We start from the raw sequence: 113,053 nt of genomic DNA, 5'->3' as shown, positions 1-113,053 counted from the left end.
CCCTGACCCGCCTGCGCGACCGCCGCGGGTGACCCGGTCACGAGCAGAGCCTCACCTGATCGAGCGACGCGCCGAGCGACTTGGGCGCCGCCGTCTTGAGCCCGCCCCGGCCGGGTACCCGTGGCCATGACCAGCTACGAGCACCGGGCGCCGGTCGAGATGGCCGCACGGGAGCTGTTCGAGTTCCTGGCACGCCCGGGGAGCCTGCCCCAGCACCTGCCCGGCCTCTCCGGTTCGACACCGGGCATCGACCACGACCGTCGGCGCGTGTCCTGGGCGGAAGGCCGCTACCGGGGTGAGCTGACGGTCGTCGAGGACGGCGCGGGCCGCAGCCAGGTGACGCTCGCCGTCGAGACCGACGAGCCCGGCGACGTCCAGCGGGAGCTGGAGGAAGCGCTCGCGGCCGTGGTGCACCGGGCCACCGCCGAAGCCGACGTGGAGGCCGCCGGCAAAGACGACACCTGGTACTGATGTGACCCAGATCACTTTTCGTTGAGAACCTTTCCCGCCCCCGCACCGTCTTGCCGGGTGTGAACGAGGAGCAGCTGGTCCGCGCGGTGGCCCGCGGCGACCGCGCGGCCTTCGAGGAGCTTTACCGCCGCACGTCGCCGTGGCTGGCCGTGCGCCTGCGCCGCCGGTGCGCCGACGAACAGGTCGTCGCCGAGGTCATGCAGGAGACCTACCTGGCGGTGTGGCGGGCGGCCGGGTCGTTCGCGGGCGCGGCGGTGGACGGCACGGCGGTCGGGTGGCTGTGGACGATCGCGGCACGGCGGCTGGTCGACGCGTTCCGCCGGCGTGCCGCCCACCGGGCCGGGCCGCTGCCCGTCGCCCAAGCCGCGCCCGCCGCCGAGGACGAGGTGCTGGCGGGCGCGTTGAGCGACGCCGTCGGCGGCGCGTTGCGCGACCTCGCGCCGGAGCTGCGGCAGGTGTTGCAGGCCATGGTGCTGGACGGGCTGACCGTGCGGGAGACCGCGGTGCTGCTCGGGGTGCCCGAGGGCACCGTCAAGACCCGCGCCAGGCGGGCCCGGATCGCGATGCGGGAGGCACTGTCATGAGCGGGCACCCGAACGCCGACTCGATCGCCCGGTACGCGTCGGGCGGCGACCTGCCCGCCGACGTGCTGTGGGCCGTCGAGGCGCACCTGGAGACGTGCCAGACGTGCCGCCTGCGGCTGGCCGACGCCGCTCCACCGCAGGTCACGGCGTTGACGGCGGCCGTGTGGGCGGAGCTGGAGCCGTCCGGCGAGCCCGCCCGCCGACGTCACCGGCTCGCCCGCTGGGCCACGCCCGCGTTGCTGCCGTGGCTGGCGATGACGGCGTTCGCGGTGCTGGCGGCGCTGGCGCTGGACGGCCTGCTGCCCGCGGGCGGTGTGACGGCCGCGGTGCTGCTGATCGCGCCGATCGTGCCCGTGCTGGGTGTGGCGGCGGCCTGGTCGAGGGGGATGGACCCGGCTCACGAGCTGGTCGTGTCCACGCCGAGGGCCGGGCTGCAACTGGTGTTGCGCCGCACGTTCGCGGTGCTGGTGGTCGTGCTGCCCGTGCTGCTGGTGGGCGGGTGGCTGGCCGGGGCGTCACCCGCGTACTGGCTCCTGCCGTGTCTAGGGGTCACGGCAGTGGCGCTCGCGCTGGGCGGCCTGATCGGGGTGCGCCGGGCCGCGATCACGTCCGCCTCCTCGTGGGCGGTGCTCGTGATCGGTCCGGCGGTGCTCGGTGGCGGTGTGCCCGGCGTGCTCGCGCCGGGCGCGGCCCCGGTCTGGGCGGCGGTGCTGGTCGGGGGCGCCGCCGCCGTGTTCTTCAGGTCCGCGGCCTACGCGCGGCTGTGACGGAGGGAGGGCTCGTGGCACGTGCGGTGAGCGCGGCGGAAGTCGCGCCGACGGAGTACGCCTGGCAGGTCGAGGCGAGGGACCTGCGGGTGCGCGCGGGTCGCAGGATGGCGGTGGACGGGCTGGACCTGCGGCTGGGCCGCGGCGTGCACGGGCTGCTCGGGCCCAACGGCGCGGGCAAGACCACGCTGATCCGGTCGCTGGCGACCGTGCTGCGGCCCGCGTCGGGGACGTTGCAGGTGCTCGGCTCGCCCGTGTCCGGGCCGGTGGACCTGCGCCCGGTGCGGCGCGCGCTCGGCTACCTGCCGCAGGACTTCGGCTACTACAAGCGGTTCACCGTGCGCGAGTTCGTCGAGTACGTGGCGTGGCTGAAGGAGATGCCGAAGCGGGACGTGCCCGGTGCGGTGCAGCGCGCCGTCGAACGCGTCGGGCTCGCCGACCGGGCGGACGACCGGTTGAAGACGCTCTCCGGTGGCATGGTGCGGCGGGCCGGCATCGCGCAGGCCATCGTGAACGACCCGGAGGTGCTGCTGCTGGACGAGCCGACCGCCGGCCTCGACCCCGGTCAACGCGTCCGGTTCCGGGAGCTGTTGCAGGAGCTGGGTTCGGACTCGTGCGTGGTCGTCTCGACGCACCTGGTCGAGGACGTCGCGGCGGCGTGCACGGACGTGGTGCTGGTCTCCGGCGGCAAGCTGGTCTTCCAGGGCACGCCCGCCGAGCTGGCCGCGGCGGGCGGACCGGGCGATGTCGGCGACAGCCCGATCGAGCGCGGCTACTCGGCGCTGCTGGGCGGTGCGTGGTGAGGATCCTCGGGATCGAGCTGAGGCGCACCACCGCCGTGCTGCTCGGGCTGCTGGTCGTGCTGGTCATGGTGGGCCTGCTGGAGTGGGCTCCGGCGACCAAGAACAGCACCGCGTGGACGCGGCAGTGGACCACGTTGGCCGAGTGGGTCCGGTTCATGCTGGTGTTCTCGTGGCCGTTGACGCTGGCGGCCGGCGCGATGCAGGGGATGCGGGACCGGCGGTCCGGGGTGGGTGAGCTGTTCGCCTCGACGCCGAGGCCGCGTGCGCACCGGGTCGGGTGGACGTTGGGTGCGTTGGCGGTGTCTCTGGTCGTGGCGTACGCGGTGGTGCTCGCGGTCGGGGCGGTGCGGGTGGTGTCGGCGACGGACTACTTCCACCTGGGCTGGATGCCCGTGGCGCTGGTCGGGGTCGTGGCGCTGGTCGGCGCGGCCTGGCTGGGCGCGGGTCTGGGCCGGCTCCTGCCGTCGCCGCTGGCCCCGCCGGTGTTGGCGGCGGGCGGGTTCGCGTTGATGTCGCTCGGGTTGGGGCAGCCGGGGGACGGGCTGCCGTGGTCGGCGCTGCTGCCGTCGCTGCCGTTCCCCCGGTCGGTGTTCTCGTCGGTGGCCGCGTCGCTGACCGCCGTGCAGGCGTTGTGGTTCGCGGGGGTGGCGCTGGCCGGGTTCCTGCTGGTGGCGCTGCGGCGGTGGTGGCTCGGCGCGCTGCCGGTGCTGGTGGCGGGCGTGGTCGCGGTGCCGTTGGCCCCGGCCACGCCGGGGGAGGCCGTGACGGCTGATCCGGTGGCCGCGGAGCTGGTGTGCGTGGAGCGGTTGTGCCTGACTCGGGCGCACGAGCACGAGCGGGCGGCGTTGACCGGGCCCGCTCGGGAGGTGCTGCGGGTGCTGGGGAAACTGCCGTCGCCGCCGACGTCGGTGCGGGAGGTGGCGACGTCCGAGCGCGGGTGGCGGGACCGGCGGCAGGCGGAGCCGACCGACGCCGTGTGGGTGGACCTGGACGAGTTCACCTACTTCCGCAGGACACCGATGACGTCCGAGCAGGTGACGTCCTACCTGCTCGCCGGGGCGGGCACCCGCACGTGCTACGGCGACTACATCCCGGAGGAGGTGGCCCGCGAGGTTGCCGCGCGCTCCGTGATGGCGGCCTGGCTGACCGGTCACCTCCAGCCGCTGCCGAGCTACCGGGCCTGGCTGGGCGACGAGATCGACACCCTGTCCGCCGCGGCCTGGGACCACCTGCGCGCCCTGCCCGAGCCGACCCGACTGGCCCGCGTCCAAGCGGCCCGCGAGGTCCAAGCCTCCTGCGTCGGTGACGCCCTCTCCACCCTGACCGGCGGCACCACGTGACGCGGTGGGTGCTGCTCTACGCCCGTGCCCGGCACGTCCCCGTGTCCGCGGCGGCAGCGGCGGTCGGGGTCGGCGGGCTCGGGGCGCTCGCCCAGCCGGGCGGCAGCCCGCAGTCGGCGGCGTTCGGCGCGGCCCTCGGCATGGCCGCCGTCGCGACCGGGCTCGGCGGGCACGACCGGGCGCTCGACCGCACGGCCGCGTTCGGCTGGCCGCCCCGCCGCGCCGCGCACCTGCTGCTCGGCGGCACGGTCGTCGCCGCGCTGCTGCTCGCCGTCGGCCTGGTCGCCGACCCCCTCGCCCCCGACGCCTTCCTGCTCCGCGACGTCGCCGGGCTGGGCGGGCTGGCCGCCCTGGGCGCGCTGTGGTTCGGCTCACGCACCGCCTGTGTGCTGCCGCTGGGCTGGGCCGGCGTCACGCTCGTCGTCCCGCCCGGCGACGACGATTGGCTCACCCGCCTGCTGACCTGGCCGGTGCAGCCCGCCGGCACCACCTCGGCCACGGTCACCGCGGTCGTGCTCGGCGGCGCCGGCCTGCTCGCCCACAGCTGGTTCGGCTGCCGCCGCTGAGACCGTCACACCCCGATCGGGTGCCACACGGTCTTCGTCTCCAGGAACGCCCGCAGCCGGGCCAGGTCCGGCTCGCGGGTGAAGTCCTCCGCCGGACGCGCCCGCAGCACCCGCTTCACGGTGCCCGCCGCCGCACGCTCCAGGTCGGCCCGCGTCGACTCCGGCGCGCCGGTCAGGTCCAGCGCGTTCACGTCCGCGTGCGACGCCAGCCACGGCGCGATCTCCGCGGTGCGGCCGGTCAGCACGTTCACCACGCCACCGGGCACGTCGGACGTCGCCAGCACCTCCGCCAGCGTCACCGCGGGCAGCGGCCGGTCCTGCGACGTCACGACCACCGCCGTGTTGCCGGTCGCGATCACCGGCGCGACCGCGCTGATCAACCCCAGCAGCGACGACTGCTGCGGCGCGAGCACCGCCACCACACCCGTCGGCTCCGGCACGGAGAACGAGAAGTACGGCCCGGCCACCGGGTTCGACGCGCCCAGCACCGTGGCCACCTTGTCGGTCCACCCCGCGTACCAGACCCACCGGTCGATCGCCGCGTCCACCAGGGCCTGCGCCTTCTTCGCCGCGACGCCCTCGCCGGCCGCGACCTCGGCGGCGAACTGCTCCCGCCGCCCCTCCAGCACCTCGGCCACCCGGAACAGCACCTGCCCGCGGTTGTACGCGGTCGCGCCCGACCAGCCGGGGAACGCCTTGCGCGCCGCCGCCACCGCGTCCCGGGCGTCCTTGCGCGAACCCTGCGCCGCGTTGGCCAGGAACGCGCCCTTGTGGTCGACCACCGGGTAGGACCGACCGGACTCCGAGCGCGGGAACGCCCCGCCGATGTAGAGCTTGTACGTCTTCGTGACCGCGATCCGGTTCTCAGACATCGAGGTAGGCCTCCAGCCCGGTGCGGCCGCCCTCGCGGCCGAAGCCCGACTCCTGGTAGCCGCCGAACGGGGCGGTCGGGTCGAAGCGGTTGAACGTGTTGGCCCACACCACGCCGGCGCGCATCTTCTGCGCCGCCCACAGGATGCGCGACCCCTTCTCGGTCCAGATGCCGGCCGACAGCCCGTACGGCGTGTTGTTCGCCTTGGCCACGGCCTCGTCCGGCGTGCGGAACGTCAGCACCGACAGCACCGGCCCGAAGATCTCCTCGCGCGCGATCCGCATCGCCTGCGACACGTTGGAGAACACCGTCGGCGCGAAGTAGAAGCCCTTGTCCGGCAACGGGCACGCGGACGTCCACCGCTGCGCGCCCTCGGCGTCGCCCGACTCCACCAGCTCCTGGATCTTGGTGAGCTGCTCGCGCGAGTTGATCGCGCCGACGTCGGTGTTCTTGTCCAGCGGGTCGCCGACGCGCAGCGTGGACACGCGGACGTGCAGCTTCTCCAGCAGCTCCTCGGCCACCGACTCCTGCACCAGCAGCCGCGAGCCCGCGCAGCACACGTGACCCTGGTTGAAGAAGATGCCGTTGACGATGCCCTCGACGGCCTGGTCCAGCGGCGCGTCGTCGAACACGATGTTCGCCGCCTTGCCGCCCAGCTCCAGGGTGAGCCTGCGGCCGGTGCCCGCGAGCTGCCGCTGGATGGTCTTGCCGACGTCGGTCGACCCGGTGAACGCGACCTTGTCCACGTCGGGGTGCGACACGACGGCCGCGCCGACGTCACCGGCGCCGGCGAGGATGTTGACCACACCGGGCGGCAGGTCGGCCTGCTGGATGATCTCGGCCAGCACCAGCGCGGTCAGCGGCGTGGTCTCGGCGGGCTTGAGCACCACCGTGTTGCCGGTCGCCAGCGCGGGCGCGATCTTCCACGCGGCCATCAGCAGCGGGAAGTTCCACGGGATGACCTGGCCCACCACGCCCAGCGGGCGCGGGTCGGGGCCGTGGCCCGCGTAGGCGAGCTTGTCCGCCCAACCCGCGTGGTAGAAGAAGTGCGCGGCGGCCGTGGGCACGTCCACGTCCCGCGACTCCTTGATCGGCTTGCCGTTGTCCAACGACTCCAGCACGGCCAGCTCCCGCGACCGCTCCTGGATCAGGCGGGCGATGCGGAAGATGTACTTGGCCCGCTCGGAGCCGGGCATCCGGCCCCACACGCGGTCGTAGGCGCGGCGCGCGGCCTTCACGGCCTTGTCGACGTCCGCGGGCGCGGCCGTGGAGACCTCGGCCAGGACCTCCTCCGTGCCGGGGTTGACCGTCTTCAGCGGCTCACCGGAGCCCTCGACGAACTGGCCGTCGACGAACATCCGGTAGTTCGGCTTGAGGTTCGCGATGTCCCGCGACTCGGGCGCGGGAGCGTATTCCCACATGTCAGTCCACCGTCACGTAATCGGGGCCGCTGTAGTGGCCGGCCAACTGGGTGCGCCGCTGCATCAGCAGGTCGTTGAGCAGCGTGGAGGCACCGAAGCGGAACAGGGTCGGGGTCAGCCACTGCGGTCCCGCGACCTCGTGCACCGCGACCAGGTACTTGATCGCGTCCTTGGTCGTGCGGATGCCGCCGGCGGGCTTGACGCCCCGCAGCTCGCCCGTCTGGGTGTGCCAGTCGCGGACGGCCTGCAACATCACGTGCGTGACGGGCAGCGTCGCGGCGGGGGAGACCTTGCCGGTGGACGTCTTGATGAAGTCGCCGCCCGCGAGCAGGGCCAGCCACGACGCCCGGCGGACGTTGTCGTAGGTGGCGAGCTCGCCGGTCTCCAGGATGACCTTGAGGTGCGCGTCCCCGCAGGCGTGCTTCACCTGCGCGATCTCGTCGAACACCTGGCCGTACCGGCCGGACAGGAACGCGCCCCGGTCGATCACCATGTCGATCTCGGTGGCGCCCGCGTCGACGGCGTAGGCGGTGTCCTCGAGCTTCACCTTCAGGCTCGAGCGGCCGGACGGGAACGCGGTCGCGACGCTGGCGATGTCGATGTCGGTGCCCCGCAGCTCCTCGACCGCCGTCCCGACCATGTCCGGGTACACGCAGACGGCGGCGACCCGCGGCACGTCCGGGTGGTCCGGGTCGGGTCTGCGCGCCTTCGCCGCGAGCGACCGCACCTTGCCGGGGGTGTCGGCGCCTTCCAGCGTGGTCAGGTCGACCATGCTGATCGCGGTGTCGATGGCCCACATCTTGCTGGCCTTCTTGATGCTGCGGGTGCCCAGACCGGCCGCGCGCTGTTCGACGCCGACCTGGTCCACACCGGGCAGCCCGTGCAGGAACCGGCGCAGCGACGCGTCGTCGCGCACGGCGTCCGCGAGCGCCGGGGGCAGCTGCGCTGGCGGTGGAGTAGTCGGAGCGGCCATGCCGCCGAGTCTAGGCGGACTGGGACGGCCGTCCCAAGTGAGCGACTTCGGGCAGGTCAGCAGCCGTGCGCTAGCTCTCCAGCTCGTCGCGCGAGCGGCCCTTCAGCTTCTTCTTTTTCGGCCGGCGCACCTCGACCGCGCCCATCATCGCGAACCCGGTGATCTTCACGACCGGTCCGCCGGGGATGGTCGGCGCGCCCTTGTGGGTGGCATCCTCGAACGCGCCCATGAAGCCGATGCCCGACACCTGGACCGTGACGTCCTCGGGCACGATGATCTCCACCCCGCCCATGAGCGCGAAGGCGTTGATCGTCGTCTCGCCCTGCGCGAAGCGGGCCCGCGTCAGGTCCAGCTCGACCCCGCCCATGATCGCGACCGCGGTGTGCGTCGGCGGCACGACCCAGTCGCCCCGCCGCTCCACGCCCGACCAGAACGCGAACGAGACCGTGGAGCCGGCCGGGCCGCCGATGCGCGACGCGGGGGCGTGGTGCTGCAACGGCACGGGCATCACCGACGGCGCGGGCACGCCCAGGTCGGCGGTCAGCGGCAACAGCTCGCCGTAGGTCTTGGCCGCGTACACCGCCGCGAGGCGTTCGTCCAGCTCGTGGAGGTCGAGCCGGCCCTCGCCGTGGGCCTGCTGGAGCACCTGGGCGACCTTCTCGCGGTCGGCGTCCGAGGCGCGCATCTGACGGGGGTCCGGGACCAACTCGTCGCTCACCCGGGTGAGTCTAGGAGAGCGGGCTCACGTTCCAGTCGCGATGACGACGAGTTCGCCGGATTTCACGTCGAGGAACGCCACCGCGTGCCACCGCTCCTGGTCGAACGCCGCGTCCAACGCGTCCCCGGTCAGGAACGGCCCGCCCGGCAACTCCCCGCGCAGCCCCTCCACCACGTCCGGCGTCCTGCCCTCGTCGACCGGCGCGTACGCGGACCGCACCCGCTCGACCTCCGCCGACGGCAGCGCCACGACCGCGTCGATCCAGTAGGTCGACGGTCCCGGCACGTCGGCCCGCCCGAACGTGCCGGACATCCACCGCGCCCCGGAAGGCGCGCCGAGCACGGGGAAGCGCCGCAGGAGCGGGTCGAGGTCGGTCCGCAGCTCCCCGGTCCCCGCCTTCGCCGCCGGCTGCGCCTGCCCCTGGCACCCGACCAGCGCCACGGCCACGACGAGCGCGCCGACCCACCTCACCGAGCGAAGACCGACCAGTCGACCTTGCCGAAGAGGAGCACGGGCCCGTCGGGGTTCTTCGAATCGCGAACGGCGGTGCGATCGGCGACGCGGGCGATCTCCACGCAGTTGGCTTGACCGCTGCTGCGGCTGCTCTTGCGCCAGCGTGCGTTGGTGAGGTCCATCGAGTGCACTCCTCGCATCACGTCGACTTGCCGATGAGCTTGGCGATGAGCCCGACCGACTCCTCCGGGGGCAACGCCAAGGCACGCAGCTTCTGCCAGGCAAGCCTAGCGTCGTTGAGGTGGCGTTCCTCTTCGAGGAAAGTGCTCGTGCTCCGGCTCTCCACGTAGACGAGAGCGGGCTGGTCGGTGAACTCCAGTCGGACGAACGGGCCTTCCAGGCCGGGGTGTGCCGGGGCCTCGAACGGCACCACCTGCATCGAGATGTTCGCCCGGCCGGCCAGGGCGATCAGGTGGCGCAACTGGGCTCGCATCATGGCGGGCTCGCCGAGGTGGCGGCGGAGTGCGCCTTCGTCGATCAGCAGGTGCACCTGTGCGCGTCCCAAGACGACCTGCCGTCCCATGCGGGTGGCGACCAGGGTGTTCAGCTCGGCGTCCGAAGGCTGTCGTGGGTTCCCTCGATGATCGCTCGGGCGTAGTCGGGGGTCTGGGCGAGGCCGGGGATCAGCAGGGGCTCGTAGTTGTAGAGGGCGGTGGCCTCGGCCTCGAAGCCGATGAGGTCCTTCCAGTTGTTGGGCAGCTTGCCGTGGATGGCGTGCCAGTTGCGGTGTTCTCCGGCGCGGACGAGGTCGACCAGTTCTTGCCGCAGCGCGGCCGGCGCGCGCAGGTAGCCGAGGATCGCCGCCACCTCGTCGGCGCGCAGGCCGCGGTTGCCGGTCTCCATGCGGCTGATCTTGCTCTCCGAGCAGCCGATCGCGTTGGCCACGTCCGCGCAGCTCAGACCCCTGGCCAAGCGCAACGCGCGCAGTTCCGTCGATACCCGCCGCTGCCGGACGGATGCCCCCTTGCGTGTCATGGCGCGACTGTTCCGCCTTGCCACCCGGGCACGAAAGCCGTGTCACCCGAAGGGGAGCGTTGCCCGACCGCGGCGCAAGGCGCCACCGTTGCGGTGTGGAGAAGACCTGGGAGATCAGCGGCGCTGCCGCCAACTGGACGATGACCGTCTCGATCCTCGAACTCCGCGACGCGGACCTGCCGCCGCCGGACTTCGAGGGCTTGGTCGAGCACTTCCGGACCGTGATCGACCTGACCGAGGCGCTCTGGCAGCTCCGTCAGCTCGGTTGACGCACCGGCAACCCGGCGGCGCGGTAGATGTCGTCCACGACCCGCATCGTGGCCACCGCGTCGTCCGCCGTCGTCGGGAACGGCTTGCCGTGCAGGACGGCATCCGCGAACGCCTCCAACTGGTACTCGTACGACGGCCGCCGGTCGAACCGCTCGACCCGGCGGTGGCCGTCCAGCTTCACCGCGAGCCGGTGCCCGGCCTGCGGCGCGAAGGGGTTGAACACGCGCAGCTCGCCGTTCGCGCCCAACACCTTCGCCGAGAGCCTCAGCAACGACCGGGACCACATCGACGCCACCACGGTCCCGGTGTGCCCGGCCGGGAACTTCAGCTCCGCCCGCATCGCCCGGTCGACGCCGTCACCCTTCAGCAACGCCCGCGCCGACTTCACCTCCGGCTCGCCACCGAGGTACCGCACCATGTTCACCGCGTAACAACCGGCGTCCATTAACGCCCCACCGGCCAGCTCCAGCGAGTACCGGATGTCCTTGAACCGCGGCAACGGGAACGCCAACCGCGCCTCCACGTGCCGCAGTTCACCCAACTCGGCGACCACTTCCGGCAACCGCAACGCCAACGGGTGGTAGCGGTAGTGGAACGCCTCCATCACCACCAGCCCGCTTTCCCGGGCTGCCCGCGCCACCGCCGCGGCCTCGTCCGCGTTCGCCGCGAACGGCTTCTCGCACAACACGTGCTTCCCCGCCGCCAACGCCTTCAACGTCCACTTCCCGTGCAACCCGTTGGGCAACGGGATGTAGACGGCGTCCAAGTCGGGGTCGTCCACCAGCTCTTCGTACGTCCCGTGCACCTTGGCGATCCCGAACCGGTCCGCGAACTGACGTGCCCGCCCGACCTCCCGCGCCGCCACCGCCGCCACCTCGACCGACGCCACGGACCGCCCCGGCCTCACCAACGCCGCCGGCACGATCCGCGCCGCCCCCAACACCCCGATCCGCACGTGGTCGGCCATGTCAGTTCGTTACCCCGCTCAGCACATCGTCAACCCCGAGCCGCCTGATCTCCGGGTAATAGGGATCCAACTCCCCAACCTCGAACCTCACCTGCTTCACCGCCCACCACAACCGGTCACCGACGAAGCCCTGGGTCTTGTACGACCCATCCGGCAGCACGACCGCGGTGCCGTGGTCGCCGTGCACCCCGGACGCGGTTTCGACACCCGGACGTAGCGCTTCTCGGGACGCGGCGTGACGGTCGCGGTCGGGTGGGCCACCCGGGTGGCTTCCACCACGCGGTCGAAGAAGGTGTCCAGTCCCCGGTTCGCCCGTTCCGCCGACGCGGTCGACCTCGGCTCCCGGCCCGGGACCGGCACGACCGCCGGAGTGGCGGGCTCGTCGCGCACGCTCATGAGCCGGAAGTCGACCGTCAAGGGGACCGCGAGCTGCCCTTGGACGGCGCTCAGCGTCCGTCCGCCTTGCTGCCGCAACAGCTCGCGGAACCGCTCGACCTGGCGGTCGCCGAGGCCGATCCCGTCTCCTTCGTGCGTGACCGGGATGGTCGAGTTCAGCCCCGCGACCACGACGCCCAGCTCCGGGTAGTCGAACAGGGTCCACGGCTCGTCGGGCGTGAAGCTGAACCTCGAGCCGTAGAACTCCTGGAACGCCGCCGCGAACGGTCCCCACTTCGGCCAGAACGGCGGTGTCGGGGTTCGGCCCCACGCCTGCTCGAGCTGGAAGTACGCCTCGCACGCCAGCTTGTTCACGTCACGCGATCCGGGCACGACGACCACCCGTTCGCGGGGCAGCTTCACCGCGTCCGCCAGCTCGGCCAGGAACCGGAACCCCTGCTCGAACTCGTCCGGCCTGCCGTGCTCGGTCAGGTCGCCGGTGAACACCACCAGGTCGGGGCGCAGCTCGGCGAAGTCCGGGGGCTGCAACACGTCGTTCCCGGACCCGAACCGCGTACCGGCCAGGTGGAGCACGGTGAGGTCGTCCGGTTCGTCGGGCAGCTCCTGCCGCAGCCGGTCGGCCGGGATCGTGTGGCCGTCCCGGGCCGCGATGCCGGCCACGCGGCCGGTGACCGGATCCCACACCGGGCCGCCGGGTTCGCGCGGCACCGCGTCGTCCGGCCGCACCAGCCGTCCGGCGACGTGGTCGACCGGAGGTGCGATCAGCCGGGCGGGCGTGACGCGTGCCGGCAGGTACAGGTGCAGCGTGGCGACATCGTCACCGGGGGTGTTCTCGCGCACGGCCCAGTGGTGCACGCGGGCCGGGACCGATTCGCCGTTCAACGCGGGGAAGTGGACGTCGACGGGCTGCGTCGGGCGACCGGTCTCGTGTGGGTCGCGGCCCAGGGCGAGGTTGACGACGTGGGCGCACGTGACGACATGGCCACCCACCACGACTCCCGCGCCCACCGTTCGCCCGGTCGCGTCGGTGAAGCGGACGACGGAGGTGGGTAACGAGCCGTCGGGCATCGGTCAGAGGTACCACATACTGTTCGACCATGGACGTCCTCGTTGTCGATCACCCACTGGCCCGGGCGCGGTTGACCACCATGCGTGATGCCCGCACCGACAACGCGGCGTTCCGCGCCGCGCTGCACGAGTTGACCGTGATGCTCGTGTACGAGGCCACGCGCGACCTGCCCGTGGCCGAGGAGCGGGTGCACACGCCCGTCGCCCGCACCACCGGCTACCGGCTGGCCAACCCGCCGCTGCTGGTGCCCGTCCTCCGCGCCGGCCTCGGCATGGCCGACCAGGCGCACAAGCTCATCCCGGACGCGCAGATGGGCTTCGTCGGCCTGGCGCGCGACGAGGAGACGCTCCAGCCCACGCCGTACATGGAGTCGCTGCCCGACTCGCTGGCCGGCCGGCCGGTGTTCGTGCTGGACCCGATGCTCGCCACCGGCGGCTCGATGGCGTACACGATCCGCCTGCTGACCGACCGCGGCGCGACCGACGTGACGGCGATCTGCGCCCTGGCCGCGCCGGAGGGCATCAAGCACCTGGAGGACTCCGCCCACCCCGTGCGCCTGGTCACGGCCAGCATCGACGAGCGCCTGAACGACTCGGGCTTCATCGTCCCCGGCCTGGGCGACGCGGGCGACCGCCAATACGGCGCCGTCCACTGACCGCGAGAGTCCTACCTCCACGCCGCGAGAGTCCTACGTTCACGACCCCCGAGTTCAACGCTCAGCCCGAACGCCGTTAGCCGTGAGCGTTGAGCTCGAGGGGGGCGAACGTAGGACTCTCGCGCGGTGAACGTAGGACTCTCGCGGTCAGGTCAGGGATGAAGAGTGGTCGGCGGCCCAGGTGGACAGGGTGCGGCCGGGGTGGCCCGTGACGGCGGTGAAGTCCGGGGTGAGGGAGGCCGGTTCCTCGGCGTGCTGCGCCATGTACCCGAGCAGGTACTCGGCCACGTCGTAGGGCAGGCCCTCGTCGCGGATCAACGTGGCGCGGGCCTGGCCGTAGGTCACGCGTTCGAAGCGGATCGGGCGGCCCAGGCCGCGGCCGATCGCGGCGGCCTGGTCGACGTGGGTCAGGGCTTCCGGGCCGCTCAACGTGTACGCCTTGCCGGCGTGGCCGTCGTGCAGCAACGCGTGCACGGCGACCTCGGCCACGTCGTCCTCGTGCACCGGAGCGCCCACCGACTCCGGGAACGGCGCCCGCACCACGCCTTCCTGCTTGATCGTCCGCGCCCAGATCAGCTTGTTGGCCATGAACTCACCCGGCCGCACGTGCGTCCACGCCACGCCGGACGCCTCGATCACCCGCTCCACGTCGTGGTGCAGCTCGTAGCTGCCCGGCCGCCGAACGGTCACCGCGCTGCTGGACAGGTACACCACCCGCCGCAGGTCCGGCGCGCGGTCCAGGAACGCCCGGGCGTGCGCCACCGCGTCCTCCGACTCGATCGCGGCCAGCAGGAACGCCGCCGTCACGCCCGCCAGCGGCAGCTCGGCCGGCCGGGTCAGGTCACCTCCCACCACCTCCACGCCCGCGGGCAGCACGGCTCGGGCCGGGTCGCGCGTCAACGCCTTCACCGGCACGCCCGCCGCGGCCAACTGCCGCACGACCGCGCCGCCGATCGTGCCGGTCGCACCCGTCACCAGGATCGTCACAAGCTCCCCCTCGACCATGTATTCAAACTTGAGTACGGCGAAGCTAGCGCGATCACCACCCACCGCGCACATGCAAAACCTTGCAAGGAACTCGAAGGAAATTCGTATTACCGGATTCGGCCGAACGGACGTAGAGGTGGTCTAGACCTCATCACTACCGTGGTCTGGACCACACCGGAACACGCCGCCGCACCGCGAGGAGAAGCATGTCGAGCAGGAGATGGGTGCTCCCGGCCCTCCTGGCCGCCGCGATGACCGTGTCGTCGGCCCCGCAAGCCGTCGCGCACGGCAAGAACGACAACCACGGGCACGGCAAGGACGAGCGCGTCGTCGGCTACTACACCCAGTGGAGCGGCTACGACCGCAACTTCCTGGTGCGCGACCTCGTCGCCAACGGGACCGCGCCGCGGCTGACCCACCTCAACTACGCCTTCGGCTTCCTCGACGAGTCCGGCAAGTGCGTCAGCGCCGACCCGTGGGCGGACTACCAGCGGCCGTTCAGCGCCGAGCAGAGCGTCAACGGGGTCGCCGACGTCGCGGGCCAACCGCTGTCGGGCAACCTCAACCAGCTCAAGCAGCTCAAGGCCAAGTACCCGAAGCTGCGGATCAACATCTCGCTCGGCGGCTGGACCGGCTCGAAGTACTTCTCCAACGCCGCCCTCACCCCCGAGTCGCGCGCCGCGCACGTGGCGTCGTGCCTGGACCTGTGGCTCAAGGGCAACCTGCCCGACGCCCCCGGTGCGGCGGCCGGCGTGTTCGACGGCGTCGACCTGGACTGGGAGTGGCCGTCGTCCGAGGCCGCGCCCGGCAACGTCGTGCGGCCCGAGGACAAGCAGAACTTCACCGCGCTGCTGCGTGAGTACCGCAAGCAACTGGGCAAGCTGACCTCGCGCACCGGCAAGCGCTACGACCTCACCGCGTTCCTGCCCGCCAACCCGGCCCAGGTCGACCGGGGCTTCGAGGTGGAGGAGGTCTTCGAGCAGTTGACCTTCGGCACGATCCAGGGCTACGACTACCACGGCGCGTGGGAGCCGCTGACCAACCAGCAGTCGGCGATCCGCACGCCCGCCGCCGACCCGACCTCGCCGCCGTTCAGCTCGCAGGTCGCGATCGACCACTACCTGCGCAACGGTGCGCCGAAGCACAAGGTCGTGATGGGCGTGCCGTTCTACAGCCGGGGCTGGACCGGCGTCCGCAACGAGGACAACGGCCTGTTCCAGCCCGCCGCGGGCCCCGCCCCCGCGACCTACGAGGCCGGCTACGAGGACTACCGGATCCTCAAGGCCCAACTGTCCAAGTTCACCGTGCACCGGGATGCCAAGGCCGGGCACGCGTGGCTGTTCGACGGCACCACGTTCTGGACCTGGGACGACCCGGTCGAGATGAAGCGCAAGGGTCGCTACGTGGCCGACCGTCGCCTTGGCGGCGCGATGATCTGGTCGCTCGACGGTGACACCGCCGACGGCGAGCTGATCAAGGCGCTCACCAGCGGACTGTCCTGATCGGGGCAGTCCACGGGGTCCGGGGAGGTTTCGCGGCGGCCACCTCCCCGGGCCCCACCTTTTTCACGACACGCGCCAACCGTCCGCGTGGGCACGCAGAGCGCGCTCGTAGACGGGGGCGATCTCCACACCGGGCGGCAGGTTGCCGTTGAGCTCGAGGCTGACCAGGCCGTGCACCATGCCCCACATCGCCAGCGCGATCCGCTCCGGCGGCTCCGGCGTGAACAGCCCGGCCTCCACGGCGCGCCCGACGTCCCGCACGACGGGCAGGAACGTCTGGACGGCGGCCTGCTTCGTCTCGTCGGACGGTTCGAAGTTCGGCACGACCTTGCTGAACATCACCAGGTAGAACTGCGGGTCGGCCAGGGCGCTCGCCCGGTAGGCCAGGCCGATCTGGACCAGGTCCTCCACCGGGTCGTCGGTCTGCGGCACGCTCGCGATGCGTTCACCGAATCGGCGGAACGCCTCCTCGTACACGGCGTTCAGCAGTGCCGGCTTGCCGCCGAACAGCGAGTACACCGCCGTGGTCGAGGTGTTGACATCCGCCGCGAGCCTGCGCAAGCTCAGGGCGCCGGGGCCTTCGGTGGACAGCAGTTCGCCCGCCCGCTCGAGCAACCGGCCGCGGAGCGCATCGTCGTGTGTCTTCGGTCGTGGCACCGGGGCATCGTATCGCAACACTGTTATAAATCGCGGCCTGGCCATTGTGGTATCAAGTTGGTACCGTCATTCTCCATGGCGATGACTCTGCGTCTGAGCGACGAGGAGAACCGGCGGCTCGACGAACTCGCCGCCGCCGAGGGCCGTTCGAAGCAGGAGGTCGTGCGCTTGGCCCTGGCCGAGCGGTGGGCCCGGTTGCAGAAGGAAGAACAGCTGTCCGAAGTCCTCGGACGCGTGCTGCCCAAGTACCGGGGCCTGCTCGACCGCCTCGGCTCCGCCTGACCCGGACGCGTCCCGGGGTTGCGGGTTCCCGCACCTCTGCGCGACCGGCCGACCACGCTGCGACACCTTCGGGTGACGACCCCGCACGCGCTCGCCGTTCGAACACATGTTCGATACGATCAATCCATGCAGCTCAACCGCCGCACGCCCGGACGTTCACCGGCACACCTGTGTGAACGTCCACGACGGTCCGGAGCGCACCGGTATGGTGCGCCGTTGAAGATCGGGCTGCGTCCAGGTTGCGCTTCGGTGCACAACGCGGCCGACACCATCCTCGCCGCCGGTCCGGCGGGGAGGCGATACGGACCTGAGGGGGTGGGTGGTGGCGCCGGAGACGTCCCGGAAGCGGCGTGGCCGCGCCGGAGTCCCCGCCCCTCAGGACAGGGAGCGCGTCAAGCAGTGGTCAACTACCTCGACGCCGGCGACTTGCTCGTGCTGGCGACCGCCGTCACCGGCGGGGACCTGGTCGTGCGCGACTTAGGTCTCCTCGACTCCGCAGCCCACCGCCCCCGGGCCACCGTGCTGGGGGTCGAGGCCTACGACACGCTCTGGCTGAAAGCTTCCGCGTTGCTCGACTCCATCGTCCGCACGCGCCCGTTGGCCGAGGGCAACTGGCGGTTGGGCTGGGTCGCCGCCGTGACGTTGTGCGACATCAACGGCTGGTGGATCGACGCGGAAGAGGACGAGGCCCTCGACCTGGTGCGCGCGCTGGGCCGGGAGCAGATCGACGTGGCCGGCATGGCCGCCCACCTGGAGGCGTGGAGCCTGCCCAAGGACGACTGAACGGCGCGGGGCCGCGTGACGACCTCACCGAATGCCCCGAATCGGGTTGACCTGGAGTGCACTCCAGCTCCTACGGTCGACACCGTGACTTACTCGATCGCCCAAGCGGCCGAGCGCAGTGGGTTGTCGATCGACACCCTGCGCTACTACGAACGGATCGGCCTGGTCGACCCGCCCGCCCGGGACTCCGGCGGGCGGCGCACCTACAGCGACGACGACCTGGGCTGGTTGGCCTTCCTGACGCGGCTGCGCACCACCGGCATGCCCATCCGCATGATGCGCGAGTACGCGCAGCTCAGGCACCGCGGCGCGGCCACCGCGGGCCGGCGCAAGCAGATGCTGTTCGAGCACCGCGCCTCGGTGCGCGCGCGGATCGCCGAGCTCCAGTCGTGCCTGGAGGTGCTCGACTACAAGATCACGCACTACGAGCAGATCGAGCACACGTTCATCGAGGGGATCACCGCGTGAGGTCGTTGGGACAACTCCGGGTCGGCGCGCAGGGCCTGGGCTGCATGGGCATGAGCCAGTCCTACGGCGTCGGCGACGAGGCCGAGTCGATCGCCACCGTCCACCGGGCGCTGGACCTCGGCGTCACGCTCCTGGACACCGCCGACGTCTACGGCGGCGTCACGCGTCCGGGCACCGCCGACCCGGGCGGCGTGGGCGCGAACGAGGAGCTGGTGGGCCGGGCGATCAAGGGCCGCCGCGACGAGGTGGTGATCGCGACCAAGTTCGGGCTCGCCGACCCCGACCGCAGGCCGCGCGGTGACGCGGCCTACGTCAAGCAGGCGGCGGAGGCGTCGTTGCGGCGGCTGCGGGTCGACCACATCGACCTGTACTACCAGCACCGCGTCGACCCGAAGGTGCCGATCGAGGAGACCGTCGGGGCGATGGCCGAGCTGGTCGCCGAGGGCAAGGTGCGCCACATCGGACTGTCCGAGGCGGGTGCGGCCACGATCCGACGCGCGCACGCCGTGCACCCGATCAGCGCGTTGCAGAGCGAGTGGTCGCTGTGGACGCGCGACATCGAGGCCGAGATCGCGCCCACGTGCCGTGAGCTGGGCATCGGCATCGTGCCGTTCTCGCCGCTGGGCCGCGGCTTCCTGACCGGCCGCCTCACGTCCGTCGCCGACCTGGGCGAGGACGACGCCCGGCGCACCATGCCCCGGTTCGCCGAGGAGAACTTCGCCCGCAACACGGCCATCGTGGAGGCGCTGCGCGCGCTGGCCGCCGAACGCGGCGTCACGCCCGGTCAGCTCGCGCTGGCGTGGGTGCACCACCAGGGCGAGGACGTCGTGCCGATCCCGGGCACCAAGCGGGTGAAGTACCTGGAGGAGAACGTCGCCGCCGCCTCGCTCGACCTCACCGCCGACGAGCTGCGCGCGATCGAGGCCGCCGCACCCGCCGTCGCGGGCGAGCGGTACCCGGCGGAGTTCCTGAAGCTCTCGAACAGGTAAGGGGGAAGACCGTGGAGAACCGCACGTTGGGCGCGCTCGAGGTCAGCGCGCAGGGCCTGGGCTGCATGGGCATGAGCGACTTCTACGGCCCCGGTGACGAGAACGAGTCCACCGCCACCATCCACCGCGCGCTGGACCTGGGCGTCCGGTTCCTCGACACGGCCGACATGTACGGGCCATTCACCAACGAGGAGCTGGTGGGGCGGGCCATCAAGGGCCGCCGGGACGAGGTCGTGCTGGCGACGAAGTTCGCCATCGTGCGCGAACCGGGGCTGCCGCGGTCCGAGTGGGGCCTGCGCGGCGACCCGGCGTACGTCAAGCAGGCGGCCGAGGCGTCGTTGCGGCGGTTGCAGGTCGACCACATCGACCTGTACTACCAGCACCGCGTCGACCCGAAGGTGCCGATCGAGGAGACCGTCGGCGCGATGGCCGAGCTGGTCGCCGAGGGCAAGGTGCGCCACATCGGCCTGTCCGAGGCGGGCGCGGAGACGATCCGGCGGGCGCACGCCGTGCACCCGGTCGCGGCCGTGCAGACCGAGTGGTCGCTGTGGTCGCGCGACATCGAGGACGAGGTCGCGCCCACCTGCCGTGAGCTGGGCATCGGCATCGTGGCGTACTCGCCGCTGGGCCGCGGCTTCCTCACCGGCCGCTACACGTCGAAGGACGACTTCGCGGCGGGCGACTTCCGGCTGATCGGCCAGCCCCGGTTCGCGGAGGGGAACTTCGCCCGCAACCTGGCGCTGGTGGAGTCGCTGCGCGAGGTGGCACGGGAGCACGACGTGACGCCGGGGCAGATCGCGCTGGCGTGGGTGCACCACCAGGGCGCCGTGCCCATCCCCGGCACCAAGCGGGTGAAGTACCTGGAGGAGAACGCCGCCGCGGCCGAGCTGGAGCTGACCGAGGCGCAGCTGGCCCGCATCGCCGCCGCCGTGCCGCCGGACGCCGTGGCCGGCTCCCGTTACTCGACCGAGGTGCTGCCCTCGCTGGGCCGTTAGACCATCACCGTGGCCGCGACGGTGGCGCCGAGCTCCCGGCACCTCAGCCTGGCGTCACCGTCCGGCGCGCCCGTCAGGGTCAGCGTCGGCGCCACCGCCCGCCACCCCAACCCACCCGTGATGTCCCGCAACGCCTTCACCGCACCCTCCACGCCCAGGTTGCCGTGCACGTACGCCCCGAACGGCCGACCGCGCGTGGCGTCCAGGCAGGGGTAGTAGACGGTGTCGAAGAAGTGCTTCAACGCCCCGCTGATGTACCCGATGTTGACCGGCGTGCCGAGCAGGTAGCCGTCGGCGGCCAGCACGTCGGACGCGGTCGCGGACAGGGCGGGGCGCCGGAGCACCTCGACGCCCTCGATGTCCGGGTCGGTCGCCCCCTCCACCACCGCCTCGAACAGCTCCTGCATGGCGGGCGACGGCGTGTGGTGCACGATCAGCAGGCGGGGCACGCGGCCCAGGTTGCCGCGCCCGGCACGGCACGGCAACCTCTCGATAGCATGGTCCCAACCCCAGTGATGACGGCGCGGGAACCCGCGGGGTCGTCGCGCGTCCTCAGTAGTAGTGACACGGGAGGGAGTCATGGAAACTCGCAGCATCGCCACGATGAGCCGGAACCGGCGGATCACCTGGGGCGCGGGGGTCGGCATCGGCGTCGGGTTGATCGGCCTGCCGCTGGTGTTCATCGCGCTGTGGCCGGGGGTCGACCACAGCCCGTGGGACGTCAACACGATGATCCTCGCGACCGGCGTCGCGCTGTGCACCACCAGCTACATCTCCGGCCGCATCTCGGTGGCCGCCGTCACGCAGCACCGGGCGCGGCCGGTGAGCCCGCCGTCCCGGCGCCCGTACCTGGTGGCGGGCGGCTCGCTCGTCGTCGCCGTGCTGTGCCTGCTGCTCGCCCTGGCGTCGTGACCGCTAGCTGAGCAGGTCCGAGACCTGGTCGCGCAGGTCGGCCAACCGGGCCTGGGCACGGTCGCGGGCGGCCGGCAGGTCGTCGGACACGGGTTCCACGACCTCCAGGTACGCCTTGAGCTTCGGCTCGGTCCCGGACGGCCGCACGACCACCCGCACGCCCTCGCGGGTCAGCCGCACCACGTCGGCCCCGGGCAGCAGGTCCTCGAACGCGAAGCCCTCCGGCGGCGCGGCGCGCAACCGCGCCATCAACGCCCCGATCCGGCTCAGGTCGGTGAACCGCAACGACACCTGGTCGGTCAGGTGCAGCCCGTGGTCGACGGCGAGCTGGTCCAGCGCGTCGAGCAGCGTGCGGCCCGACGCCTTCAGCCCGGCCGCCAGGTCGCACGCCACCACGGCCGCCGAGATGCCGTCCTTGTCGTTGACCGACGCGGGGTCGACGCAGTTGCCCAGCGCCTCCTCGTAGGCGAACACCAACCCCTCGCCCGCGCGCACCAGCCACTTGAACCCGGTCAACGTCTCCGCGTAACGCGCGCCGTGCGCTGCCGCGATCGACTTCAGCAACGACGACGACACGATCGTGGTCGCCACCAACGGATCGGGGCTGTCCGTTGTGGACAGCACCAGCGAGCCGAGCAGCACGCCGGTCTCGTCGCCGCGCAGCATCCGCCACGACCCGTCGCGCTCGCGCACGCCCAACGCGCACCGGTCCGCGTCCGGGTCCAGCGCGATGGCCAGGTCGGCGTCCTCGGCGGCCGCCAGCTCCAGCAGCCGGTCCGCCGCGCCCGGCTCCTCCGGGTTCGGGAACGCCACGGTCGGGAACTCCGGGTCCGGCACGGCCTGCTCGCGCACCACCCGCACGTCGGTGAACCCGGCCCGGCGCAGCGCCTCGACCGCCGTCGCGCCGCCCACGCCGTGCATCGGCGTCAACGCCACCCGCAGGTCGCGGGACGTGCCGCGGGGCAGTGACGCGACCCGTTCCAGGTACTCGTCCACCTCGGCGTCCGACACGGGCAGGCAGTCGTCGGACAACGGCACCGACACGGCCGCCGGCACGCCCCGGATCGCCGCCTCGATCTCGCGGTCCTCCGGCGGCACGATCTGCCCGCCGCCCGCCAGGTACAGCTTGTAGCCGTTGTCCGCGGGCGGGTTGTGCGACGCGGTGATCTGCACGCCCGCCACCGCGCCGTGCCGCTTGACCAGGAACGCCAGCACCGGCGTCGGCAACGGCCCCGGCAGCACCCGCACGGTGAACCCCGCGCCCGCCAGCACACCGGCCGCGGCCGCCGCGAAGTCCTCCGACCCGCGCCGCGCGTCCCGGCCCACGAACACCGTGCCGACGTGCCCGTGCGCCTTGAGCCACGCGGCCAGCCCGGCCGTGGTGCGGATCACCACGGCCCGGTTCATGCCGTTCGGCCCGGCCCGCACGGGACCGCGCAACCCGGCCGTGCCGAAGGTCAGTGGCCCGGCCATCCGGTCGGCCAGCTCCTCGGCCGCGGCCGCGTCGCCGCCCATCGCGCGGGCGACGACGGTCTGCAGCTCCAGCCGGGTGTCGGGGTCGGGGTCGTCGGCGATCCAGCGGAACGCCGCGTCGCGCAGGGCCGGGGCGAGGGTCATGCCCGCGCCACCGGCTCGGCCCGGCTGACCAGCTCGCGCAGCAGCGCGCCCATCCGGCTGGCCGCCGCCTGGCCCGCCTCCAGCACCTCTTCGTGGTTGAGCGGCTCGCCGGTGATGCCCGCGGCCAGGTTCGTCACCAGCGACAGGCCGAACACCTCCACGCCTTCCGCGCGGGCCGCGATGGCCTCCAGCACGGTCGACATGCCGACCAGGTCCGCGCCCATCGTGCGCAGCATCCGGATCTCGGCGGGCGTCTCGAAGTGCGGCCCCGGCAGGCCCGCGTAGACGCCCTCCTCCAACGACGGGTCGATCTCGCGGGCGAGGTCGCGCAGCCGCGGCGAGTACAGGTCGGTGAGGTCCACGAACCGCGCCCCGACCAGCGGGGACTTCGCGGTCAGGTTCAGGTGGTCGCTGATCAGCACCGGCTGGCCGACCGACATGCCCTGCCGCAGCCCGCCCGCCGCGTTGGTCAGCACGACCGCGCCGACACCGGCCGCCGCCGCGGTGCGGACGCCGTGCACGACCTTGGCCACGCCCTTGCCCTCGTAGCCGTGCGTCCGGCCCAGCATGACCAGCACGTTCTTGTCGCCGACGCGCACCGACCGCACCGTGCCGCCGTGCCCGACGGCGGTGGGGGCCTCGAACCCGGGCAGCTCGCCCATGGGCACCTCGGCGGTGGGCTCGCCGATCAGGTCGGCGGCGGGCCGCCACCCCGACCCGAGGACGACGGCGATGTCGTGCCTGTCCACCCCGGTCCGCTCGGCCAACGCCTTGGCCGCGTCGGTGGCCAGGGCCTCAGGGGTGGTCTTCTCACTGATACCGGTCACGGCCGCGAGCCTAATAGCCGCCTCTCCCCGTCGCCCGCAGCAGTGCGGCCGGGCGAGCGGTGCGTCAGCCGTTCACCCTGAACGTGGGCGCGATGGTGTCGAACAGCCGGCTGCGGCCCGTCTCCTCCTGCTCCGTCGGCACGACGACCTCCACCACCCACAGGTCGTTGCCGCGCGGCAGGACGCGGGAGTAGCGGCTGCGGCGCAGGTCGGGGCCCGGTGGCACGGTGCCGCGGGCCAGCTCGGTGGCCCGCTCCACGGTCCGGTAGCTGTACTGCACGCCCGGCTCCGGTCCGCCCGGCGGCAGGGCGTCGGTCGGCTCCAGGGCCTCGCCGAAGTACTGGCCCTCCGCCCACCGCGACCGCACCAACCGCAGGTAGTCGTCGATCCGGTTGCGCTCGTAGTAGTCCGGGAACCGCTGCACGGTCACCTCGTACCACCCGTTCGGCGCGACCAGGTGCACGACGGTGCTCGGGCCGAGCCCGTTGTTGCCCCGCTGCTCCAGGAAGCTGGTCCAGTCCGGGCCGACGTCGATGGTGAACTCCGCGCCCTGCTCGCCGTTGGCCGCCGCCGCCGACGCGGTGGTCGGCAGCAGCGACGGGGTCTCGGTGATCGCCGGCAGGGTCGCGGCGGTCGGGGTCGGCGGCGGCAGCAGCGGGGCGCCGGCCATGGTCCTGGTCAGGGCGAAGCCGGACGCGCCGCCGATCGCGAACAGCACCGCCGCGGACAACGCCACCAGCACCGCCGGCCCCGGGCGGCGGGTCAGCTCGTGGGTCGCCGGCTCGCGCCGCGCCACCGGGAACGGCAGCGGGCCGGGGTCGGCGGCCAGGGGGGTGTCCGGCGCGATCGGCGGCTTGACCGGCGCCGGGCGCACGATCTCCACCACCGGGCGGGTGGGCGACGACGCCGGGAACACGTCGGTGCCCGGCTCGGGCAGCAACGACCGCACCGACCGGCGCACCTGCGCCAACGTCATCCGCTCGCCCGGCTCCTTCACCATCAGCCCGGCGACCACCGGCTCCAACGCGCCGCACGCCGACGCCGACGGCACGTCGCCGTGCACCACCTGGTTGATCGTCTGGAGCACGTTCGCGCCCTCGTACGGCTGCTGCCCGGTCATCGCCGCGAACAGCGTCGCGCCCAACGACCACTGGTCCGCCGCGAACGACACCGCCCCGCCGGCCGCCACCTCCGGCGCGATGAACGCGGGCGTGCCCAACGTGATCCCGCGGCTGGTCAGCGTGGCCTCGGCGACGTTGCGCGCGATGCCGAAGTCGGTCAGCTTCACCCGGCCGTCGTCGGCGACCAGCACGTTGCCCGGCTTCACGTCCCGGTGCGTGATCCCGGCCCGGTGCGCGGCCTCCAGCGCCGCCGCCACCGCGTCCGCCACCACCGCGCCCTGCACGTCGGTCAGCGGACCGCGCTGCCGCACCACCTCCGCCAGCGACGACGACGGCACCAGCTCCATCACCACGTACGGGTCGCCGTCGGCCTGCACCACGTCGTAGAGCGTCACCAGGTTCGGGTGCGCGAGCGCCGCCGCCGAACGGGCCTCCCGTAACGTGCGTTCCCGAAGCACCTCGGCCTCGTCGTCCGGGGTGCCCGACGGCCGCAGGATTTCCTTCACCGCGACGTCCCGCCGCAGCACCTCGTCGTGCGCGGCCCAGACGGTGCCCATCGAGCCACGACCCAGGACGTGCCGCAGGCGGTAGCGGCCGGCGATCAGTCGCTCCGATTCCACTGGGCCATCATTCACCAGCGTGGAAGACTGGCGTCTGCATCGTTCACGGCGGTGAACCTCACATAGCCGTCGTACTACTGGTGAGTAACACTGCGGAGCATGATGGAGCCGTCAGGCGAGTTGGCGCTGGCCGCCGAGTTCCCCACCCCTGACCGCGAGCAGTGGCTGGACCTGGTCCAGGGCGTGCTGCGCAAGTCGGGGGCGGACTTCGGGTCGCTGATCACCACCACCTACGACGGCATCGACGTGCAGCCGCTGTACACCGCGGCTGACCAGGTGCCCGACGCCGGTTTCCCCGGCCTGGCCCCGTTCACCCGCGGCGGACGGCCGCAGGGCGCGGTCGAGGGCTGGGACGTCCGCCAGCAGCACCGGGTCGCCGACCGCGAGGCGGTGATGGCCGACCTGGAGAACGGCGTCACGTCGCTGTGGCTCAAGGGGCTCGACCCCGCGTCGTACGACGACGTGCTGGCCGACGTCTACCTGGACCTCGCGCCGGTCGTCGTGGACGCGGGCGCGGACTTCCTCGAAGCCGGCCGGGCCATGCTGCGGGTCTGGGACCAGCGGCCGGTGCTGGCGGGCGAGGTCAGGGGCAACGTCGGCGCGGACCCGTTGGGCGTGCGGGCCCGCACGGGACAGCCCGCCGACCTCGCGGCCGTGACCGAGCTGCTGGGCAAGGCCCGCGAGTTCCCCGAGCTGCGCCTGGTCGTGGTGGACGGCCTGCCGTTCCACGAGGCGGGCGGCTCCGACGCGCAGGAGCTCGGCGCGTCCCTCGCGGCCGGCGTGGCCTACCTGCGGCACCTGACCGAGGCCGGGCTGGACGTCGCGCGGGCCGCGCGGCTGCTGGAGTTCCGGTACGCGGCGACCGCCGACCAGTTCCTCACCATCGCCAAGTTCCGGGCCGCCCGGCGGCTCTGGGCGCGGGTCACCGAGGTGGCGGGCGCGCCGAGCCCGCAGCTGCAGCACGCGGTCACCTCGCCCGCGATGATGACCCGCCGCGACCCGTGGGTGAACATGCTGCGCACCACCGTGGCGTGCTTCGGCGCGGGCCTGGGCGGCGCGGACGCCGTCACCGTGCTGCCGTTCGACCACGCGATCGGCCTGTCCGACGACTTCTCCCGGCGCATCGCCCGCAACACGCAGTCGTTGCTGCTGGAGGAGTCGAAGCTGGCCGGCGTGATCGACCCGGCGGGCGGTTCCTGGTACGTCGAACGGCTCACCGACGACCTGGCGCGCTCCGCGTGGGCGTGGTTCCGGGAGATCGAGGCCGCCGGTGGGCTGCCGAAGGCGTTCGACCTGGTCGGCGACCGGATCGCGGCCACCTGGGAACGGCGGCGGGCGAACCTGGCCGACCGGACCGACGCGCTCACCGGCGTCAGCGAGTTCCCGAACCTCGACGAGCAGCCGGTCGTGCGCGAGCGCGCGCCCGAGGAGCCGGGTGGCGGGCTGCCGCGCATCCGCTACGCGCAGGACTTCGAGGCGCTGCGGGACGCGGCGGACGCGAGCCCGCAGCGGCCGAGGGTCTTCCTCGCCACGCTCGGCCCGGTCGCCGCGCACACCGCGCGGGCCGCGTTCGCGGCGAACCTGTTCCAGGCGGGCGGCATCGAGACGCCCGACGCCGGACCCACCGAGGCCGTGGACGACGTGGTCGCGAAGTTCCGCGAGAGCGGCGCGCGGATCGCGTGCCTGTGCGGCAGCGAGAGCAGCTACGCCGAGCTGGCCGCGCCGGTCGCGCGAGCGCTGCGCGAAGCGGGCGCGGAACGCGTCCTGCTGGCGGGCCGGAAGTCCGACGCGGAGATCGACGAGTACGTGTACACCGGCTGCCCGGCGCTCGAGGTGCTGGAGCACACGTTCGACGCCCTTGGAGTCCAGCGATGATCCCGAACTTCGCCGACGTCGACCTGGGCGAGCCCACGACCACCGCGGACGCCGCGCGGTGGCAGGCCGCCGTGCAAGAGGCCACCGGGAAGGGCGCGGACGCGCTGACGTGGGAGACGCCCGAGGGCATCGGCGTCAAGCCCGTCTACACCGCCGCCGACACCGAGGGCCTCGACTTCCTGGGCACCTACCCGGGCATCGCGCCGTTCCTGCGCGGCCCGTACCCGACGATGTACGTCAACCAGCCGTGGACGATCCGGCAGTACGCCGGGTTCTCCACCGCCGAGGAGTCCAACGCCTTCTACCGGCGCAACCTCGCGGCCGGCCAGAAGGGCCTGTCGGTGGCGTTCGACCTGGCCACCCACCGCGGCTACGACTCCGACCACCCGCGGGTGGCGGGCGACGTCGGCATGGCGGGCGTGGCCATCGACTCGATCTACGACATGCGCCAGTTGTTCGACGGCATCCCGCTGGACCGGATGAGCGTGTCGATGACCATGAACGGCGCGGTGCTGCCGGTCCTGGCGCTGTACGTGGTGGCGGCCGAGGAGCAGGGGGTGGCGCCCGAGCAGCTCGCCGGGACCATCCAGAACGACATCCTCAAGGAGTTCATGGTCCGCAACACCTACATCTACCCGCCGCGGCCGTCCATGCGGATCATCTCCGACATCTTCGCGTTCACCTCGCAGCGGATGCCGAAGTTCAACTCCATCTCGATCTCCGGCTACCACATGCAGGAAGCGGGCGCGACGGCCGACCTGGAGCTCGCCTACACGCTCGCGGACGGCGTGGAGTACCTGCGGGCGGGCCGGGACGCGGGGCTGGACATCGACGCGTTCGCGCCGCGGCTGTCGTTCTTCTGGGCGATCGGCATGAACTTCTTCATGGAAGTCGCCAAGATGCGCGCCGCCCGGCTGCTGTGGGCGAAGCTGGTGAAGGACTTCGGCGCGCGCAACCCGAAGTCGCTGTCGCTGCGCACGCACTGCCAGACCTCCGGCTGGTCGCTCACCGCGCAGGACGTGTTCAACAACGTCGCCCGCACGTGCGTCGAGGCGATGGCCGCCACGCAGGGGCACACGCAGTCGTTGCACACCAACGCGTTGGACGAGGCGCTGGCGCTGCCCACGGACTTCTCCGCGCGCATCGCCCGCAACACCCAGTTGCTGCTCCAGCAGGAGTCCGGCACCACGCGGGTGATCGACCCGTGGGGCGGCAGCGCTTTCGTCGAACGCCTCACGCACGACCTGGCGCACCGAGCGTGGTCGCACATCACCGAGGTCGAGGCCGCGGGCGGGATGGCGCAGGCCATCGACGCGGGCATCCCGAAGATGCGCATCGAGGAGGCGGCGGCGCGCACGCAGGCGCGCATCGACTCCGGCCGGCAGCCGGTGATCGGCGTGAACAAGTACCAGGTCGAGGTCGACGAGAAGATCGACGTGCTCAAGGTCGACAACGCCGGGGTGCGCGCGCAGCAGTTGGCGAAGCTGGCGCGGTTGCGCGAAGAGCGCGACCAGTCCGCTGTGGACTCGGCGTTGGACGCGCTGACGCGGGCGGCGGGCTCCGACGGCAACCTGCTGGAGCTGGCCATCTCGGCGGCCCGGGCGAAGGCGACCGTCGGCGAGATCTCCGAGGCGCTGGGCAAGGTCTGGGGCAGGCACTCCGCGCAGATCCGCACGATCACCGGCGTGTACCGGGAGGAGGCGGGTTCGGTGTCGAACCTGGAGGCCACGCGGGAGGCCGTGGCGGCGTTCGCCGAGGCGGAGGGCCGCCGGCCGCGCATCCTGGTCGCCAAGATGGGCCAGGACGGGCACGACCGCGGCCAGAAGGTGATCGCGACCGCGTTCGCCGACCTCGGCTTCGACGTGGACGTCGGCCCGCTGTTCCAGACCCCGGACGAGGTCGCGCGCCAGGCCGTCGAGGCGGACGTGCACATCGTCGGGGTGTCGTCGCTGGCCGCCGGGCACCTCACGCTGGTGCCCGCGCTGCGCACGGCGTTGGCGGAGATGGGCCGGGACGACATCATGATCGTCGTCGGCGGCGTGATCCCGCCGCAGGACTTCGACGCGTTGCGCGACGCGGGCGCGGCGGCGATCTTCCCGCCCGGCACGGTGATCGCCGACGCGGCGGGCGACCTGCTGCGCAAGCTGTCCGAGCAGCTCGGGCACGAGGCCGTCGACCAGCCGGGACGAGATGGCTAGGCGGGTCGATGTCGGCGAGTACGCCAAGGGCGTGCTCGCGGGCGACCGCGGCACGGTGGCGCGGGCCATCACGCTGGTCGAGTCGACCCGGCCGGACCACCGCGCGGCGGCGCAGGAGCTGCTGGTCGAGCTGCTCCCGCACGCCGGCGGCGCGCACCGGGTCGGCATCACCGGCGTGCCCGGCGTGGGCAAGTCGACGTTCATCGACGCGTTCGGCTCGATGCTGACCGCCCGGGGCAACCGGGTGGCGGTGCTGGCGGTCGACCCGTCGTCCACCCGCACCGGCGGCTCGATCCTGGGCGACAAGACCCGGATGGCCCGGCTCGCGGTCGACCCGGCGGCGTTCATCCGGCCGTCGCCGACCTCCGGCACGCTGGGCGGCGTGGCCAAGGCGACCCGCGAGTCGATCGTTCTGGTCGAGGCCGCGGGCTACGACGTGGTGCTGGTGGAGACGGTCGGCGTCGGCCAGTCCGAGGTCGCGGTGGCGAACATGACGGACTGCTCGCTGTTCCTGACCCTGGCCCGCACCGGCGACCAGCTCCAGGGCATCAAGAAGGGCGTGCTGGAGCTGGCCGACGTGATCGCGGTCAACAAGGCCGACGGCCCGCACGAGCTGGACGCCCGCAAGGCGGCCCGCGAGCTGGCGGGTGCGTTGCGGCTGCTGCGCCCGCCGGACGCCGTGTGGCACCCGCCCGTGCTGACGTGCAGCGGGCTGGACGGCACCGGGCTGGACGCGGTGTGGGACCAGGTCCTGAAGCACCGGGAGGCGCTGGAGGCGGCCGGTGAGCTGGCCGAGCGGCGCCGTCGGCAGCAGGTCGACTGGACGTGGGCGATGGTCAACGACCAGTTGCTCACCGCGCTGCGGTCGGCGGCGGCGGTGCGGTCGGTGGTGCCCGAGGTCGAGGCGCAGGTGCGGGACGGCCGGCTGACGGCGACGTTGGCGGCGGAGCGGATCCTCGAAGCCTTCCGGTCGGACGAGGGCCGGTGACGGCTCGTTCACGGCAAGTGAGCGAAAACCGGTTCGGATGACCACTGACAGTGGTAACCACGAAGGGTGGTAGCTAGGCTTGGCGACCATGTGGCGATCTGTGCTCGCGGTGTGCCTGTTCGTGCTGGCCGGTGTGTTCACCGTGTCGGGCACAGGGGCCGCCGTGACGACAGCGCCCCACCTGGCCGCCCAGCCCACGGAGACGCTCGCGCCCGGCGGCACGATCCAGCCCGAGGGCACCGTGCCGCCCGGTCCCGACCTCAACGCGCCGCAGGAGCAGCAGCCCGCGCCCGCGACGGGCGACGAGACCCGCAGGAAGTTGTGGATCGGCGGTATCGCGGTGCTGCTGTTCGCCCTCGTGTACTGGCGGAACAAGAAGCGGTGGTCGAAGTGGAAGGCCGGGCGCAAGTCCGGGTGATCCGCACAAGGGTTTCCCACAGGGTGGGAATACTCCGGCGGCATGTGGTCGCCTTTTAGCATGACCGGCGCGGACGTGCAGGCCGTGCGCGGCTTGATCGGTCTGACCGAAAATCGTGCACCGCTTGGCGCATCCCCGCGACCGGCTGCCGGTTGATCAACCAGGGGTGCGACGTGCCCGCCGGACCGTGATGCAGGATGGACGCAAATGGGTACCGACTTCAAGATGAGCACACGCTCGGCCGTCGAGCGGTACTCGACTGCGCTGGTGGACCTCTCCCGCAGCATCCACGCGGAGCCCGAGCAGGCGTTCGCCGAGCACCGCAGCGCCGCCAAGGTCGCCGACCTGCTCGCCGCCGAGGGCTTCGAGGTCGAACGCGGTGTCGCGGACCTGGAGACGGCGTTCACCGCGTCGTTCGGCTCCGGCGAGCTGGTCCTGGGGCTGTGCGCCGAGTACGACGCGTTGCCCGAGATCGGCCACGCGTGCGGGCACAACGTCATCGCGGCGGCGTCGGCCGGAGCGGCCCTCGCGCTGCGCGACCTGGCCGACGAGCTCGGCCTCACCGTCCGGGTGATCGGCACCCCGGCCGAAGAGGTCGGCGGCGGCAAGGTGCTGATGCTCGAACGCGGGGTATTCGACGACGTGGCGTTCTCGATGATGGTGCACCCGGCCCCCTACGAGGCCGTGGCCGCGCGATCGCTGGCCATCACCGACGTCGAGGTCCACTACACCGGCAAGCCGTCGCACGCCGCCGCCGCGCCGCACCTCGGGGTGAACGCCGCCGACGCCATCACCGTCGCCCAGGTCGCCATCGGGCTCGCCCGCCAGCACCTGGAGCCGGGGCAGATGGTCAGCGGCATCGTCACGCGCGGCGGCGCGGTGCCCAACATCGTGCCCGCGCGCACGTCGGCCATGTTCGACCTGCGCGCCGACGACCTGGAGTCGCTGCGCCGGCTGGAGGAGCGGATCAACCGCTGCTTCGAGGCGGGCGCGGTGGCCACCGGCTGCACCCACGAGGTCGTGAAGGTCTCGCCGGTGTACGCCGAGCTGAGCCCGGACCCCTGGCTCGCGGACGCCTACCGGCGTGCCGCGACCGAGCTGGGCCGGCGTCCGTTGAGCCCCGAGGAGGAGCTCAAGGAGAAGATCGGCAGCACCGACATGGGCAACATCACCCGTGCGCTGCCGGCCATCCACCCGACCATCGCCATCGACTGCGGAGACGCGGTGAACCACCAACTCGAGTTCGCGACCGCCTGTGCCTCGGCTTCGGCCGACCGAGCTGTGCTCGACGGGGCACTCGCCCTCGCCTGGACCACAATTTCCGCTGCCACCGACGGTGAGCAGCGTTCTCGACTGCTGGCGGGTGTGGCATGACGGTCCTGGACTCGCGTCTGCCGGAGGAGGGTGCCGAGGTGCTGTTGACCGATCGCGGGGTCAGCATTGCCCCTGTGGATGATCCCGGTGAGGGTCGCGGACCCTCGTGGCTGGACGACTGGCTGGTGGCGAACGCCTCCGAGGTCGTCGCCTGGCGACGGCACATCCACGCGCACCCGGAGCTGTCGCGGCACGAGTACGCGACCACCGAGCTTATCGCGAACCTGCTGCGTTCGGCGGGGTTGAAGCCGCGCATCCTGCCTGGTGGGACGGGTCTGGTGTGCGACGTCGGCTCCGGGCCGCGGTGCGTGGCGCTGCGGGCCGACATCGACGCGCTGCCGCTGCCGGAGAACACCGGCGCGCCGTACACGTCCACTGTGGACGGGGTGGCGCACGCGTGCGGGCACGACGCGCACACCGCCGTGCTGCTGGGCGCGGCGCTGGCGCTGGCGTCGGCGACCGAGCTGCCCGGACGGGTGCGGCTGGTGTTCCAGCCCGCCGAGGAGGTCATGCCCGGCGGTGCGCTGGACGTGCTGGCGGCCGGTGGGCTCGACGGCGTGGAGCGGATCTTCGGCCTGCACTGCGACCCCCGGCTGGAGGTCGGGCGGATCGGCACGCGGATCGGGGCCATCACGTCGGCCAGCGACATGCTGGAGCTGCGGCTGACGTCACCCGGCGGGCACACCTCGCGGCCGCACCTGACCGCGGACCTGGTGCACGCGCTGGGAACGGTCATCACCGGGTTGCCGGGGTTGCTGTCGCGGCGGGTCGACCCCAGGTCGGGGACGGTGCTGGTGTGGGGGGCCGTGCACGCCGGCGAGGCTCCCAACGCGGTGCCGCAGGACGGCGTGCTGCGGGGGACGCTGCGGACCGGTGACCGGGACATCTGGGCCGAGCTGGAGCCGTTGATCAAGGAGCTGGTCGGGGCGTTGCTGGCGCCGACCGGGGTCGGGTTCGACCTGCACCACCGGCGGGGCGTGCCGCCCGTGGTGAACGACCGGGAAAGCACCATGCTGCTGAGGGCCGGGGTCGAGGCGGCGCTGGGTGAGGACGCGCTGGCCGGGACCGAGCAGTCGTCTGGTGGTGAGGACTTCGGGTGGTACTTGGAGCACGTGCCCGGGTCGTTCGCCCGGTTGGGTGTTTGGGACGGGGTAGGCAAGCAGAAGGATCTGCACCAGCCCGGGTTCGACTTGGATGAGCGCGCGTTGCTGGTCGGGGTCAGGGTGATGGTGCACGCGGCGCTGGCGGCGTTGGCGTAGCCAGGTCGGCAGGATGCCACGGAGCCCTTCCTCCTGGGGGAAGGGCGGTCGGTCGGGGCCGGCGGTCAGCTGACCGGTTCGACGATTTCCGGGCGGGCTTCCGGTGCGGAGGAGCGGACGGCGTCGGCGGCTTGGTCGTCCGGTTCCGTTTGGGAGGCGCGTTCGGCGTCGACGCGGGCCGTGTAGACCTCGACCTCGTGGGCGATCATGGCGTCGTCCCAGCCGTGGACGCCGGCCATCAGGCGCGCGACCGGCAGGGCGCACTCCACGCCCCGGTGGGGGTATTCGATGGAGATGCGGGTCCGGCGGGTCAGGACGTCTTCGAGGTGGAGCGCGCCTTCGTGCGAGGCGGCGTAGACCACTTCCACCTGGAGGTAGTCGGGTGCGCCGGGGACCGGTTTGAGCAGTTCGGCGTCGGCGGACTCCAGCACCTCGTGGACCAGCGAGCCGTAGCGGTCCAGCAGGTGGCGCACGCGGTAGGGGTGCAGGCCGTAGCGGGTGGCCAGTTGGTCGGCTTGGTTCACCAGGGCGTGGTAGCCGTCGGCCCCGATCAGGGGAACTTTGTCGGTGATCGACGGCTGGATGCGGCCCGGGAGGTCGACGGAGGCGGCGTCCACGGCGTCCGCGCCCATGACGCGGTAGGTGGTGTACTTGCCGCCCGCGATGGCGACCAGGCCCGGTGCGACGCGGGCGACGGCGTGCTCGCGGGACAGCTTGGAGGTGGACTCGCTCTCGCCGGCCAGCAGGGGGCGCAGGCCGGCGTAGACGCCCTCGATGTCGTCGTGCGTCAACGGGGTCGCGAGCACTTCGTTGACGTGGTCGAGGATGTAGTCGATGTCGGCCCTGGTGGCGGCCGGGTGGGCGAGGTCGAGGTTCCAGTCGGTGTCGGTCGTTCCCACGATCCAGTGATTTCGCCAGGGGATCACGAAGAGGACCGACTTCTCGGTGCGCAGGATCAGGCCGGACTCGGAGACGATCCGGTCGCGGGGGACGACGATGTGGACGCCCTTGGAGGCGCGCACGCGGAAGCGGCCGCGGCTGCCGGAGAGGCGTTGCAGCTCGTCGGTCCAGACGCCGGTCGCGTTGATCACGGCGTGGGCGCGGACGGAGGTCTCGCGGCCGTCCTCGACGTCGCGGACGCGCACGCCGGAGACCCGGTCGGCCTCGCGGAGGAAGCCGATGACCTGGGTGGACGTGCGCACGACCGCGCCGTAGTGGGCCGCCGTGCGGCCGACCATCATGGTGTGGCGGGCGTCGTCGGCCTGGGCGTCGTAATAGCGGATGCCGCCGACGAGCGCGGTGGGCTTCAGGGCGGGCACGAGGCGCAGCGCACCCGCCTTGGTCAGGTGCTTCTGGCCCGGGACGGAGCGCGCGCCGCCCATCGTGTCGTACATGAGCAGGCCGGCGGCGGTGTAGGGGCGTTCCCACACCCGGTGGGTCAGCGGGTAGAGGAACGAGACCGGTTTGACCAGGTGCGGCGCGAGGCGGGTGAGCATCAGTTCGCGTTCCCGCAGTGCCTCGCGGACCAGGCCGAACTCCAGTTGTTCCAGGTAGCGCAGGCCGCCGTGGAAGAGCTTGGACGAGCGGCTGGAGGTGCCCGAGGCCAGGTCGCGCGCCTCGACGAGGGCCACTCGCAGGCCGCGGGTGGCGGCGTCGAGCGCGGCGCCGACGCCGACCACGCCGCCCCCGATGATCACCAGGTCGAACGTCTCCGCACCGAGCCGGTCCCAGGACTGCGAGCGCTCCTGCGGTCCCAGCCGGCCGGCGGTGGCGGGGTACTGCCTGCGCGTGACCACTCGAACGCCTCCCTGATGCTGGCGGACCAGGTCTGACTCGACCACGTTACCCGCCGGTACGCCACCCGTGGACAACTGATCAGGCCGGAACTAGCGTCAACGGGCATCGTGGGGTGGGCAGCGCCGCCGGACCCGGACTGCGCTGCCTCCTGTGAGAGCGAGGAGGTCGGCGAGTGAGCAGTGGCTCGATCTTCGTGTGGGAATCGCTGGGCACCGCGATGTTGATCCTGCTGGGTGCGGGTGTCGTCGCGAACGTCGTCCTGAAGGACACGCTGGGCCACGCCGGCGGCTGGCTCCTGATCAACATCGGCTGGGGGTTCGCGGTCTTCGCGGGCGCCAGCATCGCCGCGCCGAGCGGCGCCCACCTCAACCCCGCGGTGACGTTGGGACTGGCGGTCGCGGACAAGACCCCCTGGGACAAGGTCCCCGTCTACTTCGCCGGTCAGATGGTCGGCGCCTTCCTCGGCGCGGTGCTGGCCTGGCTGGCCTACAAGGCGCAGTTCGACGCGCACGACGACCCGGCGGGCACGCGCGGCATCTTCTGCACCGGCCCGACCATCCCCAAGGCCGGCTGGAACGTCGTCACCGAGGTGATCGGCACGTTCGCGCTGGTCGCGTGGGTGCTGCTGAGCCCGGCGGCGAAGGAGACGGCGGACGGCGTGCCGCAGCTGGGCAACTCCGCGCTCGGCTACGCGGGCGTGGCGTTCGTCGTGATCGGCATCGGCGCCTCGCTCGGTGGACCCACGGGCTACGCCATCAACCCCGCCCGCGACCTCGCGCCGCGCATCGCTTACGCGATCCTGCCCATCCGCGACAAGGGCAGCGCCGAGTGGGGCTACGCCTGGGTGCCGGTGGTCGGACCGCTGCTCGGCGGCCTGCTCGCCGGTCTCCTCTACCTGGTTCTCCCGGTCTGAAAGGACTCCAGCGCATGACGAAGTACGTGGCCGCGATCGACCAGGGCACGACGTCGACCCGGTGCATGATCTTCGACCACTCGGGCCGCGTGGTCTCCGTCGACCAGAAGGAGCACGAGCAGATCTTCCCGCGGGCCGGGTGGGTCGAGCACGACGCGAACGAGATCTGGACCAACACCAGGCAGGTCGCGGCGGGTGCGTTGGCCAAGGCGGACCTGACCACCGCCGACATCGCGGCCGTGGGGATCACCAACCAGCGCGAGACCGCGCTCGTGTGGGACCGGACCACCGGGCAGCCGGTCTACAACGCGATCGTGTGGCAGGACACCCGCACCGACCGCATCTGCCAGGAGCTGGCGGCGCTGGGCGGCGGCCAGGAGCGGTACCGGGACAAGACCGGGTTGCCGCTGGCCACGTACTTCTCCGGGCCGAAGATCCGCTGGGTGCTGGACAACGTGGAGGGCGCCCGGGAGCGTGCCGAAGCCGGTGACCTGCTGTTCGGCAACATGGACACCTGGGTGCTGTGGAACATGACCGGCGGGGTGAACGGCGGCGTGCACGTCACCGACCCGACGAACGCCTCACGCACGTTGTTGATGGACCTGGACACGTTGCAGTGGGACGAGGGCATCGCGGCGGACCTGGGCGTTCCGCTGTCGATGCTGCCGGAGATCCGGTCGTCGTCGGAGGAGTACGGCAAGGTGCGCGAGCGCGGCGCGCTGGCGGGCGTGCCGATCGCGGGCATCCTCGGCGACCAGCAGGCGGCGACGTTCGGGCAGGCGTGCCTGTCGCCGGGCGAGGCCAAGAACACCTACGGCACCGGCAACTTCGTGCTGCTCAACACCGGCACCGAGAAGGTCATGAGCGAGAACGGGCTGCTCACGACCGTGTGCTACAAGATCGGCTCGCAGGCCCCGGTGTACGCGCTGGAGGGCTCGATCGCCGTCACGGGGTCGTTGGTGCAGTGGCTGCGGGACAACCTCGGCATGATCTCGACGGCCGCCGAGATCGAGGAGCACGCCCGCACGGTGCCCGACAACGGCGGCGCGTACTTCGTGCCCGCGTTCTCCGGGCTGTTCGCGCCGTACTGGCGGTCGGACGCGCGGGGCGCGATCGTCGGGCTGACCCGGTTCGTCAACAAGGGCCACCTGGCCCGCGCGGTGCTGGAGGCCACGGCGTTCCAGACCCGTGAGGTGATCGACGCGATGAACGCCGACTCGGGCGTGCCGCTGAAGTCGTTGAAGGTCGACGGCGGCATGGTCCTCAACGAGCTGCTGATGCAGTTCCAGGCCGACATCCTGGGGGTGCCGGTGATCCGGCCGGTGGTCAACGAGACCACGGCGCTGGGCGCGGCGTACGCGGCGGGGTTGGCCGTCGGGTTCTGGGAGTCGGAGGACGACATCCGGCAGAACTGGGCGCAGGACAAGCAGTGGGACCCGGCGATGGACGACGAGGCCCGCGACCGCACGTACGGGCAGTGGAAGAAGGCCGTGACCAGGACGTTCGACTGGGTCGAGTGACGCCGCGGGGGCGTCGTCCTCGGGCGACGCCCCCTTGCCCGCGTGCGTCAGTCCAGGTCGTCGTGGCGCATGAGCTGGCGGCCCGCCTCGGTGATCGAGCCGGTCAGCGACGGGTAGACCGAGAAGGTGGTCGCCAGGTCGTCGACGGTCAGCTGGTTCTGCACGGCGAGCGTGATCGAGAGGATCAGCTCGCTGGCGTTCGGCGCGACGACCACGCCGCCGATGACGACGCCGGTGGCCGGGCGGCAGAAGAGCTTGACGAAACCGCGCCGCAGGCCCTCCATCTTGGCCCTCGGGTTGGTGGCCAGCGGCAGCATGATCGTGCGGGCGGGCACCTCGCCGGAGTCGATCGCCTGCTGGCTGATGCCGACGGAGGCGATCTCGGGGTTGGTGAACACGTTCGCGGCGACGGTCTTGAGCCGGATCGGGCTCACGCCCTGGCCCAGCGCGTGCCACATGGCGATGCGGCCCTGCATGGCGGCGACGCTGGCCAGCAGCAGCAGGCCCGTGCAGTCGCCCGCCGCGTAGACGCCGGCGACGTTCGTGCGCGACACCCGGTCGACCGGGATGTACCCGCCGCGGCCGAGCTCGATGCCGACCTTCTCCAGGCCGATGTCGGTGGTGTTCGGGACCGAGCCGACCGTCATCAGGGCGTGGCTGGCCTCGATCGTGCGACCGTCTTCCAGGTGAATCAGGACGCCGTCGCCGACGTTCTCGACCCGTTCCGCGCGGGCGTGCTTGATCACGGCGGTGCCGCGTTCGGCGAACACGTCCTCCAGCACCACGGCCGCGTCGGCGTCCTCGTGCGGGAGCACCCGGTCGCGGCTGGAGACCATGGTCACCTTCACGCCGAGTTCGGTGTACGCCGAGGCGAACTCCACACCGGTGACACCCGATCCGATGACGGCCAGGTGCTCGGGCAGCTCGGGGAGGTCGTAGATCTGCCGCCAGGTGAGGATGCGCTTGCCGTCGGGCTCGGCGCCGGGCAGCACGCGCGGGGTCGCGCCCGTCGCGATGAGCACCACGTCGGCCGGGAGGACCTCGCACCCGTCCTCGGTGACGGCCGACACCTCGTGCTGGGCGAGGCCCTTGGCGTTGTCGCAGAACTGGCCGGTGCCGGTGATGATCCGCACGCCCTCGCGCTGGAGGCGGGCGCGGACGTCGGCGGACTGGGCGAGCGCCAGGCCCTTCACCCGTCCGTGGACGACCGGGAGCTCCACCGCCGCTTCCGCGTTGTCGGTGCGAATGCCCAGCTCACCGGCGTTGCGGAAGGCGCTGCGGCCCCCGGCGGAGGCGATGAACGTCTTGGACGGCACGCAGTCGTAGAGCACGCAGGCGCCGCCGAGGCCCTCGCGCTCCAGGATGGTCACGTCGGCCCCGTGCTGGGCCGCGACCAGTGCCGCCTCGTAACCTGCGGGGCCACCGCCCATGATGACGATGCGGGTCACGACACGTCCTCCTCGTGGTCTTCGGCGCTGTTTGCGCCGGTTGCAGCCGCTGGTAACCGTACGCGGTCGGGTGTCGGAGTGCGTCGTCCGGTCTTCTGGTACCTCACCGTGATCGCGAGGTCGCTAGGCTGTCGTCGTGCCGCTCTATGCCGCGTACGGGTCCAACATGGACCCGAACCAGATGATGGAGCGAGCCCCCTACTCCCCCATGGCGGGGACCGGGTGGCTCGCCGGATGGCGTCTGACGTTCGGTGGCGAGGACCTGGGCTGGGAGGGCGCGCTCGCCACCATCGTCGAGGACCCCGACTCGCAGGTGTTCTGCGTGCTCTACGACGTGAGCCCGCGTGACGAGTCCCGCCTCGACCGCTGGGAAGGCGCGCTCGGTCTCTACAAGAAGATCCGCCTCCGCGTCCAAACCCTGGAAGGCTCGGTGACCGCCTGGCTCTACGTCCTGGACGCCTACGAGGGCGGTCTGCCGTCGGCCCGCTACATCGGCGTGGTCGCCGACGCCGCCGAAGCCGCCGGCGCCCCGGACGACTACGTCGCCGACCTGCGCACCCGCCCCTGCCAAGGCATCGGCCCCTGACCCCCGCGAGAGTCCTACGCTCGCGCCGCGTGAGTCCTACGTTCAGCGCGCGTGAGTCCTACACCCAGAACGCGTGAGTCCTACGTTCAGGACCCCCGAGTTCAACACTCAGCTGTCGGAACAGCCGCGTGGGGTTGCGCAGGTCCGAGGCATCGGCCCGCAGCACCTTCCAGCCGCGCCGCCGCAAGTCCTCGTCACGGGCTTGGTCGGCCTCGGCCCTGTCGACGTGCGCCGCGTAGCCGTCGTACTCCACGGCCACGCGGGCGTCCGGCCAGGCGAAGTCCAGCCGCCAGACCTCACGGTCGTCGAAGTCGCGGATCGAGTACTGCAGCTCCGGCAGCGGGAAGCCGGCGTCGGCGATCGTGAGCAGGAACGTGCTCTCCGCCGGCGACTCGGGCAGGCCACTGGCGAGGTCCAGGAGGAACACGCCTTGCCGTCGCCCCCGATGATCACGCCGGGTCGCGATGCGCACGGCGAGATCGGCCTTGAACGCCGCACGTTGCTGCGGTGGAAGAGCGCCGAGGGCCTGATCCGCGCAGGCCAGCGCCGTGGCACGGTGGCGTGCGCGGCAGAGCAGGTCGGCGATGGCGTAGTCGAGCACGATGCACCGCAGGCCGTCGACCTCGACCACGTCCGCCGGGTCGTACTGGTGGTAGTGGACGGCGACGTCCCGGCGGGGACGGAGCCTGCGGTCGTAGTCCAGGAGGACGTGCACCCGGTTGGTCTCGGCGGCCGTGCAACCGTGCAGCCACGCCGCCGTGTGGTCGGTCAGCACGGCGTCCGGGCCGGCCATGAGCAGCGCGGCGGCGGCACGGGTGTGCAGGCTCGCCATGCGTTCGCGCTGGATGACGACAGTGCGGCAGTAGTTGACCAGGTGGCCGTCGTGGATCGCACGGCTCAGCGCTTTCGGTCCGATGTGGTCGTGCAGGCGCGTGCGGGGGTAGGCACCGTGAAGGCCGGGAGGTAGTTCGATCATGCATAACCGAGTGCCGAGACCCCTGATCCCGTACACGGTTCACCTGATCGTGGGAAGCCGAGATGTCTGAGCGTTGAATTCAGGGGTGCTGAACGTAGGACTCTCGCGGCGTGAGTGTTGGACTCACGGGGTGGTGAGGGATTCCAGGTGGTGGAGGAGGCGGCGGGAGTCGACGGGGGAGACGGTGCTCCAGGGTTGTTGGCCCGGGGTGGCGCGGCGCAGTTGGATGTAGCGGCCCTGAGGGGTGTCGAAGAACGAGACCACGTGGTCCTGGCGGACGCGCTTGCCCCACTTGTCACGGCTCGCCGCACCGAACTGGCCGCGGTTGCCCGCGTCACGGAACATGTCGGCCAGCGTGCGGGCGTCCTCGGCACGGATGCCGCGCGCCAGCAGGGCCTGCTGCAGGTCGTCCGGGGTGGCCGACGTCGCGGCGGCGGCGTCCAGGTCGGCGCTGGGCAGCGTGACCGAGTGGCCGGGACCGGCCTGGAGCGGGGGCAGCACGGACAGGGCTTCCCGGGCCAACCCCTCGGCTGACGCCGGGCGCAGGGTCAGCTGGTCGTGGGCCAGCACGGCCAGCACGCCCGACTGCCCCTTGGCGGCGGCCAGCACGCGGACGCTGTGCCCCAACCACAGCCGCCCGTCCACCTCCTGCTGCGGCCGGTTCAGCAGGTGCAGCAGGTCTTCCAGCATCGGGTCCAGCGACACCGGCCGGCCCAGCCCGCGCCGGTCCAGCTCCGCCCACGCCCGCTGCTCCAGCTCGGCGCGTTCGGCGTGCGTCTTGCCCGGTGACGGCACCTTCAGCACCAGCGGCATGGTCTCCAGCCGCAGGTGCTCCCAGAGCACGTCGAACTCCAGGGCCGAGATCGTGACGGGTTCACGCAGGTCGTTGCTGCCGAGGTCCAAGCCGAACGTCGTCATCAGTGGGTGGTGCTCTCCCCGATCACCGGAGGCGAGATGGTCCCGCCGAGGCCGTAGATGTCGTCCGTCTGCCGAAGGTAGTCGGCGGCGTCGTGCGTGGCGTCTTCTTCCTCTTCCGCGCCACGCGCGCCGCTCAGACCGCCGAACGGGTCGAACGCGGGCTGCGCCGCCGCGGGCGTGCTGCGCTTGTGCACGGTGTCGTTGCCGCCCACCTGGCCACCCGCACCGAGCATCGAGCCGGGTGAGCCGGGAGCCGTCGTCGCCGCGTGCTGCGCGTTGGCCGTCGCGAACGCGCCGAACTCCGCCGAGCTGGCCGTGGTCGTGCCGACGGGCACGGGCAGGGATCCGTTCGCGCCGGGGAGCAGCTGCTGCTGCTGGTTCCCGCCGGCACCGCCACCGCCACCACCGGCGTGCTGGCCGTTCGTCGTGTCGGGCGTCTCCGACGAAGGCGAAGACGAGGACGACTTGCGCCGGTCCTTGTCCGGCTGGCCGGCCGCGCCACCGAGCACGCCACCCGGCCCGAACGTCGCGGGCCCCGAGGTCGACGCCGGTGACGTCACCGTCGACGGCGTGGTCGACCCCGGCGCCCAGGCTCTCGACGTGCCCGTCGAAGCACCGCCACCGCCGACCGAGGGCTGCGTCACGGGACGCGAGGTCGAGTAACCGCCACGACCACCGCCGCGGCCGCCACGCCACCCACCACGACCGCCGCCACGCCCACCGCGCGGACCGCCGTACCCCCAACCGGGGGCCGACACGCCCGCCGAGTCGTTGCGCACCACCTCGGGCGCGCTGATCACCAGCTGCGGCGGCTGGTGGAACTGCCCCAACGTGCTGGTGTTGGAGAACGTGCTGGAGGCGTAGGTCGTCATCACCTCACGCGCGCGCTGCTCCGCCGCGTTCTTCGCCTTCTCCTGCGCCTCGTAGTCGGTCTGCCCGCCCACCAGGTTGGTCAACGCGGTGACGAGCAGGTTCGGCTCCTCCGCGGTCACCTTCACCGGCGGCGGCATGTCCGAGCGCGCTTTGGCGATGTAGTCGGCCTGCAGCTCGGCCGAGATGCGCATGACCTCCGCGCCGGCCCGGGCGTCGTCCGCCCACGCGGCCAGCGGGTTGATGCCCGTCCGGGCCTTGTCCGCGGCCGAGCCCTCCCAGGTCGCCCCGGAACGCAGCACGCCGGCGTGCAGCTCGGCGTTGATCTCGGTCAACGCGGCGGAAACGCCCTGCCACCGCTCCATCGAGGCGTGCGAGGCCTTGGGCCCCGGCCCCGCGTTGATCTGCTCGTACAGCTCTTCGTGGCTGTACCCGCTCCAGCGGTGTCCATCGGGCATGAACGCTCCCCTTGCCTGCGCCGGGCGCTCAGCGGCCGCCCTGCTGTCCCATCAACCCGGTGTTGTCGTCTTCGATGGACTGGTACTGCTGCTCGACCAGGGTGAGCGCGTCCATGGCCGACTTGAGCTGCCGCTGGTAGTTCTCCAACGCGATCAGCGCCGAGTCGCCCGATTCGAGCGACCGCTCGTTGAACCGCTCCGCGGCGTCCTGGCTCACCGGGTCGCCCGCCCACGGGCGGACCCTGACCTCGGTGATGGCCAGCTCGATCTGCTCGTCCAGCCTGCTCAACGCGCCGGAGAACGCGCTGCGCAGGCTCGGGATCGCCTCCGGCGCGACGTTCAGCGTGTGCGACAAGGGCGGTGGTGAGCCCGTGTCGGCGCCACGGCCGTGGTCTTCCGACGGCATGGACGACCTCCCGCCTTCCTCGTTCCCGTCACGCGTCGTGCGGTGCTCGCGCAAGGTCACTCTAGCCACACGGTCCGACAGCGGGGAGTAGGTGGACCCGACATCCCCCGCGTGGATCAGCGCCGTTGCAGCAAACCGGCTACCGCCGCTTCTGCCGCCCGTTGCGCCCCTTGGCACAGAGTGTCTTGCTTCACCGCCGTTTCGTTACCGCCGTCGCGGAACATCACGTCGAGGAACTGCCCCTCCGCGACGTCGACCTCCACGTTGCACACGTGCTCCATGCCGGGCGTGCGGATGGTCAGCCCCGGGAAACCCGAGACCGTCGTCCGCTCGGCGTGGACCTGCGCGTTCTCGCTGAGCCACACGCCGACACCCTCCACTGTGACGAGGGCGAGCCGCACGACGTTCCCGCTGATGTTGCTGCGCATGGTGCACGCCTTCGCGTTGCCGAAGCTCGCTTCCACGTATGCGCTGGGCGGGTTGTCCAGGTTCAGCTCCACGCGCTGCTCGGGCGACAGCACGGCGCACGGGTCCACGTCGTCCAACCGCAGCTCACGCGGCCTCGGCGGCAACGACGGCGCGGTGGTCGTCGTGGCGGGCAGCGGTTCGTCGACCCGGCCGTCGGCCTTCTTCTCCGTGATGGGCGTGCAGGAGGCCATCGCCAACGCGCAGAGCGTGGCGGCGACCACCCGAGCACCCCTCATGACGACCTACCGTAGCCGTGTCCACACGCCAAGTGGACCCTCGGCGGTGAAGCCGCACTTCACGGCGACGCGCCGGGCCGCGTCGTCCGGGGGTCTGGCGGTGATCAGCGGCAGGTCCAGGAACCCGAAGCCGAACCGCAGCACGGCCTCGGTCGCGTGCGTCGCGATCCCCTTGCCGCGCAGGTCGGGCGTGGTCCAGCAGTCGAGCTCACCGGTGCGGGACAGGGAGATCTCGCCGACGGCCGTGCCGGTGAGCTGGTCGCACACGGCCCAGGAACACGATTCCCCGGTGTGCCACTGGTCCGCGCGTTCGGCGATGTGCGCGCCCGCCGCGTCGAGGTCGGCGTGCAGGCCGCCCGCCACCAACGCCACCCGGTCGTCGATGCGGTCGTCGGCGCGGAGTTGACGCAGGTAGAACTCGCCCGCGTTGATTTCGACGGCCTCCATGGCCGCGCAGACTAGTCCGTCACGAACCCGTCGTAACGTGCGGCCAGGTCTTCGAGCAGGCCGCGGTGGGCCGACGCGGGCTGGTCGTCGGGACCGGTGGCCAACTCCACCACCCAGTCGGCGTCTTCGAGGTCGTCCTCGCCCGCCAGCACGTCCTTGTGCACCGAGCACGGCGACCAGCCCGCCGCGCGCAGCTCCCGTGCGGCTTCCTCGCGTCGTCACGCTCGTGCAGGACCAGCACCAACGGCCCGGCGGCACGCTCCGGACCGCCGCCCGCGCCCTCGTCCAGCAGGCCGCGTGACGCCACGGCCCCGTGCAGCGAAGGGAAGTCCGGCGTGTGCACCGCGTCGATGCCCACGGTCCGCGCCGCGGCAACGTTCACCGCGTTGTCATCGCAGAACAACGTCCCCGACGGCGAGTGTTGGAGCACCCGCAACGCGCGCCGGAACGCCTCGGGCGCCGGCTTCGCCACCCCGATCCGCGCGGACGACACGACCGCGTCCACCTCCCGGTCCAACCCCAGCGCCGCCAGGTCGCGCGGCAGCCGGTCGGTCGCGTTGGACAGCAACGCCACCCGGCACCGCCGGCGCACCGACCGCACCAGGTCCAGCGCCTCGCCGATCACCTCGCCGGTGCGGGTCCACGCCGCCACGGCGTCCGCCGCACGTGCCGGTGGGAGCCCTTCGTCGACCAATCGCTCGCGCACGGCCGCGCGCCACTCCTCGTCGGTGGCGCGGCCGGCGGTCGCGGGACCGGCCAGGGAGAACGACACCCGCGCCAACGTGCCGCGGGCCAAGCCGAACTCGTCCTCGATCGGCCCGTCCGGCGGGAACCGCCGCAGCACGCCGTCCAGGTCGAGCAGCAGCAGCGACGGAGCGCTCACCGCCTGCCCGTTCGGCCGATCAGCAGCACCGCGATCGGGATCAGCAGGAACACCAACGGCGTCTTGGCCAGGAAGAACAACGCCACGCTGATGATCGCGACCGCCGTCAGGGCCGCGCTGCCCACCCGGAAGTCCAGCCCGAAGCCCTGCTTGGCCGGCGCGGCCGTGGCGGGCGGCTCGACCTGGGCGAACCGGGGCCGCGGTTCCGGCAGGTCGCCGAACAGCGCGTACAGCTCGCCGCGGGTCTTCGCGGTGGCGACGCGGGCGGAGCGATCGCCGTACTCGTCCACGCTCAGCCGCCCCTCGCCGAGGTGCGTGCCGAGCAGTTCGAGCGCGTGCTCGCGCTCCGCGTCGCCGATCCGGATGTCCCGCTCGTTCACACGGGTGAGCCTATTCCTTGATCTCGCAGAGGACCGTGCCCTGGGTGACGGCGGCGCCGGGCTCGGCGGCCAAATTGGTGACCACGCCGGACTTGTGCGCGGTGACGGGGTTCTCCATCTTCATGGCCTCCAGCACGACGATCAGCTCGCCCGCCTCGACCCGCTGCCCGTCCTCGACGGCGACCTTCACGATCGTGCCCTGCATCGGCGCGGCCACCGCGTCACCGGAGACCGCCGCGCCGCCCTTGCCGCCGGCGCGCTTGCGGGGCTTGGCCTTCACACCCGCCTTGGCCGCGCCGCCGCCACCGGTCGCCAGCGCCAGGTCGCCGGGCAGGGACACCTCCAGCCGCCGTCCGCCGACCTCCACCACCAGGGTCTGGCGCGGCTCGGCCTCCTCGGCCTCGGCGGCGTCGGTGAACGGCGCGATGGTGTTGTCGAACTCGGTCTCGATCCACCGCGTGTGCACGGTGAAGCCGTCCTCGGAACCCACGAACGCCGGGTCGCGCACGATCGCGCGGTGGAACGGCAGCACGGTCGCCATGCCCTCCACCACCATCTCGTCCAGCGCGCGCCGTGCCCGCTCCAGGGCTTGGGTGCGGTCCTCGCCGGTGACGATCAGCTTGGCCAGCAGCGAGTCGAACTGGCCGCCGATGACCGTGCCGCTGTCCACGCCCGCGTCCACCCGGACACCGGGGCCGGACGGCGCGGTGAACGTGGTGACCGTGCCGGGCGCGGGCAGGAAGTTGCGGCCCGCGTCCTCGCCGTTGATGCGGAACTCGATCGAGTGGCCGCGCGGGGTGGGGTCCTCGGTGAACCGCAGCGGCTCGCCGGCGGCGATGCGGAACTGCTCGCGCACCAGGTCGATGCCCGCGGTCTCCTCGCTGACCGGGTGCTCGACCTGCAGGCGGGTGTTGACCTCCAGGAACGAGATCGTGCCGTCGACCGCGACCAGGTACTCGACCGTGCCCGCGCCGTGGTAGCCGGCCTCCTTGCAGATGGCCCGCGCGGAGCGGTGGATCTCGGCGCGCTGCTCGTCGGTCAGGAACGGCGCGGGGGCCTCCTCGACCAGCTTCTGGTGGCGGCGCTGCAACGAGCAGTCACGCGTGCCGACGACGATCACGTTGCCGTGCTGGTCGGCCAGCACCTGCGCCTCGACGTGCCGGGGCTTGTCCAGGTACCGCTCCACGAAGCACTCGCCGCGGCCGAACGCCGCCACGGCCTCGCGCACCGCGCTGTCGAACAGCTCGGGGATCTCCTCCAGCGTGCGGGCCACCTTGAGACCGCGACCGCCACCGCCGAACGCCGCCTTGATCGCCACCGGCAGGCCGTGCTCCCGCGCGAACGCGACGACCTCGTCCGGACCGGAGACCGGGTCCTTGGTACCGGGCACCAGCGGCGCGCCCGCGCGCATCGCGATGTGCCGGGCGGTCACCTTGTCGCCGAGGTCGCGGATGGCCTGCGGGGTCGGCCCGATCCAGGTCAGGCCCGCGTCCAGCACGGCCTGCGCGAAGTCGGCGTTCTCGGACAGGAACCCGTAGCCGGGGTGCACCGAGTCCGCGCCCGCGCGCTTGGCCACGTCGAGGAGCTTGTCGATGGACAGGTAGCTGTCCCCGGGCGTGCTGCCGCCCAGGGCGAACGCCTCGTCCGCCAAGCGGACGAACGGAGCGTCCCGATCCGGGTCGGCGTACACGGCGACGCTGGCCAGACCGGCGTCCCGGCAGGCACGGATGACCCGGACGGCGATCTCACCGCGGTTGGCGACGAGGACCTTGCGCAGCGACACGACGTCCTACCTCCTGGCAACGCTGGAACTTTGGTGCGGCGATGGTCGGGGAGTTTAGTGACCCGTCAGTACTCGGAGACCGAGAGACAGCTCACGGTTGGGTGCGACAATCGGAAATCGTGACACGCCCGCCCACCGCCGCGCTTCTGACAGCTTGCGCAGCTGTGTTCATCACTATCGCGGGCCTGGTCTTCGCCTGGTCACTGCGTCCTCCCACGGTCCCCGACCCCGGTGACGCGACACCGCAGGATGAATTGCGCTGCGGTGCCACGGCGTGCCGTTCGGTGGTGAAACAGGAGGTCGGTGTCGATTCAGTGGAATTGGTCGTCGGCGAGGGCGCGGGGCGGATCCGGACCGGCGGCGCTTCGGGTACGAACATCTTCGAGCTGACCATCGCGGCTTCGGGCGCGCGGATCGACGCCTCGTCGTTGCAGTGCGTGGACGGCGAGGTGGCAGTGTGCCTGGTGCGGGGCGAGGTCCGCGGCGAGGTGCTGGGCGAGGTGCTGGTGCGCCGGTCGGGGGCGTGGTCGCGGGCCCAGGTGCCGTACGTGGCCAGCGGGGCGTACTTGGCGCTGCACGACGTGAACAAGGACACGGTCGCGGACGTGGTGGCCGTGCAGCGGGCGTGCCAGGCGGGGGTGGACTGCGCGCGGTGGTTCGCGCAGGTGTTCTCGCCCGCGGGCGGTGGCCGTGAGCTGGGGTGCACGGCGGTGGTGAGCGCGCCGGAGGCGTTGCCCGGCTGGCCCATCGTCACGCCGGACCCGTCGGAGCTGCGGCAATGCGGGCCGTGAGGTCCTGAGCGTTGAACTCGGGGGTTCTGAACGTAGGACACACGCGTTCTGAACGTAGGACACGCGCGTTCTGGAGGTAGGACACGCGCGGGGCGAACGTAGGACTCTCGGGAGAGCCCTACGTTCGCGGCGGGTCGGTCAGGCGGGGACCGGGGTGGGGCGCGGGCCCGAGAGCAGCGGCGGGTCGCTCGGGGCGTTGAGGACCTCGTCGTCCAGCAGGCCCTCGGTGCGGGCGACCACGACGGGGACGGTGATCTGGCCGGCCACGTTGGTGGCCGTGCGGACCATGTCCAGGATCGGGTCGATCGCGTAGACCACGGCGACACCGGTGGCGATGACCTCCGGCGGCATGTTCACCGCGCCCAGGGTCAGCGTCAGCATGGTGAACCAGCCCGTGGTGCCCGCGGTGGCCAGCGCGCCGAACACGGCGACCGCGACGATCGCCACGTACTGCCACACGCCCAGCTGCACGCCGAACAGGTTCGCGATGAACACCGTGGCGATGGCCGGGTACACGGCCGCGCAACCGTCCATCTTCGTGGTCGTGCCCAGCGGCACGGCGAACGACGCGTAGTCGTTGTCCACGCCGAGGTTGGCGGCGGTCTGCCTGCTCAGCGGCAGCGTCGCGCCCGACGAGCGGGACACGAAGGCGAACTGGATCGCGGTCCACGCCTTGGCGAAGAACGTCACCGGCGACACCCGGCCGACGAACCGCAGCAGCAGCGGGTACACCACGAACAGCACCAGCAGCGACCCGCCGTACACCGACGCGATCAGCGAGAACAGCGGCCGCACGAACGAGTTGCCGTACGTGGCGAACGCGGTGCCGATCAGGCCGAACACGCCGATCGGGGCCAGCAGCACGATCCAGCCGACGATCTTCTGGATCAGGTCGAACGCGGACCGGGTCAGCGTGACGAACGGCTGGGCCTTCTCGCCCAGCGCGTACGCGGCGAAGCCGACCAGCACCGAGATGAACACGACCTGGAGCACCTCACCCTCGGTGAAGGCGCTGAACAGGTTCGACGGGATCAGGGTCTCCAGCAGGGTGCTCCACGAGCCCTGGTCGCGGGCGGCGAGCTTCTCCACGGCCGCCTGCGACGGCTCGACCTGCACGCCCGAGCCCGGCTTGAAGATCAACGCGATGGCCAGGCCGATGAGCACGGCGATCAGCGACGTGATGGCGAACCACAGCAACGTCTTCCCGCCCAGCCGCGCCGCGCGGTTCGCGCCCAGTCGGCGCAGGCTCGTGATGCCCACCACGATCGCGGTGAACACCAGGGGGATGACGGTGAACTGCAACAGGCTGGTGAAGGCGTCGCCGATGTGGCCGAGGGTGGTGGTCAACCACTCCTGGTCGGTGCTCTTGGCGAGGTACCCCGCCAGCGCGCCCAGGACGAGCGCGGCGAGGACGGTGATGCCGAACACCTTCGGCTTCGTATAACTGCGGACGAACGACACGACTGCTCCGGGTTGGGTGCGCAGGGGTGGGCGACGGGGGCGGCGTCAGCCGCGACAGCCCGCGCTCGTCCTGCGCCCGAAGTCGATGTGACGGCGGCGCGTCAGCAGTTCACCCACAGCTCCCCCCAACGCGAAAGCCCTTCGAAGAGCTTCCCGGATCAGGGAAAATGTGACAACCGCTACCAGATGTCGGACACCGAAACACCCACTTGACGCAGCAGCGCGCGCGTGAGCGGCAGGCTGATGCCGATGACGCTGGACGGGTCGCCGTCGATGCCGTCCACGAACCAGCCGCCGAGGCCGTCGAGCGTGAACCCGCCCGCGACGTGCAGCGGCTCGCCCGTCGCCAGGTACGCCTCCAGCTCGTCGTCGGTGGGGCGGCCGAACCGGACCCGCGTCGCCTCGTGCCCGACGGCGCGCGCCACCACCTGCCCGCCGCTCATCCGCAGCACGGCGTGCCCGGTCAGCAGCGTCCCGGTGGTGCCGGCCATCCGCTTCCACCGCTCGCGCGCGACCTCGACCGTGCCGGGCTTGCCGTGCACCTCGCCGTCGGCGGTGCGCAGCATCGAGTCGCAGCCGACGACCACGGCGTCCTCGTCCTCGTCCCGGGCGATCGCCTCGGCCTTCGCCGTCGCCAGGGCCGTGACCAGCTCTTCGGGCGTCGGGTCGGTGAGGGAGGCGGCCAGGGCGTCCTCGTCGACTCCGGAGACGCGGACCACGGGCTCGACCCCGGCGGCGCGCAGCACGGCCAGGCGGGCGGGGGACTGGGAGGCGAGGACGAAGCGCACGGCGTGCAGCCTAGGGCGGCCGGTGCCCCTGCCCGCGCTGCGGGTTCGGTGCGCGGTCCCGAAGCGGGAACGCCTGGTCACGACACTTCGGGACGCCGCCGCGCGGCCGGTGCGTAGAACTACCGATGCGCGCTGTGACGGCGTTCGGCACCCTCGGGGTGGTGCAGCGTTTGGCTCTGGTGGTCCGCCGGATCGACCCGGGTCCAGGCCGGTACCGGTGGCTCGTGGTGGTGCCGGCCGTCCTGCTCCTGGTCCTGACGGCTCGGGTCGTGTCCACCGACCCGGTCGGGTACGGCGTGCCGTTCTGGCCGTTCGCCAACGGCAGCGACCGCGTCGAGTACCAGGTGATGGGCCGGGTGACGGCCACCGCGCGGACGTCTCGGCGGGTCGACGCGGTGCCCTCGGCGGTGGCCGCCGAGGGCGTCGAGGTGCTGGCCGCGCGAGTCGGCGCGGGCACGATCTGGATGCGGGTGCGCCTGCACGTGCCGGACGGCACGCGGTGCCGCGAGGTCTCCGTGCTCGGCGACGGCGTCCGGATCAACTCCCGCCGCGTCGACTGCTGAGCTCGGCGATTCAGAACGGCAGGGCAGAGGCCCGCCACGCGCCCGGGCCGTGTGGCAGAGGACGCCTGACCTGCCGTGACTTGTCCGCCCACGCGGAACGGCGCGGTTCGTCCGCGGTGGGGCCGCCGGCCGAGGCAAGGCCGACCACGACCGCCGTGACGGCGGCCAACTCGACGTCGTCCGGGTTGCCGCGCACCACCCGGAGGTGCGGTGCCGCGCTCACAGCGGGATGTTCCCGTGCTTCTTGGGCGGCAGCGCCTCGCGCTTGTCGCGCAGCATCGCCAGCGCCCGGGCGACGTGTGCTCGCGTGTAAGAGGGAGGGATCACACTGTCAACATAACCCCGTTCCGCCGCCACGTAAGGGTTGCAGAGGGTGTCTTCGTACTCTTGCTGCAAACGGGCCCGAAGCGCGTCCACGTCCTCGCCCGAAGCCGCGGCGGCGGCCAGGGTCTTGCGGTGCACGATGTTCGCCGCGCCCTGCGCGCCCATGACCGCGATCTGCGCCGTCGGCCACGCCAGGTTGATGTCGGCGCCCAGGTGCTTGGACCCCATCACGTCGTACGCGCCGCCGTAGGCCTTGCGGGTGATCACGGTGACCAGCGGCACGGTCGCCTCGGCGTAGGCGTAGATCAGCTTCGCGCCGCGGCGGATGATGCCGTTCCACTCCTGGTCGGTGCCGGGCAGGAAGCCGGGCACGTCCACGAACGTCAGCACCGGGATGTTGAACGCGTCGCAGGTGCGCACGAACCGCGCCGCCTTCTCCGAGGCGTCGATGTCCAGGCAGCCCGCGAACTGGGTCGGCTGGTTGGCCACCACGCCGACCGAGTGGCCGTCCACCCGGCCGAAGCCGATCAGGATGTTCGGCGCGAACAGCGGCTGGACCTCCAGGAACTCGCCGTCGTCCAGCACGCGGGTGATGACCTCGTGCATGTCGTAGGGCTGGTTCGCCGAGTCCGGGATGAGCGTGTCCAGCTCGCGGTCGGTGTCGGTGATCGAGTCCTCGACCGAGCCGTGCACCACGTCGTCGGGCGCGTCGAAGACCGGCGGCTCGGACATGTTGTTGGCGGGCAGGTAGGACAGCAGCTCCTTGACGTAGGAGATGGCGTCCTCCTCGTTCTCGCCGAGGTAGTGCGCGTTGCCCGACTTGGTGTTGTGCGTGCGCCCGCCGCCCAGCTCCTCGAAGCCGACGTCCTCGCCGGTGACGGTCTTGATCACGTCCGGGCCGGTGATGAACATGTGCGAGGTCTGGTCGACCATGACGACGAAGTCGGTCAACGCGGGCGAGTAGACGTGGCCGCCCGCGTTCGCGCCCATGATCAGCGAGATCTGCGGCACGACGCCGGACGCGGCCACGTTGCGGCGGAAGATCTCGCCGTAGAGGCCGAGCGAGACCACGCCTTCCTGGATGCGCGCGCCGCCGCCCTCGTTGATGCCGATGATCGGCCGGCCGGTCTTGATCGCCAGGTCCATGACCTTGACGATCTTCTCGCCGTAGACCTCGCCCAGCGAGCCGCCGAACACCGTGACGTCCTGGCTGAACACGCACACCGGGCGACCGTCGACGGTGCCGTAGCCGGTCACCACGCCGTCGCCGTAGGGCCGGTTGCGCTCCTGGCCGAAGTTGGTGGAGCGGTGCCGCGCCAGCTCGTCCAGCTCGACGAACGAGCCGGGGTCGAGCAGCAGCTCGATGCGCTCGCGAGCGGTCTTCTTGCCCTTGGCGTGCTGCTTCTCCACCATGCGCGCCGAGCCGGCGTGCACGGCCTCCTCGTTGCGCCGGTGGAGGTCGGCCAGCTTCCCGGCCGTGGTGTGGACGTCCGGCTCCTCGCCGTCGGGGGCGGTCGCACTGCTCATAGCGCGGCAGCTTAACCAGGCCCGTCCCGGCTGAATCGGAGGTAGTAGCCCAGGTCACTGGAGCCGGAGTTGACCTCCAGCGCGGTGGAGGTTGCAGGCTTGTCCGCGGCGATCCGCCCCGCCATCCACACCGCTCCGACGAAGCGCGTGGGGCGGGTCGCTTCTACCCTTCGAAGCGTGACCCTGGATGCCGCCGCCCTCCGCTCCGCCCTCTCCGGCCGCTTCGCGACGGTCGACGTCGTCGCCGAGACCGGTTCGACGAACGCCGACCTGCGTGCCGCGGCGAGCCGGGGCGCGCTCGACCGCACCGTCCTGGTCGCCGAACGGCAGACCGCGGGTCAGGGTCGACGCGGCCGGGGCTGGACGTCGCCCTCCGGCGGCCTCTACCTGAGCGTGCTGTTCCGGCCGACGGGCGTGGTCCCGGCGCGCTGGCCGTGGTTGACGCTGCTCGCCGGGGTGGCGTTGGTCCGCACGGCGCGCGGCGTGGGCGTCGAGGCGTCCCTGAAGTGGCCGAACGACCTGCTCATCGGTGACGCGAAGGCGTCGGGCGTGCTGGCCGAGATCGCCGGTGGCGCCGAGCCCGGCGTGGTGGTCGGCATCGGGCTGAACGTGGCGAAGCTGCCCGACGACGTCCAGCCCGGCGCGGGCGGCCTCGTGCCGACCAGCCTGGAGGACCACGCCGGCCCGCTGGACCGCACCGAGGTGGCGATCGCGCTGCTGCGGGAGCTGGCCGCGGTGGAGGACCAGTGGCGGTCCGAGGGCGGCGACGACCCGTCGTTGCGCGAGGAGTACCGCCGGCACTGCGTCACGCTGGGCCGCCAGGTGCGGGTCGAGCTGGCCAAGGGCGAGGCCCTGCTCGGCACGGCCCGCGACCTGGAGCCCGACGGCACGCTGGTGGTGCGCGACGACGCGGGCGCGGACCACTCCGTTTCCGCCGGGGACGTGGTGCACCTGCGGGTACGGTGAGGCGCGAGCCGCACGTGGAGGCGAGCCGAGCCACCGAAGGGACCGCCGTGGCCTACCCGGACGACCTGCTCAGCACCGGCGAGCACGTCGTGATCCACCAGCACCCGCACTGGAAGACGCTGGTGGTCCCGGCGCTCGTGCTCGTCGTCGCGGTCGGCGGTGGCGGCTGGCTCGCGGTGCTGGTGTCGGACTTCGGCTGGGCGTCGATCGCCCGGGTCGTGCTCGCCGTCGTCGTGGCCGTGCTGGTCGCCTGGCTGGCGCTGGCGCCGGTGATCCGCTGGCGCACCACCCACTTCATCATCACCAGCGAGCGCGTGATGTACCGGATCGGCGTCTTCAAGCGCACCGGACTGGACATCCCGCTCGGCCGCATCGACAGCATCCGCTTCGAGCACACCCTGCTGGACCGGGTGCTCGGCTGCGGCACGCTGGTGATCGAGTCGGCGTCGGACGAGCCGCTGGAGTTCGACGACATCGGGCGGGTGGAGAAGGTCCACTCGATGCTGTACCGGGAGATCAACGACAACCCGGCCGACGACCACCGGCCGGGGGACAGGGTTGCCGATGGGCGCGCGTGAAGTCGGCCTGCCGGACACGGTGGGCGCGAACGGCCTGCCGGACCGCGTGACGATCTGGGAGGTCGGGCCGCGGGACGGGTTGCAGAACGAGTCGGAGGTCGTGCCGGTCGGCGTGAAGCTGGAGTTCCTGGACCGGCTCGCCGACGCGGGCGGCACGGTGCTGGAGGCCACGAGCTTCGTGCACCCCAAGTGGGTGCCGCAGTTGGCCGACGCCGAGGAGCTGCTGGCCGGCCTGGTCAAGCGGCCCGGCGTGAGCTACCCGGTGCTGGTGCCCAACGAACGCGGACTGGAGCGCGCGCTGCGGGCGGGTGTCGACCACGTGGCGATCTTCGCCAGCGCCACCGAGACCTTCGCCCGGCGCAACCTCAACCGGTCGCTGGACGAGCAGTTCGCCATGTTCGACCCGGTCGTGTCCCGCGCGAAGGCCGAGGGCCTTGCGGTGCGCGGGTACGTGTCGATGTGCTTCGGCGACCCGTGGGAGGGCGCCGTGCCGCGCGAGCAGGTCGTGGGCGTCGGCAAGCGGCTGCTGGACATGGGCTGCGACCAGCTCTCGCTGGGCGACACGATCGGGGTGGCCACGCCCGGTCAGGTGACCGCGCTGCTGGCCGGGTTCGACGGCGTGGACCGGGTCGCGGTGCACTTCCACGACACCTACGGGCAGGCGCTGGCCAACACGCTGGCCGCGATGCAGGCGGGCGTGCGCACGATCGACTCGTCCGCGGGCGGGCTGGGCGGCTGCCCCTACGCGGAGTCCGCGACCGGCAACCTCGCCACCGAGGACCTGGTGTGGATGTTGGACGGGCTGGGTGTCGGGCACGGTGTCGACCTGGACAAGCTCGCCGACACCAGCGCGTGGATGGCGCGGCGGTTGGGCAGGCCGAGCCCGTCGCGGGTGGTCCGGGCGCTGCGGGGGTAGCGCGGTGCGGGTGGTCGAGCTGACCGCGCGGACGTGGCCCGCGCTGGAGGAGCTGTTCGGGCCCAACGGCGCGCAGGGCGGCTGCTGGTGCACGTGGTTCTTCCAGACCGGCGCCGAGATGCGGGCCAACGGATCGGCGGGCAACAAGGAGCTGCTGCGCGCCCGCGTCCGGTCCGGCGTCCCGGTCGGGTTGGTGGCGATCGACGACGATCGGCCGGTCGGGTGGGTCGCGGTCGCGCCCCGGCTCGGCTACTCCCGGTTGGCGCGTGCCAAGGTGGCGGCCCCGGTGGACGACGACCTGACCGACGTGTGGTCGGTGACGTGCTTCTTCATCCACCGCGCGGCCCGCCGGCGCGGCTTGGGCGCGCTGTTGCTGGAGCACGCCGTCACCTATGCGCGGGAGCACGGCGCGCGGGCCGTCGAGGGCTACCCGGTGGACACCGGTGGCGCGAAGAAGGGCTCGGGCGAGCTGTACCACGGCACCCTGGGCATGTTCACCGGCGCGGGCTTCGAGCTGGTGGCGCGCCGGGGCGTCAACCGGGCGCTCGTGCGGCTCACGCCGTGATCGAACGGCACCCCGGCGTCCTGGTGTGGCGGCCGCGCACGCCGATGCTCGCGATCTCGTCCGGCCCGCACGGCGGCGGCCTCGGCGTGCGGCACTGGGCGCTGAACGCCACCGTGCCCAAGGACTACGCGCGCCGCGACCCGGACGTCCACGTCGCCGAGATCGCCGCCGACCTCGGGTTGCGCGGTCCGGGCACCGGGCTGCTCACCGCGGTGGACGTGCGGGACGTGGTGCTGGAGGTCGACGGCGGCGTGCGGTCGTGGGTGACGACCGGCATCGGCGCGCACCCGACGTGGGCCGCCGGGCCGCCGGCCGACGAGCTGCCGAGCGTCGGCACGATCAACGCGGTGTGCGTGCTGCCCGTGCGGCTGGCGGACGCGGCCCTCGTGAACGCGGTCGCGACGGTTGCGGAGGCCAAGGCGCAGGCGTTGGGCGAGGCGGGCGTACCGGGCACCGGGACCGTCACCGACGCGGTCGTGCTGCTGTGCCCGGTCGACGGCCCGGTGGAGCCCTACGGCGGGCCGCGGTCGGTGATCGGGTCGGCGTTGGCCCGCGCGGTCCACCGGGCCGTGCACACCGGGATTTCCCTCGAACGGACGGGAACCGGGTCAGGGGTCGTAACGTCCAACGCGCGACCGACGACCATGCCCGGCGACGGCGAAGACCGGAGGTGGCCGTGACGACCGATCACCGCGCCCAGGTGGACGAGCTGCTCGCCGACTACCGGCGCAGCCGCGACCAGTTGGCGTCCGTGCAGCGCGACCTCGCCCGGATCTCCGGGTCCGCCACCAGCGCCGACGGCTCGGTGACCGCCGTGGTAGACGCCAGGGGCACGCTCACCGACCTGGAGCTGGGCCAGGACGCGTACCGGCTGCGCCCGGCGCAGCTCGCGGAACTGATCGTGCGCACCACGCGGGAAGCGGTCGCCAAGGCCACCGAGGGCGCTTACCGGACGTTGAGCCCGGTGCTGCCGGCCGGCGCGGACCCCGAGGCGTTGTTGCGCGGCACGGCCGACCTGCGGCCCGAGGAGATCGGGCCGCCGCGACCGGCTCGACGGCGTGCCGCCGTCGACGACGACGAGGACTTCGAACAGCGCGACTGGCTCGACGCCGATGCCGCCGCGCCGAGCGCGAGCGCGAGGAGAACGCGATGACCGGCTTCCGGACCGACCTCGCCCGCCTCACCGAGGGCGCCGCCGACTTCACCGCGTTCGCCGAGCGCGCCGGGAAGATCGCGGGCGAGCTGGGCAGCGCGCTGGACTCGATCGGCGAGTGCTGGGGCGCGGACGCGATTGGGCAGAGCTTCGCGGCGAGCCACGTGCGGCCGTCGGGCGAGGCGTTGAGCGGGTTGACGGGGTTGAGCGCCGGGTTCGGCGGCGTCGGGGAGCGCTTCGTCGAGACGGCCCGCACGTACCGCGAAGCCGAAGAGGGCAACCGCAACGCGCTCGGCGCGATCTGACTCAGGGGGCCGTGATGGGGATCGAGCTGCCGGCCGAGCTGGCCGACGTCGCCGCCAAGGCCGGGGTGTCGTGGCCCCAGGCCGACGAGGACAAGCTGCGCGCGTCCGCCACCGCGTGGCGCGAGGCGGGCGCGAAGCTCGCCACGCTCGCGGGCGAGTCCGACGGTTCGGCGGGCAAGGCGCTGGCCGCGTTGACCGGGTCGACCGGTGACGCGGCGCGTGGCCACTGGAACAAGTTCACCGCGCCCGACGGCACGCTCAACGCCGTGCTGCGCGGCTGCCACGCGGCGGCCGACCGGTTGGACCACGCGGCCGAGCAGGTCGGCGCGGCCAAGGTCGAGCTGGTGCGCGAGCTGGTGAACCTGGCGAAGAACAACGACGCCGCGCAGCAGGCGGCCAACGCCGGGCACCCGACGGCGTTGCTGGGGCTGGAGACGGCGGTGCGCGGCGCGGCGGCGAACGTCGCCCACCTGACCGAGACGTTGACCAGCGCGGTGCGGTTGGACAGCGGGGTGCAGGTCGGCGGCCACCAGCCGCCGGTCAACGCCAACCCCGGCGTGCACGCGCCCGGCGACGCGGGCCCCGGCCAAGCCCCGGGACAGGGTGCCGGTTCCGGTCAACCGCACGGCGGCGGCCTGCTCGGCGGTCTGCTGCCCGGCCCCGGTCAGCCCGGCCTGGTCGACGCGTTGCTGCCCGGCGGCGGCTCCGAGGGCGCCGCTCCGGGTGGCGTCCCGGCACCCGCGGGGGGCCACGGCGCGGCCCACGGCGGCTCCGGCGCGGCTCCGGGCACCGGCCAGGCCCCGGGTCTGGTCGGTGGCCTGCTGGGCGCGGTGACCGACACGGTGAGCACGGTGGCCGAGCCGGTCGTGGACCTGGTGGAGACCGTCGCGCCGCCCGTCGCGGCCGTGGTGGAACCGGTGCTGGACCAGACCGGCGAGGCCGTCCGGAACGTCGGCGGCGCGGTGGACGACACCGTCGGCCGCACCGTCCAGGGCGCGGCGGACGCGGTCGAGACGGTGGCCGGGGGTCACGACACCGCGCCCGGCCGGTCCGGCGGCGCGCCCGGCCACGGCCCGGTGCCCGGTCAGGGTGGCGCGCCCGCCCCGGGCAACCTGGTCGGCGACCTGGTGAACCCCGTGGTCGGGGCCACCGGACCGGTCGTGGACGCGGTGACGCGCACCGAGGGCACGGTCCACCAGTCGTCGGCGACGGTGCTGGACCGCCCGCTGCTGTCGCACGTCGAAGCGCCGCACGCGACCGCCCAGCCCGCCGCGCCGGCCGCGAACCCGGCCGCGCCGCAGGGACCGTCGTTCAGCGGACCGTCGCTCGGTGGCCCGCCCGCGGGTGGCGTGCCCGCCGCGGCCCCGGCTGCCGCGGCCGCGGCCGTCGCGCAGGGCCCGGCCGCGAACGCGGCCGCCACCACCCAGGCCCCTGGTCAACAGGCCGGTCAGCAGGCCGCACCGAAGGCCGAGGCGCGTGCCGCCCAAGCCACCCAGCCCCAGCCCACCCAGCCCCAGCCCGGTCAGCCCCAGCCCGGTCAGTCGCCATCGGGCCAGGGCCAGTCCGGTTCGGGCCAGTCCGGTCAGGCGCAGAACCAGGCGCAGAACCAGGGCCAGGGCGCTCAGGGCAAGGGCGAGGCCGCCCCGAAGGCGGAGGGCCAGGCCAAGGCGGACGCCCAGCCGAAGGGCGAGGCGCAGGCCAAGGGCGAGCTCAAGGACGTCCAGAAGGAGCTCAAGGACGCCCTGGCCGCCGTCGGCCAGCAGGTCAAGGACGGCGACCTCGCGTTCGCGATCGTCCCGCTCCCGACCGGCGGCCGCGACACCCTCGCACCGCCGCTGCCGGCCGGACCCACCTCCGCGCTCCTGCCGACCGAACCGGACGACACCCCGCCCGCGCCGCCGGTGCGGGCCGCGCGCACCGCGCAGCCGACCACCGAAGCGGCCGCGTTGTTCCTGCTGCACATGTTCCCCGGCGGCACGCTCCCGCCGCCCAGCACGGCGCCCGCGCGCCAGTTGCCGCCACCGTCGGAGGACGAGGCGTTCGCGGCCGGCCTGCGCTTCGAGCCGCAGGGCCACCCGGACGGCGACCTGGTCGACGCCTCCGCCCGGTTCGGCCTCGACCTGCGCGCGGCGGGCGACTCGGTGCGGTCGCGCCTGTCCGGCGGCGAGGCGAGCGCACCCGCGTCGGGCGACCCGGTGCCCGCCGTCAACCGGCCGCGCCTGGTCCTCACGCCCGGCGGCGCGCCCGACCCGGCGCTGCTGGAGGGCTACGACCCGCTGGCGGGCCTGCACGAACGCGACTGGGACCGCCGGTTCCTGGTCCGCGCCGACCCGCCCGAGTACGCCTGGCCGCCCGGCGAGCTGTTCCCCGAGGGCGGGTACGAGGCCGGTCAGCCCGGCGTGCTCGCGGTCGGCGTCGAGCTGGACCGGTTCGGCGGGCCGGAGGGCCGGGTGCTGTCCCAGCTGGGCACCGCCTACGCGGAGCGGTCGCTGCCGCCGGCGCTCGTGCACGCGGGCTACCACCGCTACCGGGTGGTCAAGGTGCTGCCGGTGTGGTTCACGCTGTCCGCCGAGTGGTTCGGCCAGCCCGGCGGCGGCGTCCGCTACCGCGCCACCTACCCGGTGGCGGACCTGGTCGCGCTGGGCTACCTGGAGGAGATGGCATGAACGCGGAGTCGATCCAGGGCTGGCTGCTGGCGGTGGGCGTGCCCGCGGAGGTCGTGTCGATCGGCGCGGAGGCCGACAACACGTGGTGCCTGCTGCCGACCGGGTCCGGCTTCGAGGTCTTCTGGCGCGAGCAGGGCAACCGGTACGACTGGGCGGCGTTCACCAGCGAGGACGTCGCCTGCCACTACCTGTTCGGCAGGCTGGTGTGGGCGCAGGTCGTGCGCGGCGCGGTCGGCGTCCTGCCCCAGGCGGCCGAGCCGGAGCCGACGCCCGCCGAGCCGAAGGCAGCGCAGGCCGCGCCTACCGAGGCGTGAGGTCGGTCCGCCAGCTCACGCCCACCACGTCCTCGGCCTTCGGCACGGGCAGGAACAGCGCGAACGTCGCCGGTCGGGCGGTGGACAGCTCCAGCCGCCCGCCGTCGGCGTCGACCAGGGCACGCGCCAGCGCCAACCCCACCCCGGTCGACCCGCCGCCGGACACCCCGCGCTCGAAGATGTGGTGCGCCAACTCGTCCGGCACGCCCGCGCCGCCGTCCGCGACCTCCACCACCACCGTGCCGTCGTCGCGGCGCGCCGACACGACCACCTGACCTTCACCGTGCCGCAGCGCGTTGTCCAGCAGCACGCCGATCGCCTCGCGCAGCCGCGCGGGCGTGGCCCGGGCCAGCAGGCCGTCCGGCACCCGCACCCGCAACGCGCGCCCGGCTCGGCGCAACGGCTCGCGCCACTCCTCGGCGATGGCCGTCAGCTCGGTGCCGAGGTCGAGCGGTTCCGCGCCCACCGCGCGGGCCGCCCGTGCCGCGGCCAGCATCTCGTTGAGCACCTCGGCGAGCCGTTCGGCCTGCTCCAGCGCGGCCCGCGCCTCGGTCGCCGTCTCCGCCTCCGGGTGCAGCGACAACGCCTCCAGCCGCAGCTGCAACGCGGTCAACCTGCTGCGCAGCTGGTGCGACACGTCGCCGACCAGCTCCCGCTCCCGCTGCACGAGGTCCGCCAACGCGCCCGCCGACCGGTCCAGCGCCTCGGCCACCAGGTCCAGCTCCGGCACGCCGTGCCGCCGGTCGTCACGGCGGAAGTCGCCCGCGCCCAGCCGCGCCGCCCGCGCCGCCACGTGCCGCAACGGCTTGGCGAGCCGACGCGCGGTCACCGTGGCCACCACCGTGCCGGTGCTCACCGACAGCACGACCAGCAGCACCACCAGCGCCGCCACCTGGTACTGGGCGGTGCGCATCGGCGCGGACGACAGCTCCAGCCGCACCGTGCCCTGCTGGGCGATCGGCACCTCGACCGACAACGGGTCCGGGCCGGGCGTGATGCCGAACTCCTGCCTGCCGTCGGGTGAGAGCACCACGAGGTGCCCGCCCTCCGGCACGCCCACCTCCACCGGCCCGAGGTCGATCTCCCGGCCGTTGGCGATCTGGTCGTCGATCGACGCGGCGATCCGCTGCGCCCGCGCGGCCAGGTCGGTGCGCGCGCCGTCCTCGACCAACCGCAGCGCCGTGTAGCCGAGGGGCAGGCCGAGGGCGAACCCGGTGACGGCGACGGCGAGCAGGATGGCCCGCAGGATCCGGCTGCGCATCAGTCCGCGGTGTTGAAGCGGAAGCCGACCCCGCGCACGGTCGCGATGCGGCGTTCCACCGACCGCACGTCGCCGAGCTTGCGGCGCAGCCACGACATGTGCATGTCGAGGGTCTTGCTGCTCTTGAGCTCCGGGTCGTTCCAGACCTCGGACAGGATCTCGTCGCGGTGCACCACCTGGCCCGCGCGTTGGATCAGCACGCGCAGCAGCTCGAACTCCTTGTTCGCCAACTGCACCTCCAACCCGTCCACGGTCACGCGGCGCGCGGCGAGGTCCATGCGCACGCCGTTGACCTCCAGGGTGCCGGGCGCGCGGCGGCGCAGCAGCGCCCGGATGCGGGCCATCAGCTCGGCCAGCCGGAACGGCTTGGCCACGTAGTCGTCCGCGCCCGCGTCCAGGCCGACGACGAAGTCCACCTCGTCGGACCGCGCGGTGAGCATCAGCACCGGCAGGCCGCGACCGCCCGCGCGCAGCCTCCGGCACACCTCCAACCCGTCCATCCCGGGCAGGCCGAGGTCGAGCACGAGCAGGTCGACGCCCCCGTGCTCGGCGGCGTCCAACGCGCCCGGACCGTCGGTGACGACTTGCACCGTGTAGCCCTCCCGCTGCAACGCGCGGGACAGCGGTTCGGCGATCGCCGGGTCGTCCTCGGCCAACAAGACCACGCTCACACCACCCAGCGTAGGCGTGGCACGATCCAGTGCGTGTCCGACCTTCGCGCAGATCTGTCCTTGGCCCTCCGCTTGGCGGACGAGGCGGACAAGATCACCACCGCCCGGTTCCGCGCCCGCGACCTCGTGGTGGAGCGCAAACCCGACCGCACGCCGGTGACGGACGCCGACGTGGCGGTCGAGGACGCGATCCGCGCGGTTCTCGCGGTCGAGGCCCCGGACGACGAGGTCGCGGGCGAGGAGCGCGGCGGCACGGCGGGCGACGGCCGGGCGTGGGTGGTCGACCCGATCGACGGCACGAAGAACTTCCTGCGCGGTGTGCCCGTGTGGGCGACGTTGATCGCGCTGGTCGTGGCCGGGGTGCCGGTCGTGGGCGTGGTGAGCGCGCCCGCGCTGGGCCGCCGCTGGTGGGCCTCGACGGGCGGCGGCGCGCACACCTCGGACGCCTCCGGCGAGCGGGCGATCTCCGTGTCGGGGGTGCGCGACCTGGCCGACGCGTACCTGTCCACCACGCACCTGGGCACGTGGGTCGAGCACCACTCGCGCGAGGCGTACCTGGCGCTGGTCGACGCGTGCTGGGAGAACCGGGCGTACGGCGACTTCTGGCAGCACTGCCTGGTCGCGGAGGGCGCGATCGACCTCGCCGCGGAGCCGATCGTGAACCCGTGGGACGTCGCGCCGTTCCAGGTGCTGGTGCGGGAGGCGGGCGGCCGGTTCAGCGACCTCGGCGGCGTGGAGCGCTTCGACGGCGGCACGGTGCTGTCCAGCAACGGGCACCTGCACGACGCGGCGCTGAAGGTCCTCGCCGACAACCGCTGACCCGTGGGTCAGGAGCGGCCGAGGGCTTCGTCCTCGCCGTCACGGCGGTCGTAGGACCTGGTCACGCGGCGCGGGCGGAAGTCGGCCTCCGGGAAGACCCACTTCTTGTAGCCCCACCAGCGGAACGCCATGCCGATCAGGGTGCCGATGATCTGCGCGCTGATGAAGTCGGCGACCTCTTCGCCGAGCCTGGTCACGTGCGGCTCCTGGAAGTGCAGCAGGTACCGCGACACCCACAGCGGCATCGAGTTGAGCGCGATGCCGATGCCGTTGATCAGGAAGAACAGCGCCGCCTCGTGGTGCCTCTCCCGCCCGCCCCTGGTCTTGAACGACCACTCGCGGTTGAGCACGTACGACACGATCGTGGCCACCAGCGTCGCCACGATCTTCGCGGTGACCGGCTTCGGGCTCAGCACGGTCGTCTTGAGGACGAAGAAGATGACCGTGTCGATCACGAAGCACGTGCCGCCGACGACCGCGAACTTCAGCAGCTCGCGGTGCTTGAGGGCCAGCGAGCGCAGCGGTTCGGGCAGGCGCTCGACGAAGCTTTCGACGAAGGACACCCCGGCAGTCTACGGACGGCCGGGGTGAAAGCCCTGTTCAGGCGACTTCGCGCTGGTCGGCGACGACGTGCAGCGGGCGCACCGACGGGCGCGCGTCGGCCTGCGGGAACACGAACTTCCGCATCGCCCAGTACTTGAACCCCGTGGCCAGGAGCATGCCGATCACCGAACCGGCGACGAAGTCGGCGATCTCCGAGTGCAGGTCGAACACGTGCCGCGAGATGTAGAGCGGGGCCAGGTTCACCCCGATGCCCAGGCCGCTGACCAGGAAGAACAGTGCGGCCTCGTGGTGTCGCTCACGTCCGCCCCTGGTGTGGAAGGACCACTCGCGGCTGAGCACGTACGAGGAGATGACCGCCACCAGCACCGCGATGGCCTTCGCCGTGACCACCTTGTCCTGGAGCACGGTCAGCTTCAGCGCGTACCAGACGCCGTTGTCGATCACGAACGTCGTGCCGCCCACGACGGCGAAACGGATCAGCTCGCGGTGCTTGTTGATCAGGAACCGCACCGGTTCCGGCAGAAGGCCCAAGACCTTGCGCACTAGTGGCAGCACCGGGGCAGGCTACCGACTCCGTCACCGAACGATCACGAAGGGGTGTCGCAACGGCCCGGCCGCAGGTCGTCGAGGATCGGTGGCAGCCACGGCGGCCTGGGTCGGCACGGTTCGCCGCGCGTCGGCGGTGGCGTGGTCGTGGTGGGCGCGGTGGTCGGCTCCGTCGTGGGGGTGGTCGTCGTGGTCGGTGCCGTGGACGGGGTCGACGGGGTGGTGGTGGACGCCGGCGGTGCGGTGGTGGTCGTGGGCGGCGTGGTCGTGGTCGTGGGTGGCGTCGAACGCTTGGTGGTCGTGGTCGGGGTGGTCGTCGTCGGCGGCGCGGGGGTCGTCGTGACGACCGGCGGTTCGGGCTCGTGCGGGTCGCCACCGCCGGGACGGGTCGAGATGGGCACCTCGACGCTCTCGGAGGCCGCGCCCAGGGTCGCCGAGACGCGCACCACGCCCTCGCGGTGCGGCGCGCCGACCGCCCAGACCGACATCCGGAACGACTCACCGCGCTCCAGCGGCACCTCGCACACGACCCGGTGCCACGACCGCTCGCAGTCCGGCCGCAGCGCGACCAGCGTGATGTGCCGGTCGGACTCCACGACCAGCCGCAGGACGCCCGCCCGGCCGCCGGTGTTCGTGGCCTTGATGTCCAGCCTCGGATCCCAGAACCCGTGCTGCCAGCGGTGGACTTGCAGGTCGAGGTCGTCGTGCACCGGGCGGACCTCGACGGCGACGTCGATCGCCACGCTCACCGACGTGCCCGCGTTGACGATGCCGGTGATCCGGCCGGTCGCCGCGTCCGGGTCGGCTTGCAGCCGGAACACGAACGTCGCCGTGCCGCCGGGCGCGATGCCCTGAGTCGTCGCGCACGTCACCGCGCCGGTGCCGGCGGGGCAGGCCACGGTCTGGTCGGCCGCGCCGTCGAGCCGGAGCAGCCGCCCACCGGCCAGCGACGCGACGGGCCCCGCGGACCGCACGCCGGGCGGCAGCACGAGCGCGGCGCTCGCGGGTTCGGACGGCGTCTCGCCGGAGTTGCGCACGGTGATGGGCAGCTCGACCGGCTCTTCGCCGGGGGTGAGGGAGAACCCGCTGGGCACCACCGGCACGAGGCTCGGCGGTGAAGGCTGCGGCTGCGGCTCGGGTTGGGGCTCCGGCTCGGGCTGCGGGGCGGGTTCGGGTTCGGGCGCGGGTTCCGCCGCGGGCGTCGGGACCGGCGCGGGTGTCGGAACGGACGCGGGCTCGGTCGTGGGCGCGGGTTCCGGGGACGGCACGGGCGGAGGCGGCGGCACGACCGGCGCGGGCGGCTGGACCGGCTGCGCGGGCTGCGTGGTGGGCGGCGGCGCGGCCTGCGCGGCGGGCACCTGCTGCTCGCCGCCGGACGCCAGGCCGATCGCCACCGCGACCACCAGGGCGGCGGTCGACGCGGCGGCGACGAGGAACTGGCGCGGCGCGGACGCGGCGGCTCCGGCGGCACCGCCCGTGCCCGCGGCGGCGGCCACCGCGGCGGCCTTCGCCGTGCCGGCCCCGGCCGCGGCCAGGTAGCCGGTCGCACCGAGGCCCAGCACCAGCGGTGCGATGATCCCGCGCAGCGCGCCGTTGACGTCGGCCAGCTCGGCGGCCAGCGCCCGGCAGCGGGTGCACTCGTCCAGGTGAGCCTCGACCTGCGTGGTCTCCCGCTTGGACAGCCCGCCGCGGGTCCACGCGCCGAGCCGGTCCACCGTGGCGCGGCAGCGCTCGGCCTGCGTCTCGGCGAGGTGCACCTGCAAGTAGGCCTGCTTGAGGCCCTCGCGGGCGCGGTAGGCCAGCGCGGACACGCCGTTGGCGGTCAGGCCGAGCAGCGGCGCGACCTCGGCGGGCGTCTGGCCCTCGATCTCGGTGTGCCACAGCACGGTCTGCCAGCGCTCGGGCAGCCGCGCGAACGCCTTGGCCGCCATCGACCGCTCCAGCCCGGCCACGGCGGTGTCGGAGAACGGCACGCTGGTCGCCTCGGGCGCGGCCTCGGCCACGTCGTCGGACAGCTCGACCTTCCGGTCGCGGCGCGTCTTGTCGTAGGCGGTGTGCCGCAGCGCGGTGAGCAGGTAGGCGCGGAACGCCGAGTCGGGCCCGCGGCCCGCCCGCAGCGCGTCGAGGACCTTCGCGAAGGCGTCCGAGACCAGGTCGTCGGCTTCGGCGGACGACCTGGCGAGCTGGCGGGCCAGGTTGTACGCGGCGGTGACGTGCCGTTCGTAGAGCTGCCCGTAGGCGTCGACGTCCCCGCCGCGCACGGAGTCGATCAGCTCCGCGTCGCTCGGTCCCTGGACTTCGGCAGGAACGGTCGCCACGTTGTCTTCCCTCCTCGCGCGGCGCCAGTGTGACGCACCAAGTCGCGCACCGTCACCTGGAACCCCCCGACCGGGTGGAGTGAATGCCGTCATGGATGACGCCCGCCCACGTCTCGTAGACGGAAACCGACGTCGAGGAGGCAGCCGGGTGGATGTTCGGGAAGCGGTCGCACGGCGTTCCGGCGCCGGAGGGTCGCGGGCACTGCGGTCGAGGTGGCGCACCGCCACGATGGCCGCGGGCTGGGCGTTCCCGGCGGACTGGTCGCTGGCCGAGGTGGACGACGTGTGCCGGGCGGTGCTGGAGGGCGGCGACGCGAGCGGGGAGCTGTACCGGCTGGGCGGCGCGCGGGCCGAGGCGGGCGCGGGCCTGGCCGAGACGCTGCTCGACCTGGCGGCGCTGCACGCGGTGCTGGCCGAGCCGCCGGGGTCGACCGGGATCGTCTCGCCGAGCGTGGACGCGATCCCGGCGCGGATGCTGCGGTCCACCGCGCTGGGCTGGGGTGACGTGATGAGCAGGCGGGCGGCGGAGTGCGCCGCGGACAACCCGCTGACCGGCCTGGCCACGTCCGCGTACCTGAACACGAGGCTGCGCGAGGTCTACGCGGAGGCGCGCGCCGCCGGCCGACAGGAGCACGTGCTGGTGGTCGTGGCGCTCGACCTGACCCGCACGTCCGGGTGGTCGCGGGTGGTGGCGATGACCTTGTTGGCCGACGCGCTGAAGGAGGTGTTCGACGCGGGCGAGACGGTGGCCTCGATCGGGTCGTCGACGGCGTGCGTGCTGCTGCGCCGCGACCGGCACCTGGCGCGGGCGTTGACGAACCTGCGCGTGCTGACCGCGGACCGGCTGGCCGTCGACCCGCACGTGGCCCCGACCGGACCGGTCCGGGTCTGGCTGGAGGAGCTGCCCCCGAGCTGCGAGGACGCGGTGGCGCTGGTGGCCGGCCTCGGCCGCTGAGACCCCGGGCGCCGAACCCCTGTCCGGCGTCCGACAACTGAAGACCCCCTCCCCACAGAGGAGCCCGGCGCCTGCCTCCCCAGTGCGCCGGGCTCCTCGCTTCTGCACGCGGTGCCCTGCCGTGTTTGACACCCCACCCGGTGTGATGGTCTTCTAGTGTCTTAGTTGAGTAACACAATTCGGAGGCGCCGGGTGGAGTTCCGCATCGACCGGTCCAGCGGCCTCCCCGCGTACCTCCAGCTCGTGCGCCAGGTGCGGGAGGCGTTGCGCCTGGGCTGGCTGGGGCCGGGAGACCGGCTGCCGACGGTCCGCGACGTCGTCGCGAGGAGTGGTGTGAACGCGAACACGGTGCTCAAGGCATACCGCGAACTGGAGCTGTCCGGCCTGGTCGAGGCCCGTCAGGGCGCCGGCACGTTCGTCAAGGCCGGTCTCGGCTCGACCGACCCGCAGGTGATGGCCGCGCTCAGGGCGCGGCTGGCCGAGTGGGTCCGCGAAGCGCGCGAGGCCGGCTTGGAGATCGAGGACATCGACGCCCTGGTGCGTTCCGTCCTCGGCGAAGGGGAGGGGGTGTCGGTCCGGTGAGCACTGCTGTCGAGGCAGGCGACGGCGCGGTCGCGGTGCGGGCGCGCGGGCTGGGCAAGCGTTACCGCGCCAAGTGGGCGTTGCGCGAGTGCGCGTTCGAGCTGCCCGCGGGCCGGGTGGCGGCGCTGGTCGGCGCGAACGGCGCCGGCAAGACGACGTTGATGAGCGTCCTGGCCGGACTCCTCGGCGCCGACGAGGGGTCGGCGAGCGCGGCGGGCCGGGTGGCGTTCGTCTCGCAGGACAAGCCGGTCTACCGGCACTTCTCGGTGGCCGACATGCTGCGCTTCGGCGCGCGGCTCAACGTCGTGTGGGACGAGGCGCGGGCCCGCCGCTGGCTGGCGCGCTTCGAGATCCCGCTGGACCGGGCGTGCGGCAAGCTGTCCGGCGGCATGCAGGCGCAGGTGGCGTTCGCGCTGGCCATCGGCTCGCGACCGGACGTGCTCCTGCTGGACGAGCCGCTGGCCAACCTCGACCCGCTGGCCCGCCGCGAGGTCACCGCCGAGCTGCTCGGCGAGGTCGCCGAGACCGGCATGACCGTGCTGCTGTCCACGCACGTCGTGGCCGAGCTGTCCGGGGTGGCCGACTACCTGCTGCTGCTCGCGCACGGCCGGCTGCTGGCGGGCGGCGACCTGGACGAGCTGCTCGGCGGCCACGTCAGCTACACCGGCCCGCGCTCGGACGTGCCGCCCGCGCTGGGCGAGGTCGTGGAGGCCCGGCACACCGCCACCCAGTCGACGTTCCTGGTCCGGCTGCCCGAGGGCAGGCCGCGGCCGGTGGTGGCGGGGCCGTGGGTCGAGCGGCCGCCGACGTTGGAGGACTACGTGCTCGCCCAGCTCGAAGCCACCCGGAAGGGGATCCGCGCATGACCGGCACCACGACGGCCACCGCGCCCGTGACCAAGCGCGACCGCGTCGGGTGGGGCGACCTGGCGTGGTTGACCTGGCGCCGGCACCGGTGGGGCGTGCTCGCCCTGACCGCGGCCGTCGGCGTGGTCGTGGCGCTGGCGCTCGGCGTCGCCTGGCGCGTCGAGGCGACCGGCGGTGCGGGCGAGCTGTTCGGGCGGTGGAGCTACGTGAGCGTGGCGTACGTGCTGGTGGTGGCGCCGATGACGATCGGCCTGGCCATCGGCGTGTTCTGGGCCGCGCCGCTGCTGTCGCGCGAGTACGAGCAGCGCACGCACGTGGTGGCGTGGAGCCAGGACCTGACCGCGACCCGGTGGCTGACCGGCATGGTGGTGCTGCTCGGCGTGCCCGCTTTGGTCCTGTCCGTCGGCGTCGGCCTCGCGTTGATCACGCTGATGAACAGCGTGAACGCCGTCATGCCCGACCGCGCGCCGTTCGTGCCGATGGAGATGCCGGCGTTCGAGGCGACGCCGCTGTCGCAGGTCGCGTACGCGTCGTTCGGGTTCGCGCTCGGCCTGGCGCTCAGCGCGCTCACCCGCCGCACGGTGCTGTCGATGGGCCTCACCCTCGGGGTGTTCCTCGCCGTGCGCATCGTCGTCAGCGGCCTGTGGCGGCCGTACTTCCAGCAGCCGCTGCGCATGGTGGAGCCCTACCAGGCGCTCGGGGAGTCCTCCGGCGGCCCACCCGCCGACGCGTGGGTGGTGAACAGCGGTTTCTCCGACGCCGCCGGCAGCGAGATGCCGTACCCGCGCCAGTGCACGGACATCCAGGACAACCGCGACTACGCCACCTGCATGGTCGACCACGACGTGCACTACTTCAGCGAGTACCACCCGGCGGACCGGCTCGTGCCGTTCCAGCTGTACGAGTTCGCGATCTACGCCGTGCTCGCCGCCGCGCTGTTCGCGCTGGCGTTCACGTGGGTGCGCCGGGCCCGCCGGGTGTGACGGACGCGACCGGTGCGGCCGGGTCCGGACCACCGCGTTTGTGCACGTAGAATCACGAAACCGTGGACTCCCGTACTCGTTTCCCCGTCGTTGGCATGATCGGCGGCGGCCAGCTCGCCCGCATGACGCACCAGGCCGCCATCCCGCTCGGCCAGTCGCTGCGGGTGCTCGCCGAGTCGGACTCCGACCCCGCCGCGCTCGTCGCGCGCGACGTGGAACTGGGCAAGCACACCGACCTCGACGCGCTGCGCGCGTTCGCCAAGTCGTGCGACGTCGTCACGTTCGACCACGAGCACGTGCCGCAGGAGCACCTGCACGCGCTGGTCGCCGAGGGCGTGAAGGTGCACCCGGGGCCGGACGCCCTCGTGCACGCGCAGGACAAGCTGGTCATGCGCGAGCGGCTGGCCGCGATGGGCGCTCCCGTGCCGCCGTTCGCCGCCGTGCACGACTCGGCCGCCGTGCTCGAGTTCGGCGCGCGGCACGGGTGGCCGTGCGTGCTGAAGGCGGTGCGCGGTGGCTACGACGGCCGTGGCGTGTGGATGCTCAACACGCCGCAGAGCGCGCAGCGGGTCGTGCCCGAGCTGCTGGCCGCGGGCACGCCGCTGATGGTCGAGCAGTGCGTGCCGATGCGCCGGGAGCTGTCCGCGCTGGTCGCGCGCTCGCCGTTCGGCCAGGGCGCGGCGTGGCCGCTGGTGCAGACCGTGCAGCAGGAGGGGATCTGCGTCGAGGTGCTCGCGCCCGCGCCGCAGGCGGACCCCGTGCTGGCCGAGCAGGCGCAGGGGCTCGCGCTGAGGATCGCCGCCGAGCTGGGCGTGGTCGGGCTGCTGGCCGTCGAGCTGTTCGAGACCGAGGACGGGCTGGTCGTAAACGAGCTGGCCATGCGACCGCACAACTCCGGCCACTGGACCATCGAGGGCGCGCGGACCTCCCAGTTCGAGCAGCACCTGCGGGCCGTGCTGGACTACCCGCTCGGCGTGACGGACCTCGTCGCGCCCGCCGTCGTCATGGCGAACGTCCTGGGCGCGTCCGAGCCGCCCGAGATGGGGCCGGACGAGCGGCTGCACCACCTGTTCGCCCGGTTCCCCGACGCGCGCGTGCACCTGTACGGCAAGGCGGAGCGGCCGGGGCGCAAGATCGGTCACGTGACGCTGCTCGGCGAGCGGATGGACGACGTGCGGCAGCGGGCGAGGCTCGCGGCGCACTGGCTGTCCGACGGCGTGTGGCTGGACGGGTACGACATCCACGGAGGGCAGCAGTGACGCACGTCGGCGTGATCATGGGCAGTGACTCGGACTGGCCGGTGATGAAGGCGGCGGCCGAGGCGCTGGCCGAGTTCGACGTCACCTACGAGGTGGGCGTGTACTCGGCGCACCGCACGCCGCAGCGGATGCTGGACTACGCCGCCTCGGCCGCGTCGCGCGGGCTGAAGGTGATCATCGCCGGCGCGGGTGGCGCGGCCCACCTGCCGGGCATGGTGGCGTCGGCGACGGCGTTGCCGGTGATCGGCGTGCCCGTGCCGCTGAAGTACCTCGACGGGATGGACTCGCTGCTGTCGATCGTGCAGATGCCGGCGGGCGTGCCGGTGGCGACGGTGTCGGTGGGCGGCGCGCGCAACGCCGGTCTGCTGGCCGTGCGGATCCTGGCGGCGGCCGACCCGGACCTGCGCGAGCGGATGGAGGAGTTCCAGTCCTCGCTCGCCGAGCTGGTGCTGGAGAAGGACGCGGCGCTGCGGGCTGTTGCGGACGGCACAGCGGCGAACTGAGTGAACGCGCGCTAACATCCGGGTAGGACGCCCTACCGGGAGGTAACTTAACGTGGACCCGAGCTTCGGTACCTACCAGCTCGCCGAGGAGCACGAGGCGCTGCGCGAGGCGGTGCGGTCGCTGGCCGACAAGGAGATCGCCCCGCACGCGGCGGAGGTGGACGAGCAGGAGCGCTTCCCGGTCGAGGCGTTGAACGCGCTGGTCAAGGCGGGTTTCGCGGCGGTCCACGTGCCGGAGGCCTACGACGGCCAGGGTGCCGACTCGGTGGCCACGTGCATCGTGATCGAGGAGGTGGCGCGGGTCTGCGCGTCGTCGTCGCTCATCCCGGCGGTGAACAAGCTGGGCACGATGCCGATCCTGCTGTCGGCGTCGGAGTCGCTCAAGCAGCAGGTGCTGCCGTCCGTCGCGTCGGGTGAGGCGATGGCGTCGTACGCGTTGTCCGAGCGCGAGGCCGGTTCGGACACGGCGTCGATGCGCACGCGTGCCCGCCTTGACGGCGACCACTGGGTGCTGAACGGCACGAAGTGCTGGATCACCAACGCCGGCGAGTCGAGCTGGTACACGGTCATGGCCGTGACGGACCCGGACGCGCCGAAGAAGTCCCAGGGCATCTCGGCGTTCGTCGTGCACAAGGACGACCCGGGCTTCGTCGTGGGCTCGAAGGAGCGCAAGCTGGGCATCAAGGGCTCGCCCACGCGGGAGATCCACTTCGAGAACTGCACGATCCCCGAGGACCGCATCATCGGCGAACCGGGCACCGGCCTGAAGACCGCGCTGCGCACCCTGGACCACACCCGCCCGACCATCGGCGCGCAGGCGGTGGGCATCGCCCAGGGCGCCCTGGAAGCCGCCATCGCCTACGTCAAGGACCGCAAGCAGTTCGGCAAGTCGATCTCCGACTTCCAAGGCGTCCAGTTCATGCTGGCCGACATGGCCATGAAGGTCGAAGCCGCCCGCCACATGGTCTACGTGGCCGCCGCGAAGGCCGAACGGGGTGAACCGAACCTGAGCTTCATCACCGCTGCGGCCAAGTGCTTCGCGTCGGACGTCGCGATGGAGGTCACGACGGACGCCGTGCAGCTGTTCGGGGGCGCCGGCTACACCCGCGACTTCCCGGTGGAGCGGATGATGCGTGACGCCAAGATCACCCAGATCTACGAGGGCACGAACCAGATTCAGCGCGTGGTCATGTCGCGCGCCCTGCTCAACGGCTGAGTGGCTTTCGGCCTGGGGGCGGACGGCCGTCATGACCGCGCCGCCTCCAGGCCACGATCTCGGAGCCGCCGACCGGCTCGGGCGTCACCGGTCAGGTGGGCCCTACGCTCTCGCACGGGAGATGTGAGCGGGGGAGCAGGATGTCGCGGGGGTACGAGGTCGAATGGGACGGGACCGTCGTCCGTCTGCCCCGTTGTGCCGAAGGCACCGTGAACTTCTCCAGTTGGGGCGACGCCGAGATGGCTCTGGCCGACTTCGTCACGGAGGTTCGGCGGCGTGGTGCGGGTACCGCGACCGTCGCGCTCATCCCAAGGCCGGACAACACGCACAACCCGTACGCGATCTCGGTGGCTCGCCCGGCCGGGTCCGGCCGCACCCCCGACGAGCGCCATCTCGGCTTCCTTCACGACTACTTCCTGCGCGCCGTAGGACCGGTGAAGCTGCCCCTGCTCGCCCGGTACGCCGTCTCCGGGGAGATCGAGTGCACCGTCGTGGTGCTGGACGACGACGTGTCGCTGGCCATCCCGGGGAAGGTCGATCTCGGTCGGCTGATCGACGAGTTCCTGGCCGCTCACCCCGACGCGCCACCTGCCGGTGAGCCGCCTCGAGTCGGCTGGCTGAGCGAAGCGGATGCGGCGACTGCCCGTTGCCTGGACCTGATGGCTCCGTCGCGGGAACCACCCGTCGTCCCGCCGACCATCGACGACCTCCGCCTCGTGGGATACGAGGCCCACCGCCGGGGTCTGTTGATCACCGACGCCGGTACGGGCAGGTTCGTCGGCAGGCTGCAGGACCGGATCCTCACGCTCACGGACGAACGAGTCCGCCCAGCGGTGGTGGAGCACCTGGTCGGCCTGGGCATCGACGTGGCCGCACCGATCGGAGGACCCGCGGGTGCGGACCGGGGTGCCGTGGAGCGCCTGGCCCTGATCCAGGAGGCCACGCACATCCAGCTCTCCCCGTACGGGGAGAACGGGCGGCCGGACCGGAGCCTCAAGGTCGCCTACTACGTTCCGCTGATCGAAACGCTCTGGGTGGCCTCTCGGCGACTGGTCGACCCGGTGCGGCGCTTCGCGGAGCGCCACGGGCTGGTGGTGACGACCCTGCACGTACCCCTTGTCGACTGGGCGCTGGAGCAGGAGTTCGACTACCACGACCTGCATGGGCACAATGCGCACCACCGGCACTTCGGCCGACCGGGTCACCGGCCGGACCACCGGCTGTACCGGCTGCCGCACCTGAAGGCCCTGCTGCCGGTGGAGCTGCGAAAGCGCGAGAACCTCGTGTGGGGTGCCTGCCCGGACGAGGAGCTCCCGGAACGAGCGGACCAGTTCCGCGTCCTCGAGCGCTACTTCACCGACCGGGTCGCCTTGTTCGGTGCGGTCGAGCTCGCTGACGCGATCGTCCCGTGTCGGCTGTGCGGTCGCCGGACCCTGCGGTTCACCGCCAGGTGGGCCGAAGGGCCGCTCGCGTACTGCGGCCCGTGCCGTCACGCCGCCGCGCAGGGGCAGCTGGGACGCCCGGACGACGCTCCGGTCGCGCTGCGGGCGCTCGCCGAGGTCGAGTTCGAAGGGCGTCCCCTGGTGCGCAGCCAGCTCGACCAGCTCACTCCTCCCGGCGACGGATCGCGGCGCACGGCCGCAGAGGTGGACAAGTTGCTCCTGCTCCGCTCATTCATCTCCAGGAGCAAGGCGCTGGCCTGGACGAAGGTGCTCATCGGTGCCGGGCTGGCGGACGAGGGCGTACGGATGTCCCGTGGCATGGTGATACCCGCCGTCGACCAACCCGCGATACCCCGAACTGAACGCCAACGGTTACCGGACTGAACGCGGGCGGACTGGCTGCTCGCCGACGGAACCTCGGTGGGGATGTGGGGGATGCCCGATGAACCCGCTTACGCCGAGAAGGTGGTTGCCGAACGCGCGCTCGCCCGGAGCTGCGGCATCCGCCTCGTCGAGATCTTCCCGCCGGACGGCAACCGCCTGAGGTCCTGGCCGAGTTCCTCCCGGCGAGCTGACGCCCGGCTACCGGACCGGAGCGGGCTCGACGGTCGAGGCCGTCGGGACGGCGCGGGTGTCGGCGGTCAGGTCCGGCAGGCCCCGTTGGTCGCGGCGGAAGACCGGGAGGGCGAAGGCGCCCAGGACGAACACCGCCAGCACGGTCAGGTCCAGGGCGAACCACCAGCTCGACGGGGCCAGCGCGGTGTAGGTGATCAGACCCGTGACGCCCAGCAGCTCACGCGCGGTGATGCGCAGGGGGTTGGCACGCGTGCCGTCCGTGCGCCGCAGGCCGTAACGCAGCAGCCAGCCGCCGGGGGTCCGGCCGGTCGCGGCCGGCAGGACGACGCGGATCGTGAAGGTCAGGGCGAGCAGCCACCACACGTCGTCCCGGAACACCAGGTGCGACAGCACGACCAGGACGATCACGTCGACCGCCAGCCCCAGCAGTCGTCGCGGCACGGTCACCGTGTCCGGTGGGGCGGTGGACGCGTCGGGGTGCGGGACCCGTGGGACGACGAGCGCGGCCGGGGCGATCATCCAGCCCAGCAGCGAACCTGCAGTGTTGGAGATCAGGTCGTCGACGTCCGCGATCCGGTACGGGCACGGGAACGCGCCGAGGTTGCCCGTGTACTGCACGACCTCCACCGCGAGCGAGATGCCCAGTCCGATGGCGACCGCCGCCAACGGACCGCGGCCGTACGACTTGCGCAGCACCACGCCCAGCGGCACGAACAGCGCGACGTTCAACGCCTGCTGGAGGAACACGGTGGACGTGACGACGGCCTCGATCCCCGAACGCCCGTTGGCCGCCAGGTTGTTGCGCATGTCCGTCACCCACCGGAACGGCGTGGTGGACACCATGTCCTCACCGGTGCACTCCAGCGAGGACGGGAACGGCAGGAAGATCAACGCCAGCGCCACCAGGCCGTACGCCAGCAACCCGTACAGCACCAGCGCCCGACGCGGCTCGACCCGCCCGAACCGGTAGTAGTGCAGCGCGATCAACGGCAGCAGGACCAGCGCGCCGACGCCCACGAACGCCGCGAAGCCCGTCCGAACGGGCCCCAGGTACGAACTCAGCATGTCCACCGATCCGGTTCACGCTCCCGCGACGAAGGTCAACCGCTCAGTAACCCCGTCGCGTGAACACCAAACCCGATCGGCTCACGTTGCCGCCGAACGGACGCGCTGCGTCAGGCCGCCGACGCCAGGTACGCGGCCAACCGCTCGTAGCTGACCTCCGCGCCGTCCTTCATCCCCGTCTCCAACGCCCGGTCCCGGTCCGCCTGCGACGGGTACTTCATCGTCTGCACGACGGTCGTGCGCTCACCGTCCGCGATGAACTCGGTCGTGTTCACCGTCGACGGCCACCGCGGACCCCACGACTCGGTCTGCACGGTCCGCGACCACGGCGTGACCTCTTGGTACTCGCCGGTCATCGCCATCTCGCTGCCGTCGGCCCGCCGCCACACCATGTGCCACCGCCCTCCCGGCCGCAGGTCGATCTCGCACACGGGCATGGTCCAGCCCTCGGGCCCGAGCATCCAGCGCACCACGTGCTCGGGCTTGGTGAACGCGTCGAACACCAGCTTCCGCGGCGCGTCGAACGTCCTCGTCATCGCCACCTCCACAGCGGACGGCGTGGTCCACGAAACGGTGGTGTCAGCGGTCATCTTCCTGCTCCTTCATTCGTTCGAGGTAGGCGTCCAGGCGGCGGTAGCTGTCGTCCCAGAACCGGCGGAACCCGTCGGCCCACTCGGTGACCTCCCGCAACGGCGTCGCGTCGAGCGTGCACGGCCGCCACTGCGCGTCACGTCCGCGCGTGATGAGCCCGGCCCGTTCCAGCACGCGCAGGTGCTTGGACACCGCCGGGCCGCTCATGGCGAACGGCTCGGACAGCTCCTTCACGGTCGCCGCGCCCTCGGCCAGCCGCGCCAGGATGGCCCGCCGCGTCGGGTCGGCCAGGGCCGCGAAGGTGATGCTCAACGGATCGTCCGCCATCTTTACCTAACCACTTGGTTATCTAACTGTCTGGTTTTCTACGCCCCTGTCGAGTCGCTGTCAACACCGCTCGCGCACCCGGAACTGGTTGAAAGTTCATATAACGTCGATCGCGTTCGACCGTCGACCGGAAGGGAAACGCAATGCTCAAGGACGTGGCAGCGCTCATCGGCCGCATCGGCGTGGGGGTCGTCTTCCTGGCCCACGGCTGGCAGAAGGTCACCGAGTGGGGCCTCGACGGCACCGCCACCGCGTTCGCGGGCATGGGCGTGCCGCTGCCGACGCTGTCCGCCTGGTTCGCCGCGATCGTCGAGCTCGCGGGCGGCGCGCTGCTCGTCCTCGGCGTGGCGCTGCCGGTGGTCGGCGTGCTGCTGGCCGCGGACATGCTCGGCGCGCTGATCCTCGTGCACCTGTCGAACGGGCTGCTCGGCCAGGGCGGCTACGAGCTCGTCCTGGTGCTCGGGGTGGCCGCGCTCGCGCTCGGGTTCAACGGCGGGTCGCTGACCGCGGCACGCCTGGCGAAGGGGCGCAGGGCCGAGCAGCCAGCCTGACGTCAGCCGACCAGGTCCAGCGTCGTCTGCTCACTGGCGCGGCGGGCCGCCAGCAGGTCGGGTGCGGCGTTGCTGCACTGCACCAGCGAGCCGCCGCCCGCCAGCACGGCCAGGAAACCGTTCAGCAGGCCGTCCGGCAGACCCCACTCCACAGTGGACAGCACGCGGGACGTCGTGGTGATGCCCAACGTCGCCGCCCGCTGGTGCGCCTCCTCCACCACTTCGTCCACAGTGGACTTCAGCAGCGCGGGGGTGGTGCCGGGGACCGGTTCCCACGGCGTGAAGTCGTCGCCGAACACGCGCACGTCGTCGTTGTAGTCCACGGGCGCGCCGCTGCCCAACCCCATCGGGTGCAACGACGCCACGGCCGTCACCGGCGCCCCGGGAGCCTCGACACCGGGTGCCACGACCGCCACCTTCGCGCCCGCGGGGTCGTCCGTCACCGCCGCGCCGCACCACCACGCGCCCAGCAGCACGCCGGCCGTCTGCCAGTGCGCGGGCAGCAGCACGGCCACCGGGTCGCCCGGCTCGACGTCGTGCTCGTCACGCAGCCAGTTCGCCGTCTTGGCCGCCCAGTTCCGGATGGTGGCGCGGGACAGCTCGACCCGCGTGCCCGCCGCGTCGTCGTAGTGCGTGATCAGGGGACGGCCGGGGTTCGCCGCGAACAGGGGCGCGAACAGGGCATCCGTGACGGTCATGACCCAACCTTGCCACGACCCTCCCCCCACCCTCCCACCAACCCGCGTGTCCTACGTTCGCGTCACGCGTGTCCTACGTTCGGAACACCCGAGTTGAACGCTCAGAACGCCGGCTGACCCGTCCTGAGCGTTCAACTCGGGGTACCTGAACGTAGGACACGCGCGTTCTGGACGTAGGACTCACGTGTTCTGAACGTAGGACACGCGTGTTCCGAACGTAGGACTCACGTGTTCTGAACGTAGGACTCACGCGTTCTGGACGTAGGACACGCGGGTTAGTCGACGCAGGGTGGGCCCGGTTGGGTGGCGCGGCGGCGGGGGCCGTCCAGGTTCAGGGGGCGGGCGGCGAAGCGTCGGGTCGGGGACGCCTCGGTGGGGGAGGAGGGGGTGGAGGCGGTGGTGGTGGGCGCGGGAGGTGGGGTCTTCTCGCCCAGGATGGCGGACACGAAGACCTTGACCTGGGCCGGGTCGACGGTGACGACGCTCTGGCCGCGCTCGTTGCGCGCGCCGACGTCGATCACCGGGATGGTCGCGAACTCGACGTTCCCGCCGGCCAGCCCCCGCGCCTGCCCCGCGAACGTCGCCAGGTCCAGCCCCTCGTCCACCACGATCGACTTGCTCACCGCGTCCAGCAGCCCGGACAGCCGCGCCGGGTCGGCGAGCGTCCCCGCCGACAGCAGCTTCGACATCGCCGCCGACATGAACACCTGCTGCCGCGTGATCCGGCCCAGGTCGCCGTTCGGGATGCCCTTGCGCTGCCGCACGAACGCCAGCGCGTCACCACCGGAGATCGTCTGCACGCCCGCGCGGAAGTCCGCGCCCGAGTCCGGGTCCGACGTGGCCTGCCTCAGGCACACCTCCACGCCCCCGATCACCTCGGTGAGCAGGTAGAACCCGTACAGGTTGATCTCGGCGTAGTGGTCGACCCGCACGCCGGTCAGCTCCTGCACCACCTGCACCAACGCCCGCCGCCCGGCCTGGTCGCCCGCCTTGGACCGCTCGGTCAGGTCGGACAGGCCCTGCGCCGCCAGCCGCTCCATGGTGAAGAACTTGGTCAGCCCGTACGCCGAGTTGATCTTCTCCTGGCCGATGTCCGGGATGGGCACGTAGGTGTCCCGCGGGATCGACACGGCGTGCGCCTTGCTGCCGTCGTGCGGCACCCGCATCACGATGATCGTGTCGGTGTTCAGCGTGTCCGTCGCCTCGGTGCGCAGCTCGCGCAGCACGTGGTCGGGCAGCGGCACGCCCTGGGCGTCGGTGCGGCTGTCGCTGCCGACCAGCAGGATGTCGGTCGCGCCGTCGTTGGCGGGCGGCGCGTTGGGCACGTCCGACAGCACGGTCAGCACGTCGGTCGTGTTCACGCTCTCCTGCACGCGCCGCAACGTCGACCAGCCGTACCCGGCGGCCACCAGCACGGCCGCGGACAGCAGCGCGACGAGCACGCGTCCGGCGATCACCGCAGCCTTCACCGGCGTCCTCCTACGAAATGGGTGTGGCGATCAGGCTAACCACCTTCCGCCGGTCGGACGCCCGGGTTCACCAGGAGGTGGGTGTTGTTCAGTTGACGCAGACCACACCGTCGGCGGTGATCGGTGGGGTGGAGCTGGTCGTGGGCACGAGCCGCGTGCCGGTGACGTCCACCGAAGCCGGGTCGGACTGGTCCGGCGGCGCGTAGTCGGCGCCGGCGTAGACCAGCACCTGCCCCCTGGGCACGGAGTCGTCCTCGACGGCCTCGGCGTTACCGCCCAGCGCGAAGATCACCTTGTCGGCGGCGGCCCGCTCACCCGGCGCGTGCCGCACGGTCGTCGTCTCGGCGTACGCCCCGGACGCGGCCTCCCCGCGGCGGAACCCCTTCTCCACCAACATGTCCAGCACGCTGGCGGCCAACCGGTTCACCCCGGCGGCGTTGTGGACGTGCACGGTGATCGCGGAGTTCGGCGGGCCGGACGGGGTCGTGGTCGTCACGGGGGCCTTGGTCGGGTTGCCGTCCGACGCCAGGCCCTTGATGAACTGCCGCACCTGCGCCGGGTCGACCGGCAGCACGTTGCCGTCACCCCACGTGTCCATCGGGTCGCCGACCGGGATGGTGCGGAACTGGATGTTGCCGCCCACCAGGCCCTGCATCTGGGTGGCGAACTCGGTGACGTTCCAGCCCTCGCTGAGCACGACGGACTTCTTCACCGCCGTGACGAGCTGGTTGAGCTTGTCGAAGTCGGTCAGCGTGCCGGTGGACAGCACCTTGCGGGCCAGCGCGCCGATGAACACCTGCTGCCGCACGATCCGGTCGAGGTCGCCGCCGGGCAGCCCGTTGCGCTGGCGCACGAACGACAGCGCCTTGGCGCCTTCGACGGTCTGCCGGCCGGCGGCGAAGTCGGCCCCCGAGTCGCGGTCCCGGGTGGCCTCGTTCAGGCACACCTCGACACCGCCGAGAGCCTTCGTGACCTCGTAGAAGCTGGCCAGGTTGACCTCGGCGTACCGGTCGACGGTGACCGAGCCGCCGGTCAGCCCCTCGATCGTCTTGATCAACGTCTTGCGGCCGGCCAGCGTCGACTCCAGCTCGATGCGGGCCTCGCTGGTCACGCCCTGCTCGCGCAGCTTCTGCGCGGTCTCGTTCTTCTGCCTGGCCAGCGCCGAGTTGAGCTTGTGCGTGCCGAACCCGTCGGCGATCTCCACGTACGCGTCGCGCGGGAACGAGATGGCCACCGCGCGCGTGCCGTCCTGGGGGATGTGCACCAGGATCATCGTGTCGGTGTTCAGCGTGCCGTCGGCCACACCGCCGTTGAGCAGCGCCAACACCTCGTCGGACAGCGGGTTGCCCTGCGCGTCGGTGCGGCTGTCGACGCCGACCAGCAGGATGTCGACCGCGCCGTCGAGCGGCTTGCGCGGCACGCCGTCCTCGTCCTGGGTGACGGAGGAGGCGATGACGTCGGTGGTCGTGATGTCCTCGTCGAGGTCGCTGAGGTAGTACCAGCCGTACCACGTGACGACGAGCACAGCCGCCGAGACAAGGGCCAGCAGTGAACGGGCCGTGAGCGTGAGCACACGAAGAGCAGCCGATCCACCGGCTGTTTCGGGCGGACTGGAGTCCACTGCCTGCCTCCCCCGTGCGCTCAGGCCTGCCTGATCGAGATTAGTGGCGCGGGGGTGAACCGCGCCGGACATTCCTCTTATACGGGAGACGCTGTAACAACCGGGTGGGTTGCAGAGAAGGGGCTCGTGACAGACTGCGATGAGCAGCCGGCTTCGGGAGGGCACTGAGCATGCGGGTTCTGGTAACGGGTGGGGCCGGGTTCATCGGCTCGCACTACGTGCGGGAGATGGTCGGAGGCGCGTACCCGGCCTACGCCGACGCCGAGGTGGTGGTGCTGGACAAGCTCACCTACGCGGGCAACGAGGCGAACCTCGCACCGGTCGCCGACAGCCCGAGGCTGACCTTCGTCCGCGGCGACATCTGCGACCGCGAGCTGGTCGCCGACCTGATGAGCCGAACGGACGTGGTGGTCCACTTCGCCGCCGAGTCGCATGTGGACCGGTCGATCTCCGGTTCGGCCGACTTCGTGCTGACCAACGTGCTGGGCACCCAGACGCTGCTCCAGGGCGCGCTGGAGGCGGGCGTGGCGAAGTTCGTGCACGTCTCGACCGACGAGGTCTACGGCACGATCGACGAGGGCTCGTGGACCGAGGACCACGTCCTGGAGCCGAACTCCCCGTACTCGGCCTCCAAGGCGTCGTCGGACCTGCTGGCGCGCTCGTTCTTCCGCACCCACGGCCTGCCGGTGTGCATCACCCGGTGCTCGAACAACTACGGTCCGTACCAGTTCCCCGAGAAGGTCATCCCGCGGTTCGTCACCAACCTGCTCGACGGCAAGAAGGTGCCGCTGTACGGCGACGGCCTCAACGTCCGCGACTGGCTGCACGTGGACGACCACTGCCGGGGCATCCAGCTCGTGCTGGAGGGCGGCCGGGGCGGCGAGATCTACAACATCGGCGGCGGCACCGAGCTGACCAACCGCGAGCTGACCGAGCGCCTGCTGGCGGCCACGGACCGTGACTGGGACTCGTTCGTCGAGCCGGTCGCCGACCGCAAGGGCCACGACCGCCGCTACTCGGTCGACATCACCAAGATCAGCACCGAGCTGGGCTACGCGCCCCGCGTCGACTTCGCCGAGGGCCTGTCCGCCACCGTGCAGTGGTACCGGGACAACCGGTCGTGGTGGGAGCCGCTCAAGCAGCGCGCGGCCCTGGCCGGCTGATGGCACTCGCAGTGCTGGTCCCCGGCGGTCGCGGCCAGTTGGGCCGCGACCTGGCGGCCGCCACCCCCGAGGACGGCCTCGTGCACGCGCCGTCGTCCGCCGAACTGGACCTGACCGACCCCGAGGCCGTCGCCGACGCCGTGGCCGTCTTCGCCTCCACCGCCCGCGACGCGGGCCACCGCCCGGTCGTCGTCAACGCCGCCGCCTACACCGCGGTCGACGCCGCCGAAACCGACGTCGACCGCGCCACGGCCGTCAACGCCCTGGGTCCGCAGCACCTGGCCACGAGCTGCCGCGCCCACAACGTCCCGCTGCTGCACGTCTCCACGGACTACGTCTTCCCCGGCGACGGCACCCGGCCCTACGAACCGACCGACGAAACGGCCCCGAAATCGGTCTACGGCCGCACGAAGCTCGACGGGGAACAACGGGTCCTGTCCACGTGGGACCGTTCCTGGGTCGTCCGCACCGCCTGGGTCTACGGCGAACACGGCAACAACTTCGTCAAGACCATGGCCCGCCTGGCGACCACGCACGACACCCTGTCCGTTGTGGACGACCAGGTGGGCTCCCCGACGTGGTCGCTCGACCTCGCCGACGGCCTGCTCCACCTGGCCGCCGCCGTCGCCGCGGGCGACAACCCGCCACGCGTCCTGCACGCCACCAACGCGGGCGAAACGACCTGGTGCGGCTTCGCCCGCGCCATCTTCACCGAACTGGGCCTGGACCCGACCCGCGTCCGCCCGTGCACCACCGCCGACTACCCCCGCCCCGCCCCACGCCCGGCCTACTCCGTCCTGTCGGGCAAAGCCTGGGCCGACGCGGGCCTGCCCCCTCTGCGCCACTGGCAGGAGGCGTTGACCGACGCCTTCTCCACCAACGCCCTTCCCTGACAATCCGAGGCGATCCGGGTGACGTCAACTCGCGCCGGACCCAACCCCGACCACATGGACACCGTCACCCTCGCCCAACGCCCTGACCTGTCCGACGCCGTCTACCGCATCCCCTACCCACCCGACTCACCGCGGTTCATGCAGGGCAACCTCGCGTCGCTGCTCGTGCGCGGACGGCGGGTGGCGCAGCGGTGGCCGCACCTGGTGGTGGCGTTGCTGGACGGTGACCGGCCCGTGGCGCGGGGGATCATGGTCGGCTACCGGGCGGACCGGGATGCGCGGCCGGCGTTGCCCGACGGTGGGTGGGACCAGGTGGCGGTCTGGGCGGCCGAGGACGCGATGGACGGCGTCGAGCCCGACACCGCGTGCGCGTTGGAGATCGCCGTGCACCCCGATCACCAGGGGCGCGGGCTGTCCGGCGCGGTGTTGGCGGCGATGAGGTCGGCGGCGGCCGGGTCGCGGGTGCTGCTGGTGCCGCTCAGGCCGCCGGACAAGGCAGCGGAGCCGGAGGTGCCGCTGGACGTCTACGCCGCGCGCACCCGTGCCGACGGGCTGCCGGCGGACCGGTGGCTGCGGACGCACGTGCGGGCCGGGGGGCGGGTCGAGGGCATCGCCCGGTGCTCGTCCACCGTGCAGGCGCCGTTGGAGCGGTGGCGGGAGTGGACCGGGCTGCCGTTCGACCGGGACGGGGCGGTGGTCGTTCCCGGCGCACTCGCACCGGTGTTCGTGTCGACGTCACACGACGTAGCCGTGTACGTAGAGGCGAACGTCTGGGTCTCCCACCCCGTGCCGGTGGGTTAGGCGGCCTGCCAGGTGACGGAGCCCGGGCGTTGGGCGGTGCTCAGGAACTCCTTCAGCGCGGTCGCCAGGACTTCCACCGGCACGCCCGCGCCCGCCGGGTAGTCGACGTACTCCGACCGGTACTCCGGCGACGCCGGGTCGCCTTCCAGGGTCGAGTAGTCGTGCTCCGGGTCGGCGTACGTGAGGTAGCCGAACCCCTGGTGGATGGCCGCGGCCACGTCGTGGTCGGGGATCTTGGTGGTGCCCGGCGCGCCGAGCAGGCCCTCGGTGTCGACGATCAGCTCCCGCTCCTGGTGCTCGATCACGGCCGGGCCCGCGCCGGGCTCGGCCAGGCGGCTCAGGAGGGTGTCGACGTCCTCCGGCGCGGTGACGGTCATCTCGTCCGCGGCGTCGGCGTCGTTGTCGTCGTTGATCGGCCACACAGCCGTGAAGCTCATGGCCGGCATCATCGCAGTGGACGCGCTGCGTGACCACCGGAGGGGTCGGTTGCGCCGTTGGGGTGGAGTAGGTTTATCGCACTGGTTTTGCGCTCAAGCAGTGCGAGAACCTTTCCGCCATGTCCGCGATCGGGCGATCCCCTGAAGTGGCCGCGCCTCGGCTCGAAGACGAGCGGCAGCGGTTCTTGCGTCGCGTCTGTGCCGTGACCGGCTCACGGCAGATCTCGTGGAGCGTCCTCAAGCCCGCTCAGACCGACCGGCAACCCGGGCACTCGTAACAGCTCCCCGGCTTCACCGCGGTGGTACCGCCCTGAGGCCGCGCAGCATGCCGACGACCATCGGCGGCATCATGCCGATCGACGTGACCAGGACCGCGGCGAGCAGGGCACCGTCGTTCGGCACGAACCACGCCACGACCGCTCCCACCACGCCGATCACCCCACCGATGATCGTCGGCGGGCCCGCGGCCTTGTTGGCGGCCCGGAACGTCGCGTCAGAGCGCATGGTCGCCGGGGTGCGCAGGCCGACGAAGCGGTTGCGCGGCAAGCGCTCGGTGAGACCGAGGTACCCGACGAGCCCGACGACCAGGCCACCGAACCCGAGCACCAGCGACAGCAAGGGCTGGATCAACTCCTCACCGCCCCGCCGCCCGCCGGTACGCCGTCACGGTCAGCTCCGCCGTCCGCCGCCACGTGAACTCCGCCGCGTGCGTGCGCCGCGCCGCCTGGTCGGCGGTCGTCGGCAGCGTCTCCACGGCCTCGACCATCGCCGTCGCCAACGCCTCCACGTCACCGACCGGCACGTGCCTCGCGTGCCCACCGGCGACCTCGCGCAGCGCCGCCACGTCCGAGCACACCACGGGCACGTTGCACGCCAACGCCTCCAGCACGGGCAGCCCGAACCCCTCGTCGCGCGACGGCAGCACCAACGTCGTCGCGCCCGCCACCACGCTCCTCAGGTCCACGTCGTTCAAGTACCCGGTCCGCAGCACCCGGTCGTCGGAACTGGCCACGTGCGGCCCGGCCAGCACCAACGGCGGCAACGACGGCCGTGCCGCGTGGGCCGTCAGCAACGTCCCGAGCCCTTTGCGCGGCCCGCCCGCGCCCACGAACAGCAGGTACTCCGACGGCAGCCCCAACCGGGACCGCAGCGCCGGCGACGGCGGCCGTGCGGCGAACCACGCCGGGTCCACCCCCAGCGGCGTCACCACGATCTTCGACTCCGGCACGCCCAGCCGTTCCACCACGACCTCGGCCACCGCACGGGTCGGCGTGCACACCACGTCGGCCCGGGTGGCCGACTTCTGCACCAGCTCCGGCAACCGCCGGTCCGACGGCGGCAGGTCGCCGGGCGTGTCGAGGAACGCCAGGTCGTGGATGGTCGTCACGCCACCGGCGCGCAGCGCGGGCGGCAGGATGAAGTTGGTGGCGTGCATGACGTCGGTCGGCCCGGCCAGGAACTCCACCGGCGGGAACGGCATCCGCAGCCAGAACTGCCGCAGCAGCCGCGCCGACACCGGCAGCCCGCGCGCCACGACGTCGTGCGGCAGCACGGTCCGCAGCGCGCGCCACCCGCGCAGGGTGAACGCCACCGCGCGCACGTCGACCTCGTCCAGCATCGACGCCAGCTCCTCGGCCAGCGCCGCGGTGTAGCGGCCGATCCCGGTCCGCTGCCCGAGCAGGGGGGTGCCGTCGATCAGCACCCGCAACGGCCTAGCCACGGCGCAGCTTCTTCAGCACGCGACCGGTCGCCCGGCGGGCCACCTCACCGGCGCCGCCGGCGCTCATGTACTCCTTGACCAGCGCCACGTCCCGCTGCACCTTCTCCAGCCGGCCCAGCGGCCGGTTGCGCACCATGAACGACGAGCCGGGCAGCCGGTCGGCGGCCGGCCGCGGGTTGCGGCAGAACCCGGTCAGCGGCGCGAGCACGTTCTCCCAGGTGAACCGCTCCCGCACGACCGCGATCCGCTCCGCGCACCCGGCGGCGAACGCCGTGTCGTACAGCACCTTCTCCAACGCGTCGGCCAACGCGTCCGGGTCCTCCGACGGCACCACCACCCCGAGGCCCTCGTGCCGCACCAGGTCGGCGAACGAGTCGCCGTCCGTGGTCACGATCGGCAGCCCGCCCCACAGGTAGTCCAGCACGCGGGTCCTGAACGCGAACGTCGTCTCCACGTGCTCGTAGTGCGTGGTCACGCCCGCGTTCGCGTCGAGCAGCCAGTTCTGCCGGTCGTGGTAGGCCACCCACGTCTCGTTGAAGAACACGTGCGAGCCGACCAGGTCCAGCCGCTTGGCCAGCGCGCGGGTCTGCCCGGCGATGTCCATGTCGGGCACCTCGGGGTTGGGGTGCTTCATGCCCAGGAACACCAGCCGCGCGTCCGACCGGCGGGTGCGCAGCCGGTCCATCGCGTGCAGCAGGGTCAGCGGGTCGAACCAGCTGTAGACGCCGCCCGCCCACAGCACGACCTTGTCGGACTCGTCGATGCCCAGCGTCGAGCGCAGGCCGGGCCCGGTGCGCTGCGGCGGCTTGCCCGGCAGCCCGAACGGCACCTCGGCCAGCAGCGAGCGCACGGTCGGGTCGTTGTCGTACAGCGACGGCGTGAGCCTGCCCAACGCGATCAGGTGGCCGAGCCAGAAGTGCCGCTGCCGCTCCGACGCGCACAGGAAGAAGTCGCCGCGCGCCAACTGGTCGTTGATCACCTTCGTGACGCCGACCAGGTCCAGCTCGCGCTGCTCGTCGGTCGCGTCCTTGCCCTGTTCGAGCAGTTCCAGGTGCATCGGGTCGTAGATGTCGCAGACGACGACCTTGGTGGAGGTCGGCTGCTTCAGCTCGGGCACGAACTCCAGCGCGTGACCCTGGAGCACGACCACGTCGGCCCACTCGACCTGCGCGCCCAGGTCGCGTCGCGCCACCTTGAGCACCGGGAACGACGACTCCGGCGGCGCGCACAGCGGGTTGATCGTGACCAGCCGGACCTCGTGCTCACCGGAGAGCACGTCGGCCATGTTCCAGGCCCGGATCGCCGGGCCCGCCATCCGGTCGGTGATCGCGTCACCGGTGATCACCAGGACGCGGCGGGGCCGGCCGAACACCTCCTCCAGCCCGAACACCTCGACCAGCACGTCGTGCGCGGCCAGGTAGCGGGGCAGGGGGTAGGCGGGCTCCATCGCCTTGCGCATCAACGGCACCAGGTCCGCGTCCGACACCCGGCGCGCGGCCTGCTCGTCCTTGCGCGACTCGGCCAGCGACGGCAGCAGCTCCACGAACTGGTCGATCGCCAGGAACCCGGCCAGCGCCTGCCGCGACACGGGCACGGGCGCGCGGTCGTCCTCCGGGTTCGCGGGACGTCGGGTGATCTCCAGCTGGGTGGCGTCGATCTCGCCGCGCGCGGTGGCGCGGCGGACGACGAGCGCCAGCGCGGCGGGCAGCGCCTTGGCCAGCGTCTCGTCGGAGAAGTTCTTGTAGAGCGCGGCGAGCGCGTTGCGCTCCAACAGGTACAGCTCGCGACTGGTGTCCACAGTGGACATGGAGGCGTGGTGCTTGTGGTAGGTCAGCGACGTCGGCACGTACCGGACGCGCCAGCCGCGCAGGTTCATCCGCCAGCCGAGGTCGACGTCCTCGTAGAACATGAAGAACCGCTCGTCGAACCCGCCCAGCTCGCGGAACACCCCGGTCCGCACCACGAGCGCCGAGCCCGTGCCGAACAGCACGTCGCGGGCGACGTCGTGGGTGCCGTCGTCGGGTTGCCCCGCGTGCCGCTTGTAGCCCATGCCGAACCACGTGAGGCCGGCGTCCACGAAGTCGATCTCGCGGCCGTCCCAGTCGAGCACCTTGCTCGCCACCGCGCCGACGGCGGGCTCGGCGCGCAGCACCGCCGCCGCCTCGCGCAACCACCGCGGGTGCGGGCGGGCGTCGTTGTTGAGGAAGGCGACCACCGAGCCGCGGGCGGAGCGCACGCCGAGGTTGCAGCCGCCGGCGAAGCCAAGGTTGTCCGGCGACTCGACCACCTCGGCGTTCGGCGCGGCGGCGCGGATGCGGTCCGCGCTGCCGTCACCCGAGGCGTTGTCGACCACGATGACCTGGAGTTTCTCCGCCGGGTAGTCGAGGTCGCCGAACAGCGCGCGCAGACAGGTGATGGTGTCGTCGGCCCCCCGGTAGTTGACCACGACCACCGAGACGTCAGGCAGGCTCCCTTGCTCCACGGGCTAACTCTGCCTCATCACGCTCCGCAGCGTTCGGTCAAGGTGTCCTACGCCTCGCCGTCGTGCTCCCCTAACGGCCCGCCCACTCCCGCCACACCACCCGCCGGTCCACCGTCGCCCGGCGGCCGATCCGCCACCGCTGGACCGCCGTGGCCGGCAGCCTCACCAGCACTTCCAGCAGCACGCGCAGCCGCAGCGGCACGTGGAAGTTGGCCGCGTCCGGCACGTCGCGGCGCAGCGGCAGCAGGGCCGTGATCGCCGCGAACCGCGCCACTTCGCGCAGGGCCGTGCCCGCGGGCGCGCAGCGCAGGAGGGTGAGCAGGCGGTTGCGCTCGTTCCAGCGGTGGAACGGGCGGGAGCCGGGGTTGGTGCTCGCGCCGTGCCGGTGGCGGACCTTCGCCGGGCCGACCGACAGCACCCGGTGCCCGGCCAGCCGCAGCCGCCACGCCGTGTCGGTGTCCTCGTAGTAGCAGAAGAACGCGGCCGGCACCCCACCCGCGCGGGTGAGCGCCTCCCGCCGCAGCAACGCCGCCCCGCCGCAGAACCCGAACACCTCGCGTCCCGCCAGCACCAGGTCGGCGCCGTGCCCGTCGGCGGTGAGCCGCACGCCCACCGACTGGGTCGAGCCGTCGGCCAGCAGCATGGACGGCGACGCTGCGGCGGCGTCGGGCGTGGCGTCCAGCGCGTCCTCCAGCGCGGCGAGCCAGCCGTCCTCGGGCACCGCGTCGTCGTTGAGCCACGCCACGTACTTCGTGGTGATCCCCGGCAACGCCGCCGCGAGACCACCCGCGTAACCGCGGTTCACGGGCAGGCGCAGCACCTCGGGCCGGCTCGGGTGCGCGGCGACCAACCCGGCCGTGCCGTCGTCGGAGGCGTTGTCGACCACGAGCGTCCGATGTGGACGCTGCCGGCCGAGGGCGTCGAGGCAGGCCGTGATGTGCTCCCGCCCGCGCCACGTCACCACGACCACCGTCGTGCTGGGGATCGACACGGCGTGAGACGGTACGCGACGCGGCTGGCCGAGGCCGATCCCGGGAGTCGCCCGCCGCAGCTCCCGGATCCGCTCACCGGGAATCCGATAGAGCTCCTCCGCCGCGTCGGGGGTCAACGCCAGGGTGGCGACCCTGTCGAATTGCGTCATCCGCTCGCCTTCGGCGGACGAACTTATCCAGATAGGTCGCTGACCGGTGGAGCCACTCATGAGGCGGGTAGCTGTCTAGATGGCTTCTACGATCGGGTGATGGTGCGGATGAAGCCGTGGGTGGAGATCGCCGAGGAGCTCCGGCGCGAGATCGGCCGGGGCGTCTACGGCCCCGGCGACCGGCTGCCCTCGGGGAGCGACCTGATGAACCGCTTCGGCGTTGCCCGGCAGACGGTCCAGAACGCGATCGACCAGCTCCGCGCCGAAGGGTTGGTGCTGAGCGTGGCGGGCAGGGGCTGGTTCGTCTCGGAGCGGAAACCGATCGTCCGGCTTGCTCGCAACCGGCTGAGCGCGGCAGAGCGGGCCGACGGTCGTGGAACGTTCATGTCGGACGCGGCGGTCGGGAAGTGGCAGCGGTCCGTCACGGTGGAGGTCCGGCGCGAGGCAGCACCCGAAGACGTGTGCTCCTACCTCGCGCTGGACCCGGGGCAGGAGCACGAGGTGGTCGTGCGGGACCGCGTCATGCGCGCCGATGGCGAAGTCGTCCAGCTCGCCGTGTCGTACCTGCCTGCCGACATCGCCGGTGGCACCCGGCTCGAAGAGGCCGACACCGGGCCGGGCGGGGCCCACGCGCGGTTGGAGGAGATGGGCTTCGAGCTGACGCACTCCACCGAGGTGGTGTCGGCACGCCCACCGCGGCCGCGAGAGGCGGAGCTGTTGCAGATCCCGTTCGCCTTCCCGGTGATCCAGGTGGTCCGGGTAGCCTTCGCGGGCGGCCGCGCGGTGGAGGTCGACCACATCACGATGAGCAGCGAGCGCTACCAGCTCGTGTACCGGATCGACGCCGACTGACGCGGTTGCCACCATGCCAAGCGTATCGATTCGACAGGTGCGATGTGCCCGACCTCGTTGTGCTGACCGAGCAGTTGCTGGCGCCGGTACCCGGCGGTACCGGCCGGTACACGCGTGAGCTGGCCGCCGCGCTGGCCGCCACCGCGCCCGCCGGGTGGACCGTGACCGGGGTGGTGAGCAGGCACGCGGACGTGTCGGCGGCGGTCGTGGCCGGTGTGCGGGGGCCGCGCGTGCTGCCGTTGCCCCGACGTGCGCTGATCGCGGCGTGGGAGAGGGGGGTGCCGTACTGGCCCGGTGGTGACTCGGTGCACGCGTTCACGCCGTTCGCGCCGCCGCGCGGGCGGGTGGTGGTGACGGTGCACGACACCGTGCCGTGGACGCACCCGTCCACGTTGACGCCGCGCGGGGTGGCGTGGCACCAGCGGGTGATCAGCCGTGCGGTGTCCCGGGCGGGCGCGATCGTGGTGCCCACGGCGGTCGTGGCGCAGGAGCTGCGGCGGTTCGCGCCCGGACCTTCACCCGTCCACGTGGTGGGCAACGGGGTGACGGCGTTCCCACCGGAGGAGCCGGTGGACGTGCCGCCCCGGTACGTGCTGGCGATCGGCACGGTCGAGCCGCGCAAGGGTTTCGACCTGCTGGTGTCCGCGACGGCCGAGCTGGACGTGCCGCTGGTCGTGGTCGGGCCGCAGGGCTGGGGCGGGGTGGACCTGCGCGCGCCGCACGTCCACCTGATGGGACGGCTCAGCGACGCCCGGTTGGCGTTCGTGCTGCGGCGGGCGGCGGCGCTGGCCGCGCCGAGCCTCGCCGAGGGGTTCGGGCTGCCGGTGGTGGAGGCGATGGCGGCCGGTGTGCCGGTCGTGCACTCCGACGCGCCCGCGCTGGTCGAGGTGGCCGGCGGGGCGGGCGTCGCGGTGGCGCGGGGTGATCGCGCGGCGCTGGTCGCGGGGCTGCGTTCGGTGCTGTCCGATGCGTCACTGGCCGATCGGCTCGTCGCCGCCGGTCGGCGCAGGGCAGAGGCGTTCACCTGGGAAAACGCGGCACGTGCGGTGTGGGCCATCCACCTGGGGATGTTTCGTTGAGCAACATCTTGCGTGATTTGCGGTCAACCCGTCGGCGACCGGCCGTACCCTTCACCGCGTGTCACCCGTCGAACCCAGCGTGCTGATCGACGCCACCGCCGTCCCGACCGACCGAGGTGGCGTCGGGCGGTACGTGGACTCCCTGGTGGCCGCGCTGGACGCGGACGGCGCCCGGCTCAGCGTGGTGTGCCAGCCCCGCGACGCCGAGCTCTACACGACGCTGGCGCCCCGCTCGCGGGTCATCCCGGCGGCGGAAGCGGTGGCGACCCGGACCGCCCGGTTGACCTGGGAGCAGACCACCCTGCCCCGGTTGGCGAACCGGCTGGGCGTGTCCGTCGTGCACTCGCCGCACTACACCGTGCCGCTGGCCAACCGCGCGGCGTCCGTGGTGACGCTGCACGACGCGACGTTCTTCACCGACGCGGTGCTGCACTCGTCGGTCAAGGCCCGCTTCTTCCGGGCCTGGACCAGGGCCTCGCTGCGGCGGGCCGAGCTGTGCGTCGTGCCGTCGCGGGCGACCGCCGACGAGCTGGCCCGGGTGGCGGGCGCGGACCGGCGGCTGCTGCACATCGCCCAGCACGGCGTGGAGACCGAGCGGTTCCACCCGCCGACGCCCGAGGACGTGGCCGAGGTCCGGCGGATGCTCTCCCTCGGTGACGCGCCCTACGTGGCGTTCCTGGGTGCGTTGGAGCCGCGCAAGAACGTGCCCGCGTTGATCCGCGGCTTCGCCCAGGCGTGCCGCGACCGGCGCGACCCGCCCGCGCTCGTGCTCGCCGGGCAGCCCGGCTGGGACAGCCAGGTGGAACGCGCGCTGGACGCCGTGCCGCACCGGGTCCGCGTGATCCGGGCGGGGTACCTGCCGTTCTCGTCGCTGTCCGGGTTCCTCGGCGGCGCGGAGGTGGTGGCGTACCCGTCGCTGGGCGAGGGGTTCGGGCTGCCGGTGCTGGAGGCGATGGCGTGCGGCGCGGCCGTGCTCACCACCCGGCGGTTGAGCCTGCCCGAGGTGGGCGGCGACGCGGTGGCGTACTGCGGCGTCGGCGCGGGTGACATCGCGGCGGCCCTGACCGACCTGCTGGACGACCCGGCGCGGCGGGCCGAGCTGGCCGCGGCGGCCCTCGTGCGGGCGAAGGACTTCTCCTGGGCCACGTCGGCGGCACGGCACCGGGTGGCCTACGAGCGGGCCGCGCGGTCGCACCGGCGGCGCTGACCTGGCCGTCGTGCGGACCGACCGAGGGTCCGTCGTGCGCGTCGCGCAGCACCACTAGGGTGGCCGGCGTGACGCGTTACGGAGACGAGCTGGCGGTGGTGACCGTCACCTACTCGCCCGGTGAGACCCTCGACACCTTCCTGTCCACGCTGTCGGCCGCCACCACCCGGCCGGTGTCGGTGGTGCTGGCGGACAACGGGTCGACCGACGGCGTGCCCGAGCGCGCGGCCGCCGAGCACCCGCACGTGACGTTCCTGCCGACCGGGGGCAACCTCGGCTACGGCGCCGGGGCCAACCGCGGCGTCGCGTCGCTGCCCGACTCGGTCGGCTGGGTGGTGATCGCCAACCCGGACCTGTCGTGGGGCGTGGGCAGCCTGGACAAGCTGCTGGAAGCCGCCAAGCGGTGGCCGCGCGGTGGCGCGTTCGGCCCGCTGATCCGCGAACCGTCCGGCGCGGTGTACCCGTCGGCACGGCTGCTGCCGTCGTTGGGGCGCGGGGTGGGGCACGCGCTGTTCGCGGTCGTGTGGCCGTCGAACCCGTGGTCGCGGGAGTACCGGCAGGCCGCCGCCTCGCCGCAGGAGCGCACCGCGGGCTGGCTGTCCGGCTCGTGCCTGCTGCTGCGCCGGGAGGCGTTCGACTCGGTCGACGGCTTCGACCCGCGCTACTTCATGTACTTCGAGGACGTGGACCTGGGCGACCGCCTGGGCCGGGCCGGCTGGCTGAACGTGTACGTGCCGGAGGCGGAGGTCGTGCACATCGGCGGCCACTCCACCCAGCGCGCGTCCAAGCGGATGCTCGCCGCACACCACTCCAGCGCCTACCGCTACCTCGCCGACCGCCACCGCGGCCCCCTGTGGGCGCCGCTGATGCTGGCCGTGCGCGCGGGGCTGTCCCTGCGGTTGCGCCTGATGACCCGATAACTGCGCCTCGCCGCGGCCCGTCGCCGTGGATGATGGCCCGATGCGCCGCTCCTTCTCCTACGGCGACGCGGTGAAGCTGCTCGGCGGCGACACCGGTCTCGTGAAGCTGCTGGACCACGTCTCCGCGGCGACCGTGCTGGCCACGGGCGGCATCGACCTGCTCGACGCCCGCACCGAGGTCGTCCGGGTGGGCAGGCAACTGCTGTCGTCGTTGCGCGAGCGCGTCACCGGCCTGCACCGCGTCGACCGCACCCGCTTGCTCGAAGCCGCCCACAGCGTCCTCGTGACGACCTCGTTCTTCGAGGCCCTGGACGAGATCGGCCTGCCGTTCAACCTCAAGATCACCAAGGTCGAGCAGCTCGTCCTCGCCGGCGGGGAGCGGCTCGCGTCGAAGCGGCGGGCGGAGGTCGTCCGGGCGCTGCTGGACGCGCCGATACCCCTGCCCAGCGCCGAACGGCCGGCGGAGGACGTCGTCGCCGCGGTCGCGCTGTTCTACCGGCAGACGCTCGACCAGTTGCTCGACTTCCTGTCCGGGTTCGGCGCCTGGGGCGACCTGCCCCAGGACACCCGCCACCGGTTCGTCCGCGCCGCGGGCGAGGTCCCGGACCGAGCCGTGGCCCTCTACCGGGCGCGGTACCGGCAGTTGGCGGTCGACTGCCCCGAGTTCTCGGTCTGGACCTCCGGGATCGAGCACGCGGCGACCCGGGCCGAGGTCCGCACCGCGCTGGAGGACATGCGAGCGCTGTTGCAGCAGCTCGTGGGCTCCCAGCCGCCCGACGACCGGCGCCACGCCCTGGCCCGCGCCCACCGCGCGCAGCTCGACCGGCCGATCGTCGAGGGCGAGGTCCCGTCCGGGCTGGTCCTGCCGAAGCTGCGGCAGGCGTACGTGTCGCCGAGCTTCAAGGTGGTGCAGGCCGGTCCCGGGGACGACGTCAGCCAGGACGGCTGGTGGTCGGACCACCCCGTCCGCACCGACCTGGACGACTACCTGGCGGGCTACTTCACGTCCTCGCAGGCGACCGCCGGGCCGCTGGTGGTGCTGGGGCAGCCGGGCGCGGGCAAGTCGCTGCTGACCAGGATGCTGGCCGCCCAACTGCCGGCCGAGGACTTCCTGCCGATCCGGGTCGTGCTGCGGGACGTGCCCGCCGACGCCACCTTGCAGGACCAGGTCGAGGACGCCGTCACCCGCGCGACGGGCGAGCGGCTCGACTGGCCCGACCTGGCCCGTGCGGCGGCGCCGGCCGTTCCCGTGGTGCTGCTGGACGGCTTCGACGAGCTGCTCCAGGCCACCGGCATCAGCAAGTCGGACTACCTGGCCAGGGTCCGCGACTTCCAGCGCCGTGAAGCGGAGCAGGGACGAGCGGTGATCGTCGTGGTGACCAGCCGCATCGCCGTGGCGAACCGCGCGCGGTTCGCCGACGCGACCGCGGTGCTCAAGCTGGAGCCGTTCGGCGACGACCAGGTCCGCCGCTGGCTGGACGTGTGGAACGCCGCCAACCCCGGCGCGGTGCTGCTGCCCGAGGTCGCGCTGCGGTTCCCGGACCTCGCCGGTCAGCCGCTGCTGCTGTTCATGCTGGCGCTGTACAACGCCGACGGCAACGTCCTCCGGACGGAAGGCGCGGAACTGGCCAAGGCCACGTTGTACGAGCAGTTGCTGATCAGGTTCGCCCGCCGCGAGGTCGCCAAGAACCTGCCCGGCGCGTTGGACGACCGGGTGGACCAAGCCGCGGAGGAGGAGCTGATCAGGCTGTCGGTCGTCGCCTTCGCGATGTTCAACCGCGGCGTGCAGTGGATCGACGAGGCGGAGCTGGACGATGACCTGAACGCCCTCTTGCACACGGGACCGCGAGGTGCGCGGGACAAGTTGCGGCTCAGCTCGGCGCAGTTGGCCGTCGGCCGGTTCTTCTTCGTCCACGCCGCGCGCGCCGCGCACGACGGCCGGGTGTCGCAGACCTACGAGTTCCTGCACGCGACGTTCGGCGAGTACCTGGTCGCCCGCCTCGTCCACCGCGTGTCGCTGGACGTGCTGGCCCGGGAACGCGCGGCCAACTCGCGCTACGGGCGGCAGTCGACCGACACGGGCTGGCTGGAACCGGTGCTGTCCTTCGCGCCGCTGACCACGCGCGCCCCGGTCGTCTCGTTCCTGCGCGAGCTGTTCGACACCACGGCCGAGGACGACCGCATGGCACTGCACGACCTGTTCACCGCCCTGGTCGACGAGGCCCAGCACCGGCTGCCCGGCGCCGACCACCCCGACTACCTCCCGCGCGCCCTGCCGGTCGCCCGTCGCATCGCGGCCTGCACGGCGAACCTCGTCACCCTCGCCGTGGCGGCGCGCGGGCGGTTGGCGGCGGCCGACCTCGACCGGACCGGGTGGTCGGAGCTCGCGTTGCTGTGGCAGTCGCAACTCGACGCCGAGGAGTGGGCCAGGCTGGCCGACGCGCTGCACGTCGAGCGGCTGCGCGTGGACGGTCGCCCCACCGTCGCGGTGGTGCTGCGCGACGGCCAGTCGCCCCCGCCGGTCGACCTGGCGTGGCTGTGCGACCTCGACCCCGGCACCCGGGGCGCGGCCCTGCCCCCCTTGCTCGACGAGTTCCGGCGCGACGAGAACCTCCACGGGTCCTGGTCCGGCGGCCACGCGCTGCACAACCTCGAACCCCTCATGGCCCACATCGGGCCCGCGCTGAACTGGTTGGTGCCGCACCAGGGGGAGTTCCGCTCCTTCGCGTGGCTGCTGCTCACCGTGCAGACCTCCGCCGACCCGGTCGAGCGGGTCGCCGCCTTCACGACCGCGCTCCTGGCTCTCCAGGACGGGGACTTCGAGCCCGGTCCCGAGTACTGGACGTTGCTGTTCGCCGCGCTCGCCAGGGACGAAGCGGCCACGGTGCCGTTGCTCCAACAGGTGGTGGCGTACGGGCTGAAGGTCGACGCCGACCCGGCGTCGTTGATCGGGTGCGCGGTGCGGCTGCTCGGCATGACCGGTAGGCGCAACTTCGACGCGGTCTACCTGCTCGACACCGTTCTCGCCGACGGCGCCGCCCGGGGGATCCGCCCCAACGTGGTGGTGGAGGCGTTGGTGTGCTTCATCGAACTCGGCCTGGACCTCGACGGCGTGCACGCCTTCGCACACGTCCCGGAGCTGCTCGCCGAGCTCGACCTGGCCGCGGTCGCGGCGTCCGACCGGCACCTCCACCTCCGCCTCCGGCGGGCGTTGGAGTCGATCGGGTTGGACGATCACATGGCGCGGTAGTCGCGGGGGGAGAAGCGGGGGCCCCGGCGGGGTTTGGTGACGCCCGAGGCGAGGATGTAGCGGACGGCGCGGTGGCGTTGGGGGGCGTAAGGGGCCAGGAGTTCGGCCATGCGGTCGTCGTCCACGGCCTCGCCGACCAACGCCCAGCCGACGATGCCGGCCAGGTGGTAGTCGCCGAAGCTGACCGCGTCCGGGTCGCCCCACGCCCGTTGCGCGACCTCCGCCGCCGTCCAGACGCCGATGCCCGGCACCTTGCGCAGCAGGTCACGGCCCTCCTGGCCGCCCAGCTCGCACGCGCGCTCCAACCGGTGCGCCACCTGGGCGGCCGCGATCAGGGCACGGCGGCGTCCACCGTCGACCCCCGCCCGGTGCCACTCCCAGTCCGTGATGCCCAGGACCGCGCGTGGCGTCGGCGGGACGTGCAGGCCGGTCGCGCCGGGGGCGGGCGTGCCGAACCCGCGGGTCAGCTCGCGGTAGGACCGGAACGCCTCCACGCCCGTGACCTTCTGCTCCAGGATCGCGGGCAGCAGCACGTCCCACACCCGGCCGGTCGCGCCCAGCCTGATGCCCGGACGCCGCCGTCGCGCCTCGGCCACCAGCGGGTCGTGGCACTCGAACGCCGAGTCGTCGTCCCGCGCGCCCAGCAACGCCGGCAGGCCGTCCAGCAGCCACGACGCGCCGTCACCCCACGCGTGCGCCTCCACCACGTCGGTGCGGCGGACGTGCAGGGTGCCCGGACCCAGCGGCGTGTTGGCGGCCAGCCACACCCCGTCGGACCCCGCCCGGAACGTCGGGTCGCCCGCACCCCGCCGCAACGGCATCAGCAGCGCGGCGAGGTCCAGCGGGAACGGCGGCGTCCACGTCCTAGAGAGCATCACTGACCATCACACATCGGCGGAGAACCGCACACCACCCTCCGGCAGCACGACGCCCGGCCACACCCGCGCGCCGTTGATCAGCTCGCACCGGGCCCCGACGACCGCGTTGTCGCCGATCACCGCGTCCGACACCACCGCGCCGGCCTGTACCAGCGAGTTCGCGCCGAGCACGCTGCGCTCCACGCGCGCCCCCTCACCGACCACCGCGCCGTCGAACAGCACCGAGCCGTCCACCACCGCGCCGGCCGCGACCGTGCAGTTCACGCCGACCGTGGCGCCGCCCGTGACCACGGCGCTCCCGTCGACCTCGGCCCCGTCGAGGATCACCGCGTCACCGCGCAGGGCCAGCGCGGCCGTCGGCGCGACGCCGCGCACCAGGTCCGCCGAACCCTGGACGAACGCGGCCGGCGTGCCCAGGTCCAGCCAGTACGACGCGTCGACGTACCCCTGCACCCGCGCACCGGCCGCCAACAGCCCTGGGAACGTCTCCCGCTCGACCGACACCGGCCGACCCGCGGGGATGTCCTCGATCACCTCGCGCCGGAACACGTAGCAGCCCGCGTTGATCTGGTTCGTCGGCGGGTTCTCCGTCTTCTCCAGGAACGCCGTGACGCGGCCGTCGTCGTCGGTCGGCACGCAGCCGAACCGGCGCGGGTCGTCCACCCGGACCAGGTGCAGCGTGACGTCCGCCTCGGCCTTGCGGTGCGTGTCGACCACGGCACGCAGGTCGACGCCCGACAGGATGTCGCCGTTGAACACCACGACGTCGCGTTCGCGCAGCTTGTGGGCGACGTTGCGGATCGCGCCCGCCGTGTCCAGCGGCACGTCCTCGACCACGTACTCCAGCTCCAGGCCGAGCGCCGCGCCGTCACCGAAGTGCTCCTGGAAGACCTCGGCCTTGTAGGACGTGCCCAGCACGACGTGGGTCATGCCGGCTTCCCGGATCCGCGACAGCAAGTGGGTGAGGAACGGCACCCCGGCGGTCGGCAGCATGGGCTTGGGCGCGGACAGGGTCAGTGGTCGAAGCCGGGTTCCCTTGCCCCCGACCAGAACCACTGCCTCGGCGCCTTGCAGCTCCGACATGCCGTTTTTCCTCCTCCGCTTACTTCCACCCGTAGTTTGCGAATACTCTGGCACGAGCACTCCGGCGACACGGGCGGTGGTCCGTGTCGGCGAGCGTCACCGATCGGCACGCCGGCGTCCCCCAGCCGGCCCAAGGCACACGCAGGAGAGATCCGGATGGACCCCCGCGCTCGGGCCGACGCGGCGCTGGCCCGTGCTCGTGCACGTGGCATCCACGTCGTGACGCCGGACAACATGACGTCGCCGATGGACTCCTCGGCGACCCAGCAGATCCCGCGCGCCATGGTCAACGCCATCGACCCGCGTGGCGCCGACCCGGACTCGACCATGGTGCTGGCCGCGCACGTAGCGGCAGGTCAACCGGCCCCGCCGCCACCACCCGCGCCCGAACCGGAGCCCGAGCTGCGCGTCGCCCCGGGCCCGGTCCCGACCGTCCAACAGGTCCCGACCGCCCGCCCGTCGCTGTCCCAACGCCTCTCCGGCGGCCACCCGCACCAACCCCCGGGCCTGACCCAACGCCTGAACGGCGACACCTAACCCCGAGAGTCCTACGTTCACGCCGCGAGAGTCCTACGTTCGCGACCCTCGAATTCAACGCTCACGACGAGCGGCAGGTGCCTGAGTGTTGAACTCGGGGGTGCTGAACGTAGGACTCACGCGGCGTGAAGGTAGGACTCACGCGGGTTAGAGGTTGGCGGCGGTGATCAGGGGGTGGAGGTCGTCGACGTCCGGGGGGAGGGCGGTCACCGGCCACCAGGCCAGGTCGAGGGATTCCGAGCTGGCGGCCGGGACGGCGGAGGCCGGGGCGCGGACCAGGAAGCGGACGTCGAAGTGACGGGTCGGCTTGCCCAGCGAGCACGTGATCGGGTGCACGTCCAGGTGGATCGGAACGGGTGAGATCCGCAGGTCCGCGATGCCCGACTCCTCCCTCGCCTCACGCAGCGCGGCACCCGCCAACGTCGTGTCCGACGGCTCGCAGTGCCCGCCCAGCTGCAACCACCGGCCCACGCGCGGGTGCAGGGTCAGCAGCGTGCGGTCCCCGGAGGCGTCCACCACCAGCGCCGACGCGGTGAGGTGCCCCGGCTCGCACGACCGTTGGCACGCGTCCTCCCGTGCCGCCAGGAACCCCAGGTACGCCTGCCGCAACGCCTCCTGCGTCCGGTCCGCGGGACGCCAGGCGCCCAACGTCGCCACCGCGTCCGCGTGCAACCCCGACCTCACAGCTCCAGGTACCTCTCGTCCGACTCCGGCAGCGGACGCGGCGTCAGCTCCGCCTCCGGCCGCCCGACCGCCACCGCGCCCAACGGCTCCCAGTCGGCCGGCAACCCCAGCACGTCCCGCACCACGTCCGCGCAGAAGATCGTCGACGACACCCAGCACGACCCCAGGCCCTCGGCGGCCAACGCCACCAGCAACCCCTGCACGGCCGCGCCACCCGCGACCGTGAACATCGTCCGCTCCGCCGCCGACCGCCGCTCGTCCGGGTAGGAGTGCGCCCCGGTCCGCACGAGGAAGGGCACGACGACCTCCGGTGCGTTGCGCAGGACGTCACCCCGCCCCACCCGCGTCGCGATCCGCTCCTCGGACCACCCGTCGCCACGCAGGTCCGCCCGCCACCGGTCGGCCATCGCGTCCAGCAGCGCGTCCCGCCGAGCGGCCAACCGGACGAACCGCACCGGCCGCGTGTGGTGCGGCGCGGGTGCGGTCAACGCCGCCGCCACGGCCCGCCGAAGGGCGTCCTCGGGCACCGGTTCGGCCGAGAACGACCGCACCGAACGGCGCAGCAGCACGGCCTCGGCCCGCCCCTGCGCCACCGCCTCGGCCGTGCCCAGCCGGAACAGGTCGTCGGCCACGGGCCGGGCCAGGTCACGCGCGGTGGACCCGTCGTCGGTCACCGGCAGCCCGCGCACCACGGCCACCGGCACCGCGCCGAGCTTGCCCTTGACCAGGTCGGCCGCCGCCGCGATCTCGTCGGCCACCGCGACCTCGGTCACCACCAGCGGGTTGCCGTGGCGGTCCGCCGACCCGGCGTAGCGGTGCAACACGGCCAGCCCCGACGACCCGATCGCCGCGTCCGTCTGACCCACCCGCCACGCCCGGCCCATCGTGTCGGTCACCACGACCGCGACGGACACGCCCAACGCCGCCGCCAACGCCGCCCGCAGCGCCGCGGCCGAGGAGTCCGGGTCCACGGGCAGCAACGCGATCTCGTCGCCGTTGACGTTCGACGCGTCCACACCGGACGCCGCCTGCACGATGCCCAGCTTGTTCTCGGTGATCAACGTCCGGCCGCGCCGCGCCAGCACGCGCACCGACTCGGCCTCGACCCACTCCCGCCGCACGGCGTCGCGCGCCTCGGGGTCGGCGGGCACCGGCACCAGCCGGCCTTCCACTTTGGACAGCACCTTGGACGTCACGACGACGACGTCGCCGTCCTCCAGCCAGGGCGCGGCCGAAGCGATGGCGGCGGCGAGGTCGTCACCGGGCCGGAACTCCGGCAAACCGGTCACCGGCAGCACCGTGATCGGTGAACCGGCCGCGTGGTCAGCCAACGTCGACACCGGCCAGTTCCAGCGCCGCCCGCGCCATCGCCGCCGTCGCGTCCACATCGGACATCAGCAGCGGCACCGCGCGCACCGCGACCCCGGGCACGTCGCACCGGTCGCCGGTGTGCACGAGCCAACCGTCCAGCACGCCCTTGTCGGTGGTCTTGCGCGACCCGTAGTACCGGCCGACGGCCTCGGCGGAGGTCTCCACGCCGATCGCCGACAGGCACGCGTCCGCCATCCCGCGCAGCGGCTTGCCGCCGATGATCGGCGACAGCCCCACCACGCCCGCCTCGGTCTTGCGCAACGCGTCGCGCACCCCGGGCACGCCGAGGATCGTGTTCACGCTCACCACCGGGTTCGACGGCGCGATCAGCACCGCGTCGGCGTCGCGCAGCGCGTCCAGCACACCGGGGGCGGGCGTCGCCGTCTCGACCCCGACGGAGGCGAACGACCGCGCGGGCAGCTGGGCCCGGTGCTTGACCCACCACTCCTGGAAGTGGATCGCCTTCTCGCCCTCCTCGACCGTGACGACGACGTGCGTCTCGACCCGGTCGTCCGACATCGGCAGCAGCCGCACGCCCGGCTCCCAGCGGGAGCACAACGCCTCCGTCACGGCCGACAGCGGGTACCCCGCGCGCAGCATCCGGGTCCGCACGAGGTGGGTCGCGATGTCCCGGTCGCCCAGCCCGAACCACGTCGGGTCGGCGCCGTAGGCGGCGAGCTCCTCCTTGACCGACCACGTCTCGCCCGCGCGCCCCCAGCCGCGCTCGCGGTCGATCCCGTCACCGAGGGTGTACATGCAGGTGTCCAGGTCGGGACAGATCCGCAACCCGTGCATCCACACGTCGTCACCCGTGTTCACCACGGCGGTGATCTCGTGCTCCGGACCGGTCAGCAGGCTCTTCAGCCCGACCAGGAACCGCGCCCCGCCAACCCCGCCAACCAGTACGACGACCTTCACGAGTCGCCATCCTCCCACCGGGGGTCAGCGCCAGAACAGGAAGGTGCCCTGCCCGTCGGCGGCCAGCCACCGGTCGCCGCCGACCAACTCGAACAGCCCGTACCCGGCCTCGAAGAACAACCGGCCGATGGTCGGGAAGCCGATCAGCACCGCGAAGAGCACGAACGGTGCCCACATCCGCGCCTTCGCGCCGAACTGCCGCGCCGAGTACGACATGTACGGCTCGATCGCGCCCCAGCCGTCCAGCCCCGGGATCGGCAGGATGTTGAGCACGAACGCGAGGATCTGCACGGCCGCCAGGTACGACAACGCGGCCGCCAAACCCGCCGGCGGCGTGAAAAGCATCACCGAAAGCGACAGCAGCACGCCCAGCACCAGGTTGCTCAGCGGACCGGCCAGCGACACCATCGACTCGACCCGCTTGTCGCGCAACGCGTGGTGGTTGATCCACACCGCGCCGCCGGGCAGCGGGATGCCGCCGAACGCCAGCAGCACCAACGGCAGCACGATGCTGAACACGGGGTCGGTGTAGCGGCGGATGTCCAGGGTGAGGTACCCCTTGGCCTGCACGGCGTAGTCGCCGCCGCGGTAGGCCACGATCGCGTGACCGAACTCGTGCAGGCACAGCGAAACCGCCCACCCGCCGAGCACGAACAGCACCGTGCCCGCGGTGAGCGCGGCGGAGGAGTCCTCCAACAGGGTCAGCACGGCGCCTGCCACCGTCACCGCGAGCAGGCTGAGGAACAGTGGACTCGGACGCACCGCTGATCGCTTCACCCTTCCAGTGTGGCCTCCCCGAACCGGTGCTTCACAGCCCGTCCGTTGGGCCGTCCGCGCAGCGGTTGTCGCTCGGCGCACCGCCCCAATCACCGTCTGTGCTGCTAGTCAAGGCTTTTCGGGCCATCCGCGCGAATATCCCCCGTCCTGTGGACTCCGCTTGACCGCGTGTTGTGACACAGGTGTAATCACATCGGTGTCATTCGTCGTTGTGGGGACGGCGAGTGGTGTCCGCCAACCGGGGAGAGCGGAAGGCGAGGAGGCGGACTATGCAGGAATTCGACGGGGGTCGCATCGTGGGCGGGGACGTCCCGGCACGGGAGCCGGTCGTACTCGACCTGTTCGACGCGGCCGATGAGCAGGACTGGCAGGAGCGCGCCCTGTGCGCGCAGACCGACCCGGAGGCGTTCTTCCCGGAGAAGGGCGGCTCGACCAGGGAGGCCAAGCGCATCTGCCTCGGCTGCGAGGTGCGCTCGGAATGCCTGGAGTACGCCCTGCAGCACGACGAGCGCTTCGGCATTTGGGGCGGGCTGTCCGAGCGCGAGCGGAGGAAGCTCAAAAAGCGCGCGGTGTGATCGAATCCCGCCGGGTGATCGCTCGCGCGTTCGCTCTGGCTTACCGTGGGCGTCCCACGGCGTAGTCGGAGCGACCTAGGAGCGGCACTTGACGAGCGGGGCCACTCCGCGGCTGCGCACCGCGCCCGTGCTGGCGGTGCTGGTGTGCCACGACGGCGACCGGTGGCTGGGCACGGCGCTGTCGGCGTTGCGCCGCCAACACCCGCGCCCGCGGCACGTGATCGCGGTCGACACGGGTTCCCTGGACGGCACCGCGAAGCTGCTCGCCGAAGCCTCCGATGGTCCCGATCGGGTGATTGACGGCGTGCTGACGCTGCCGCGCGGCACGGGGTTCGGCGCGGCCGTGCACGCCGCCGTCGAGCACGCCGTGCAGCGGTGGGGCGATCCCGGCGCGTGGCTGTGGCTGCTGCACGACGACTGCGCCCCGGAACCGGACTGCCTGTCCGCCCTGCTGACCGCGGCCGAGGTGTCGCCGTCGGCCGCCGTGCTCGGTCCGCTGAGCCTGGACTGGGGCGACCCGCGGCTCGTGGTGGAGGCGGGGCTGTCCACCGACGCGTCCGGCCACCGCCAGACCGGCATGGGCCGGGTGGAGCTGGCCGGGTCGTTCCGGCAGAGCACCGAGGCGCTGGCGGTGCCGTCGGCCGGGTCGCTGATCCGCCGCACGGCCTGGGAGTCGCTGGGCGGCTACGACCGCGCGATGCCGTTGCTGCGCGACGACATCGACTTCGGCTGGCGCGCCAACCTCGCCGGGCACCTGGTGCTGTCGGTGCCGGTGGCGCGGATGCGGCACGCGCGTGCCGCCGGGCGCGGCGCGCGGCGGTTGGACGCGGCGGTGGCCCGACCAGGACCGGCGGCGCGCGGCGTGGACCGGGCGCACGGGCTGCGCACGTTCCTGGTCAACTGCGGCGCGGTGTCGTTCGTCCTGGGGCTGCCGCGGATCGCCGTGCTCGCGGTCCTGCGCGCCCTCGGTTTCCTGCTGCTGCGCCGGTTCTCCGACGCGCACGCCGAGCTGGGCGCGCTGCGGTACCTGCTCAGCGGACGCGCCCGGTTGCTGGCAGGCCGGGCCGAACGACCGGCGCACGGGGTCGTGCGCGGGTTGTTCACCAGCCGGATCACCCGGTTGCGCAACGCGATCCGGGCCGCGTCGGCCGCGCTGGTCCGGCGGCGCGTCGAGGCCGACCTGGCGCTGGGCCGGCTGCCCGAGGACGACGCGCGGCCGGGCGCCTGGTCGCTTCCGTCCGAAGTGGAGCGTCCCGCGGTGGGCCCGGCGGCGTTGCCCGCCGGCGTGCTGTCGCGGCGGCGTCCGGTGCGGGCGACGGGCGGGCTGAGGCGGCCCGCGGTGACGGTGCCGGTAAAGGCGCCCGCGCCGACCGGGCAGCGGCCCTCGCCCCGTCCACGCCCGTCGCCCGTGCCGCGCGGTGCGGGTGCGCCCGGCGTGGTCTTCGTCGAGGTCGACCGGAAGCGGGTGCTGCGGTCGCTGGTGCTCGGGCCGCCGTTGCTGCTGGTGGTGGGCCTGGCCGTGTTCGGGATCCTGGCCAACGACTCGCGGGTCGGGCTCGACCTGAGCGGCGGGCGGCTGCTGCCGGTGGGCGACCTGGCGAGCACCTGGTCGTCGTACCTGGCGGCCTGGCACCCGGTCGCGGGCGGCACGACCGCGCCCGCGCCGGCGGCGTTGGCGGTGCTGGGGGCGGTCGGCGTGCTGGTCGGGTCGCCGGCCGCGCTGGTGGCGGTGCTGTTCATCGGCGACGCGCCGTTGGCCGGCCTGGCGGCCTACGCGGCGTCACGGCGGATGCCCGTGCGGCGGCCCGTGCGGGCGCTCGTGGCGGCGGCGTACGCCTTGCTGCCGGCGGCGACGGCGGCGGTGAGCCAGGGTCGGCTGGACGTCGTCGTGGTGCACGTGCTCGCGCCGGTGGTGTTCGCCGGGGTGGTGTCCGCGCTGCGGGGCGGGGCGGGCGCGTCGTGGCTGCCCGTGGCGTCGGGGACGGCGTTGGCGCTGGCGGCGGTGGGCGCGTTCTCGCCGCTGGTGCACGGGCTGGTGGCGTTCGCCGCGCTGGCCGGGTTCGTGGTGGTGCCGGGGCGGCACGGCGACGGGCGGCGGCGGGTGGCGTCGCTGTTCATGATCGTGCTGCTGCCGATGGCGCTGCTGCTGCCGTGGCCCGCGGTGGTGCTCCAGCACCCGTCCGTGGTGCTGCACGGCGTGGGCGCGTTCGTCGAGTCGCCGGCGGTGGGGCTGGTGGACCTGCTGTCGCTGCGGCCGGGCGGGACGGGCGCGGTGCCGTTCGTCGGGTTCACCGTGGTCGGGTTCGCGCTGCTCGCGGGGCTGCTGCGGCCGTCGCGGTCGATGCTGGCGGGGTTGGCGGTGGTGGTGCTGGGCGGGTTCGCGGTGATCGTGCTGCGGACCGTGCCGGTGGCCCCGCTGCCCGGCGGTGAGGCGTCGCCCGGGTGGACCGGTGGGCCGTTGGTGCTGGTCGGGTGGGGTTTGCTGTGGGTGGTGCTGTCGGCGTTCCGGCGTGACGCGGGCACCGCGCCGCTGCGGCGGGTCGTGCCGGTGCTCGGGGTGCTGTCGGTGGTGGCGTTGGCGTGCGCCGGGTTCGTCGGGCTGGGGTCTGGTGCGTTGACGGCGGACGGCGCGCGGTTGCCGACGACGGTGGCGCAGGAGCTGCCGCGGACCGGGCGGTCGGTGCTGGTGCTGGGCACGCCGCCGCGGCTGGTGGCCGGGCGGATGCCCGCGTTCGGCGACGACGACCTGGTGCCCGTGGCGACGGCCACCACCCGGTTGCAGCGGTGGTCGCGCGACCTGACCGGTGGGTCGGCGGAGGCGGCGCGGGTGGCGTTGGCGCAGGCGGCGGCGTCCGGGGTGGCGTTCGTGGTGGTGCCGGACCGGGAGACGGCGCAGCGGGTGCGCGAGGCGGTCGGCGAGCTGGTGGCCGTGACGCCGTCGATGTCGGACGGTCGGCCCGTGCTGCGGGTGCAGCTGGCGGCGGGGAACGCCGTGCTGCTGTCGCCGGAGCTGGCGCGGCGGGCGCGGACCGGCGGCAACCCTCCCGTGGAGCTGGGCGCGCCCGGCATCGCCCCGGTCGAGGCCGCGCCGCCGGAGGTGGGCGTTCAGGTGTCCGAGGGGCCCGAGGGACGGCTGCTGGTGCTGGCGGCGGAGGAGGAGCCGGGCTGGCGGGCGTGGGTGGACGGCCGCGAGGTGACGATCGTGCGGGCGTGGGGCCACCTGGTCGGCGTGACGGTGCCGACCACGGCCTCGGAGGTGCGCGTGGAGGCGTCCACGACCCTGCGCGAGCTGCTCCTGATGCTCCAGGCCGCCGCCGCCCTCTTCACCCTCCTGACCGCCATCCCCACCCGCCGCCGCCCCTGAACGCTCAACTCGCCTGTTCCGAACGTAGGACACGCGCGTCCTGAACGTAGGACTCACGCGCGAGTCCTACGTTCAGGACGCGAGAGTCCTACGTTCAGGACACCCGAGTTCAACGCTCGGGGCGGTCAGTCGCCGTCGATCACGTCCGGGTCCAGGCCCAGGTAGTTGGCCACCTGCTCGACCAGCACGTCGTGGACCAGGTCGGACAGGTCGGCCCCGTCCTTGGCGCGCGCCTCCAGCGGCCGCCGGTACAGCACGATCCGGGCACGGCGGTCGGCCCCGGCGGGCACGAGCCGCGCCAGGGGCACGTTGCCGTCCTCCACCACGTCACCGTCGTCGCCCGACTGGACGTCCGGCACGTCGTCCACCGCGACGTCCAGTTGCGTGAGCTCCGTGCGCCACCGCGCCTCGATCGGCTCCAACGCCTCCAGCACCAGCGCGTCGAACCGCTCCGCCCGGCTGCGGGCCGCCGGCAACGTGGCCGGGTAGAGGGGACCGCGCAACCCCCGACCGTGCCGGTCGCGGTTGCGTCGCCGCGGAGCGCCCTGCCGCCGTGAACCCCGAGCCATCACCACGAGGTAGAGGGTAGTTGTCCGCCCGCGGACCCCGTCCAGCCGGACCTCCGCGACCAGGCAACTTGCCCGACCGCGGCACCACCGCCGCCGCCGCGCCGGAGGTAATCCAACACACGCCGCGCGGGACGCGATATCGTCCCCGCCGTGCGGAGCGTGAGACGGTGCTCGCGAACCGGGTGCGCGAACCCGGCAGTCGCCACGCTCACGTACGCCTATGCGGACTCCACAGCGGTGGTCGGACCCCTGGCGACGTACTCCGAACCGCACTCCTACGACCTGTGCGAGGAGCACGCCCTGCGCCTCACCGCGCCGCGCGGCTGGGAGGTCGTCCGGCACCAGGGCGAGTTCCGCGCCCCCGAACCCACCGTGGACGACCTCACGGCGCTGGCCGAGGCGGTCCGCGAGGCGGGCCGGGCCACACCCCAGGTCGAGCTGCCGGAGCTGCCCGGGGGCACGATCCGACGCGGCCACCTGCGCGTTCTGCCCGATCCGAACGAAGACTGAACTAACACCCAGCGACCGGACACGACGCCCACGCGCGCGCCGGTAGGCTTCCCAAGGCAGTGTCAAGAGCCAACTTGGGAGTGTGGCCGTGCGCGATCTGTCCGGCATCGTCAAGGCTTACGACATCCGCGGTGTCGTCGGTGAGCAGCTCGACGCCGACGTCGTACGCGACTTCGGCGCGGCGTTCGCCCGCCTGGTCGGCGGTCCCGCGGTGGTGATCGGGCACGACATGCGCGAGTCGTCACCGGGCCTGGCGGCGGCGTTCGCCGAGGGCGTCACCGCGCAGGGCGTCGACGTGGTCAGCATCGGCCTGGCCAGCACCGACATGCTGTACTTCGCCTCCGGCAAGCTGGACCTGCCCGGCGCGATGTTCACCGCCAGCCACAACCCGGCCAAGTACAACGGCATCAAGCTGTGCCGGCCGGGTGCGGCCCCCGTGGGCCAGGACAGCGGCCTGGCGCAGATCCGCGCGGACGCCGAGCAGGGCGTGCCGGACGCCGAGGGCGTGGCCAAGGGCAAGGTCACCGAGCAGGACATGCTCACCGACTACGCCGCCTACCTGCGGGAACTGGTCGACCTGAGCGGCAGCAGGCCGTTGAAGGTCGTGGTGGACGCGGGCAACGGCATGGGCGGCCACACGGTGCCGAAGGTGTTCGAGGGCCTGCCGATCGAGATCGTGCCGATGTACTTCGAGCTCGACGGCAACTTCCCCAACCACGAGGCCAACCCGCTGGACCCGAAGAACATCGTGGACCTGCAGGAACGCGTCCGGGCCGAGGGCGCGGACGCGGGTGTCGCGTTCGACGGCGACGCGGACCGCTGCTTCGTCGTGGACGAGCGCGGCGAGCCGGTGTCCCCGTCCGCCATCACGGCCCTGGTCGCGGTGCGCGAGCTGGCCAAGGACCCCGGCGGCACGATCATCCACAACCTGATCACCTCGCACGGGGTGCCGGAGATCGTCCGCGAGCACGGCGGCGTGCCGGTGCGCACCCGCGTGGGCCACTCGTTCATCAAGGAGGAGATGGCCAAGACGGGCGCCATCTTCGGCGGCGAGCACTCCGCGCACTACTACTTCCGCGACTTCTGGCGTGCCGACACGGGCATGCTGGCCGCGCTGCACGTGCTGGCCGCGCTCGGCGAGCAGGACGGCCCGCTGTCCGAGCTGACCAGGGACTACTCCCGCTACGCGGCGTCGGGCGAGATCAACTCCACGGTGGACGACCAGCAGGGCAGGCTGGCCGCGATCAAGGCCGAGTTCGGCGGGCGCGACGGCGTCGAGCTGGACGAGCTGGACGGCCTCACGGTGAACCTGCCGGACGGCTCCTGGTTCAACCTCCGTGCGTCCAACACCGAGCCGCTGCTCCGGCTCAACGTCGAAGCCGCCGACGCGGCCTCCGTCGCGGCGCTGCGCGACGAGGTCCTGGCGATCGTGAGGGGATGAGCGCCGTGGCTGTCCAACTGGACGCGCAGTTGCTGGAGATCCTGGCCTGCCCGTGCCCGGAGCACGCGCCGCTGAAGGTCGGCACCGCCGCCGACCCGCTCGCGGACTACCTGACCTGCACCTCGTGCGGCCGGTCGTTCCCGGTTCGGGACGGCATCCCGGTGCTGCTGCTGGACGAGGCTGTCGAGCCGACGGCCGGGTGAGCTCGCGTGCTTGACGACAGCCTCCTCGACGACCAGTCCCGGCTCACCGACGCCGACCGGGAAGGTCTGCTGCGTGCCGCCGCACGGGCGGGCGCGCAGGTCCGGGCGACCGCCGAGGCGGCCGACGAGCTCGGCGTCGACCGGGTGTTCGCCGAACGCCCGCGGGCGTTGGTGCTGGTCACGCGCCCCGGCGTGGGTGGCGCGATCGCCGGGGTGGTGACGGCCCTGCTCGGGACGCGCTGCCCCGTGCCGGTCGTGGTCGCCGACGACGTGCCGACGTGGGTGGGCGCGCTGGACGTGGTGCTCGCGCACACCGAGGACCCCGGTGACGTGCTGATGGCCGAGTCGGTGGACCGGGCGGCCCGGCGCGGCGCGCGCGTGCTGCTGACCGCCGAGCCGGACGGCCCGGTGGCGGCCTCGGCCGCGCAGCACGCGCTGCTCATCCCGCCGCGCGTGCCGGTGCCGCAGGGCTTCGGCTTCGCCCGCGGTTTCGCCGCGTGGCTGACGGCGCTGAAGTCGTTGCGGCTGCTCGACGTGGACGTGCAGGCCGTCGCGGACGAGCTGGACCGCGAGGCCGAGCGGTGCCACCCGATGCACGAGTCGTTCGTCAACCCGGCCAAGACCCTCGCGTTGCGCGTCGCCGAGCGGACCCCGTTGCTGTGGGGCCTGGACGACCTCGCCACGGCGGTCGCCGCGCACGGCGCGGGCGTGCTCGCGACCTACGCGGGCGTGGTGAGCGACGTGGCCGGCTATCCTCAGGCCCTGACCCGGTCGGTGCTGCACCGCCGGGCCGTGCGCGGCACGTCCGGCGCCGACCTGTTCGCCGACCCGGACGACGAGCACGACGGCCTGGTCCGCGTGCTGCTGGTGGCCGCGCGGCGGGGTCCGCAGGCCGACTTCGCCCGGCGGGTCGCGATGGAGACCTTGTCCGGCGCCGACGTGTTCGAACCGGCCGAGGAGGTCAGCGGGGGCGAGGCCGTGTGCGCCGCGCTGCTCGCGCTGCGGTTCGAGCTGGCCGCGCTGTACCTGGGCCTGGCGGCGGGAACGCTGGGCGGGCCCGGCCTGTACGCGCCGGCCGTGTGAGGGGATGACTGTGGATCTGCTGCACAACGCGGTGCGGGCGTACGCGTGGGGGTCGCGCACGGCCATCGCCGAGCTGCTCGGGAAGGAGGTGCCGACGCCGCACCCCGAGGCCGAGCTGTGGATGGGCGCCCACCCCGGCGACCCGTCCCGGGTGGTGGGGCCGGACGGCGCGGAGCAGTCGCTGCTGGAACTGCTCGCCGACGACCCGGACGGCCAGCTCGGCGCCCGCCACGCCGACCGGTGGGGCAGCAGGCTGCCGTTCCTGCTCAAGGTGCTGGCCGCGGACGAGCCGCTGAGCCTTCAGGCGCACCCGTCGGCCGAGCAGGCGGCGAACGGCTTCGCCGCCGAGGACGCGGCGGGCGTGCCGATGGACTCGCCGATCCGCAACTACAAGGACCCGTCCGCGAAGCCCGAGCTGATCTGCGCGTTGACCGAGTTCCACGCGCTGGCGGGGTTCCGGGACCCGGCGCGCACGGTGGCGCTGCTGCGGTCGTTGGACGCGCCGGACTTCGCCCCGTACGTCGAGCTGCTGGCGGCCCAGCCGGACGCGGGCGGCCTGCGCGCCCTGTTCACCACGCTCATCACGCTGCCGCAGACCGCGCTGGACATGCTCCTGCCGCAGGTGCTGGACGCGTGCGTGCTGCACGTGAAGGAGCACGGCGAGTTCGACCTGGAGTGCCGCACGGTGCTGGAGCTGGGGGAGGCCTACCCCGGTGACGCGGGCGTGCTGGCCGCGCTGCTGCTCAACCGGATCGTGCTGCGGCCGGGCGAGGCGATCTACCTGCCCGCCGGCAACCTGCACGCCTACCTGCACGGCACCGGCGTGGAGATCCTGGCCAACTCCGACAACGTGCTGCGCTGCGGGTTGACGCCCAAGCACGTGGACGTGCCCGAGCTGCTGCGCGTGCTGGACTTCGGGTGCGGCGACATGCCCGTGCAGACCGGCGTGCAGACCTCGCCGGGGCTGTGGTCGTACCGGACGCCGTGCCCGGAGTTCGAGCTGTCGCGGATCGAGGTCGGGCCGTCGGTGCACGTCCGGGTGGACCACAGCGGGCCGCAGATCCTGCTCTGCACGCGCGGCCGGGCCCGGTTGACGTGCGGTGACGACACCGTGGAGCTGGCGTGTGGCCAGTCCGTCTGGCTGCCCGCGCGTGATCCCGAGGTGATCGTCACGGCGGAGGTTGACACCCAGCTTTTCCGGGCAACCCCCGGCGTTGAGTAGGGTCACACCGACAATTCGGACCTGGGCGCTTAGGGAGCAACCGTGTCAGCAGGGGGCGGGACCAAGGCGATCATCGCCGCACTGGTGGCCAACGCCGGGATCGCCGCGGCGAAGTTCGTCGGCTTCCTGATCACCGGATCGTCGTCCATGCTCGCCGAGTCGGTGCACTCGGTGGCGGACACGTCCAACCAGGGCCTGCTGCTGCTCGGGCAGAAGACCGCCCGCCGCAAGGCCACCCTGAACCACCCGTTCGGGTTCGGTCGGGACCGGTACTTCTACTCGTTCATCGTCGCGTTGATGCTGTTCAGCCTCGGCTCGGTGTTCGCCCTCTACGAGGGCATCCACAAGCTGGAGTCGCACGAGGAGCTGAGCAGCCCGATCGTCGCGGTGATCATCCTGCTGGTCGCGATCGGCCTGGAGTCCTACAGCTTCCGCACCGCGATCGTGGAGTCGAAGGCGATCAAGGGGAACGCCACCTGGTGGCAGTTCATCCGGCAGTCCAAGGTGCCGGAGCTGCCGGTCGTGCTGCTGGAGGACGCGGGCGCGCTGTTCGGCCTGGTCCTGGCGCTGCTGGGCGTGGGCCTGTCGACGTTGACCGGTGACCCGGTGTGGGACGCCATCGGCACCATCTGCATCGGCGCGCTGCTGGGCGTGATCGCGGTGATCCTGATCGTGGAGATGAAGTCGCTGCTGATCGGGGAGGGCGCGGCACCGGCCGAGCTGGACGTGATCGTGGACGAGCTGGCGGCCGGCAAGGTGCAGCGCGTCATCCA

At 72.6% G+C, this 113,053-nt stretch carries 113 protein-coding genes and 4 pseudogenes (2 of these 117 running past the window's edge); 64 read left to right on the top strand and 53 right to left on the bottom strand.

Annotation, left to right across the window (positions count from 1 at the left end; genetic code table 11):
• The 7 genes from LZG04_RS32225 to LZG04_RS32195 all read left to right on the top strand — a co-directional run.
• On the top strand, window positions 1-32 hold the 3' portion of the coding sequence (locus tag LZG04_RS32225; protein ID WP_233824172.1) for a choice-of-anchor A family protein. The gene continues 1,561 nt to the left of window position 1, outside the view; only the last 32 of its 1,593 coding nucleotides appear in the window; its start codon lies beyond the left edge, outside the window; its stop codon occupies window positions 30-32.
• A 94-nt stretch (window positions 33-126) separates the two neighbouring features.
• Window positions 127-471 (top strand): SRPBCC family protein, encoded by a 345-nt coding sequence (locus tag LZG04_RS32220; protein ID WP_233824170.1) that lies wholly within the window; start codon window positions 127-129, stop codon window positions 469-471.
• 59 nt (window positions 472-530) lie between these two features.
• On the top strand, window positions 531-1,055 hold the full coding sequence (locus LZG04_RS32215; protein ID WP_233824168.1) for an RNA polymerase sigma factor: 525 nt from the start codon (window positions 531-533) through the stop codon (window positions 1,053-1,055).
• Entirely contained in the window at window positions 1,052-1,822 is a 771-nt protein-coding gene (locus LZG04_RS32210) for a zf-HC2 domain-containing protein (protein WP_233824166.1), read from the top strand. The genes LZG04_RS32215 and LZG04_RS32210 overlap by 4 nt, the downstream gene beginning before the upstream one ends.
• 14 nt (window positions 1,823-1,836) lie before the next feature.
• Window positions 1,837-2,625, top strand: a complete 789-nt coding sequence (locus tag LZG04_RS32205; RefSeq protein ID WP_233824164.1) for an ABC transporter ATP-binding protein — start codon at window positions 1,837-1,839, stop codon at window positions 2,623-2,625.
• Window positions 2,622-3,965: a hypothetical protein gene (locus tag LZG04_RS32200; RefSeq protein ID WP_233824162.1), complete on the top strand. Its 1,344-nt coding sequence runs from the start codon at window positions 2,622-2,624 to the stop codon at window positions 3,963-3,965. The genes LZG04_RS32205 and LZG04_RS32200 overlap by 4 nt, the downstream gene beginning before the upstream one ends.
• Window positions 3,962-4,531, top strand: a complete 570-nt coding sequence (locus tag LZG04_RS32195) for a hypothetical protein (RefSeq protein ID WP_233824160.1) — start codon at window positions 3,962-3,964, stop codon at window positions 4,529-4,531. Before LZG04_RS32200 ends, LZG04_RS32195 begins: the two co-directional genes overlap by 4 nt.
• 5 nt (window positions 4,532-4,536) lie before the next feature.
• Here LZG04_RS32195 and LZG04_RS32190 read toward each other — a convergent pair whose 3' ends face one another.
• From LZG04_RS32190 to LZG04_RS32160, 7 genes and pseudogenes are all read right to left on the bottom strand, one after another.
• Window positions 4,537-5,403, bottom strand: coding sequence for an aldehyde dehydrogenase family protein (locus LZG04_RS32190; protein WP_233824158.1), 867 nt, complete (start codon window positions 5,401-5,403; stop codon window positions 4,537-4,539).
• Window positions 5,396-6,823 (bottom strand): aldehyde dehydrogenase family protein, encoded by a 1,428-nt coding sequence (locus LZG04_RS32185; RefSeq protein WP_233824156.1) that lies wholly within the window; start codon window positions 6,821-6,823, stop codon window positions 5,396-5,398. The genes LZG04_RS32190 and LZG04_RS32185 overlap by 8 nt, the downstream gene beginning before the upstream one ends.
• A 1-nt stretch (window position 6,824) precedes the next feature.
• On the bottom strand, window positions 6,825-7,796 hold the full coding sequence (gene deoC / locus LZG04_RS32180; protein ID WP_233824154.1) for a deoxyribose-phosphate aldolase: 972 nt from the start codon (window positions 7,794-7,796) through the stop codon (window positions 6,825-6,827).
• Between the two features lie 70 nt (window positions 7,797-7,866).
• Window positions 7,867-8,514 carry a DUF1707 domain-containing protein gene (locus LZG04_RS32175; RefSeq protein ID WP_233824152.1) on the bottom strand — a complete coding sequence of 216 codons (648 nt, stop codon included), beginning with the start codon at window positions 8,512-8,514 and terminating at the stop codon, window positions 7,867-7,869.
• A 24-nt stretch (window positions 8,515-8,538) separates the two neighbouring features.
• Window positions 8,539-8,985, bottom strand: a complete 447-nt coding sequence (locus tag LZG04_RS32170; RefSeq protein ID WP_233824150.1) for a hypothetical protein — start codon at window positions 8,983-8,985, stop codon at window positions 8,539-8,541.
• A complete protein-coding gene (locus tag LZG04_RS32165) occupies window positions 8,982-9,149 on the bottom strand; it encodes a DUF397 domain-containing protein (protein ID WP_233824148.1) in 168 nt (55 codons plus the stop codon). Before LZG04_RS32165 ends, LZG04_RS32170 begins: the two co-directional genes overlap by 4 nt.
• 17 nt (window positions 9,150-9,166) lie before the next feature.
• Window positions 9,167-10,002, bottom strand: a pseudogene (locus tag LZG04_RS32160) (helix-turn-helix domain-containing protein).
• 95 nt (window positions 10,003-10,097) lie between these two features.
• On the opposite strand from LZG04_RS32160, the gene LZG04_RS32155 reads away from it, so the two are divergent.
• Window positions 10,098-10,271, top strand: coding sequence for a hypothetical protein (locus tag LZG04_RS32155; RefSeq protein WP_233824147.1), 174 nt, complete (start codon window positions 10,098-10,100; stop codon window positions 10,269-10,271).
• On the opposite strand, the gene LZG04_RS32150 is transcribed toward LZG04_RS32155, so the two are convergent.
• Window positions 10,259-11,239, bottom strand: a complete 981-nt coding sequence (locus tag LZG04_RS32150) for a Gfo/Idh/MocA family protein (RefSeq protein ID WP_233824146.1) — start codon at window positions 11,237-11,239, stop codon at window positions 10,259-10,261. The genes LZG04_RS32155 and LZG04_RS32150 overlap by 13 nt on opposite strands.
• Window positions 11,240-11,335: 96 nt before the next feature.
• Window positions 11,336-12,703 carry a metallophosphoesterase gene (locus tag LZG04_RS32145; protein WP_233824144.1) on the bottom strand — a complete coding sequence of 456 codons (1,368 nt, stop codon included), beginning with the start codon at window positions 12,701-12,703 and terminating at the stop codon, window positions 11,336-11,338.
• A gap of 29 nt (window positions 12,704-12,732) precedes the next feature.
• On the opposite strand from LZG04_RS32145, the gene upp reads away from it, so the two are divergent.
• Complete coding sequence (upp, locus tag LZG04_RS32140) at window positions 12,733-13,359, top strand: uracil phosphoribosyltransferase (protein ID WP_233824142.1); 627 nt, start codon at window positions 12,733-12,735, stop codon at window positions 13,357-13,359.
• 147 nt (window positions 13,360-13,506) lie between these two features.
• On the opposite strand, the gene LZG04_RS32135 is transcribed toward upp, so the two are convergent.
• Window positions 13,507-14,364, bottom strand: a complete 858-nt coding sequence (locus tag LZG04_RS32135; RefSeq protein WP_233824140.1) for an NAD(P)H-binding protein — start codon at window positions 14,362-14,364, stop codon at window positions 13,507-13,509.
• A gap of 188 nt (window positions 14,365-14,552) precedes the next feature.
• On the opposite strand from LZG04_RS32135, the gene LZG04_RS32130 reads away from it, so the two are divergent.
• Window positions 14,553-15,848, top strand: a complete 1,296-nt coding sequence (locus LZG04_RS32130) for a glycoside hydrolase family 18 protein (protein WP_233824138.1) — start codon at window positions 14,553-14,555, stop codon at window positions 15,846-15,848.
• Between the two features lie 63 nt (window positions 15,849-15,911).
• Here LZG04_RS32130 and LZG04_RS32125 read toward each other — a convergent pair whose 3' ends face one another.
• Window positions 15,912-16,505: a TetR/AcrR family transcriptional regulator gene (locus LZG04_RS32125; RefSeq protein ID WP_233824136.1), complete on the bottom strand. Its 594-nt coding sequence runs from the start codon at window positions 16,503-16,505 to the stop codon at window positions 15,912-15,914.
• A gap of 75 nt (window positions 16,506-16,580) precedes the next feature.
• On the opposite strand from LZG04_RS32125, the pseudogene LZG04_RS43165 reads away from it, so the two are divergent.
• The 6 genes and pseudogenes from LZG04_RS43165 to LZG04_RS32100 all read left to right on the top strand — a co-directional run.
• Window positions 16,581-16,679 (top strand): annotated as a pseudogene (locus LZG04_RS43165) (ribbon-helix-helix protein, CopG family); the annotation flags it as partial.
• Window positions 16,655-16,963, top strand: a pseudogene (locus tag LZG04_RS43160) (hypothetical protein); the annotation flags it as partial. The pseudogenes LZG04_RS43165 and LZG04_RS43160, both read left to right, overlap by 25 nt.
• A 223-nt stretch (window positions 16,964-17,186) precedes the next feature.
• Window positions 17,187-17,570 carry a type II toxin-antitoxin system death-on-curing family toxin gene (locus LZG04_RS32115; RefSeq protein ID WP_233824131.1) on the top strand — a complete coding sequence of 128 codons (384 nt, stop codon included), beginning with the start codon at window positions 17,187-17,189 and terminating at the stop codon, window positions 17,568-17,570.
• An 84-nt stretch (window positions 17,571-17,654) separates the two neighbouring features.
• Complete coding sequence (locus LZG04_RS32110; RefSeq protein ID WP_233824129.1) at window positions 17,655-18,038, top strand: MerR family transcriptional regulator; 384 nt, start codon at window positions 17,655-17,657, stop codon at window positions 18,036-18,038.
• A gap of 44 nt (window positions 18,039-18,082) precedes the next feature.
• A complete protein-coding gene (locus LZG04_RS32105; RefSeq protein WP_233824225.1) occupies window positions 18,083-19,027 on the top strand; it encodes an aldo/keto reductase in 945 nt (314 codons plus the stop codon).
• A 65-nt stretch (window positions 19,028-19,092) separates the two neighbouring features.
• A complete protein-coding gene (locus LZG04_RS32100) occupies window positions 19,093-20,022 on the top strand; it encodes an aldo/keto reductase (RefSeq protein ID WP_267938496.1) in 930 nt (309 codons plus the stop codon).
• Here the strand turns inward: LZG04_RS32100 and LZG04_RS32095 are convergent.
• Window positions 20,019-20,471 carry an NAD(P)H-dependent oxidoreductase gene (locus tag LZG04_RS32095; RefSeq protein ID WP_233824125.1) on the bottom strand — a complete coding sequence of 151 codons (453 nt, stop codon included), beginning with the start codon at window positions 20,469-20,471 and terminating at the stop codon, window positions 20,019-20,021. The genes LZG04_RS32100 and LZG04_RS32095 overlap by 4 nt on opposite strands.
• Before the next feature lie 130 nt (window positions 20,472-20,601).
• On the opposite strand from LZG04_RS32095, the gene LZG04_RS32090 reads away from it, so the two are divergent.
• A complete protein-coding gene (locus LZG04_RS32090) occupies window positions 20,602-20,934 on the top strand; it encodes a hypothetical protein (protein WP_233824123.1) in 333 nt (110 codons plus the stop codon).
• 3 nt (window positions 20,935-20,937) lie between these two features.
• On the opposite strand, the gene LZG04_RS32085 is transcribed toward LZG04_RS32090, so the two are convergent.
• From LZG04_RS32085 to LZG04_RS32075, 3 genes are all read right to left on the bottom strand, one after another.
• Window positions 20,938-22,551, bottom strand: a complete 1,614-nt coding sequence (locus LZG04_RS32085) for a phospho-sugar mutase (RefSeq protein ID WP_233824121.1) — start codon at window positions 22,549-22,551, stop codon at window positions 20,938-20,940.
• Window positions 22,548-23,378: a purine-nucleoside phosphorylase gene (locus LZG04_RS32080; RefSeq protein ID WP_233824119.1), complete on the bottom strand. Its 831-nt coding sequence runs from the start codon at window positions 23,376-23,378 to the stop codon at window positions 22,548-22,550. Before LZG04_RS32080 ends, LZG04_RS32085 begins: the two co-directional genes overlap by 4 nt.
• A gap of 64 nt (window positions 23,379-23,442) precedes the next feature.
• Window positions 23,443-25,119 carry a serine/threonine-protein kinase gene (locus LZG04_RS32075; protein ID WP_233824117.1) on the bottom strand — a complete coding sequence of 559 codons (1,677 nt, stop codon included), beginning with the start codon at window positions 25,117-25,119 and terminating at the stop codon, window positions 23,443-23,445.
• A 102-nt stretch (window positions 25,120-25,221) separates the two neighbouring features.
• Between LZG04_RS32075 and LZG04_RS32070 the strand changes: the two genes are divergently transcribed.
• The 6 genes from LZG04_RS32070 to LZG04_RS32045 all read left to right on the top strand — a co-directional run bounded on the left by LZG04_RS32070 (window position 25,222) and on the right by LZG04_RS32045 (window position 33,231).
• On the top strand, window positions 25,222-26,994 hold the full coding sequence (locus tag LZG04_RS32070) for a methylmalonyl-CoA mutase family protein (RefSeq protein WP_233824223.1): 1,773 nt from the start codon (window positions 25,222-25,224) through the stop codon (window positions 26,992-26,994).
• Entirely contained in the window at window positions 26,991-29,192 is a 2,202-nt protein-coding gene (gene scpA, locus LZG04_RS32065) for a methylmalonyl-CoA mutase (RefSeq protein WP_233824115.1), read from the top strand. The genes LZG04_RS32070 and scpA overlap by 4 nt, the downstream gene beginning before the upstream one ends.
• Window positions 29,185-30,180, top strand: a complete 996-nt coding sequence (gene meaB, locus LZG04_RS32060; RefSeq protein ID WP_233824113.1) for a methylmalonyl Co-A mutase-associated GTPase MeaB — start codon at window positions 29,185-29,187, stop codon at window positions 30,178-30,180. The genes scpA and meaB overlap by 8 nt, the downstream gene beginning before the upstream one ends.
• A gap of 88 nt (window positions 30,181-30,268) precedes the next feature.
• The gene (locus tag LZG04_RS32055; protein ID WP_233824111.1) at window positions 30,269-30,598 is read left to right on the top strand and encodes a hypothetical protein; all 330 of its coding nucleotides are present in this window, start codon (window positions 30,269-30,271) and stop codon (window positions 30,596-30,598) included.
• Between the two features lie 207 nt (window positions 30,599-30,805).
• Window positions 30,806-31,972 carry a M20 family metallopeptidase gene (locus tag LZG04_RS32050; RefSeq protein WP_374202932.1) on the top strand — a complete coding sequence of 389 codons (1,167 nt, stop codon included), beginning with the start codon at window positions 30,806-30,808 and terminating at the stop codon, window positions 31,970-31,972.
• On the top strand, window positions 31,969-33,231 hold the full coding sequence (locus LZG04_RS32045) for an amidohydrolase (RefSeq protein WP_233824107.1): 1,263 nt from the start codon (window positions 31,969-31,971) through the stop codon (window positions 33,229-33,231). The genes LZG04_RS32050 and LZG04_RS32045 overlap by 4 nt, the downstream gene beginning before the upstream one ends.
• Before the next feature lie 65 nt (window positions 33,232-33,296).
• Here LZG04_RS32045 and LZG04_RS32040 read toward each other — a convergent pair whose 3' ends face one another.
• Entirely contained in the window at window positions 33,297-35,027 is a 1,731-nt protein-coding gene (locus tag LZG04_RS32040; protein WP_233824105.1) for a glycerol-3-phosphate dehydrogenase/oxidase, read from the bottom strand.
• Between the two features lie 173 nt (window positions 35,028-35,200).
• Here LZG04_RS32040 and LZG04_RS32035 point away from each other — a divergent pair, with 173 nt between their 5' ends.
• The gene (locus LZG04_RS32035) at window positions 35,201-35,941 is read left to right on the top strand and encodes an MIP/aquaporin family protein (protein WP_233824103.1); all 741 of its coding nucleotides are present in this window, start codon (window positions 35,201-35,203) and stop codon (window positions 35,939-35,941) included.
• Window positions 35,942-35,955: 14 nt separating this feature from the next.
• A complete protein-coding gene (glpK, locus tag LZG04_RS32030; RefSeq protein WP_233824101.1) occupies window positions 35,956-37,461 on the top strand; it encodes a glycerol kinase GlpK in 1,506 nt (501 codons plus the stop codon).
• A 47-nt stretch (window positions 37,462-37,508) separates the two neighbouring features.
• On the opposite strand, the gene LZG04_RS32025 is transcribed toward glpK, so the two are convergent.
• On the bottom strand, window positions 37,509-38,909 hold the full coding sequence (locus LZG04_RS32025; RefSeq protein ID WP_233824099.1) for an NAD(P)H-quinone dehydrogenase: 1,401 nt from the start codon (window positions 38,907-38,909) through the stop codon (window positions 37,509-37,511).
• Between the two features lie 136 nt (window positions 38,910-39,045).
• Between LZG04_RS32025 and LZG04_RS32020 the strand changes: the two genes are divergently transcribed.
• Window positions 39,046-39,495 carry a gamma-glutamylcyclotransferase family protein gene (locus LZG04_RS32020; protein WP_033429064.1) on the top strand — a complete coding sequence of 150 codons (450 nt, stop codon included), beginning with the start codon at window positions 39,046-39,048 and terminating at the stop codon, window positions 39,493-39,495.
• Window positions 39,496-39,553: 58 nt separating this feature from the next.
• Here the strand turns inward: LZG04_RS32020 and LZG04_RS32015 are convergent, their stop codons facing one another.
• The 9 genes from LZG04_RS32015 to LZG04_RS31975 all read right to left on the bottom strand — a co-directional run bounded on the left by LZG04_RS32015 (window position 39,554) and on the right by LZG04_RS31975 (window position 47,320).
• Window positions 39,554-40,471, bottom strand: coding sequence for a DUF559 domain-containing protein (locus LZG04_RS32015; RefSeq protein ID WP_233824097.1), 918 nt, complete (start codon window positions 40,469-40,471; stop codon window positions 39,554-39,556).
• 123 nt (window positions 40,472-40,594) lie between these two features.
• The gene (locus LZG04_RS32010; protein ID WP_233824095.1) at window positions 40,595-41,389 is read right to left on the bottom strand and encodes an ESX secretion-associated protein EspG; all 795 of its coding nucleotides are present in this window, start codon (window positions 41,387-41,389) and stop codon (window positions 40,595-40,597) included.
• Window positions 41,389-42,717, bottom strand: a complete 1,329-nt coding sequence (locus LZG04_RS32005; RefSeq protein ID WP_233824093.1) for a PPE domain-containing protein — start codon at window positions 42,715-42,717, stop codon at window positions 41,389-41,391. The genes LZG04_RS32010 and LZG04_RS32005 overlap by 1 nt, the downstream gene beginning before the upstream one ends.
• A gap of 28 nt (window positions 42,718-42,745) precedes the next feature.
• Entirely contained in the window at window positions 42,746-43,123 is a 378-nt protein-coding gene (locus tag LZG04_RS32000) for a transcriptional regulator (RefSeq protein WP_233824091.1), read from the bottom strand.
• A gap of 116 nt (window positions 43,124-43,239) precedes the next feature.
• Window positions 43,240-43,827 carry a DUF3558 domain-containing protein gene (locus LZG04_RS31995; RefSeq protein WP_233824088.1) on the bottom strand — a complete coding sequence of 196 codons (588 nt, stop codon included), beginning with the start codon at window positions 43,825-43,827 and terminating at the stop codon, window positions 43,240-43,242.
• A gap of 6 nt (window positions 43,828-43,833) precedes the next feature.
• Window positions 43,834-44,274: a GNAT family N-acetyltransferase gene (locus LZG04_RS31990; RefSeq protein ID WP_233824086.1), complete on the bottom strand. Its 441-nt coding sequence runs from the start codon at window positions 44,272-44,274 to the stop codon at window positions 43,834-43,836.
• A 19-nt stretch (window positions 44,275-44,293) separates the two neighbouring features.
• Complete coding sequence (locus tag LZG04_RS31985; RefSeq protein ID WP_233824084.1) at window positions 44,294-45,157, bottom strand: HAD family hydrolase; 864 nt, start codon at window positions 45,155-45,157, stop codon at window positions 44,294-44,296.
• Window positions 45,154-45,537, bottom strand: a complete 384-nt coding sequence (locus tag LZG04_RS31980) for a DUF1707 domain-containing protein (RefSeq protein ID WP_233824082.1) — start codon at window positions 45,535-45,537, stop codon at window positions 45,154-45,156. Before LZG04_RS31980 ends, LZG04_RS31985 begins: the two co-directional genes overlap by 4 nt.
• 10 nt (window positions 45,538-45,547) lie before the next feature.
• Window positions 45,548-47,320 (bottom strand): acetyl/propionyl/methylcrotonyl-CoA carboxylase subunit alpha, encoded by a 1,773-nt coding sequence (locus tag LZG04_RS31975; RefSeq protein ID WP_233824080.1) that lies wholly within the window; start codon window positions 47,318-47,320, stop codon window positions 45,548-45,550.
• Window positions 47,321-47,634: 314 nt separating this feature from the next.
• Between LZG04_RS31975 and LZG04_RS31970 the strand changes: the two genes are divergently transcribed.
• On the top strand, window positions 47,635-48,111 hold the full coding sequence (locus tag LZG04_RS31970; RefSeq protein ID WP_233824078.1) for a hypothetical protein: 477 nt from the start codon (window positions 47,635-47,637) through the stop codon (window positions 48,109-48,111).
• Between the two features lie 138 nt (window positions 48,112-48,249).
• On the opposite strand, the gene LZG04_RS31965 is transcribed toward LZG04_RS31970, so the two are convergent.
• A complete protein-coding gene (locus tag LZG04_RS31965; RefSeq protein ID WP_233824076.1) occupies window positions 48,250-49,572 on the bottom strand; it encodes a dicarboxylate/amino acid:cation symporter in 1,323 nt (440 codons plus the stop codon).
• 179 nt (window positions 49,573-49,751) lie between these two features.
• Complete coding sequence (locus LZG04_RS31960) at window positions 49,752-50,360, bottom strand: nucleoside triphosphate pyrophosphatase (protein ID WP_233824074.1); 609 nt, start codon at window positions 50,358-50,360, stop codon at window positions 49,752-49,754.
• A 161-nt stretch (window positions 50,361-50,521) separates the two neighbouring features.
• Here LZG04_RS31960 and LZG04_RS31955 point away from each other — a divergent pair, with 161 nt between their 5' ends.
• Entirely contained in the window at window positions 50,522-50,923 is a 402-nt protein-coding gene (locus LZG04_RS31955) for a hypothetical protein (RefSeq protein WP_233824073.1), read from the top strand.
• Between the two features lie 10 nt (window positions 50,924-50,933).
• Here LZG04_RS31955 and LZG04_RS31950 read toward each other — a convergent pair whose 3' ends face one another.
• Complete coding sequence (locus LZG04_RS31950) at window positions 50,934-51,146, bottom strand: acyl-CoA carboxylase subunit epsilon (protein WP_233824071.1); 213 nt, start codon at window positions 51,144-51,146, stop codon at window positions 50,934-50,936.
• Entirely contained in the window at window positions 51,143-52,774 is a 1,632-nt protein-coding gene (locus LZG04_RS31945; protein ID WP_233824069.1) for an acyl-CoA carboxylase subunit beta, read from the bottom strand. The genes LZG04_RS31950 and LZG04_RS31945 overlap by 4 nt, the downstream gene beginning before the upstream one ends.
• 177 nt (window positions 52,775-52,951) lie before the next feature.
• Here LZG04_RS31945 and LZG04_RS31940 point away from each other — a divergent pair, with 177 nt between their 5' ends.
• The 9 genes and pseudogenes from LZG04_RS31940 to LZG04_RS31900 form a co-directional block, all read left to right on the top strand.
• Window positions 52,952-53,740, top strand: a complete 789-nt coding sequence (locus LZG04_RS31940; protein ID WP_233824067.1) for a biotin--[acetyl-CoA-carboxylase] ligase — start codon at window positions 52,952-52,954, stop codon at window positions 53,738-53,740.
• A gap of 47 nt (window positions 53,741-53,787) precedes the next feature.
• On the top strand, window positions 53,788-54,318 hold the full coding sequence (locus LZG04_RS31935; RefSeq protein ID WP_233824221.1) for a PH domain-containing protein: 531 nt from the start codon (window positions 53,788-53,790) through the stop codon (window positions 54,316-54,318).
• The gene (locus tag LZG04_RS31930; protein WP_233824065.1) at window positions 54,305-55,234 is read left to right on the top strand and encodes a hydroxymethylglutaryl-CoA lyase; all 930 of its coding nucleotides are present in this window, start codon (window positions 54,305-54,307) and stop codon (window positions 55,232-55,234) included. The genes LZG04_RS31935 and LZG04_RS31930 overlap by 14 nt, the downstream gene beginning before the upstream one ends.
• Before the next feature lie 4 nt (window positions 55,235-55,238).
• Window positions 55,239-55,799, top strand: coding sequence for a GNAT family N-acetyltransferase (locus LZG04_RS31925; RefSeq protein ID WP_233824062.1), 561 nt, complete (start codon window positions 55,239-55,241; stop codon window positions 55,797-55,799).
• Complete coding sequence (locus tag LZG04_RS31920; RefSeq protein ID WP_233824060.1) at window positions 55,796-56,479, top strand: adenosylcobinamide amidohydrolase; 684 nt, start codon at window positions 55,796-55,798, stop codon at window positions 56,477-56,479. The genes LZG04_RS31925 and LZG04_RS31920 overlap by 4 nt, the downstream gene beginning before the upstream one ends.
• A complete protein-coding gene (locus LZG04_RS31915; RefSeq protein ID WP_233824058.1) occupies window positions 56,476-56,952 on the top strand; it encodes a YbaB/EbfC family nucleoid-associated protein in 477 nt (158 codons plus the stop codon). Before LZG04_RS31920 ends, LZG04_RS31915 begins: the two co-directional genes overlap by 4 nt.
• Window positions 56,949-57,257, top strand: a complete 309-nt coding sequence (locus LZG04_RS31910) for a WXG100 family type VII secretion target (protein WP_233824056.1) — start codon at window positions 56,949-56,951, stop codon at window positions 57,255-57,257. The genes LZG04_RS31915 and LZG04_RS31910 overlap by 4 nt, the downstream gene beginning before the upstream one ends.
• A gap of 14 nt (window positions 57,258-57,271) precedes the next feature.
• Window positions 57,272-59,923: a TNT domain-containing protein gene (locus LZG04_RS31905; RefSeq protein ID WP_233824054.1), complete on the top strand. Its 2,652-nt coding sequence runs from the start codon at window positions 57,272-57,274 to the stop codon at window positions 59,921-59,923.
• Window positions 59,920-60,168: pseudogene (locus LZG04_RS31900) on the top strand (hypothetical protein); the annotation flags it as partial. The gene LZG04_RS31905 and the pseudogene LZG04_RS31900, both read left to right, overlap by 4 nt.
• 55 nt (window positions 60,169-60,223) lie before the next feature.
• Here the strand turns inward: LZG04_RS31900 and LZG04_RS31895 are convergent.
• Complete coding sequence (locus tag LZG04_RS31895; protein ID WP_233824052.1) at window positions 60,224-61,498, bottom strand: ATP-binding protein; 1,275 nt, start codon at window positions 61,496-61,498, stop codon at window positions 60,224-60,226.
• Window positions 61,498-62,163: a response regulator transcription factor gene (locus LZG04_RS31890; RefSeq protein ID WP_233824219.1), complete on the bottom strand. Its 666-nt coding sequence runs from the start codon at window positions 62,161-62,163 to the stop codon at window positions 61,498-61,500. The genes LZG04_RS31895 and LZG04_RS31890 overlap by 1 nt, the downstream gene beginning before the upstream one ends.
• Before the next feature lie 39 nt (window positions 62,164-62,202).
• On the opposite strand from LZG04_RS31890, the gene hisN reads away from it, so the two are divergent.
• Window positions 62,203-62,988 (top strand): histidinol-phosphatase, encoded by a 786-nt coding sequence (hisN, locus tag LZG04_RS31885; protein WP_233824050.1) that lies wholly within the window; start codon window positions 62,203-62,205, stop codon window positions 62,986-62,988.
• A gap of 8 nt (window positions 62,989-62,996) precedes the next feature.
• On the opposite strand, the gene LZG04_RS31880 is transcribed toward hisN, so the two are convergent.
• From LZG04_RS31880 to LZG04_RS31870, 3 genes are read right to left on the bottom strand one after another with little or no spacing between them, the layout of a single operon-like run.
• A complete protein-coding gene (locus LZG04_RS31880) occupies window positions 62,997-63,551 on the bottom strand; it encodes a GtrA family protein (RefSeq protein WP_233824048.1) in 555 nt (184 codons plus the stop codon).
• Window positions 63,552-63,588: 37 nt separating this feature from the next.
• Window positions 63,589-64,104 carry a GtrA family protein gene (locus LZG04_RS31875; protein ID WP_233824217.1) on the bottom strand — a complete coding sequence of 172 codons (516 nt, stop codon included), beginning with the start codon at window positions 64,102-64,104 and terminating at the stop codon, window positions 63,589-63,591.
• A gap of 35 nt (window positions 64,105-64,139) precedes the next feature.
• Complete coding sequence (locus LZG04_RS31870) at window positions 64,140-66,416, bottom strand: sigma-70 family RNA polymerase sigma factor (protein ID WP_233824046.1); 2,277 nt, start codon at window positions 66,414-66,416, stop codon at window positions 64,140-64,142.
• A gap of 148 nt (window positions 66,417-66,564) precedes the next feature.
• On the opposite strand from LZG04_RS31870, the gene LZG04_RS31865 reads away from it, so the two are divergent.
• The 8 genes from LZG04_RS31865 (at window position 66,565) to LZG04_RS31830 (ending at window position 74,606) form a co-directional block, all read left to right on the top strand.
• Window positions 66,565-67,371, top strand: coding sequence for a GGDEF domain-containing protein (locus LZG04_RS31865; protein WP_233824044.1), 807 nt, complete (start codon window positions 66,565-66,567; stop codon window positions 67,369-67,371).
• Between the two features lie 192 nt (window positions 67,372-67,563).
• Window positions 67,564-67,953, top strand: coding sequence for a GntR family transcriptional regulator (locus LZG04_RS31860; RefSeq protein ID WP_233824042.1), 390 nt, complete (start codon window positions 67,564-67,566; stop codon window positions 67,951-67,953).
• Window positions 67,950-68,819 carry an ABC transporter ATP-binding protein gene (locus LZG04_RS31855; RefSeq protein WP_233824040.1) on the top strand — a complete coding sequence of 290 codons (870 nt, stop codon included), beginning with the start codon at window positions 67,950-67,952 and terminating at the stop codon, window positions 68,817-68,819. Before LZG04_RS31860 ends, LZG04_RS31855 begins: the two co-directional genes overlap by 4 nt.
• Complete coding sequence (locus tag LZG04_RS31850) at window positions 68,816-69,802, top strand: ABC transporter permease (RefSeq protein WP_233824019.1); 987 nt, start codon at window positions 68,816-68,818, stop codon at window positions 69,800-69,802. Before LZG04_RS31855 ends, LZG04_RS31850 begins: the two co-directional genes overlap by 4 nt.
• A 62-nt stretch (window positions 69,803-69,864) precedes the next feature.
• Window positions 69,865-71,061: a 5-(carboxyamino)imidazole ribonucleotide synthase gene (locus LZG04_RS31845; RefSeq protein WP_308199594.1), complete on the top strand. Its 1,197-nt coding sequence runs from the start codon at window positions 69,865-69,867 to the stop codon at window positions 71,059-71,061.
• A 17-nt stretch (window positions 71,062-71,078) separates the two neighbouring features.
• On the top strand, window positions 71,079-71,564 hold the full coding sequence (purE, locus tag LZG04_RS31840; protein ID WP_233824215.1) for a 5-(carboxyamino)imidazole ribonucleotide mutase: 486 nt from the start codon (window positions 71,079-71,081) through the stop codon (window positions 71,562-71,564).
• 52 nt (window positions 71,565-71,616) lie between these two features.
• Complete coding sequence (locus LZG04_RS31835; RefSeq protein ID WP_233824015.1) at window positions 71,617-72,780, top strand: acyl-CoA dehydrogenase; 1,164 nt, start codon at window positions 71,617-71,619, stop codon at window positions 72,778-72,780.
• Window positions 72,781-72,875: 95 nt separating this feature from the next.
• Window positions 72,876-74,606, top strand: coding sequence for a hypothetical protein (locus LZG04_RS31830; protein ID WP_233824013.1), 1,731 nt, complete (start codon window positions 72,876-72,878; stop codon window positions 74,604-74,606).
• Window positions 74,607-74,804: 198 nt separating this feature from the next.
• Here the strand turns inward: LZG04_RS31830 and LZG04_RS31825 are convergent, their stop codons facing one another.
• The 3 genes from LZG04_RS31825 to LZG04_RS31815 all read right to left on the bottom strand — a co-directional run bounded on the left by LZG04_RS31825 (window position 74,805) and on the right by LZG04_RS31815 (window position 76,781).
• Window positions 74,805-75,863 (bottom strand): VanZ family protein, encoded by a 1,059-nt coding sequence (locus LZG04_RS31825; protein ID WP_233824010.1) that lies wholly within the window; start codon window positions 75,861-75,863, stop codon window positions 74,805-74,807.
• A gap of 110 nt (window positions 75,864-75,973) precedes the next feature.
• Window positions 75,974-76,453: an SRPBCC family protein gene (locus LZG04_RS31820; protein ID WP_233824008.1), complete on the bottom strand. Its 480-nt coding sequence runs from the start codon at window positions 76,451-76,453 to the stop codon at window positions 75,974-75,976.
• On the bottom strand, window positions 76,443-76,781 hold the full coding sequence (locus tag LZG04_RS31815; protein ID WP_233824006.1) for a helix-turn-helix transcriptional regulator: 339 nt from the start codon (window positions 76,779-76,781) through the stop codon (window positions 76,443-76,445). The genes LZG04_RS31820 and LZG04_RS31815 overlap by 11 nt, the downstream gene beginning before the upstream one ends.
• A 143-nt stretch (window positions 76,782-76,924) precedes the next feature.
• Between LZG04_RS31815 and LZG04_RS31810 the strand changes: the two genes are divergently transcribed.
• Complete coding sequence (locus LZG04_RS31810; RefSeq protein WP_233824004.1) at window positions 76,925-77,332, top strand: DoxX family protein; 408 nt, start codon at window positions 76,925-76,927, stop codon at window positions 77,330-77,332.
• A gap of 2 nt (window positions 77,333-77,334) precedes the next feature.
• Here LZG04_RS31810 and LZG04_RS31805 read toward each other — a convergent pair whose 3' ends face one another.
• From LZG04_RS31805 to LZG04_RS31795, 3 genes are all read right to left on the bottom strand, one after another.
• Window positions 77,335-78,030 carry a TIGR03089 family protein gene (locus tag LZG04_RS31805; RefSeq protein ID WP_233824002.1) on the bottom strand — a complete coding sequence of 232 codons (696 nt, stop codon included), beginning with the start codon at window positions 78,028-78,030 and terminating at the stop codon, window positions 77,335-77,337.
• Window positions 78,031-78,305: 275 nt separating this feature from the next.
• Window positions 78,306-79,499, bottom strand: coding sequence for an LCP family protein (locus LZG04_RS31800; RefSeq protein WP_233824000.1), 1,194 nt, complete (start codon window positions 79,497-79,499; stop codon window positions 78,306-78,308).
• Between the two features lie 88 nt (window positions 79,500-79,587).
• Entirely contained in the window at window positions 79,588-81,024 is a 1,437-nt protein-coding gene (locus tag LZG04_RS31795; RefSeq protein ID WP_233823998.1) for an LCP family protein, read from the bottom strand.
• A gap of 266 nt (window positions 81,025-81,290) precedes the next feature.
• On the opposite strand from LZG04_RS31795, the gene rfbB reads away from it, so the two are divergent.
• Genes rfbB through LZG04_RS31780 form a run of 3 tightly spaced genes read left to right on the top strand, consistent with a single transcriptional unit; the run spans window position 81,291 to window position 83,977 of the window.
• Entirely contained in the window at window positions 81,291-82,283 is a 993-nt protein-coding gene (gene rfbB / locus LZG04_RS31790; RefSeq protein ID WP_233823996.1) for a dTDP-glucose 4,6-dehydratase, read from the top strand.
• Entirely contained in the window at window positions 82,283-83,176 is an 894-nt protein-coding gene (rfbD, locus tag LZG04_RS31785; RefSeq protein WP_233823994.1) for a dTDP-4-dehydrorhamnose reductase, read from the top strand. Before rfbB ends, rfbD begins: the two co-directional genes overlap by 1 nt.
• 18 nt (window positions 83,177-83,194) lie before the next feature.
• Window positions 83,195-83,977, top strand: a complete 783-nt coding sequence (locus LZG04_RS31780; RefSeq protein WP_233823992.1) for a GNAT family N-acetyltransferase — start codon at window positions 83,195-83,197, stop codon at window positions 83,975-83,977.
• Here LZG04_RS31780 and LZG04_RS31775 read toward each other — a convergent pair.
• From LZG04_RS31775 to LZG04_RS31755, 5 genes are all read right to left on the bottom strand, one after another.
• Window positions 83,974-84,414 carry an Imm1 family immunity protein gene (locus tag LZG04_RS31775; protein WP_233823919.1) on the bottom strand — a complete coding sequence of 147 codons (441 nt, stop codon included), beginning with the start codon at window positions 84,412-84,414 and terminating at the stop codon, window positions 83,974-83,976. The genes LZG04_RS31780 and LZG04_RS31775 overlap by 4 nt on opposite strands.
• A gap of 291 nt (window positions 84,415-84,705) precedes the next feature.
• Window positions 84,706-85,044 carry an SdpI family protein gene (locus tag LZG04_RS31770; RefSeq protein WP_233823917.1) on the bottom strand — a complete coding sequence of 113 codons (339 nt, stop codon included), beginning with the start codon at window positions 85,042-85,044 and terminating at the stop codon, window positions 84,706-84,708.
• Between the two features lie 4 nt (window positions 85,045-85,048).
• Complete coding sequence (locus LZG04_RS31765) at window positions 85,049-86,134, bottom strand: glycosyltransferase family 1 protein (protein WP_233823915.1); 1,086 nt, start codon at window positions 86,132-86,134, stop codon at window positions 85,049-85,051.
• Window positions 86,127-88,616 (bottom strand): glycosyltransferase, encoded by a 2,490-nt coding sequence (locus LZG04_RS31760; protein ID WP_233823913.1) that lies wholly within the window; start codon window positions 88,614-88,616, stop codon window positions 86,127-86,129. The genes LZG04_RS31765 and LZG04_RS31760 overlap by 8 nt, the downstream gene beginning before the upstream one ends.
• Before the next feature lie 70 nt (window positions 88,617-88,686).
• Window positions 88,687-89,586, bottom strand: coding sequence for a glycosyltransferase family 2 protein (locus tag LZG04_RS31755; RefSeq protein WP_233824213.1), 900 nt, complete (start codon window positions 89,584-89,586; stop codon window positions 88,687-88,689).
• A gap of 270 nt (window positions 89,587-89,856) precedes the next feature.
• Between LZG04_RS31755 and LZG04_RS31750 the strand changes: the two genes are divergently transcribed.
• From LZG04_RS31750 to LZG04_RS31730, 5 genes are all read left to right on the top strand, one after another.
• Complete coding sequence (locus tag LZG04_RS31750) at window positions 89,857-90,609, top strand: GntR family transcriptional regulator (protein ID WP_233823911.1); 753 nt, start codon at window positions 89,857-89,859, stop codon at window positions 90,607-90,609.
• A 44-nt stretch (window positions 90,610-90,653) separates the two neighbouring features.
• Complete coding sequence (locus LZG04_RS31745) at window positions 90,654-91,688, top strand: glycosyltransferase family 1 protein (protein ID WP_233823909.1); 1,035 nt, start codon at window positions 90,654-90,656, stop codon at window positions 91,686-91,688.
• Between the two features lie 79 nt (window positions 91,689-91,767).
• Complete coding sequence (locus tag LZG04_RS31740; RefSeq protein ID WP_233824211.1) at window positions 91,768-92,895, top strand: glycosyltransferase family 1 protein; 1,128 nt, start codon at window positions 91,768-91,770, stop codon at window positions 92,893-92,895.
• A 68-nt stretch (window positions 92,896-92,963) separates the two neighbouring features.
• Window positions 92,964-93,815: a glycosyltransferase family 2 protein gene (locus LZG04_RS31735; protein WP_233823907.1), complete on the top strand. Its 852-nt coding sequence runs from the start codon at window positions 92,964-92,966 to the stop codon at window positions 93,813-93,815.
• Between the two features lie 40 nt (window positions 93,816-93,855).
• A complete protein-coding gene (locus LZG04_RS31730) occupies window positions 93,856-97,065 on the top strand; it encodes an NACHT domain-containing NTPase (RefSeq protein ID WP_233823905.1) in 3,210 nt (1,069 codons plus the stop codon).
• Here LZG04_RS31730 and LZG04_RS31725 read toward each other — a convergent pair.
• The gene (locus tag LZG04_RS31725; RefSeq protein ID WP_233823903.1) at window positions 97,050-97,940 is read right to left on the bottom strand and encodes a DNA-3-methyladenine glycosylase; all 891 of its coding nucleotides are present in this window, start codon (window positions 97,938-97,940) and stop codon (window positions 97,050-97,052) included. The two genes, LZG04_RS31730 and LZG04_RS31725, sit on opposite strands and share 16 nt — an antisense overlap.
• 9 nt (window positions 97,941-97,949) lie before the next feature.
• Window positions 97,950-99,026 carry a sugar phosphate nucleotidyltransferase gene (locus LZG04_RS31720; RefSeq protein WP_233823900.1) on the bottom strand — a complete coding sequence of 359 codons (1,077 nt, stop codon included), beginning with the start codon at window positions 99,024-99,026 and terminating at the stop codon, window positions 97,950-97,952.
• A 156-nt stretch (window positions 99,027-99,182) separates the two neighbouring features.
• On the opposite strand from LZG04_RS31720, the gene LZG04_RS31715 reads away from it, so the two are divergent.
• Complete coding sequence (locus LZG04_RS31715; protein ID WP_233823898.1) at window positions 99,183-99,563, top strand: hypothetical protein; 381 nt, start codon at window positions 99,183-99,185, stop codon at window positions 99,561-99,563.
• A gap of 147 nt (window positions 99,564-99,710) precedes the next feature.
• On the opposite strand, the gene LZG04_RS31710 is transcribed toward LZG04_RS31715, so the two are convergent.
• Genes LZG04_RS31710 through LZG04_RS31695 form a run of 4 tightly spaced genes read right to left on the bottom strand, consistent with a single transcriptional unit; the run spans window position 99,711 to window position 103,313 of the window.
• Window positions 99,711-100,247 carry an NUDIX hydrolase gene (locus LZG04_RS31710; protein ID WP_233823897.1) on the bottom strand — a complete coding sequence of 179 codons (537 nt, stop codon included), beginning with the start codon at window positions 100,245-100,247 and terminating at the stop codon, window positions 99,711-99,713.
• Complete coding sequence (locus LZG04_RS31705) at window positions 100,244-101,635, bottom strand: coenzyme F420-0:L-glutamate ligase (protein WP_233823894.1); 1,392 nt, start codon at window positions 101,633-101,635, stop codon at window positions 100,244-100,246. Before LZG04_RS31705 ends, LZG04_RS31710 begins: the two co-directional genes overlap by 4 nt.
• Window positions 101,571-102,536: a 2-phospho-L-lactate transferase gene (gene cofD / locus LZG04_RS31700; RefSeq protein ID WP_233823892.1), complete on the bottom strand. Its 966-nt coding sequence runs from the start codon at window positions 102,534-102,536 to the stop codon at window positions 101,571-101,573. The genes LZG04_RS31705 and cofD overlap by 65 nt, the downstream gene beginning before the upstream one ends.
• Window positions 102,537-102,560: 24 nt before the next feature.
• Complete coding sequence (locus tag LZG04_RS31695) at window positions 102,561-103,313, bottom strand: site-2 protease family protein (protein WP_233823890.1); 753 nt, start codon at window positions 103,311-103,313, stop codon at window positions 102,561-102,563.
• Between the two features lie 269 nt (window positions 103,314-103,582).
• On the opposite strand from LZG04_RS31695, the gene LZG04_RS31690 reads away from it, so the two are divergent.
• Both LZG04_RS31690 and LZG04_RS31685 read left to right on the top strand, forming a co-directional pair.
• Window positions 103,583-103,888 (top strand): WhiB family transcriptional regulator, encoded by a 306-nt coding sequence (locus LZG04_RS31690; protein WP_233823888.1) that lies wholly within the window; start codon window positions 103,583-103,585, stop codon window positions 103,886-103,888.
• Window positions 103,889-103,976: 88 nt separating this feature from the next.
• Window positions 103,977-107,252: a glycosyltransferase gene (locus LZG04_RS31685; protein WP_233823886.1), complete on the top strand. Its 3,276-nt coding sequence runs from the start codon at window positions 103,977-103,979 to the stop codon at window positions 107,250-107,252.
• A 125-nt stretch (window positions 107,253-107,377) separates the two neighbouring features.
• On the opposite strand, the gene LZG04_RS31680 is transcribed toward LZG04_RS31685, so the two are convergent.
• Window positions 107,378-107,821 (bottom strand): metallopeptidase family protein, encoded by a 444-nt coding sequence (locus tag LZG04_RS31680; RefSeq protein WP_123748322.1) that lies wholly within the window; start codon window positions 107,819-107,821, stop codon window positions 107,378-107,380.
• A gap of 150 nt (window positions 107,822-107,971) precedes the next feature.
• On the opposite strand from LZG04_RS31680, the gene LZG04_RS31675 reads away from it, so the two are divergent.
• The 6 genes from LZG04_RS31675 to LZG04_RS31650 form a co-directional block, all read left to right on the top strand.
• The gene (locus LZG04_RS31675) at window positions 107,972-108,331 is read left to right on the top strand and encodes a DUF3499 domain-containing protein (protein ID WP_233823883.1); all 360 of its coding nucleotides are present in this window, start codon (window positions 107,972-107,974) and stop codon (window positions 108,329-108,331) included.
• A gap of 88 nt (window positions 108,332-108,419) precedes the next feature.
• Window positions 108,420-109,772, top strand: coding sequence for a phosphomannomutase/phosphoglucomutase (locus tag LZG04_RS31670; RefSeq protein ID WP_233823881.1), 1,353 nt, complete (start codon window positions 108,420-108,422; stop codon window positions 109,770-109,772).
• A gap of 5 nt (window positions 109,773-109,777) precedes the next feature.
• A complete protein-coding gene (locus LZG04_RS31665; protein WP_233824209.1) occupies window positions 109,778-109,975 on the top strand; it encodes a Trm112 family protein in 198 nt (65 codons plus the stop codon).
• Window positions 109,976-109,981: 6 nt separating this feature from the next.
• Window positions 109,982-111,058, top strand: a complete 1,077-nt coding sequence (locus LZG04_RS31660) for an SIS domain-containing protein (RefSeq protein WP_233823879.1) — start codon at window positions 109,982-109,984, stop codon at window positions 111,056-111,058.
• A gap of 4 nt (window positions 111,059-111,062) precedes the next feature.
• Window positions 111,063-112,280 carry a mannose-6-phosphate isomerase, class I gene (manA, locus tag LZG04_RS31655; protein WP_233823877.1) on the top strand — a complete coding sequence of 406 codons (1,218 nt, stop codon included), beginning with the start codon at window positions 111,063-111,065 and terminating at the stop codon, window positions 112,278-112,280.
• Window positions 112,281-112,322: 42 nt separating this feature from the next.
• On the top strand, window positions 112,323-113,053 hold the 5' portion of the coding sequence (locus LZG04_RS31650) for a cation diffusion facilitator family transporter (protein WP_233823875.1). 193 nt of this gene lie beyond the right edge of the window; the window shows 731 of its 924 coding nt (coding positions 1-731); its start codon is at window positions 112,323-112,325; its stop codon lies off the right edge, out of view.

This window comes from Saccharothrix sp. S26 (assembly GCF_021390395.1).
In the GTDB taxonomy this organism is placed as follows: Bacteria; Actinomycetota; Actinomycetes; order Mycobacteriales; family Pseudonocardiaceae; genus Actinosynnema.
The sequence above is the reverse complement of the archived record's forward strand: the minus strand, read 5'-3'. Positions and strand labels throughout refer to the sequence as shown.

Excerpts from the sequence above, each read along its gene's own strand:
- LZG04_RS32220 (WP_233824170.1), top strand. The coding sequence starts at position 127 with ATGACCAGCTACGAGCACCGGGCGCCGGTCGAGATGGCCGCACGGGAG.
- LZG04_RS32210 (WP_233824166.1), top strand. The coding sequence starts at position 1,052 with ATGAGCGGGCACCCGAACGCCGACTCGATCGCCCGGTACGCGTCGGGC.
- LZG04_RS32190 (WP_233824158.1), bottom strand. The coding sequence starts at position 5,403 with ATGTCTGAGAACCGGATCGCGGTCACGAAGACGTACAAGCTCTACATC.
- LZG04_RS32185 (WP_233824156.1), bottom strand. The coding sequence starts at position 6,823 with ATGTGGGAATACGCTCCCGCGCCCGAGTCGCGGGACATCGCGAACCTC.
- deoC (WP_233824154.1), bottom strand. The coding sequence starts at position 7,796 with ATGGCCGCTCCGACTACTCCACCGCCAGCGCAGCTGCCCCCGGCGCTC.
- LZG04_RS32165 (WP_233824148.1), bottom strand. The coding sequence starts at position 9,149 with ATGGACCTCACCAACGCACGCTGGCGCAAGAGCAGCCGCAGCAGCGGT.
- LZG04_RS32150 (WP_233824146.1), bottom strand. The coding sequence starts at position 11,239 with ATGGCCGACCACGTGCGGATCGGGGTGTTGGGGGCGGCGCGGATCGTG.
- LZG04_RS32145 (WP_233824144.1), bottom strand. The coding sequence starts at position 12,703 with ATGCCCGACGGCTCGTTACCCACCTCCGTCGTCCGCTTCACCGACGCG.
- upp (WP_233824142.1), top strand. The coding sequence starts at position 12,733 with ATGGACGTCCTCGTTGTCGATCACCCACTGGCCCGGGCGCGGTTGACC.
- LZG04_RS32135 (WP_233824140.1), bottom strand. The coding sequence starts at position 14,364 with ATGGTCGAGGGGGAGCTTGTGACGATCCTGGTGACGGGTGCGACCGGC.
- LZG04_RS32130 (WP_233824138.1), top strand. The coding sequence starts at position 14,553 with ATGTCGAGCAGGAGATGGGTGCTCCCGGCCCTCCTGGCCGCCGCGATG.
- LZG04_RS32105 (WP_233824225.1), top strand. The coding sequence starts at position 18,083 with ATGGGCATGAGCCAGTCCTACGGCGTCGGCGACGAGGCCGAGTCGATC.
- LZG04_RS32100 (WP_267938496.1), top strand. The coding sequence starts at position 19,093 with ATGGGCATGAGCGACTTCTACGGCCCCGGTGACGAGAACGAGTCCACC.
- LZG04_RS32090 (WP_233824123.1), top strand. The coding sequence starts at position 20,602 with ATGGAAACTCGCAGCATCGCCACGATGAGCCGGAACCGGCGGATCACC.
- LZG04_RS32085 (WP_233824121.1), bottom strand. The coding sequence starts at position 22,551 with ATGACCCTCGCCCCGGCCCTGCGCGACGCGGCGTTCCGCTGGATCGCC.
- LZG04_RS32070 (WP_233824223.1), top strand. The coding sequence starts at position 25,222 with ATGGAGCCGTCAGGCGAGTTGGCGCTGGCCGCCGAGTTCCCCACCCCT.
- scpA (WP_233824115.1), top strand. The coding sequence starts at position 26,991 with ATGATCCCGAACTTCGCCGACGTCGACCTGGGCGAGCCCACGACCACC.
- meaB (WP_233824113.1), top strand. The coding sequence starts at position 29,185 with ATGGCTAGGCGGGTCGATGTCGGCGAGTACGCCAAGGGCGTGCTCGCG.
- LZG04_RS32055 (WP_233824111.1), top strand. The coding sequence starts at position 30,269 with ATGTGGCGATCTGTGCTCGCGGTGTGCCTGTTCGTGCTGGCCGGTGTG.
- LZG04_RS32050 (WP_374202932.1), top strand. The coding sequence starts at position 30,806 with ATGGGTACCGACTTCAAGATGAGCACACGCTCGGCCGTCGAGCGGTAC.
- LZG04_RS32045 (WP_233824107.1), top strand. The coding sequence starts at position 31,969 with ATGACGGTCCTGGACTCGCGTCTGCCGGAGGAGGGTGCCGAGGTGCTG.
- glpK (WP_233824101.1), top strand. The coding sequence starts at position 35,956 with ATGACGAAGTACGTGGCCGCGATCGACCAGGGCACGACGTCGACCCGG.
- LZG04_RS32015 (WP_233824097.1), bottom strand. The coding sequence starts at position 40,471 with ATGATCGAACTACCTCCCGGCCTTCACGGTGCCTACCCCCGCACGCGC.
- LZG04_RS32010 (WP_233824095.1), bottom strand. The coding sequence starts at position 41,389 with ATGACGACGTTCGGCTTGGACCTCGGCAGCAACGACCTGCGTGAACCC.
- LZG04_RS32005 (WP_233824093.1), bottom strand. The coding sequence starts at position 42,717 with ATGCCCGATGGACACCGCTGGAGCGGGTACAGCCACGAAGAGCTGTAC.
- LZG04_RS32000 (WP_233824091.1), bottom strand. The coding sequence starts at position 43,123 with ATGCCGTCGGAAGACCACGGCCGTGGCGCCGACACGGGCTCACCACCG.
- LZG04_RS31995 (WP_233824088.1), bottom strand. The coding sequence starts at position 43,827 with ATGAGGGGTGCTCGGGTGGTCGCCGCCACGCTCTGCGCGTTGGCGATG.
- LZG04_RS31990 (WP_233824086.1), bottom strand. The coding sequence starts at position 44,274 with ATGGAGGCCGTCGAAATCAACGCGGGCGAGTTCTACCTGCGTCAACTC.
- LZG04_RS31945 (WP_233824069.1), bottom strand. The coding sequence starts at position 52,774 with ATGAGCAGTGCGACCGCCCCCGACGGCGAGGAGCCGGACGTCCACACC.
- LZG04_RS31930 (WP_233824065.1), top strand. The coding sequence starts at position 54,305 with ATGGGCGCGCGTGAAGTCGGCCTGCCGGACACGGTGGGCGCGAACGGC.
- LZG04_RS31910 (WP_233824056.1), top strand. The coding sequence starts at position 56,949 with ATGACCGGCTTCCGGACCGACCTCGCCCGCCTCACCGAGGGCGCCGCC.
- LZG04_RS31905 (WP_233824054.1), top strand. The coding sequence starts at position 57,272 with ATGGGGATCGAGCTGCCGGCCGAGCTGGCCGACGTCGCCGCCAAGGCC.
- LZG04_RS31895 (WP_233824052.1), bottom strand. The coding sequence starts at position 61,498 with ATGCGCAGCCGGATCCTGCGGGCCATCCTGCTCGCCGTCGCCGTCACC.
- LZG04_RS31850 (WP_233824019.1), top strand. The coding sequence starts at position 68,816 with ATGACCGGCACCACGACGGCCACCGCGCCCGTGACCAAGCGCGACCGC.
- purE (WP_233824215.1), top strand. The coding sequence starts at position 71,079 with ATGGGCAGTGACTCGGACTGGCCGGTGATGAAGGCGGCGGCCGAGGCG.
- LZG04_RS31825 (WP_233824010.1), bottom strand. The coding sequence starts at position 75,863 with ATGCTGAGTTCGTACCTGGGGCCCGTTCGGACGGGCTTCGCGGCGTTC.
- LZG04_RS31820 (WP_233824008.1), bottom strand. The coding sequence starts at position 76,453 with ATGACCGCTGACACCACCGTTTCGTGGACCACGCCGTCCGCTGTGGAG.
- LZG04_RS31815 (WP_233824006.1), bottom strand. The coding sequence starts at position 76,781 with ATGGCGGACGATCCGTTGAGCATCACCTTCGCGGCCCTGGCCGACCCG.
- LZG04_RS31810 (WP_233824004.1), top strand. The coding sequence starts at position 76,925 with ATGCTCAAGGACGTGGCAGCGCTCATCGGCCGCATCGGCGTGGGGGTC.
- LZG04_RS31805 (WP_233824002.1), bottom strand. The coding sequence starts at position 78,030 with ATGACCGTCACGGATGCCCTGTTCGCGCCCCTGTTCGCGGCGAACCCC.
- rfbB (WP_233823996.1), top strand. The coding sequence starts at position 81,291 with ATGCGGGTTCTGGTAACGGGTGGGGCCGGGTTCATCGGCTCGCACTAC.
- rfbD (WP_233823994.1), top strand. The coding sequence starts at position 82,283 with ATGGCACTCGCAGTGCTGGTCCCCGGCGGTCGCGGCCAGTTGGGCCGC.
- LZG04_RS31775 (WP_233823919.1), bottom strand. The coding sequence starts at position 84,414 with ATGAGCTTCACGGCTGTGTGGCCGATCAACGACGACAACGACGCCGAC.
- LZG04_RS31750 (WP_233823911.1), top strand. The coding sequence starts at position 89,857 with ATGGTGCGGATGAAGCCGTGGGTGGAGATCGCCGAGGAGCTCCGGCGC.
- LZG04_RS31730 (WP_233823905.1), top strand. The coding sequence starts at position 93,856 with ATGCGCCGCTCCTTCTCCTACGGCGACGCGGTGAAGCTGCTCGGCGGC.
- LZG04_RS31725 (WP_233823903.1), bottom strand. The coding sequence starts at position 97,940 with ATGCTCTCTAGGACGTGGACGCCGCCGTTCCCGCTGGACCTCGCCGCG.
- LZG04_RS31720 (WP_233823900.1), bottom strand. The coding sequence starts at position 99,026 with ATGTCGGAGCTGCAAGGCGCCGAGGCAGTGGTTCTGGTCGGGGGCAAG.
- LZG04_RS31715 (WP_233823898.1), top strand. The coding sequence starts at position 99,183 with ATGGACCCCCGCGCTCGGGCCGACGCGGCGCTGGCCCGTGCTCGTGCA.
- LZG04_RS31705 (WP_233823894.1), bottom strand. The coding sequence starts at position 101,635 with ATGTGGACGCGACGGCGGCGATGGCGCGGGCGGCGCTGGAACTGGCCG.
- LZG04_RS31690 (WP_233823888.1), top strand. The coding sequence starts at position 103,583 with ATGCAGGAATTCGACGGGGGTCGCATCGTGGGCGGGGACGTCCCGGCA.
- LZG04_RS31680 (WP_123748322.1), bottom strand. The coding sequence starts at position 107,821 with ATGGCTCGGGGTTCACGGCGGCAGGGCGCTCCGCGGCGACGCAACCGC.
- manA (WP_233823877.1), top strand. The coding sequence starts at position 111,063 with ATGACTGTGGATCTGCTGCACAACGCGGTGCGGGCGTACGCGTGGGGG.